The 115,343-nt window shown below is 41.2% G+C and carries 87 protein-coding genes and 2 pseudogenes (2 of these 89 only partly in view); 50 read left to right on the forward strand and 39 right to left on the reverse strand.

All coding sequences use genetic code 11. The features are described from left to right. Positions 1 to 182 carry the 3' end of an FAD-dependent oxidoreductase gene (locus ViNHUV68_RS19240; protein WP_391090756.1) on the forward strand. 1,522 nt of this gene lie to the left of the window's left edge, so only the last 182 of its 1,704 coding nucleotides appear in the window; the start codon falls outside the window, past its left edge; the stop codon is at positions 180 to 182. A 171-nt stretch (positions 183 to 353) separates the two neighbouring features. Then, positions 354 to 1,682 (forward strand): HipA domain-containing protein, encoded by a 1,329-nt coding sequence (locus ViNHUV68_RS19245; protein WP_391090758.1) that lies wholly within the window; start codon positions 354 to 356, stop codon positions 1,680 to 1,682. Between the two features lie 120 nt (positions 1,683 to 1,802). On the opposite strand, the gene ViNHUV68_RS19250 is transcribed toward ViNHUV68_RS19245, so the two are convergent. The 4 genes from ViNHUV68_RS19250 to ViNHUV68_RS19265 form a co-directional block, all read right to left on the reverse strand. Beyond that, the gene (locus tag ViNHUV68_RS19250) at positions 1,803 to 2,483 is read right to left on the reverse strand and encodes a hypothetical protein (protein WP_203473822.1); all 681 of its coding nucleotides are present in this window, start codon (positions 2,481 to 2,483) and stop codon (positions 1,803 to 1,805) included. Beyond that, positions 2,419 to 6,318, reverse strand: a complete 3,900-nt coding sequence (locus tag ViNHUV68_RS19255) for a hypothetical protein (protein ID WP_391090760.1) — start codon at positions 6,316 to 6,318, stop codon at positions 2,419 to 2,421. Before ViNHUV68_RS19255 ends, ViNHUV68_RS19250 begins: the two co-directional genes overlap by 65 nt. Beyond that, a protein-coding gene (locus ViNHUV68_RS19260; protein WP_391087173.1) for an IS3 family transposase occupies positions 6,315 to 7,492 on the reverse strand; the annotation gives its coding sequence in 2 pieces (ribosomal slippage) (positions 6,315 to 7,234 and positions 7,234 to 7,492; 1,179 coding nt in all). The genes ViNHUV68_RS19255 and ViNHUV68_RS19260 overlap by 4 nt, the downstream gene beginning before the upstream one ends. Positions 7,493 to 7,534: 42 nt before the next feature. Continuing rightward, positions 7,535 to 9,982 (reverse strand): hypothetical protein, encoded by a 2,448-nt coding sequence (locus ViNHUV68_RS19265; protein ID WP_391090762.1) that lies wholly within the window; start codon positions 9,980 to 9,982, stop codon positions 7,535 to 7,537. A 219-nt stretch (positions 9,983 to 10,201) separates the two neighbouring features. Between ViNHUV68_RS19265 and ViNHUV68_RS19270 the strand changes: the two genes are divergently transcribed. Beyond that, on the forward strand, positions 10,202 to 10,864 hold the full coding sequence (locus tag ViNHUV68_RS19270) for a HEPN domain-containing protein (protein WP_031814998.1): 663 nt from the start codon (positions 10,202 to 10,204) through the stop codon (positions 10,862 to 10,864). A 30-nt stretch (positions 10,865 to 10,894) separates the two neighbouring features. Here the strand turns inward: ViNHUV68_RS19270 and ViNHUV68_RS19275 are convergent, their stop codons facing one another. The 3 genes from ViNHUV68_RS19275 to ViNHUV68_RS19285 form a co-directional block, all read right to left on the reverse strand. Further along, positions 10,895 to 11,245, reverse strand: a complete 351-nt coding sequence (locus ViNHUV68_RS19275) for a hypothetical protein (RefSeq protein WP_347365935.1) — start codon at positions 11,243 to 11,245, stop codon at positions 10,895 to 10,897. Between the two features lie 65 nt (positions 11,246 to 11,310). Further along, complete coding sequence (locus ViNHUV68_RS19280) at positions 11,311 to 11,538, reverse strand: hypothetical protein (protein WP_391090764.1); 228 nt, start codon at positions 11,536 to 11,538, stop codon at positions 11,311 to 11,313. 65 nt (positions 11,539 to 11,603) lie between these two features. Further along, positions 11,604 to 11,984: a hypothetical protein gene (locus tag ViNHUV68_RS19285; RefSeq protein ID WP_257391189.1), complete on the reverse strand. Its 381-nt coding sequence runs from the start codon at positions 11,982 to 11,984 to the stop codon at positions 11,604 to 11,606. Between the two features lie 1,088 nt (positions 11,985 to 13,072). Here ViNHUV68_RS19285 and ViNHUV68_RS19290 point away from each other — a divergent pair. From ViNHUV68_RS19290 to brxL, 14 genes and pseudogenes are all read left to right on the forward strand, one after another. Next, a pseudogene (locus ViNHUV68_RS19290) lies at positions 13,073 to 13,948 on the forward strand (IS5 family transposase). A gap of 600 nt (positions 13,949 to 14,548) precedes the next feature. Further along, on the forward strand, positions 14,549 to 16,927 hold the full coding sequence (locus ViNHUV68_RS19295) for a hypothetical protein (protein ID WP_391090766.1): 2,379 nt from the start codon (positions 14,549 to 14,551) through the stop codon (positions 16,925 to 16,927). Positions 16,928 to 16,930: 3 nt separating this feature from the next. Then, the gene (locus ViNHUV68_RS19300) at positions 16,931 to 17,434 is read left to right on the forward strand and encodes a hypothetical protein (protein WP_391090768.1); all 504 of its coding nucleotides are present in this window, start codon (positions 16,931 to 16,933) and stop codon (positions 17,432 to 17,434) included. Between the two features lie 155 nt (positions 17,435 to 17,589). Continuing rightward, positions 17,590 to 18,018, forward strand: coding sequence for a hypothetical protein (locus tag ViNHUV68_RS19305; protein ID WP_282136939.1), 429 nt, complete (start codon positions 17,590 to 17,592; stop codon positions 18,016 to 18,018). A 188-nt stretch (positions 18,019 to 18,206) separates the two neighbouring features. Then, on the forward strand, positions 18,207 to 19,112 hold the full coding sequence (locus tag ViNHUV68_RS19310; protein WP_065091085.1) for a YafY family protein: 906 nt from the start codon (positions 18,207 to 18,209) through the stop codon (positions 19,110 to 19,112). After that, complete coding sequence (locus tag ViNHUV68_RS19315; RefSeq protein ID WP_136997939.1) at positions 19,105 to 19,701, forward strand: DUF1819 family protein; 597 nt, start codon at positions 19,105 to 19,107, stop codon at positions 19,699 to 19,701. The genes ViNHUV68_RS19310 and ViNHUV68_RS19315 overlap by 8 nt, the downstream gene beginning before the upstream one ends. Then, positions 19,701 to 20,288 carry a DUF1788 domain-containing protein gene (locus tag ViNHUV68_RS19320; RefSeq protein ID WP_140298950.1) on the forward strand — a complete coding sequence of 196 codons (588 nt, stop codon included), beginning with the start codon at positions 19,701 to 19,703 and terminating at the stop codon, positions 20,286 to 20,288. The genes ViNHUV68_RS19315 and ViNHUV68_RS19320 overlap by 1 nt, the downstream gene beginning before the upstream one ends. Positions 20,289 to 20,352: 64 nt before the next feature. Continuing rightward, positions 20,353 to 24,030 (forward strand): BREX system P-loop protein BrxC, encoded by a 3,678-nt coding sequence (gene brxC / locus ViNHUV68_RS19325; protein WP_391090771.1) that lies wholly within the window; start codon positions 20,353 to 20,355, stop codon positions 24,028 to 24,030. A 69-nt stretch (positions 24,031 to 24,099) separates the two neighbouring features. After that, positions 24,100 to 27,729: a BREX-1 system adenine-specific DNA-methyltransferase PglX gene (gene pglX / locus ViNHUV68_RS19330; RefSeq protein WP_391090773.1), complete on the forward strand. Its 3,630-nt coding sequence runs from the start codon at positions 24,100 to 24,102 to the stop codon at positions 27,727 to 27,729. Positions 27,730 to 27,806: 77 nt separating this feature from the next. After that, on the forward strand, positions 27,807 to 29,906 hold the full coding sequence (locus ViNHUV68_RS19335) for a DUF262 domain-containing protein (protein ID WP_391090775.1): 2,100 nt from the start codon (positions 27,807 to 27,809) through the stop codon (positions 29,904 to 29,906). Positions 29,907 to 29,937: 31 nt separating this feature from the next. Beyond that, positions 29,938 to 31,398, forward strand: a complete 1,461-nt coding sequence (locus ViNHUV68_RS19340; protein ID WP_391090777.1) for a hypothetical protein — start codon at positions 29,938 to 29,940, stop codon at positions 31,396 to 31,398. Next, positions 31,385 to 33,169 carry a hypothetical protein gene (locus ViNHUV68_RS19345; protein WP_391090779.1) on the forward strand — a complete coding sequence of 595 codons (1,785 nt, stop codon included), beginning with the start codon at positions 31,385 to 31,387 and terminating at the stop codon, positions 33,167 to 33,169. Before ViNHUV68_RS19340 ends, ViNHUV68_RS19345 begins: the two co-directional genes overlap by 14 nt. Before the next feature lie 126 nt (positions 33,170 to 33,295). Beyond that, positions 33,296 to 35,995: a BREX-1 system phosphatase PglZ type A gene (gene pglZ, locus ViNHUV68_RS19350; protein ID WP_391090781.1), complete on the forward strand. Its 2,700-nt coding sequence runs from the start codon at positions 33,296 to 33,298 to the stop codon at positions 35,993 to 35,995. Between the two features lie 74 nt (positions 35,996 to 36,069). After that, positions 36,070 to 38,109 (forward strand): protease Lon-related BREX system protein BrxL, encoded by a 2,040-nt coding sequence (brxL, locus tag ViNHUV68_RS19355; protein ID WP_391091873.1) that lies wholly within the window; start codon positions 36,070 to 36,072, stop codon positions 38,107 to 38,109. A 190-nt stretch (positions 38,110 to 38,299) separates the two neighbouring features. Here the strand turns inward: brxL and ViNHUV68_RS19360 are convergent, their stop codons facing one another. Beyond that, on the reverse strand, positions 38,300 to 39,406 hold the full coding sequence (locus ViNHUV68_RS19360) for a hypothetical protein (protein WP_178326685.1): 1,107 nt from the start codon (positions 39,404 to 39,406) through the stop codon (positions 38,300 to 38,302). 224 nt (positions 39,407 to 39,630) lie between these two features. On the opposite strand from ViNHUV68_RS19360, the gene ViNHUV68_RS19365 reads away from it, so the two are divergent. After that, the gene (locus ViNHUV68_RS19365; protein WP_158108827.1) at positions 39,631 to 39,852 is read left to right on the forward strand and encodes a DUF4113 domain-containing protein; all 222 of its coding nucleotides are present in this window, start codon (positions 39,631 to 39,633) and stop codon (positions 39,850 to 39,852) included. Positions 39,853 to 39,855: 3 nt separating this feature from the next. Here the strand turns inward: ViNHUV68_RS19365 and ViNHUV68_RS19370 are convergent, their stop codons facing one another. Next, positions 39,856 to 40,257, reverse strand: a complete 402-nt coding sequence (locus ViNHUV68_RS19370; RefSeq protein ID WP_005376161.1) for a hypothetical protein — start codon at positions 40,255 to 40,257, stop codon at positions 39,856 to 39,858. Beyond that, complete coding sequence (locus tag ViNHUV68_RS19375) at positions 40,254 to 40,676, reverse strand: ATP-binding protein (RefSeq protein WP_005376160.1); 423 nt, start codon at positions 40,674 to 40,676, stop codon at positions 40,254 to 40,256. Before ViNHUV68_RS19375 ends, ViNHUV68_RS19370 begins: the two co-directional genes overlap by 4 nt. Positions 40,677 to 41,190: 514 nt before the next feature. Here ViNHUV68_RS19375 and ViNHUV68_RS19380 point away from each other — a divergent pair. Further along, positions 41,191 to 41,907, forward strand: a complete 717-nt coding sequence (locus ViNHUV68_RS19380; protein ID WP_029866016.1) for an NYN domain-containing protein — start codon at positions 41,191 to 41,193, stop codon at positions 41,905 to 41,907. Between the two features lie 95 nt (positions 41,908 to 42,002). Here the strand turns inward: ViNHUV68_RS19380 and ViNHUV68_RS19385 are convergent, their stop codons facing one another. From ViNHUV68_RS19385 to ViNHUV68_RS19410, 6 genes are read right to left on the reverse strand one after another with little or no spacing between them, the layout of a single operon-like run. Further along, positions 42,003 to 42,284: a YkgJ family cysteine cluster protein gene (locus ViNHUV68_RS19385; protein ID WP_080253446.1), complete on the reverse strand. Its 282-nt coding sequence runs from the start codon at positions 42,282 to 42,284 to the stop codon at positions 42,003 to 42,005. Further along, complete coding sequence (locus tag ViNHUV68_RS19390; protein ID WP_208892830.1) at positions 42,284 to 43,717, reverse strand: hypothetical protein; 1,434 nt, start codon at positions 43,715 to 43,717, stop codon at positions 42,284 to 42,286. Before ViNHUV68_RS19390 ends, ViNHUV68_RS19385 begins: the two co-directional genes overlap by 1 nt. A gap of 60 nt (positions 43,718 to 43,777) precedes the next feature. Then, positions 43,778 to 44,770 carry a hypothetical protein gene (locus tag ViNHUV68_RS19395; RefSeq protein ID WP_025536137.1) on the reverse strand — a complete coding sequence of 331 codons (993 nt, stop codon included), beginning with the start codon at positions 44,768 to 44,770 and terminating at the stop codon, positions 43,778 to 43,780. 2 nt (positions 44,771 to 44,772) lie between these two features. Next, positions 44,773 to 45,165, reverse strand: a complete 393-nt coding sequence (locus ViNHUV68_RS19400; RefSeq protein ID WP_208892828.1) for a TerB family tellurite resistance protein — start codon at positions 45,163 to 45,165, stop codon at positions 44,773 to 44,775. A gap of 50 nt (positions 45,166 to 45,215) precedes the next feature. Next, positions 45,216 to 45,545, reverse strand: a complete 330-nt coding sequence (locus tag ViNHUV68_RS19405; RefSeq protein ID WP_025526526.1) for a hypothetical protein — start codon at positions 45,543 to 45,545, stop codon at positions 45,216 to 45,218. 10 nt (positions 45,546 to 45,555) lie between these two features. Next, complete coding sequence (locus ViNHUV68_RS19410; protein WP_208892826.1) at positions 45,556 to 46,530, reverse strand: YafY family protein; 975 nt, start codon at positions 46,528 to 46,530, stop codon at positions 45,556 to 45,558. 334 nt (positions 46,531 to 46,864) lie between these two features. On the opposite strand from ViNHUV68_RS19410, the gene ViNHUV68_RS19415 reads away from it, so the two are divergent. Beyond that, a complete protein-coding gene (locus ViNHUV68_RS19415) occupies positions 46,865 to 47,497 on the forward strand; it encodes a diguanylate cyclase domain-containing protein (RefSeq protein WP_391090783.1) in 633 nt (210 codons plus the stop codon). 271 nt (positions 47,498 to 47,768) lie between these two features. On the opposite strand, the gene ViNHUV68_RS19420 is transcribed toward ViNHUV68_RS19415, so the two are convergent. From ViNHUV68_RS19420 to ViNHUV68_RS19445, 6 genes are all read right to left on the reverse strand, one after another. Then, entirely contained in the window at positions 47,769 to 48,149 is a 381-nt protein-coding gene (locus tag ViNHUV68_RS19420; RefSeq protein WP_391090785.1) for a transcriptional regulator, read from the reverse strand. 125 nt (positions 48,150 to 48,274) lie between these two features. Then, positions 48,275 to 48,469 (reverse strand): hypothetical protein, encoded by a 195-nt coding sequence (locus ViNHUV68_RS19425; protein ID WP_391090787.1) that lies wholly within the window; start codon positions 48,467 to 48,469, stop codon positions 48,275 to 48,277. Between the two features lie 159 nt (positions 48,470 to 48,628). Next, a complete protein-coding gene (locus tag ViNHUV68_RS19430) occupies positions 48,629 to 49,396 on the reverse strand; it encodes a hypothetical protein (RefSeq protein ID WP_005444615.1) in 768 nt (255 codons plus the stop codon). A gap of 361 nt (positions 49,397 to 49,757) precedes the next feature. Beyond that, entirely contained in the window at positions 49,758 to 51,149 is a 1,392-nt protein-coding gene (locus ViNHUV68_RS19435; protein WP_391090789.1) for a relaxase/mobilization nuclease domain-containing protein, read from the reverse strand. Beyond that, positions 51,139 to 51,681 (reverse strand): chromosome partitioning protein ParA, encoded by a 543-nt coding sequence (locus tag ViNHUV68_RS19440; protein ID WP_137027198.1) that lies wholly within the window; start codon positions 51,679 to 51,681, stop codon positions 51,139 to 51,141. The genes ViNHUV68_RS19435 and ViNHUV68_RS19440 overlap by 11 nt, the downstream gene beginning before the upstream one ends. Before the next feature lie 850 nt (positions 51,682 to 52,531). Further along, on the reverse strand, positions 52,532 to 54,169 hold the full coding sequence (locus tag ViNHUV68_RS19445) for a recombinase family protein (RefSeq protein ID WP_391090791.1): 1,638 nt from the start codon (positions 54,167 to 54,169) through the stop codon (positions 52,532 to 52,534). A 48-nt stretch (positions 54,170 to 54,217) separates the two neighbouring features. On the opposite strand from ViNHUV68_RS19445, the pseudogene ViNHUV68_RS19450 reads away from it, so the two are divergent. Next, a pseudogene (locus tag ViNHUV68_RS19450) lies at positions 54,218 to 55,807 on the forward strand (FAD-dependent oxidoreductase); the annotation flags it as partial. Positions 55,808 to 55,953: 146 nt separating this feature from the next. On the opposite strand, the gene ViNHUV68_RS19455 reads toward ViNHUV68_RS19450, so the two are convergent. The 5 genes from ViNHUV68_RS19455 to pdxY form a co-directional block, all read right to left on the reverse strand. Continuing rightward, positions 55,954 to 57,120: a BamA/TamA family outer membrane protein gene (locus ViNHUV68_RS19455; protein WP_051686569.1), complete on the reverse strand. Its 1,167-nt coding sequence runs from the start codon at positions 57,118 to 57,120 to the stop codon at positions 55,954 to 55,956. Between the two features lie 178 nt (positions 57,121 to 57,298). After that, positions 57,299 to 58,207, reverse strand: a complete 909-nt coding sequence (locus tag ViNHUV68_RS19460; protein ID WP_391090793.1) for a LysR family transcriptional regulator — start codon at positions 58,205 to 58,207, stop codon at positions 57,299 to 57,301. A gap of 175 nt (positions 58,208 to 58,382) precedes the next feature. Next, positions 58,383 to 58,811 carry a hypothetical protein gene (locus ViNHUV68_RS19465; protein WP_391090795.1) on the reverse strand — a complete coding sequence of 143 codons (429 nt, stop codon included), beginning with the start codon at positions 58,809 to 58,811 and terminating at the stop codon, positions 58,383 to 58,385. 11 nt (positions 58,812 to 58,822) lie between these two features. Next, positions 58,823 to 60,007, reverse strand: coding sequence for a patatin-like phospholipase family protein (locus ViNHUV68_RS19470; protein ID WP_391090797.1), 1,185 nt, complete (start codon positions 60,005 to 60,007; stop codon positions 58,823 to 58,825). A 360-nt stretch (positions 60,008 to 60,367) separates the two neighbouring features. Beyond that, on the reverse strand, positions 60,368 to 61,225 hold the full coding sequence (pdxY, locus tag ViNHUV68_RS19475) for a pyridoxal kinase PdxY (protein WP_391090799.1): 858 nt from the start codon (positions 61,223 to 61,225) through the stop codon (positions 60,368 to 60,370). A gap of 338 nt (positions 61,226 to 61,563) precedes the next feature. Between pdxY and ViNHUV68_RS19480 the strand changes: the two genes are divergently transcribed. Continuing rightward, on the forward strand, positions 61,564 to 62,580 hold the full coding sequence (locus ViNHUV68_RS19480; RefSeq protein WP_391090801.1) for a porin: 1,017 nt from the start codon (positions 61,564 to 61,566) through the stop codon (positions 62,578 to 62,580). 112 nt (positions 62,581 to 62,692) lie between these two features. On the opposite strand, the gene ViNHUV68_RS19485 is transcribed toward ViNHUV68_RS19480, so the two are convergent. The 3 genes from ViNHUV68_RS19485 to ViNHUV68_RS19495 form a co-directional block, all read right to left on the reverse strand. Continuing rightward, complete coding sequence (locus tag ViNHUV68_RS19485; RefSeq protein ID WP_038176674.1) at positions 62,693 to 63,331, reverse strand: MarC family protein; 639 nt, start codon at positions 63,329 to 63,331, stop codon at positions 62,693 to 62,695. Between the two features lie 467 nt (positions 63,332 to 63,798). Beyond that, complete coding sequence (gene adiA / locus ViNHUV68_RS19490; protein WP_391090803.1) at positions 63,799 to 66,099, reverse strand: arginine decarboxylase; 2,301 nt, start codon at positions 66,097 to 66,099, stop codon at positions 63,799 to 63,801. A 91-nt stretch (positions 66,100 to 66,190) separates the two neighbouring features. Next, a complete protein-coding gene (locus ViNHUV68_RS19495; RefSeq protein WP_391091874.1) occupies positions 66,191 to 68,479 on the reverse strand; it encodes an Orn/Lys/Arg decarboxylase N-terminal domain-containing protein in 2,289 nt (762 codons plus the stop codon). 642 nt (positions 68,480 to 69,121) lie between these two features. On the opposite strand from ViNHUV68_RS19495, the gene potE reads away from it, so the two are divergent. The 13 genes from potE to ViNHUV68_RS19560 all read left to right on the forward strand — a co-directional run bounded on the left by potE (position 69,122) and on the right by ViNHUV68_RS19560 (position 84,554). Beyond that, entirely contained in the window at positions 69,122 to 70,465 is a 1,344-nt protein-coding gene (potE, locus tag ViNHUV68_RS19500) for a putrescine-ornithine antiporter (RefSeq protein WP_391090805.1), read from the forward strand. Between the two features lie 55 nt (positions 70,466 to 70,520). Continuing rightward, positions 70,521 to 71,399, forward strand: coding sequence for a transporter substrate-binding domain-containing protein (locus ViNHUV68_RS19505; protein WP_051686558.1), 879 nt, complete (start codon positions 70,521 to 70,523; stop codon positions 71,397 to 71,399). A gap of 224 nt (positions 71,400 to 71,623) precedes the next feature. Further along, positions 71,624 to 72,964: an amino acid permease gene (locus ViNHUV68_RS19510; RefSeq protein WP_391090807.1), complete on the forward strand. Its 1,341-nt coding sequence runs from the start codon at positions 71,624 to 71,626 to the stop codon at positions 72,962 to 72,964. Beyond that, positions 72,942 to 73,895, forward strand: coding sequence for a cation transporter (locus tag ViNHUV68_RS19515; RefSeq protein ID WP_391090809.1), 954 nt, complete (start codon positions 72,942 to 72,944; stop codon positions 73,893 to 73,895). Before ViNHUV68_RS19510 ends, ViNHUV68_RS19515 begins: the two co-directional genes overlap by 23 nt. A 48-nt stretch (positions 73,896 to 73,943) precedes the next feature. Continuing rightward, positions 73,944 to 74,828: an EamA family transporter gene (locus ViNHUV68_RS19520; RefSeq protein WP_391090811.1), complete on the forward strand. Its 885-nt coding sequence runs from the start codon at positions 73,944 to 73,946 to the stop codon at positions 74,826 to 74,828. A gap of 218 nt (positions 74,829 to 75,046) precedes the next feature. Then, the gene (locus ViNHUV68_RS19525) at positions 75,047 to 75,259 is read left to right on the forward strand and encodes a DUF1656 domain-containing protein (RefSeq protein WP_038176680.1); all 213 of its coding nucleotides are present in this window, start codon (positions 75,047 to 75,049) and stop codon (positions 75,257 to 75,259) included. A gap of 10 nt (positions 75,260 to 75,269) precedes the next feature. Next, entirely contained in the window at positions 75,270 to 76,130 is an 861-nt protein-coding gene (locus ViNHUV68_RS19530; protein ID WP_391090814.1) for an efflux RND transporter periplasmic adaptor subunit, read from the forward strand. Between the two features lie 17 nt (positions 76,131 to 76,147). Further along, positions 76,148 to 77,506 (forward strand): FUSC family protein, encoded by a 1,359-nt coding sequence (locus tag ViNHUV68_RS19535; RefSeq protein ID WP_391090816.1) that lies wholly within the window; start codon positions 76,148 to 76,150, stop codon positions 77,504 to 77,506. A 38-nt stretch (positions 77,507 to 77,544) separates the two neighbouring features. Next, entirely contained in the window at positions 77,545 to 77,703 is a 159-nt protein-coding gene (locus ViNHUV68_RS19540) for a hypothetical protein (protein WP_391090818.1), read from the forward strand. Positions 77,704 to 77,717: 14 nt separating this feature from the next. Next, positions 77,718 to 78,878: an FUSC family protein gene (locus tag ViNHUV68_RS19545; protein WP_391090819.1), complete on the forward strand. Its 1,161-nt coding sequence runs from the start codon at positions 77,718 to 77,720 to the stop codon at positions 78,876 to 78,878. A 262-nt stretch (positions 78,879 to 79,140) separates the two neighbouring features. Further along, positions 79,141 to 80,814 carry a hypothetical protein gene (locus ViNHUV68_RS19550; RefSeq protein ID WP_391090821.1) on the forward strand — a complete coding sequence of 558 codons (1,674 nt, stop codon included), beginning with the start codon at positions 79,141 to 79,143 and terminating at the stop codon, positions 80,812 to 80,814. 206 nt (positions 80,815 to 81,020) lie between these two features. After that, positions 81,021 to 83,036: a carboxylesterase family protein gene (locus ViNHUV68_RS19555; RefSeq protein WP_391090823.1), complete on the forward strand. Its 2,016-nt coding sequence runs from the start codon at positions 81,021 to 81,023 to the stop codon at positions 83,034 to 83,036. A 63-nt stretch (positions 83,037 to 83,099) separates the two neighbouring features. Further along, positions 83,100 to 84,554: a phospholipase D-like domain-containing protein gene (locus ViNHUV68_RS19560; protein WP_391090825.1), complete on the forward strand. Its 1,455-nt coding sequence runs from the start codon at positions 83,100 to 83,102 to the stop codon at positions 84,552 to 84,554. A gap of 74 nt (positions 84,555 to 84,628) precedes the next feature. Here the strand turns inward: ViNHUV68_RS19560 and ViNHUV68_RS19565 are convergent, their stop codons facing one another. Next, entirely contained in the window at positions 84,629 to 86,335 is a 1,707-nt protein-coding gene (locus tag ViNHUV68_RS19565) for a BamA/TamA family outer membrane protein (RefSeq protein WP_391090827.1), read from the reverse strand. A 572-nt stretch (positions 86,336 to 86,907) separates the two neighbouring features. Between ViNHUV68_RS19565 and ViNHUV68_RS19570 the strand changes: the two genes are divergently transcribed. The 7 genes from ViNHUV68_RS19570 (at position 86,908) to ViNHUV68_RS19600 (ending at position 94,127) form a co-directional block, all read left to right on the forward strand. After that, positions 86,908 to 88,122, forward strand: coding sequence for a CoA transferase (locus tag ViNHUV68_RS19570; protein ID WP_391090829.1), 1,215 nt, complete (start codon positions 86,908 to 86,910; stop codon positions 88,120 to 88,122). Between the two features lie 95 nt (positions 88,123 to 88,217). Continuing rightward, positions 88,218 to 88,676 (forward strand): MaoC/PaaZ C-terminal domain-containing protein, encoded by a 459-nt coding sequence (locus ViNHUV68_RS19575; protein ID WP_391090831.1) that lies wholly within the window; start codon positions 88,218 to 88,220, stop codon positions 88,674 to 88,676. Positions 88,677 to 88,824: 148 nt separating this feature from the next. After that, a complete protein-coding gene (locus ViNHUV68_RS19580) occupies positions 88,825 to 89,298 on the forward strand; it encodes a MaoC/PaaZ C-terminal domain-containing protein (protein ID WP_391090833.1) in 474 nt (157 codons plus the stop codon). A 47-nt stretch (positions 89,299 to 89,345) separates the two neighbouring features. Continuing rightward, positions 89,346 to 90,935 (forward strand): AMP-binding protein, encoded by a 1,590-nt coding sequence (locus ViNHUV68_RS19585; RefSeq protein WP_391090835.1) that lies wholly within the window; start codon positions 89,346 to 89,348, stop codon positions 90,933 to 90,935. A 165-nt stretch (positions 90,936 to 91,100) separates the two neighbouring features. After that, entirely contained in the window at positions 91,101 to 91,874 is a 774-nt protein-coding gene (locus tag ViNHUV68_RS19590; protein ID WP_391090837.1) for an enoyl-CoA hydratase-related protein, read from the forward strand. A 26-nt stretch (positions 91,875 to 91,900) separates the two neighbouring features. Continuing rightward, a complete protein-coding gene (locus ViNHUV68_RS19595) occupies positions 91,901 to 92,659 on the forward strand; it encodes an enoyl-CoA hydratase-related protein (protein ID WP_391090838.1) in 759 nt (252 codons plus the stop codon). Between the two features lie 169 nt (positions 92,660 to 92,828). Beyond that, positions 92,829 to 94,127, forward strand: a complete 1,299-nt coding sequence (locus ViNHUV68_RS19600; RefSeq protein WP_391090840.1) for a serine hydrolase — start codon at positions 92,829 to 92,831, stop codon at positions 94,125 to 94,127. Between the two features lie 217 nt (positions 94,128 to 94,344). On the opposite strand, the gene ViNHUV68_RS19605 is transcribed toward ViNHUV68_RS19600, so the two are convergent. Continuing rightward, positions 94,345 to 95,610, reverse strand: a complete 1,266-nt coding sequence (locus tag ViNHUV68_RS19605; protein ID WP_391090842.1) for a carbohydrate porin — start codon at positions 95,608 to 95,610, stop codon at positions 94,345 to 94,347. 142 nt (positions 95,611 to 95,752) lie between these two features. Then, positions 95,753 to 96,496 carry a hypothetical protein gene (locus tag ViNHUV68_RS19610; protein ID WP_391090843.1) on the reverse strand — a complete coding sequence of 248 codons (744 nt, stop codon included), beginning with the start codon at positions 96,494 to 96,496 and terminating at the stop codon, positions 95,753 to 95,755. A gap of 212 nt (positions 96,497 to 96,708) precedes the next feature. Here ViNHUV68_RS19610 and ViNHUV68_RS19615 point away from each other — a divergent pair, with 212 nt between their 5' ends. After that, on the forward strand, positions 96,709 to 97,626 hold the full coding sequence (locus ViNHUV68_RS19615; RefSeq protein ID WP_038176699.1) for a LysR family transcriptional regulator: 918 nt from the start codon (positions 96,709 to 96,711) through the stop codon (positions 97,624 to 97,626). Positions 97,627 to 97,698: 72 nt separating this feature from the next. On the opposite strand, the gene ViNHUV68_RS19620 is transcribed toward ViNHUV68_RS19615, so the two are convergent. Both ViNHUV68_RS19620 and ViNHUV68_RS19625 read right to left on the reverse strand, forming a co-directional pair. Further along, entirely contained in the window at positions 97,699 to 98,067 is a 369-nt protein-coding gene (locus ViNHUV68_RS19620) for a hypothetical protein (protein ID WP_391090845.1), read from the reverse strand. Between the two features lie 12 nt (positions 98,068 to 98,079). Then, on the reverse strand, positions 98,080 to 99,744 hold the full coding sequence (locus ViNHUV68_RS19625; RefSeq protein ID WP_038176703.1) for an amidohydrolase family protein: 1,665 nt from the start codon (positions 99,742 to 99,744) through the stop codon (positions 98,080 to 98,082). A gap of 447 nt (positions 99,745 to 100,191) precedes the next feature. Here ViNHUV68_RS19625 and ViNHUV68_RS19630 point away from each other — a divergent pair, with 447 nt between their 5' ends. The 3 genes from ViNHUV68_RS19630 (at position 100,192) to ViNHUV68_RS19640 (ending at position 104,337) form a co-directional block, all read left to right on the forward strand. Continuing rightward, positions 100,192 to 100,719: a hypothetical protein gene (locus ViNHUV68_RS19630; RefSeq protein WP_391090847.1), complete on the forward strand. Its 528-nt coding sequence runs from the start codon at positions 100,192 to 100,194 to the stop codon at positions 100,717 to 100,719. A gap of 500 nt (positions 100,720 to 101,219) precedes the next feature. Further along, the gene (locus ViNHUV68_RS19635) at positions 101,220 to 101,468 is read left to right on the forward strand and encodes a hypothetical protein (protein ID WP_391090849.1); all 249 of its coding nucleotides are present in this window, start codon (positions 101,220 to 101,222) and stop codon (positions 101,466 to 101,468) included. Between the two features lie 112 nt (positions 101,469 to 101,580). Further along, positions 101,581 to 104,337, forward strand: coding sequence for an immune inhibitor A domain-containing protein (locus ViNHUV68_RS19640; protein WP_391090852.1), 2,757 nt, complete (start codon positions 101,581 to 101,583; stop codon positions 104,335 to 104,337). Positions 104,338 to 104,407: 70 nt separating this feature from the next. On the opposite strand, the gene ViNHUV68_RS19645 is transcribed toward ViNHUV68_RS19640, so the two are convergent. Continuing rightward, positions 104,408 to 105,847 carry an aerolysin family beta-barrel pore-forming toxin gene (locus ViNHUV68_RS19645; protein ID WP_391090854.1) on the reverse strand — a complete coding sequence of 480 codons (1,440 nt, stop codon included), beginning with the start codon at positions 105,845 to 105,847 and terminating at the stop codon, positions 104,408 to 104,410. A gap of 410 nt (positions 105,848 to 106,257) precedes the next feature. On the opposite strand from ViNHUV68_RS19645, the gene ViNHUV68_RS19650 reads away from it, so the two are divergent. Next, on the forward strand, positions 106,258 to 107,508 hold the full coding sequence (locus ViNHUV68_RS19650; RefSeq protein ID WP_391090856.1) for an SGNH/GDSL hydrolase family protein: 1,251 nt from the start codon (positions 106,258 to 106,260) through the stop codon (positions 107,506 to 107,508). 56 nt (positions 107,509 to 107,564) lie between these two features. On the opposite strand, the gene ViNHUV68_RS19655 is transcribed toward ViNHUV68_RS19650, so the two are convergent. The 3 genes from ViNHUV68_RS19655 to ViNHUV68_RS19665 all read right to left on the reverse strand — a co-directional run bounded on the left by ViNHUV68_RS19655 (position 107,565) and on the right by ViNHUV68_RS19665 (position 111,751). Beyond that, positions 107,565 to 107,984, reverse strand: a complete 420-nt coding sequence (locus ViNHUV68_RS19655; protein WP_038176712.1) for a VOC family protein — start codon at positions 107,982 to 107,984, stop codon at positions 107,565 to 107,567. Between the two features lie 172 nt (positions 107,985 to 108,156). Then, a complete protein-coding gene (locus ViNHUV68_RS19660; RefSeq protein ID WP_391090858.1) occupies positions 108,157 to 110,517 on the reverse strand; it encodes an AAA family ATPase in 2,361 nt (786 codons plus the stop codon). Between the two features lie 334 nt (positions 110,518 to 110,851). Beyond that, complete coding sequence (locus tag ViNHUV68_RS19665) at positions 110,852 to 111,751, reverse strand: LysR substrate-binding domain-containing protein (protein ID WP_391090860.1); 900 nt, start codon at positions 111,749 to 111,751, stop codon at positions 110,852 to 110,854. Positions 111,752 to 111,906: 155 nt separating this feature from the next. Here ViNHUV68_RS19665 and ViNHUV68_RS19670 point away from each other — a divergent pair, with 155 nt between their 5' ends. From ViNHUV68_RS19670 to ViNHUV68_RS19680, 3 genes are all read left to right on the forward strand, one after another. Next, a complete protein-coding gene (locus ViNHUV68_RS19670) occupies positions 111,907 to 113,595 on the forward strand; it encodes a lactate permease LctP family transporter (protein ID WP_391090862.1) in 1,689 nt (562 codons plus the stop codon). Between the two features lie 156 nt (positions 113,596 to 113,751). Next, positions 113,752 to 114,888: an FMN-dependent L-lactate dehydrogenase LldD gene (lldD, locus tag ViNHUV68_RS19675; protein ID WP_391090864.1), complete on the forward strand. Its 1,137-nt coding sequence runs from the start codon at positions 113,752 to 113,754 to the stop codon at positions 114,886 to 114,888. Between the two features lie 102 nt (positions 114,889 to 114,990). Continuing rightward, on the forward strand, positions 114,991 to 115,343 hold the beginning of the coding sequence (locus ViNHUV68_RS19680) for an FAD-linked oxidase C-terminal domain-containing protein (RefSeq protein WP_391090866.1). It continues 2,485 nt past the right edge of the window; the window shows 353 of its 2,838 coding nt (coding positions 1–353); it begins with the start codon at positions 114,991 to 114,993; its stop codon lies beyond the right edge, outside the window.

Raw genomic sequence — 115,343 nt, forward strand, 5'->3', positions numbered from 1 at the left:
TCAACATTCCTGTTGACCAATTACGTCATCGTATGAACGAACTACCAAAAGACAAAGAGATTGTGATTTACTGTCAAGTTGGGTTACGTGGTAACGTTGCTTATCGTCAGTTAGTTAACAATGGTTACAAAGCTCGTAATCTTATAGGCGGTTATCGAACTTATCTTCATTCAAAAATCTAATTACTATTAACACAATTGACAGCCAGCACTTTGATTGCTGGCTGTCGTATAACCTACCGTATCCCTTAATAGTCAGTCCACTGTGCTATAAAATCAGCGCTAGCTATTTTGTTAACTAATTATAAGATTTAGATACTCCTATCCGCCTTCAATTTTCTTCAGAAGAAACAGATGACTAGTTTACTAATACACATCAACAACACCAAAGTTGGCCATCTAACCAAGATTAACAATAGTCAAATGCAGTTTTGTTACGATAAGAAATGGTTAGATCAGCCGCATGCCTACCCGATTTCGCTGTCTCTTCCACTTCAACATCAACCACACAAAGGTGACCCTGTAGCAAACTATTTTGATAATCTGTTACCCGACCTAACTTCAACACGTAAGAACATACAGCGTCGCTATAGCACCGCCTCAACAAATACCTTCGACTTATTGCATGCAATCGGTCGAGACTGCGTAGGCTCATTATCATTAGTACCTGAGACTGAAATTGTGGATAGTTTAGCTCCAACCATGTTGGAACCACTTTCAATTGATTGCTTACACAACATTTTATCTGCACATAAGCACAACATCCCACTTGGCATGCTCAATAAGCTAAGTAATTTTCGTGTCACAGTATCTGGCGCTCAAGAAAAAACAACACTGTTGAAGATTAAGAATAATTGGTATTTACCCAACTACAATTATCCCAGTACTCATATTCTCAAATTCCCAATCGGTTTTATTCAGCAACCATTCTCAACTCTAGACATGACTGAGAGCGTTGAAAATGAATATTTCTGTGTCAAACTTGCAGAAACAGTGGGCTTTCACGTACCAAAGGTTGAGATACTAGAAGTCGAGGAAATGAAAGCGCTAGCTGTGGAACGCTTTGATAGATACTGGTCGAAAGATGAAGGCGCACTTATTCGGTTGGCTCAAGAGGACATGTGCCAGGCAATGTCTTTACCCACCCGCTTGAAATATCAAATTGACGGAGGAATCGGTATTGCAGAAATAATGCAGCTATTGAACGGATCAACAAACGCCCCAAAAGACCGTGATGACTTCATTCGCTTTCAAGTATTTCAATGGTTGATAGGTGCAACCGACGGGCATGCAAAGAACTTTTCAATTTTTATTGAAGCCAATGGCGCTTATAAACTAACCCCCTTCTACGACATTATGTCTGCCTATCCTACCACTCAAGGTAGAGGTATTAACACTCGAAAACTAAAGCTGGCTATGTCGTTAAAATCCACTTCAAAAGGTAATAAGTGGCATCTAGAAAAGATTTATCCCCGTCACTTTATTGCAACAGCAGAAACCGTTGGTTTCTGCACAATTCGAATGCAAGAGATACTTGAAGAGTTTGTAGACGCCTTTCCGAATGCTATTGACCAAGTAGTGAACCAGCTACCCAACGGCTTTCCTGTTCATATCGTAGATTCAATAACCACTAACGCACTGAGGATGTTGAACAAGATTAGGTTGGCAAACCGAAAGATGTGACAAATATGCACAGAAATGAGTCAGTGATTTTGTGAAAGTAGCATTTTGCGAATTATTTACAGTGACCTTTACATTTAAGACTATAGGCAGTTTCAGCTAGCCACTTCAAAAGAACAAAGTTCACTTCTCTTCTTGAAGTTTTTTAATTTGCTCTTCCAGGTCATTAACTAATGCAGAACTAATTGAATTAAATGCTTTTAACTGTTCAATTCTTTTTGTATACCTTTCTACCTTCTCCTTCGCTTCCTTTTCTGCTGGACGTTCAGCGTCCTCATCACCCAATAGTTTTATTAAAACTCTTGCTTCGCTTACGTGTGTTCTCTTTTTAAGTAAAGCTAGCCAGTCCGCAACGTCATCATCCATAGCCGATGCAGCTGCTTGTTCAAAAGCGAATGAAACTAAAGATTTTGCTGTTTTATCAAGGTTATAGCCTAAGTCAACCCAAGATCGTACATCCTCAGAAAAATTAGGTTCTTCTTTTTCGGGGACTCTATAATATCTCGGATATGAATTTTCTGGATCTAGTGATTCTAACGCCTTGAAAACAGGTTCAAATTGCTCAAACGGTCTTGAGCCATGGGGGAAATGCGAACGATGCTGCCATAACGTCAGAATTGTTTCAAAGCACCTATGCTTTGATTCTTGCATACTACTCTCATCTGAGTATTCAATCTCATGAATTTGTTCTGCAAGATAGTTGACCATCCACTCTGTGATTTCGTCTTTTTCACCTGCTTTAAGACTCTTCAGTAGCTTTTTCCCTAAACGAATAACTTCTTCTTGTGTCTCTAATTCTTCCATCTCCAGACAAAAGGAATGTTTTGCTGTATCTAGGGATGTATCCATAATTATCATCACTCTTATTGTTATAACGACCAACCAGCGAACGTTTCATGTTTACTTGAATAGCTATTTCGATATCTAGTTCCCGACATACAGCAAGCAAGAACTCCATCGATGCTTTGCTTCTTATACCAGCTCGGTAATCAGTATCGTGATCTAGAGGTTTTTCATCACTCCATAGCTCATTAATAATTGAAGCTCGATTAGATCCCGCCATAAACCATTTTTTTCCGTACTTACAGCGACGTAAATCAAATCTTTCTACTACTTTGTCTTCTGGAGTGAACATCCGAGGATCAATGTCACCAGCGTATGGGTCATTCTTATCAAGTCCATAAACATACTCCTCTCTTGTGAGCCACGCTTTACCTTTAAATTGATGATTCAGTGAGTCTACTCTCATGTCATTATCACAGAAGTTTGACAAGTAGGTTTCATGCATATGATTGTCAAAACTTGTAATAGTTCTTAAAAAACAATCACCTAATTGTTTCGGGATGAATGCGCTAGAGATCGAAATTCTCTCATTATAACCATCCGAATATTCATTCCAATCCGCACCGATATTAATCCAAATCCCACTTTCAGACTCGGTATACAACATATCCAGAAAATCAGACGAGGTTATTTCCCATAGCCAGTTTTCACCTTTATCTTCTGAAACCCAACCTCTACGTTCAAGTGGAAATGGGTCTCTCAAATTCGCAAGTAAATAGTCTCGAGTACCACAAAGTAGGTGCCTTTCTAACCAATCTGACCAACTATCCTCTGCAAAGTCAGAGTGTTGAACTACTGGCATCGTTACCAATAGCTTTGAAGCCACAGTTAACATTGCGTGATAAGAAATATAAAATTGGTAATTATCTATTTCTGGGTATTCACCATGACTGTGCCATGTTTTTCTGTTTCTACGATTACTCCATAGATCCTTACGAGGGTCATCGATGTACTTTTCTTCAAACGACATGTTCCACTCACCCAAGACTACATCAACTGCTAGGTCTGCAACTTCTTTTGAAGATATTCCAAATACTCTTCCAAGTGGCTCAAACCAATAATGGTCGAAGTCATGATCAAACCATAGCTCACGAGATGTATCTAGAGTGCCGCACGCATGCCAAGGTGAACTGATTTGATACCCATATTTTTCTACTTTTGTTGGGGCTAACAGGCTTTTCCCTACTCGACTTAAAACGTTTAACGTCTGCTCATCATAACAACCAGGAAATGCCTCTTCGATTTTTCTCGCAATTTCTTTTGAATAGAGCTGTATTAATATATTAGAGTTACTCTGCATTGCTAACACAGCAAAACTTTTTTTTCGACTTTGTAAAAACATAACCCCATCAGAAGAGCATACAGACAATGCCATTAATAGATAAAGCTTGGCATGCATTTCGTAGAATGGAAATGCGGGAGGTACAAACTCTTTTACATCATCAGAAATCATCAAATCAATCAGTATCTCTATCAGCTCCTTACACCCAAGTTTGTAAAGTCGAATCACAGCATGGACAGTACGCCAGCGTTCAGTGTTTTCAGGCGAACCTAAATTAGCAAAGAGATATGCTGCTAGAGATTCAGTTACTGTTTTCGAAGAAGCAAAGTACTCACTCCAACACCCATCGGCAAAATCGTCATCAATATGCAATTCAAACCTTTTGAGACCATAATCCAAAAGACTTTCAGCCTCATTCGTACTAATAAGCGAAGTACAATAGTTAGCAAATCCGAACAATGCTGTTGCAGACTCTAAATCAACCGAGTTTGAAAAACCGTCCAATACACCGTCTTGAATGGCCTGTAGGGTTGAAGTTGAGCAATCAAGATCACCTAGTATGTAGTTTCTTTCATAAATATTTGTGAACCTATATGGGTATCTTTTCGCAAGACACTTCATCATATGGCACCAAGCTTGCTCGACACTCGGTCTTGCTTTCCATTCAGTAGGAAAGAACTTTAAACAATTTCTGATATCGTAAAAGTCAAGAAATTCGGCACTCTTAAGAACGTCTAAAAACTCCACGACATTTCGAGATGACAACTTGCTATAACATCCATTCCAAAATCGGTCAGATTCCCAATATTTGTTTGTTGTTGCACTTTTTTCAAATGCACTTCTAAGTCCTTGAACCTTTAGAATGTCAAAGTTTCCATAGATAGAGTTCCAATCGTATTCTTCAGTATCTTCTTTCCTTTGCGACATTAAAGAACCAGACTCAGAACGTTTCTCTAAGATCTTTAGATGAGTAAGATTACAAAGTTCAGCATTGTTTAACTTGTTCCTGGAAGCGGTTTTTTCTACAATTTTCCAGTCTGTCCCCCTAACATCTCTTGCCCGAAGATCTTGAACTAAATAATCAAACATAATCTGTTTTTTTTGTGGATTTACTTCTTGATCAATACAATTCGATACAAATTCTATGTAATCGTAATCCCATGAAAAAGCGGATAAACTCCAAACGATGTCTGGTGTCAATTGGTTTGAGTTCAAGGCACTATTTGCCAACGCTACTAACTGTCTTTCACTCCAGCCTATTTGTCTATCTTTCCATCTGCTAGCTACTGAAAATGCATATTGAGGTGACAGCATAAAGCAAGTATTAAGTGCATCATTCCTATCCCAGTACTTTTCCTTAGCTACCGTTTCACCTATCAATTCGGCACAACGCATAAATCGGTGCGCCATTTCAGGTTTGTTGTTTTTGTTTGCACAACTTCTTTTAGCAATACTGACAATCGATTCCCAACGAACGACGGCCTCGTCACCAAAGTTAGAGGCAATTTCAATCGCTTTATTAAAATACAGTGAAGCTTCTTTTAAACTTAAGGACATAACTGCGCGAGAGAGGGCTATATATTGCTCTGAGTATGATTCTGGAGACTCGTCAGTATTAAATTGCTGCAATTCTTCATAGCAAGACACCTCAAATGCGTCACTAAGCGCCCCTAACTCTTCTTGACGACAGCAAACTCGAAGCAATGAGAGTTTATCGTTGGTTCTTATACTTACCTTTTCATCGTTAAAGTCATTTAAGAAATTCTCAACTTCCTTCTTCTTGTTTCCTTTATAGAAAATAATATTCCTGAACCTTTGAAGTGAGCACTCGTAACGAATGGAATGATAACGATCATAGTACCCATACGAATCATTACGGCTACCTGAAGCGATTAGGATATGCTCTTCTTCTAAGTTAATACTCTGACCAGCCCATATTTTAGATGCGACCAAGTACCAAGGAAGTAGCTTTTCGAGTGACTCTTTAGCTTTTGCTAAGTCATTTCTTTCACGTTTGGGGTCTTCTTTTGAAACCCACTCACTCGGTATGATTTCTTCTACTGTGGTCGAGAATGTTTTTTTTAAGGCCAGCTTAATACTGACAGACCGCATAAATACTGTACGACTACCTAAATGTTGATAGTCATCAGCTACGGAATAGAGGCGAGGCGTACCTATATAATAATTTAATGCACGAAGAATATTTTTGGCTGGAAGCTGTTCGATAGTACAAGCTTCAAAAAAAGACAAAAATGCATCTGAGCTATAACCTGAATGGTAGAGGTCATCTGGTTTCTCAAGCCTCATAGTCGGTTTTACAATTTGATTCAAACACTGAGTTAAGCACTCTCTAGGGGGGGATTTACCGACCCTGACCAGCTCGCTTGTTACAGCTAATATGAAGCTTGGATTTTTTTTCCCGTAGATAGCCATTTTTGAAATAGAGTCAAAATCCCCTAAATCAATAAGTCTACGGATGAAGGTTTCTGTTACTTTAAATATTGTAGTGGTCAACTAAAATTGGCCACGGTTTTAGAGTTTTCCCAATATAATCGTTCTGATTCATTGGGAGTTAGACCACCGTTATACTGATGTGGTCTGAGTTGGCAGTAGTATCCGATAATGTAACGGGTAATCTCTTGTTGAGCCTCAGCGAAGCTACGATAACCCACAGTTGGCACCCATTCAGTCTTCAGACTTCTAAAGAAACGCTCCATCGGCGCATTATCCCAACAATTTCCTCGGCGAGATAAACTCTGTTTTATTTGAAAACGCCACAGCAATTGACGGTATTTACGGCTAGTATAATGACTGCCTTGATCGCTATGGAACATAACACCTTTAGGCTTACCACGTGACTCATAAGCTATCGAAAGAGCTTTGCCTGTTAGTTTAGAATCAGGTGATAGAGACATCGACCAGCCAATCACTTTTCGGGCAAAAAGATCGATAACAACGGCTAAATACATCCACCGATTACCTGTCCAAATATACGTCACATCACCAGCCCAGACCTCATTTGGGGCGGTAACCGCAAACTGACGACCTAAGTGATTTGGAACGTCAATATGTTCTTGTGAAGCTTTTCGGTAACGATGTTTTGGCACTTGGCAACTCACTAAACCAAGCGTTCTCATAAGTTTTGTTGCTCGGTATCGGCTCAGCTTTACACCCTGATTTGTGACTATATCTGCAATGGTTCTAGCTCCCGCAGAGCCATTGCTTGCAGCGTGAGCCTCACTGACCAAGCTGCGCAACTTTACTGTTTCAGCGTTAATTACCGTTGGGCGTTTAAGCCAATAGTGATAACTACTTCGATGAACATTGAAGACTTCGCATAATGTTTTTACGCTGTAGCTCTGCTTGAGTTTCTTGATTATCAAGAATTGTTCAGTGAGTCCGACATCAACAGAGCCGTGGCTTTTTTTAATATTTCATTATGCTCTTCAAGGCGAGCCAACTTCTTTTTTAATTCCCGAATTTCTATTTGCTCAGGGGTCATCGGTGAAGCTTTCGGTGTTTTTCCTTGGCGCTCTTCTCTAAGCTGGCGAACCCACTTATCCATCGTGGACTTGCCCACATTCATGGCTTGGGCTGCTTCAGTCACTGAGTAATTTTGGTCTAGGACTAACTGAGCTGCTTCTAACTTAAATTCAGCGCTAAATAGTCGTCTTGTACGTTTTGTCATAGTGTCACCTGTTAACTTATGAGGTGATGATATCACCTCTAACTAAGTGACCAAATTCACTATGCCACTACATATGCAACATTGAGGAGACCAAGAGAGTAAGTAGTCTACCGCTTTACATTCTCCAAATAGATTATATGTTGATGTAACAAGCTCTACGATTTCCAGTTCATTTAGCTTTTCATCAAAGCGATCTTCTGACTCCTCCGACTCATCTCGTCTATCAAAATATCTATGTAGCCAGTGCCTTGCCGATCTCAAATAGCTACGAGCTTCTCCTGAACAGTCTCCAATCGATGATAGTAATGAAGAAGAATAGACCGTTTCTGAGCCTTCCCATGCGCCACCTAAAACTCTTCTATGTGCAAGCTCCTGAACTCTTTCAGATGATAAAAATCTCGTGGTCAAATCACAGTTTTTAGATAAAATTTCTATTTGTCGTTCATCGCCCGCAATCTCTTCACCAGCCCTTAACGCTAACTTACTAGCTTCATAATACTTTCTTTCTTTTAAAGCGGCTTTAAATGCATATTGAAGACGGAATAATCTAATTTTTCGTGCATCAAAGGGACGATCAGTTGGTAAGCTGTCATCAGAAAGTGCTAGTTCAACCAATTCATCAAACAACTCCGCTTTTAACATCATCAAAGGCAATGCTTCTGAAACGTAAGAGTAGCTATTTGCTAATGGTTTAATCCGCTCTATAAAGCTCCTTATCTGTGTTGTAGTCGCAATAAAAGTATCTTGAAACCACTTTTCAGTCGGCTCATCTCTAAACTGAACGGAGCTATCAGTCATCCAAAGTGGTCTACCCAGCTCTGTTATAAAACTCCTTACTAAATCTTCCGAAACTTCGGCGACCAGAGCTAAGACATTTAAGGGGATAAATGGCGGCAAAGTCGCAAGTCCAGTGCAGATAGCATCTATTTGCTCCCTATCGTTTTTTGGAAAGGTGTCTTTCAGAGAAGCAATTGCTTTTTCTAGTTGTTTCTCAATAAGATCATCTACGGTCATTGGATTTGAACTAAAAGAAGAAAGTAATTCACTAATGGAAGGAGCATTTAAACTGAGGGCATTAGCTTGAACACGAGGATTACCGCTCGTTAACCGATTAAACTCCTTTGCATCATGTATAGACACATCTTTGTATCGACTAGAAAGGATCAAGAATGTCTCTCTATCAGTAAAACATTGAAGCTCTATCATATTGACGGTAGGAGGTGGGTCGAACAAGTGTGTACGTTCTGGCCTAGACGCAAAAACAATTCTGCAATTATCTGGAACATGTTCTCTGATCAATAGCGAAGCAAAGCAACTATCACCTGAGCTTTTAGCTGCCATTTCAGCGTTATCGACAGCATCAAAAATCAATACTAGCAAAGCATTCTCACAACGCTCTCTTAGAGCTGTGCACGCTTCATTTAACCTAGTAAGAAATGCTCTCATCCAGTAATCATCAGGCTCGTGTCTAGAGGGTATAAGTGCTGTACACAACCCCTCTTTGGCAAGCTGGTTTGAAACTTGAACAAAACTATCATGGGGACGGTGACGCTTTTGACTTGTCCTTCTATAACCCCCATTACCAAAACAGTCATATACGATCGCACATGAATGTTCATTAAAGTGTCTGGCAATATTTTGGCAAAGTATGGACTTGCCGACTCCACCATTAGCCGAAATTAGTGTGTGAGAGCGGGTGCTACTAATTGATTTAATGATTTCTTCTTCTTGCTCTCTCTGGATATATTCAGAAATAGATTCCAACTGTGGCGGCGCTGGGAAAAAATCATGAATATCCGTAATATCAAAGACCTCTAACACGTCATTTATAGTTATTACGTTACTCTTTCCTGGTTCTATCTTCTCTGTGATCTTACTAACAAGGAGTTTAGCTGTCTTATCAAACTCTTTAGAAACTGTAATCAGGGAGAGTTCTTTGTGAATATCATACTTTTGAGCGTCATAGTTCCCTTCCCCATCGCAAAGACGTATTACAGAGCAAAATTGAGTAAGTAATTTACCTTTTAATCCTGTATATTTTTCTATAGTTTCAGTAAATCTAATATCGGCTTTTTGATTATTTGCAATCTTTTTTATATTAGTTTTAAATGATTTAGCAATTGGGCGATTGGTTATGACAGTGAAAACGTAGTGTTCTAAACCTGATTTTTTTGAGCTGAACGCTCTAAACCTTTCAGAAAAGCCCACAATAGTGTCTTTTAAGCCACTTAATGTGAAAGGACAATCTAATTGAGTTGTTGAGTGTTTTAGTTGAAAGTACTCTACGATTGCCCCTTTTCCAGACATTGAATACTCGGCAACATCAACCACGCATTCACCAGGCTTGTCTGGTTCTAATGAGCCTTCTATCGTTATCTTGTGCAACTTTGTATTGAAATCTAAAAGTTTCAAACACCGTTTTGCAGCCCAACGATAGTGGAAAATGTCCCCAGCACGCGAAAAGTTTATCAAGCTATTGTTAAACGTCATTTTATATGCACAACTACCATTAACTATTGTGTGATTATGACACTAGTAGCATCAGTCAGCAAACGCCCCTATGTATCGAATAAGGTGCCATTGGCTTTAGAGAAACCTTCGACTAATTAGGCGAATTAAAATGCATATTAGAGCATTTCAAGCATATGTGATATGGTGCTTATGTGTTTTACATCTCATATTCATGAGCTAGGTTATAAGTAAAATAAAATGAACAAGACAAAGAACTATAATGAACTCAAGCAGCGCCAGCGTAATGAACGATCTGATTACTCTCCCAACTTAGGCATTAGAGTACATAGAGCACTAAGCTGGCTAAACAAAGCTGAGCAATGCACCGACGACGATTCGAAATTTACTTTTTTGTGGATTGCATTCAACTCTGCTTACGCTCAAGAGTTTGAACAAAAACTTGTTTATGGTGAAAAAGGTCTATATCAAGAGTTTTTGGACAAACTGGTTTCTGTAGATGCTACAAATAAGCTCCACAACATAGTCTGGTCAGAATACGCTGGTACTATTAGATTGATTCTAGAAAACGAATTTATTCTTCAATCTTACTGGGACTTCCAAAGTGAGAGAATTTCAGAGCAAGACTGGAAAAATCACCGTTCAAAGGCTAAAACGGCTGCTAGCAAAGCCTTAGGCCAATGCAATACTGCCGTCGTCTTATCGATACTGTTTTCTAGACTCTATACTCTCAGAAACCAAATCATTCATGGAGGAGCAACATTCAACAGCTCTGCAAATAGAAAACAACTACGAGATTGCACCTCAATACTTGAAATGCTCATCCCAAACATCATCGAGTTAATGATGGACAACAAATCTGTACTATGGGGGGCTCCTGTCTACCCATTAATACAGAGTTAATGATATAATTTTTAACCCTGTATTAAAAATTTACAATTCTAAATCTTTTAGTGCTTGCAATACTCGTTCTTCAATGTCTTCAGGACAGTCACCATATCTAGCCTGAAGCTGTTTAAATGAATTAAAATCATAGCAAACACAAAGTAGTTCAACTGTCTGTCCATTACCAGCTAATATAGGAACCGTAATCACGAAGCCATTCGAACTGAAATTCTGCCAATCAATGACCTCTCCAAGCTTGGCTGTTAAACGCATTGCAGTATCTATTTGCGTCCCTCTACGTTTTAACTCGATGAGTTCTGTCAGTGTCATTTGACTAGATTTCGCGACCTTGTAGAATCTTGATAGTTTTGATTTATAACGTTGGCTGCTCTTTCTCATGAATTTCTCTCAAATGTAGATATACAGTCATGCTGATAAGCGTGACAAATACGAAAGTAAAGTGACTAAATCAGTTTATAGTTAACAGCCTTATGAAAATGGACAGTAGGCGTTTGCGTGGTTTCTAGTGTCAAGCCACAATACGGACAATGAATAATGTTAAAAGCAGTTTGCCAGAGCAACTCCCCTACTTCATTAAGTTCATGACTCAGTTCTAGATCCATTTCTGTTGCCATTTCAGAGACAAACAAAAACCATTGTTCGTCAGTTGTGTAGTGATCTGTACAGTACACTTGAACTTCCTTCGGCATTTGTTCGCATTGATGCTGTTTCGTCATAATATCTATCCCGACGCGCGTTAAAAGAAGTAAAACATTTCGCTCTGTTTTACTTGTTCTTTTCGTTTTGATTTGTAACGATTGCAACCATAAAGGCCAGGGACACGAGATTCTTTCTGTGTTTGGTTGCTTTGCGCTGATTGACGCCTATCCGTTTTAATATGGTATTGACTCAATACCATACAGTTAACTGATTTTTTATTAGAGAATGGTACGTTGGGTTTAATACTATGATGCTGTTCTTCAACAGTTAAACTGTTCGCTTTAAGTAATGCTTCGCAATCTGAGATTGAATAATCATCATAGGGATTTAAATCAACAGTGGAATTTAAACCATCATTTAAATTCTTGTTAATAACATTTAGTTTTGGGTTTTTATACACGTATTTATGACGATTCACTTTGATTACCTTTAAATTCAGACCATGTTTAACACCACTTTAATAAAGCATATTTTAAAAGAACTGTAAATATAAAATAAAAAATAAATCAAATAAAACTTTTTTATTTATTAAAAGCTTCTGCCGCCATAGAATACATACGATCACGTCTCATTAAGCTTATAGTTAGAAATCGTTTTTTGAAATAAATACCACAAGATAAAGCATTAAACGAGTTGGCGGCAAAGGTTAGAATTCTACAATCATGAAAACGACACTAGCTTATATAAGACATAATTTAAAAGAATGAAATCGTCGAGAATAGAGACTTCTAAATCTTAATTAATAATATCGCTTGCTAACCAGATCTATATTATAAAAGATTTAGTTAGCCGAACGAACCTTGTTGTGTTTTTCAATAAATAAATATGATATGTCCAACAAAACAATTCAGTAGACCATACAATTATTAATCGTTCTTCTGACTCGTAGAGTCAGTAAATAGCATGCTAGCGCATGCAGATAACGAATAGTTTATCGTGCATTTAAGGGAACATAGGATTTAATTTTTTATATAGTATATAGATATTTACCATGTTCCCTATTTTAGGTTTTTAACCGTCTGATTAATAGTCAAAATTATAAAGTGTGGTTATCGAAAATTGCAGGCTATTAATTTCCGTTTTATTGGACAAAAGTTTAACCAAATGTATGTGATGGTGGGCATTTTATCGATTTTTAAATGGTTAATCCACATCTGGCTGCTTATCTCTGCTTGACAGAGTAAACATTATCGGGAGCAAGCTCAGATGCCCTTGGTCTAGTTTACGCCTATGGCATCGCCGCTCTATACTTCATGTATCATCACAACCGCTGAATAAGTACGCAGTTTACCTAACCCATATGCCCTACAGTCCAACCGTTAACATCATCAGGCTCTCAATATACTAACTAGTATTATTACTCTAACGCAATACTTGCAGCGATAACAGACTGTTTACACCCAGTGCAAAATCCTATAGCCATCGAGGGGCTTTGTGCGTAAATCGATGGAACTAAATCAAGAAGTTACGTTCTGATCCACTACACCCATTAATCGTCGTCGCCTCATGCCTAAACCTCGTTACAAAACAACTAACTGGAAGCAGTACAACAAAACCTTAATAAGCCGCGGTTCTCTGACCTTTTGGATTGATGAGGAAGAGATTACCGAGTGGAAGCAAAACAAACAAGGCAAGCGAGGTAGACCTCGCCGATTTAGCGACTTAGCCATTTCTACTGCACTGATGGTGAAACGAGTTTTCTCTATGCCATTGAGAGCGCTGCAAGGTTTTATAGACTCAGTATTTAAGCTAGCTAACATTCCGCTAGTGTGTCCGCACTACACTTGTATAAGCCGTCAGCTAAGCAAGTTGAGGTTTCATTTATAACTAAAACTAGAGGCGCGATACAGCATCTGGCCATTTATGCAACTGGCCTCAAAGTTTATGGCGAAGGTGAATGGAAGGTCAAGAAGCATGGTACTGACGGAAAGCGTAGAGTCTGGAGAAAGCTACATCTCGCAGTCGATACCAACACCCACGACATAGTCGCAGCAGAGCTGAGCTTATCTAACGTAACCGATGCCGATGTGCTTCCCATTTGCTTAAGCAGACATGTCGCAAAATCATTGAGATATCAGGCGATGGCGCTTATGACACAAGGAATTGCCACGATGCCATGCAGCCTTCTGGGAACAAGGGCATCCTCGTAACTTAGCGGTAGGTTGCCAGAAACTCTACGACTCCAACAAGAAGTGAAAAATGCGGTATGGCTATCATAAGCGCTCTCTATCAGAGATAGCGATGTACCGAGTAAAACAGCTACTAGGTGGGAAATTAGGCCTAAGAAATTACAATGCACAGATTGGCGAGGCTTACGCCATGATCAAGGCACTGAACAAACTTACAGGGCTTGGTATGCTTGAAACTCAGTGTATTGTTTAAGAATTGACTAATATGGGGCTATCATGCATTTTCACTGAATTAGGCAAAGCCCCATCGAGGTACATGTAATACTAGTCAATATCTCAATCTAGTAAGTGACCTCGATGTTTCGCATATCAATTGCATATAAGACACTGAATACTAATTAATCGTCCTTCTGACTCGTAGAGTCAGTAAATAGCATGCTAACGCATGCAGATAGCAAATGGTTGTACATTTAAAGGGAACATAGGATTTTATTTTATATATAAGATATATAAATTTATCATGTTCCCTATTTAAAGCATCTAACTAATTGATTAATCATCTTCATTTTAAAATATAACCAATAATAAAACCCAACTAATGCCAATTGATTATTCACATTAAAATTCAAACTAACACAATAATAATTACTTAAGTAGTTATTTATGTATAATATTAACACTCAGCATAAATTGACAAAAAACATTAACTTTCTCTAAAGTTAACAGCACATTCGATTGAATTACTTGGGAAATTTCTTTGACTTGAAAATTACTTTTTATTATAAGTGATTTTTTGTTCATATTTTTATATCCAAAGGATACAATAATAAAAAATAAAAATAACGAATTAATCATGCTAAGTATAAAACCAATAATAAACATCAAAAATCCATATTCTAATAAGTGCGTCCTTTTTGTTGGCACTCCTGAAGATATATCATTTTATAACGACTTCAGAAACGATGTAGCCCTGACATCCGCTTCAATCGCTGCAAAAACTTACAATGGCAAAGCACATACTCTTTCCTACATTAACGTCAGCAAAGATGTTAATGATGAAGAGTTAGTTGATGCGGCAAAAGTAGCGTGTCAACGCGACATTACAATCCGATATAACGGTCAAATGCTTTCAAACAACCCAATAACTTACGGTTTTAGCATTTATTCAGGTATTTATCAAATCAAGCCTATCGAAGAGATAAAACTGCTCGCGATTAAAGAACTAATCAGTGCCGTTCCACTGAGGTTATCACGTGATGATGCTATAGCAGTTGCTAGCGAACAACTTAACATCGACAACTTGGAAGCTAAAGAACTAGTTAATATGTATAAGGATCCAATCTTAAGTACAGTGGATGATTTAGTCGGCTTAAAAAGTGCTTCAAATGTGTCAGCAATTCGAGAAATTGATTTCACCGCCAGTCGTGTAAATCTTCTTAGAGCATCAATGTCTTTGGGTAAGACTACTACTGCTATTGAAATTGCCAAAAAAGTACTTTCTTCAAACCCTGATGCTAAAGTTGTTTATATCTCCCACATAGAAGCTTTAGGTCAATGTTTTAAAAACAAGCTTCAATCTCATTTTTGTACAAAACTATCTACCTGTGATCATAAAGAAATGAACATTGGTAAGCTAGAGTCAGCGTCAGTACTGACAACAACGATTAATAGTCTACCAGGGCTACTATTCGAAGTTTTACAAGCAGATTTGATTATCTGGGATGAGTGCGAAAAAGGCATCACAGCAACTAAAGGTAGTCACTTTCAAAATTTGGACAGTCAGTTGAACAGCTATGAGTCTCTAAAGTCGGTTGTTGAAAATGCTAAGTGGTTAATTATGATGGATGCTGACATTTCTGAAGATATCAGCGGTAATTTCGTCAGGAGTATCGGTAAAGATGACATTGCTATATATAACGTTGATGACTACTCAGCCTATAAAAAAAGAACCGTATCCATAAAAGACCGTTCTACCGTTTTAAACTCCCCTTTCAATGAACGCCTATATGCTTTCGATTGTTTGAAAACAATGTGGCGTTCCATCAAACGTATGGGTTACAAAAGTAATAACAATGGGTGTTATAAAAAAGCACTTCAAGCGGGGATCTTAGTAGTTTGTTCAGATACTAAACGTCAGCCTGAAGTCATAGATTTCATTTCAGACCCGAATGTCGAAGCGCAAAAGTATCATAAAATTTTCTATTCGCCTTATATCGGCTGCGGTGTGAGTATTGAAAAGCACTATTCTGACACTATTACCATTATAAGTAACAGCGTACTTGTTCCAAATTCTCTGGTTCAGTTAGCATTACGTTTTAGAGCAGTCAAAGAAATTCACTTTGCGGTATCTAGAGATCGCAATAGTTACCTTTTACCAGCTAAACCAGTGGTCAGCGATAAGTTCACGTTTAATGATATGGTAGGACTACACGAAGCGCAGTCAACGGTTCTGAAAGCGAATATGCCTGTTGCATTAATAGCGACTCTCGAAGCACTGGGGTTTGACTCAATTTCCATCGAAACAAGTTCATCAAACAAGAACCAACATAAACAACTGTTAGCTGCCAGAAACCGAGTTGACTCTAACGAGGAAGCCCATGCAATCGCAGAAGCTCAAGATATTTCTGCACAAGAAGCAACCTTGATTATAGAATCAGGTAACGCTACAAACGAAGAAAAAGCGTCTTCGGATAAGTTTCTTTTGGCAAAGGAGTTTGGCATTCCTTCAGTTGATGTTAATGTTGAGTTGGTTAAGTTTGATCGACTATTTAAACTTAGAGATGAACTTCTTTCACTACAAAATAAAGAACTACGTGAGAGGTTAACCCCAGATGGAAAAAGAATATTATCTGTGGCTAATACCGTTATTGGAACTCTCGGCCTAAGCTATAACGAAAAAGTCGTCATTTCGAATGAAAACTATATAGCAGCCTACTCTCAAATGAAGATTAAGCATAACCAAATTGTGTTGTCAAAATATAATGGTATTTCATTCCGAACAAGTGCAACAGTGAATAATATTACACAGATAAAAAGAAGCGTTAATCACTTTCTTAAAATTCTAGGATTTAGTTGTAAAAATGAAGGCAAGTCAACTTGTAGGAAAAGCACTGTAGAACTTCATCCTTTCTCAAAAAGTTACTTAAATAAACATCTAAATACAGCAATACGTTTGAATTCCTATCGAAGTTCGTGTCATAGTTCGTTCATTTTGAATCATCGTGGTTTCTAATCTATGAAAATGATCTTCGAAATGCAGTATCGGCGTACAGAAAAGTTTATCTATAAACGTGATGAGATCTGCTCAATCTTTAGAAGTGATGATATTGAGCAGATCATTGCAAAACACGACTACATCGTCAGTATTAATTTTGAGCGATTTGTTTACTTGCGTTCGACATTGCCGCCTGATTTCTTTGACAAACTAGCTTTGTCACTGCGAGAAGGCGAACTGTGTTATATATCTTTCGAAGATGCCCTCTCAAGGTGGAGTGTTATCTCTCAGATCCCGATGATTTTAATTCTGGGTACAACAGGGGAATCAGGTTTTTATAAGACTAGGTTTGGCAGTATTGAGTTTGTCCATGTTCCTCATAGTCGAGAGGTAATACTTTCAAATACGACCGAACCTTATTACGCTATTCGATTAGCTAAGAAATTTTTTGCTTTCGAAGATTTAAAGCGGATTGATAGGAACATGCATCTTATCGATTACGAAGAACTCTATTGTGATGATTAAATAATTAAAATGATAAACCTTCACTTTTTATAGAATTTAATTGACTTTAATCATCATCAGTTATAACTTAAAAACAGATGCGTTAAACACCCCGCGTGTCACTTAATAAATCTACAATAAACGAAGTTTTGGGGTAAGTTTATTAAGGATTTATTATGCAAAATTTGAAGAACTATCAAGAACAGTCAAATAATCAACTTTCTTTGATTAACCACCCTCTACTCACTAGTCATGACATTCGTTTAAACGGCAGAAAATTACATATCACTTCCCCACTAGACCTATGCCTTACTTTTGCACAATCTATGGATCTAGTACTCCTTTCGTATGTAAAATTGAATGATGGTTCTGCTATTATGGCAACCTTTTCAAGCACGTTTCTATGTCAGGTTGAAAGTGAGGAAGACATTTTAAACGTAGTGTTTGCTCTCAATAAATCTCACTTTAGAAATATAACTGATAATGGGCAACTTCAACTTTATCTTTTTGATGATGTCGATAACAACTCCGAAATGGATGATTTCTGTTGCTCTTTCTCAATTAACGACTGGCTAAAACAAGTTAAGACCCATCAAATCTCATAAAACCATACTCTTTACTCTATGTTAATCCTTTCCCCAGATTGACTGTTGCCAGCGTGTAAACGCTGGCTTTTATCGTCTGTGCCTACCTCACATTTATGCTTAATAAAACACCTACCAACACTATCTGGATTGATGTCAGACCCAAAATGGTTCATACTTCAGACATTAAATAATTCACGATAATTGCTATGGAACAACTTAGCTACGCTCAAAAACAACGTTTGTCTTATATAGATTTCCGTTTGATGTTTGTGGGCCATTTTTCGCGAGCTGAAGTCGTCGCACATTTTAAGATGGGGCTTTCCAATGCCACTCGGGACATTAACCTGTATAAAGAACTGGCTGGCGAGAACCTTGTGTACGACAATGCCGAGAAGCGTTATTTCCAAACGTCATGTTTTAAGCCACTTTTTGACTATGATGCGCAAAAAGCGCTCAGTCAGCTTACGCACAACTTCAGTGATAGCATTGACATAATGGAAGATGTTCGTTTCCCTGTTGAAACACCGAGTCAGCTTGCTGTACCCGATATCCACATTGTTTCTAAGCTAACCCAATCAGCACTCAACAAAAAAGCGGTATCGATTGAATACATTTCTCTAGATAGTGGCCCAAGCAAAAGAACGATAATACCACATACATTAGTGAACAATGGTCTTCGATGGCATGTACGTGCCTACGATATGAAGAGCCATGAGTTTCGTGATTTTGTTGTTACTCGTATAACTAAAGCCAAACTGCTGGATCTAGCGGTATCAGAGTCTCAATCCAAGATGTCCGATAACCAATGGTTACGTATCGTTCCATTAGAGCTAGTACCCCATCCCAAAAATATTAAGCACCCCAAAGCCATTGAGTTGGATTACAACATGAATGATGGTGTTTTATACCTCGATGTTAGAGCCGCTATTGCTGGCTATTTATTACGAAGACTCAATGTCGATTGTTCTGATAGTGCCAGATTACTGTCTCCAGAACACCAACTATGGCTGCGTAACAGTCCAACACTTTATGGTATCGAAAACCTACACTTAGCCGCAGGCTATGAGGGGAATCGAACTCAACTTCATTCTTTAGGAAACATTGATGTCTGAACACAAACGCTACTTAGGCGATCTTATTGGTGGAAGTCTAATGCTCCGTGAAAGCCAAATCATTGCCGACCTGCTATTAACAGAACCAACCCTAGAGGATTGGAACAAAGCGATTGTAGAAGAGAACATCTTGCAAAAGCCTTCAGCTGCGTCAGCTAAACGCAATGCCGCGACAATCAAAAAGCGTCTGGAATCGTTAAACAACGAGTACCTTCAAAAATTAGCTTATAGCGGTACAGAAGAAGCAACACAGTTAATGTTCGCTGCAACATTAATCAACGCCCCTATCCTAGCGGATTTTATGCGAATTGTGGTAACAGACGCAAAGCGTATGTATAGAGAAGCATTGAATGTAGATGACTGGCAGCATTTTTGGCAGGAGCGCGGACGCCTATACCCAGGTTTACTTGAGATGTCAGAGTCATCTACGTATAAAATATCCCAAGTCGCGTTCAAAGTTTTAGCAGATGCAGGCTATATAGACTCCACCAAACACAAAAAACTCATGAATATCTTTGTCTCACCTGATGTACGCATTCTCCTATCAGAGATGGATAGAGATGATATCGTCAGAGCAATGGAGCCATAATGCAAACAGTACAGCAACTCCAGCAACGTTTGGAAAAAGTGCAAGACAGACTGGAAAGTGATGAGTTCCTCACCAACAAAGAACTGGGCGGTGAGATAGGCTTCTACATTTTCGACTACCCTGCTGAGCACGAGATTATTGTTCGAGAGCATATCGACTTTTTGACTAAAAAACTGGCATCACGCAGTGAAATCAAAGGAAAACGCTTCGCGTGTATCAATTTGTATGAAATGGTCGTCGAGTTACTGAAGTCTCGTAAGCTACTCGATCGAGCTTACAAGATGCAATTTGAGAAAGGTGATGATGCCTTATTCAAAGCACTAAAAGGCCCTCTTGAACAAAATCGGTTTGCTGAATTTATTGTAAAACAGGCTAATGTACTTGAATGTGACTTCATCATCTTACACGGGCTAGGCAGTGTCTGGCCTATCATTCGTGGGCATGGTCTTCTCAATGCATTGCATGCCAAAGTGGGGAACGTGCCTACCGTAATGTTTTATCCTGGTGAATACGATGGAGCAACATTAAAACCATTCGGCCGTATCGAATCAAATAACTATTACCGTGCGTTCAAACTCGTCCCATAGCTCAGTAAAAAGTATATGACGATGAACTTGCAAACTTACAATAAGCATGTTGGTTAGAAAAAGAATGAATATTAAACAACTTTTTACGAAAGATATCGCTCGCCCTATCAATGGCGTTGTTAAAGCAGATCAAACCGAAAATGAAACCGTCTTTGTCGAACTTGATGAATACGTCATCACGAATGAACTAAAAGAGCATATAGAGAACTTTTTTAAATTTTATATGCCCTCTGTGTACGACCCAGAACAAGCTGCGATCACTGGCAAATCAGGGATTTGGGTTTCTGGCTTTTTCGGTAGCGGTAAATCGCACTTCATCAAGATCCTGTCATACCTTTTGAAAAATGTGTCAGCTACTGATGGAATAACGACTCGCACAGCGTTTGATTTTTTCTCTGAAAAATTGAAGGACGATGCATTCCTAGTTGGTGACATTGAAAAAGCGATCCAGAAAGACAACAAAGTTATCTTATTCAATATTGATAGCCGAGCCGACACTGATGACAAAGAAGATGCGATTCTTAAGGTCTTCCTAAAAGTATTCAATGAAGAAATGGGCTACTCAGGCGATCATGCGCATATTGCCCACTTGGAGCGAGAACTGGATTCTCGTGGGCAGTTTGAAGGCTTTCAAACTGCCTTTGAGTCAATCACAGGTGAAAGCTGGCTAGAACAACGGGATTCCTATGATTTCTACCGTGATGACATGGCAGAAGCACTGGCACAGGTTACGGGTCAATCATTAGATTCCACTAAGCTGTGGGTCGAGAAAATTGAAGAAAACTTCCCTCTGGATATTGCCAATTTCTGTAAGTGGGTAAAAGAATACCTTGATGGGAATCGCGATCGCCGCTTGCTCTTCTTCGTCGATGAAATCGGTCAGTTTATTGGTAAAAACACCCAGATGATGCTCAAACTACAAACTATCACCGAGAATCTCGGAACAATTTGTGGTGGTCGCGCTTGGGTGATAGTGACTTCTCAAGCCGATATCGACTCCATTGTTGGCGGTATGCAAGGCTCAAAAAGCCAGGATTTTTCCAAAATCCAAGGTCGATTTGAACGTATTTCCCTTTCTAGTTCCAACACAAATGAAGTCATCGAAAAGCGTCTACTCAGTAAAACAGAGGAAGCTAAAAGTCACCTGTCTGAACTTTATGATGCCAAAGGCGATATCATTCGTAGCCAGTTGAGTTTTGAACAAAGCAATGCGGCTGAAATGGCGAACTATCAAAGTAGCGATGATTTCATCAATACCTATCCATTCGTGCCGTACCAATACAACTTGGTACAAAAGATCTTCACAGGCATCAGCCGTGCTGGTGCTTCAGGGCAACACATGAGTCGTGGTGAACGTTCGTTGATTGACGCCTTCCAAATCGCCTCAAAAGAGTTTGCCGATAAAAACGTGGGTCGCTTGATCCCTATTCACAGTTTTTATCACTCCATTAAGAAGTTTCTTGATGATGCTGTCGTGCGTGACATTAATCATGCCGCAGACAAAACTTCCATTGATGAATTTGCAGTTCAAGTTCTGCAAACCTTATTTATGATCCGTTACGTCGATGAAGTGAAATCCAATATTGATAACTTGGTAACCCTTTGCATCAGCGAAATTGATCAGGATAAACGCGCGTTGCGACTGGCTATTGAGGCTCGTCTCGAGGTACTGGAACGTAACAACTTAATTGCTCGACAAAACGATGAATACATTTTCCTGACTAATGAGGAAAAAGAGATCGAAGAAGCGATTAAGAAGACCGATATCGAACCTTCAGATGAGACAACCGAACTGAGTAACATCATCTTTAACGAGATATTGCGTCGCAACAACAACTTCCGTTACCCAGAGAACAAGCAAGATTTTCCAGTGGCTCGTTTTTGTAACGGTGTTCCTTTTGATCGCAATTTAGACAGTGATATTTTGCTGAAAGTCGTTTCACCTATCGACAACAGTTACGACGAATACAACGACGCTACCTGTGCAAACTTTTCATCAGATTGCATTCTTGTCAAACTGAATGATAACCCTCGCCTATTCGATGATCTTCGTACTTATATTAAGACGGAAAAATTCATTCGCAAAAGCAGTAGCGCCTCAGGCTCAAGTCAAGAACAGATCCGCCGCGATAAAGCCAACGAGAACATGAATCGTCGCAAGCGATTAGTCGGAGATCTCGAAGAACTAATCAAAGAGTCTGATTTTTACACGCTTGGCTCTGGCTTTGATGCAAAAGGTAGCTCACTTGCTGTCATGCTAGAGGGAGCCTACCGCTACATCATTGAAAATACTTTCGGTAAGCTCAAACTGATCAAACCATTCCCTGGAAACATCCTAAGTGAAATCCAGCAAACTTTAGCCGCTGGCGATACGGCACAGATTGGCCTCGACTTAGCAGGTGAAGAAGCCAATCCACTCGCAGTTCTTGAAATAGAACAGCACGTTTCATTAAGTGACGACCATGGTTACGCGGTCACAGCGGCCGATATCATCAAGAAGTTCTCAAAGCGCCCTTATGGTTGGAACACCGATGAGATCATCCTAATATTGGCACGTCTTGGTCTTGCCAATAAACTTGTGTTTCAGGCTAACCAACAGGAAGTCCCGTTAAAAGGCTTATATGAACATCTAAGTAAGTCTCAAAAAAGAGCGAACCTGCGTATTCGCCGTATCAAGCAACAATCTGAAGCTAATCTGAAAAAAGCAGCGAAGCTGTATAAAGACCTTAGCTTTGGCACCGCTCCTAGCGCCGAAAAAGAGTTATTTAACTCAGCAGTTGAAAAGTTAAATCAATGGCTGACTAAACTGAGACGATTCAAATCGATGTCATCGACTGGCCATTACCCTGGTGGTAACGAGATCGATGATGGCGTTATGTTGTTATCAGGCTTAACGGAAATCAAAACCAGCTTCCAGTTCGTTGATGAATTCATCGCTAAAACCAACGACCTGCTCGATTTTGAAGAAGAGTATGAGTTACTGGAAAACTTCTACGAAACTCAGTTTACAAGTTGGCAAGGGCTAGAGCGTGCTTTAAATATCACCTTCTCCGCGAACCGTGCGTTCCTTGAAAAGAATGCGGAGGCAATGACTGCACTTGATAAACTTACTGCTATTTATCACAACGCATCACCGTATCGAGATATTCGTAATATTCAACCTCTAGTTGAGACGCTGACCTCAATCAATAACCAACTGATTGAAAAACAGCAAAGTTACACTATCAAAAAGCTCGAACAGCGTATTGATGAAGTTAAAGAACTGATTGAAAACGCTGGAGCAAGTGCAGAGATCAGCAATAGAGTATTATTGCCATTCCAGAATGCAATTAAACGCGTACAACGTGAAAACAGCGTTTCGCAGATTAAGCACGAGCTTATTGAAGCGGATGATTGGTTTAACGATGCGGAAAAGGTAGTGAACGACTACATTCTTCAGCAGCAAGCGCTAGCGGAAAAAACGAAAGAAGCACAATCTTCAAATTCAGAAGCCACCGCCTCACCATCATCAACGAGTCAATCTTCTGCGAACTATGGTTCATCGACGACAGAAGCAATGCCTGTCCGCGAAAAGGCGCCCAAGGCAAAGCCTACTCAAGCAATTGATGCGATGGAAGTCTACAGAGAAGTCTCTGAGTCGACTTATATGGAAACCGTCGAAGATGTTGAAAATTACCTGAAGGCGCTGCGCGATAAACTGGTCACTCTCGTTGAGAGTAACCATAAAGTACGCATTAAATAGCAGTGAAAAACAACAACCATTGAATTTCTGCCTGAGCGCAAGCTCAGGCTAAACCATCGAGTTATATAAATGAATACCAACAAACTCAAAGCTTATGCCCCGAAAGCCCGTTTGGCTTTTATGGATGCAGTGAAAAAACGCGCTGCCGTACTCGGCATCTACGAAAATAAAATCAGTGAAGCCACGACACAAGGAACGGATACCCTTATCGAAGGACGTATCTTTACACGCAAGCAAGGTCAACAACGTCTGCAGTTAGTGAGACGCATCGAAGCGCTTGGTGGTGGTAAAGATGGCTACAACCAATTTATTAACGAAATGGCGTTTACCTGGTTTAACCGTTTTACGGCCATTCGTTTCATGGAAGTGAATGGCTATCTTGACCATGGCTTCCGTATGCTGAGTAAAGAAGTAGATGCGGAGTTTGGCCAAGGCTTTGAAATCTTAGCTCATGCCGCTGATGTGGCAGAGGATTTGGGATTAAATAAATCCGACATCGTAGAAATGCTATTAGCTGGCGACAAAGAAGAAGAGCTGTATCGTGAATTATTGCTCGCTCAATGCCACCAGCTCAGCAAAATCATGCCATTTATGTTCGAGAAACTCGATGATGCCACTGAGTTGCTACTACCAGATAACCTGACTAAAACCGACTCAATTCTAAAAGAGCTGGTTAATGACGTACCTGAAGATAATTGGCGTGAAATTGAAGTCATTGGCTGGCTGTACCAGTTCTACATTTCCGATCACAAAGATGCGGTTATAGGTAAAGTTGTAAAAAAAGAAGATATTCCAGCTGCAACACAGCTTTTTACTCCAAATTGGATTGTAAAATATTTGGTTCAAAACTCACTTGGTCGCCAGTGGCTAGCCACCTACCCTGACTCTGAGCTGAAAGACAAAATGGAATACTACATCACACCAGCCGAGCAAAGTGATGAAGTAATTGAACAACTAAAAGCGATCACGCCGACTAGTATCGATCCAGAGCAAATTAAAGTCCTCGACCCAGCTTGTGGTAGTGGTCACATCTTGGTTGAAGTTTATGAAGTGCTGCGTGAGATTTACCTAGAGCGTGGTTACCGATTACGTGAAATTCCAGAGCTAATCCTAACTAAGAATCTTTATGGTTTAGATATCGATGATCGTGCTGCGCAAATGGCCGCTTTCGCTGTACTAATGAAGGCTCGCGAAGATGATCGCCGAATCTTCAGTCGCGTTGAAGATAACCACATTCAACTTAATATTCACGCAATCCAGTCAACAGAACACTTAGATATCAATCAGCTCTGGCATGATTTAGATCTGGATGGAAACAAGCAAACTGGCTCAATGGAAGACTTGTTTGCAGAGCAATCAAATTTCATAGAAACGTCTACCGAGAACCAGCAATATTTGGATTTACTATTCTATCTAAAAGACCAATTCATTGACGGTAAAAATTTAGGCTCCCTCATCAATATTGACAGTCGATACTTAGTAGGATTGGAAGCCTTTAAAGCTTTACTGGAGCATAAATCTAATGATTCAAACCCTGCCGTTCGTGATGCTTGTGCGGTCATTACTCCTATTATTGTACAAGCACAGCTGATAGGAAATAAATATGACGCTTGCATAGCGAACCCGCCTTACATGGGTTCTAAAGGTATGAATGCCGCTTTGAAAAATTTTGCTAAGCACTTCTATCCAAATTCCAAGTCAGATCTATTTGCAATGTTCATTGAACGTGGTTTCAATTGGCTAGTTCCTAATGGCTTTAATTCTATGGTCACGATGCAATCTTGGATGTTTCTATCTAGCTACGAAAAAATGCGTGAAGAACTACTCAATAGTTCAACTTTAGATTCAATGGTTCATATGGATAATGGCGTGATGAAAATTGCTTTTGGCACATGTGCAACCATATTTAGAAACTATCATCTAGCAAGATACAGCGGTTCGTTTTCTTATTGTACAAGCAAAGATATCAATAAAAATGGTGTACCTTCCGAATTCCCATCAAAGAATAAAAGACTAAAAAGCTGTACGGTCGATAATTTGAAAAACATCCCGACCAGTCCTATTGCATATTGGGCATCAAACTCTGTTCATCGCGCTTTCAAGGAAAATAAAAAGTTAGCCCAGTTAGCAAGCATTGGGAAAGGACTTGATACAGGAGATAATGATAGATTTCTTCGCCTCTGGCACGAAGTAGATCGACAATCAAAGAAATGGGTTCCTTGTCAAAAAGGAGGCCCCTATAGAAAATGGTATGGAAACAATGATTTTGTCATAAACTGGGGCAACGATGGACATGAGCTTAAATCTTTCAAAGGTTCTAACCTAAGGAATGCACAAAATTATTTTAAAAGTGGTATTTCATGGACTAGGATATCTAGTGGTAATACCGCTTTTCGTAGTTTCCCCGAAGGACAAATTTTTGAATCAACAGGTCCATGTGTATTTCCAACCAATACTTCTGATACAAGGTTCATCTCTGGTCTACTCAATAGCAAAGTAACAGCTCACTTTTTAGAATATATTGCACCAACAATGGACTTTCAGAGTGGTCATGTATCCCTCTTACCCATAATAGATAGTACGTTCCGAAGTAGTATTTCAGAACTAGTCAAGGAAATTGAAGGCATACATAAAGACGACTGGGACTCTCGAGAAACTTCTTATGATTTCAAGTGTAATCATTTTCCAACTAATCACTTAAAAATTAAAGAAACTTTTATTGAGAGTTCTAACTATTGGACTTCCCAAGTTAACAAATGCCTCAGTTTAGAAACAAAACTAAATGAAATCTTGATAAAAGAATATGATCTAGATAAAGAAATAAGCTCAGATATACAGCTTGAACGTATAACACTATTTAACAATCCCATGTACAACTTTTCTGACAGCCATAAAGCTAGTTTGCTCAATCGAGTTTCGTTCAGCCAGCGACTTATTAGCAATTACATAGGAATAGTAATGGGGCGCTACTCCCTAGATCGCGAAGGTTTGATCTATGCACACGCTGGCAACCACGGCTTCAAAGAACTCGTTGCTGAAGGCGCGTACAACACCTTCCCTGCTGATGACGATGGAATCATTCCATTGGCGGCCGAAGACTGGTTATTCGATGATGATGCAACTAGCCGCTTCCGTGATTTCGTAAAAACGGTCTGGGGTGAAGAACATCTACAAGAAAACCTCGACTTTGTAGCAGAAAGCTTGTGCTTAGATGCGATCAAGCCAAAGAAAAACGAAAGCTCGATGGAGACGATTCGTCGTTACTTCTCTACGCAATTCTACAAAGACCATTTGAAAACGTATAAAAAGCGCCCTATTTACTGGCTATTTAGCTCAGGTAAAGAAAAGGCATTTGAATGCTTGGTTTACTTGCATCGTTATAACGAAAGTACCCTTGCCCGTATGCGTACTGAGTATGTCACTCCACTGATGGGTAAGCTGGAAACTCAGCACTCGGTCTTAACGGAAAGCTGCACAAACGCGAGTAGTACAGAGCAGCGACGTATTGATAAAGAGTTGAAATCAATCGAAAAGAAACAGTCCGAACTCCGTGCCTTCGATGAAGAGTTGAAGCACTTAGCAGAAATGAAGATTTCTATAGACCTAGATGACGGCGTAAAAGTTAACTACGGCAAATTCGGCAACCTACTCGCTGACGTCAAAGCGATTCATGGTAAAAAACCAGAAGAAATAAAATAGTAAATTAAGCACAGCTTTCGAGCTGTGCTTTTTTAATGTCAGAAAATAAACAGTATCTAAAAGTGTGGTTGGCTAGTATGAAAGCAACAGAAAATAGATTATTCAAATTTTTACAAAAATCGGCTCAATTCATCATTCCTATCTATCAGCGCCAATACAGTTGGACTGAAGGACAATGTGCTCAACTCTGGAAGGATATTATTCGAGCTGGTACCACGAACTTAGAAGCTCATTTTATTGGTTCTGTGGTTTATGTTGAACGTGGCCTTTATAGTCACAGTGACGTCCCACAACTACTTGTTATCGATGGGCAGCAACGGCTTACATCAACCACACTTCTGATCTCCGCCTTAGTTAACGAACTTAAAACTCGCCAGGCCTCACAAGATGAGGCCATTATCGATGGCACCAATCATAGAAAGCTACAAAAATACTATCTATGCAATGACGTTGAAGAAGGTGACTTATTCTATAAACTTCTATTAACTAAAGCCGATGATCCACAACTTAGAAATGTTGTTAATGGAGAAAAAATTGAAGATGCCGAGTCTTCCTCGCGCGTCGTAAAAAATTATCTATTTTTTACTGAAAAACTGAATCGATGTACTAATGAACAACTAGGAGAAGTATACCAAGGACTTCAAAAGCTACTCATTGTAGATATCGCACTCGACCGAGAACGTGATAACCCTCAGTTAATCTTCGAAAGCTTAAACTCCACAGGGCTTGACTTAAGCCAAGCCGATCTCATTAGAAACTATGTTTTGATGGGACTGGATCGTAAACAACAAGAGCTATTGTACGAGAAATACTGGTATCCAATGGAGCAAGACTTTGGTAACGGTGAATACAGCTGGTTATTTAATCAATTTATGCGGGACTACTTGACATTAAAAACCAATAAACCACCTCGTTTAGGCGATGTTTATGAAGCGTTTAAAAAATATGTAGGCAGTAGCGATATTGATATTGAAGAAGTGGTTTCCGACGTTCGTAAGCATGCCAAATTCTATATTTCCTTTGCACTTGAGAAAGAAAAAGAACCAACATTGCAGGAAGCCTTTCAAGATTTGAATGCCTATAAAGTAGACGTCTCCTATCCTTTGATACTCGAGCTATATCATGATTACGATAGTGAGATTTTATCATTACATGAATTTATTGAATGTGTCAGATTAGTTGAGAGCTACGTCTTTAGACGTTATGTATGTGATATTCCTACCAACTCACTTAACAAGACATTTGCTGGCTTTGCTCGCACATTACGTAAAGAGCGCTATCTGGAAAGTTTCAAAGCAGAGTTGATGAAACTTACGTCATATCGTCGATTCCCTTCAGACTCTGAATTTAGTCGATCTTTACAATACAAAGATATGTATAACGTGAGAAGCCGAGCTTATTGGTTAAGACGCTTAGAAAACTTTGGTAAAAAAGAACGCATAAGTGTTGAAAATTATACCATTGAGCATGTTCTCCCTCAGAACAAAAATTTGTCTCAAAAGTGGCAGGAGGCCCTAGGTTCTGAATGGAAGGTCATTCAAGAAGAAGTCGTGCATACCATCGGCAACCTTACTCTCACTGGATACAACTCTGAGTTAAGTGATAAGTTTTACACGGATAAGCGCGATATGGAGGGCGGCTTTGCAAACAGTCCTCTGACGTTAAACCAAAGCTTAAGAGATCACGCTACTTGGAACAAAGATAAGATATTGAGCCGTTCAGCCCTACTAGCAAACAACATGCAAAAAGTATGGCGCTATCCCGACCTTGACGAAACAACATTTCAATCTTATCAATCTATCGAAACAGAGCGAACAGGCTACACCTTGGAAGACCATCCATACATAGCTATCGGTGCATCTAAAGATCTTTATCAGGCATTTAGAAAAGAAGTGTTAGCGTTGGATGAAAACGTAAAAGAAGAGTTCTTGAAACTTTATGTCGCATTCAAGCTCGACACAAATTTCGTTGATGTGGTCCCTCAAGCATCAGGCCTACGTATTTCGCTTAATTGTAAGTTCACAGACATCCATGATCCAAAAGGACTTTGTCGTGATGTCACTAATCTAGGACGGTGGGGAAATGGAGATGTTGAACTTCGAGTTAACTCGATAACAGACATCCCGTACGCCATCCAATTAATCCGACAAGTCGTCGATATGCAGATCGAAGGCTAGACACTTAATAATTTGTGCCAAGGTTATTAAATTGAATAAAGAAGAAATATTAATCTCTATCGAAGCCGCTGACTCAATTGTTGATGTTAACGCCATTCTTACGAAATGCATGGCAGATAAATCGATTCAAAGCGTTATTAAAGATAGCAATCTTATTAGAGTTATTGAGGTCATTATCGATTTGGGTACTGAGGATGATGACCCCCTCTCTATCGACAGACTTCGTGCCGCCGCCAGTTTAGGGAGATTGGCGGCCGTATCGAGATCAAGACAAAGCGAGGTATTCGCCCAACTATCAGAAGTTCTTATTGACGAACCATGTGATATTGAAAACTTAAACGATGGCGATGAAAAGCATTATGCAGCTCAAGCATTAAACCATATAAATGCAGACTGGGTTTCTGAATACGCTTTCAGACAAAGCACTCTCACAGATACATCTGAAAATGCTCGACGAGCATTAATACAACTAGCACTTCAACGTTGTGGAAGCCTATCTTCTGCCTGGCAATCTTCTAGCGATTCGTTAATGTACTTAGCAACCGTCGAAAACGTCGATGCACGAATGAAGCGAGCAAGACGTATTAGCCGAGCTTGGTCAGAAGTGGTGAAAGACTGGTATAAGGATATTGGTTCAGAGGGTGGCTTGGCGCTAGCGAATTGGCTACGAGCAATATTAAATCATTCATCTCCTTCAGTAGAGCACGATGTCCTGATTGATATTGTCGATGATGCTTTTGCAATGTTAATAAGAATGATTGAAATCCGATTTTCACACGCTCTACTGTCTAGTAGCTATCAAGTGTTAGAAGTTGCTCGCAACAGTTTAAGTAGTAGTGCTTGGAGCGAACTGAATCGCGACTCAATAATGTTGCCAAGAATCAAAACCAACCTTAAAGAAGCAGCTCTGGTTTTAGCACGTCAAAACCGTACAGATAATGCCATTTTGAAACTACTCTCAAAAGCCTACTATTCTAAAGCACAAGTAATCCCTGCCCTTAAAGCTCATTTCGATGATTCCAAAGAGTTAGATCCAGACGTTAAAGAATGGTGGTTACAAGGTGGTAAGCAAACCAGTAGTGAACGTGAAGTGACACACAATATCGGCAATTCTGAAGACCAACAAATCGGCTCTCTGCTCATACAGGTGGAAACCAGTCAAACGGTCATGGAAAAGCTCCAAAGAGCAGTTGTTCCATTCCTTGAAATATCAGATCCACCACTCGCTTCTACTGTTAAAAAAGCGTCTAGTGGTTTTATTGATATGTCGAGGATAGCAAGACAACTAGCACGGATGCGTAAGCTCACTCACACAAATATGTTGGGTCAAATTGTTGAATATAACCCAAGACAACATGAGATGCTTGGTGGCCACAAGTATGGTGTACGTAAAGTACGCGTAGTACGCGATGGTATACAAAAAGAGTTTGGTGGAAAAATCAAGACTCTCGTGAAGCCATGGGTAGAGGTGATATCAGATGAAAATAAGTAAATCTACACAAACCACTATTCTACTGACAAACTTGTTAGATAGGTTTAAGCCTGTTGCAAACGGCGGCTATACCCTTTCTGGTGAACTGACTGAAAGAGAGATGGACGCTCTTAAATTTGCGTTGAATCAATTGTCTGCTGGTGAAGCGTCTCCAGAGGCTTCGATAACGGATGGCACAGCAAGCAAAACTGAACATCTACCTAGCCTACCTGAATCTAACTCAGAAGAAACCTCTGACTTCAGTCATAGAAAAAACGAACAAACTGGGCTAGAGAAGCAAGTTGCTCCATCAGTATTACCGTCTACAGATAAAAAAGATAATCAACATATTGATTATACTGCTTTAAACACTAGTATTTTTGATTTACCCCTTGGACACTCAAATTCGAGAGTTTGTTTAGACTTCGGTACGGCCATGTCCAAGGCAACCTTAGTTCACGAAGATGAACACGATGACGAAATCGAAGATATTGAAGTTATAACGCTTGGTATTCCTGGTGATCAGGAAGAAATAAGTGAAAATATGCTCATCTCTTCAGTGTTTATTGATGATGAAGGGTCCGTTTGGTTTGGCAAAGCGGCCGTCGAGATGTCTCGTATTCAAACTGGTATTGAGAAAAGACAACGTATCGATAACATAAAAAGATACCTCTCTGAAGAGGGCTTAAGTGAACGAGTTCCAAAATTATTCAACCCTACAAACACTGAATTATCTTTTGAAGACATGGTATTAGCTTACCTTGCTTATTTCACATGGACAATGAACGAAGCGATTTCTCCAATGGGGTACAATCGAAATATTTCAAGAAGATATGCGATGCCGTGTCTTGACCGATTTAAGCACACGTACGTTTCCGATAGATTGAAACTTCTTCTTGGTCAAGCGCAAGTTTTGGCTGACACCTTCGCAACTCAGTTCAACGATGGTATCCATTTAGATAACTTTGTAAATGCGATAAAGCAAGTGCGTGAATTACCAAATGAATATTTATTTGTTAAAGAAAACGTGACGGAGCCACTTGGAGTAGCAGGTTCCCTAATAAGTTGGCGCGACAACGTAAACTCGTTGGTAATGGTTGTTGATGTGGGGGCAGGTACAAGTGATTTTAGCTTATACCGCATAAAATATGACCAGAAGAAGCAGCAGAGTATCGCCCTTGAAGTGAAAGGAGCAAGCCGTGGTATCACCGAGGCTGGTAATTACCTAGATAAATTGCTCCAGGGGATGATCTTAAAACAAGCGAATATTAACTACGAGAACCCGTTATACGCAAACACTGTTGGTGCGTTGAGCTTGAGTTTGCGTGAATACAAAGAATCTCTCTTCAAAGATGGGTTTGTGAATGCAACATTATTTAATGGTGAAGTTATTGAAGTTTCACTTGACGAGTTTTTATCGTTACCTCAGGTCGCTGCATTCTCTACTTCGCTTAAAGAGTGTATGCAAAATATCTTAAATGAGATAGATCCTAGCTTCGTCAAAGGTGCTCCTATGGGTATTTTAGCTATCGCACTAACAGGAGGTGGAGCTGAATTACCTATGGTTAAAGAGCTTGCAATAGGCCAAATTCAAGCTCATGGTACAACTTTAAAATTAGTCCAAACAGACCCTTTTCCTAAATGGTTGGAGCTTGATTACCCCGAACTAGAACAAGAATATTCTCGAATAGCGGTATCACTTGGTGGTGCTCGTAAGCGCATTCTCTTTGCTTCAGGTCCTGCGACGGTCACGTGTGACCCTGTTGGGGAGTACAGTTTAGAAATGTACTAAAGGCTCATTACAATGGGGGCAGAATTTTAGAATGCGACCTCAATACGTGTTGATACTAAAAACGGTTGTGGAATGATATAATTCTGCCATTTTTGTATAAGCAACATAGCCCTATCGGAATCCACAATGAACATAGACCAAATATCTCAGGGCCTTTTAAACAAATTTGAACATAGCCGTTTGGTATTTTGGCAAGATACCGACAAAGAGTTCATTGATCAGCTTGATGAGCTTTCTATTGACGGCATTGAGATCATCCATTTAGATGATAAGTCCCACTTCGAAGTAAAGACACGTGTCGAGCTACTTGAACCAGCCACCCGATTTGTTCTGTACAGTAACACTGAAACCAACAAACCTGAACGTGATTGGTTATATGACATTCGCCTATACTCCGAGGATTTCTATGCTGACTCAAGCTCAATGATCCTGAATGAGATCGGCATGAGAATGGAGTTTCGTCAGATTATTTCCCATTACCGCGCCTTTTTTACAGCTAAGGTTCGCCGTGAACGCCTCAAGAAGTTGCTGCCTCATAGTGCAAATAAGGAAGAGCTGGAACTAGCACTACTAGCAGCGACACTTAAAGTTGAGTCTCCAACCTTCCCTACTATCTTGAACCATCTGTTATTAAAGCTTGCAGATGGCATCGATGTTAATACTATTTTCAGTGATCTAGAAAAGTACAACTTGGTTGATACTTTCTGGCGCTTTGCTTTCGATGTGATGGGGTATCAAGTTGAAAAATTTGATGATACAGAGCAAATTCAACCTCATCTAAACGATTTGGTGACCAAACTTCTATTCACAGAGTGCTACCAGTCTTTACTTAATAGTGGAATCAACGGCAATCACGAGGTCTTTGCAAGGTTCAAGCAGCACCTGTTACCAATCAACTTAGATGAATCAGGTAAACGCGACTATGCCGAGCGAAGAACATTTAACTCATCTAAACGAGCGACAGCGATCAGTTTTATTAAGGGTATGCGAGAAAATCGAAATTTATCAAACGCATATAACACCCTTGCAAAACAAGTAGAGCAAGAATTCGAGATAAAGCACATCTTGTCGATGGTTAAGTCCCCTACGCACCTTCATCGTGTCGATACTTTTGAATATGCAGAGCAACATTTTATTATCTTACTCGCTCAACAATTGAGCGACCTCGATCAAATTGAAGTCGATTCGTTGATCTCTCATCGCTTAACGACACATTGGACTCATCATCAACCAAATTACGCAGCTATCTTAAAAGCAATTCGAGCTGCCAAACAGTTTTATGCGTTAAAGCAGCAGTATATTGATGGCTTTAACTTTTCGTCTGCCAAAGAAATGTACCGAGCGTATGAAACTGACTTGTATAAGTTCGATTCTGCATACCGACGTTTCTGTGAGCATGCTTTAAAAGTCGCTCATAATGGCTCTGATATATTGAAAAAAACAGGGTTGGTTTCTGATATCGAAACACTCTATGTGGACTGGTACTTACACGACCTAGCGATCGCTTGGGGTAAACTCGTCGATGAAGAGTCTCTGTTAGAGAACTGGAAGATTGCAGGCGTACCAAACCAACATGAGTTTTATAGACGACAAGTCGAAGGCATTTTTAATACAACACAAGTCAAAAAAGTATTTGTCATTATCTCTGATGCACTTCGTTATGAGGTTGCCCATGCGATAAGTGACCAAATTAATAATGAAAAGCGCTTTCATTCCGAAATTAAGTCTCAACTTGGTGTCGTACCTTCCTATACTCAGCTTGGTATGGCTTCTTTGCTACCACACAATGAAATCTCTACACACATCAACTCAACGGTCGAATACAAAGTCGATGGTATCAGTGCTCGTGGTACAGACAATCGAAATAAGATTTTGGCTAAGCGCAATGGGATCGCATTTAAAGCCTCAGAAGTGCTGAACTGGACTAATGAGGAAGGCAGAGAAAAAGTTCACGATGCTAGAGTGATCTATATCTACCACAATGAAATTGACAAGGTTGGAGATAAAGGTGAATCAGAGCATCAAACGTTTGAAGCCTGTGCGACAGCTATCAGTGAAATCAAGCAGTTAATTGAACGTATCATCAATCGCTTAAATGGTAGTCGTGTGTTAGTTACCGCTGATCATGGTTTTATTTTTAAATCCAGCGATGTTGTCGATTCAGATAGAACGGCTTTAACCGTCAAACCAAAAGGCGCTGTTGAAGCTAAAAAGCGCTACATCATTGGCGAAAACCTCCCAAAGGACAGCTTCTATTGGCACGGTAAGATGACCAACACAGCGAGTTTAACTGAAAACTCGGAATGCAGTGACGGTGAATTTATTGTTCCCCGTGGATCAAATAGATTTAATTTCGTTGGTGGGGCAAAGTTTATTCACGGTGGTATTATGCCACAAGAAATTTGTGTTCCAGTCATCCAAGTCAAAGAACTAACTACAAATAAATTGCAGTCACGATACGCCAAAGAGCGAGTACCTGTTGTTCCGCTTTCAAACCCTATCCGTCTTGTCTCTATGGCAGATAAAATAGAGCTTTTCCAGGCTGCTGCTGTTGGCGAAAAATATACGGCTCGTGAGCTAGAGATTTGGATTGCTGATCCTAATGGCCAACCCGTATCCCACAAGCAGAAAGTGATGTTTGATGCGACCTCTGAAAAGCAAGATGATAGAAAGCGAAATGTCGTGATCATGCTCAACGGTACGGGATTTGATCGCACCGTATCTTATAAGTTAATGATGAAAGACATCAGCGATCCGACTAAGACACAAGAGCTACAACCTCACTCTGTCACGATCGATATCGCGATAGAAGATGACTTCTTTTAAGGCGTTAGGAACCCTGTATGACAGAAAATTATAATCAACAAGAGCCTATTGACGTCCCTAATCAGGCAGATGAAATCCAACATGTCAGAGATGTCGATCTGGATGAGTTGATGACGACTCAATTCAAAGGAAGAATTGTACGTAAAGACCTGACCAAACAACTCAAGGAAGGAGCCAATGTTCCTGTCTATGTCCTCGAGTACCTGTTAGGGATGTATTGCTCGACTGATGATGATGAGTTGATAGAAGCTGGCTTAGGTCGAGTAAAACAAATTCTGACTGATAACTATGTTCGCCCAGACGAAGCTGAAAAGGTCAAATCACTGATCCGAGAAAAAGGCACACATAAAGTTATTGATAAAGTCACTGTAAAGCTTAATCAGAAAAAAGACGTATACGAGGCGAGCCTATCGAATTTAGGTATCAAGGACGCGGTGATCTCTGCCAATGTTGTTAAAGAGAATGAAAAGCTGCTGACAGGCGGTATTTGGTGCATCATTACTCTAAGCTACTTCTATGAGGAAGGCCAAAAAACGTCACCATTTTCTGTTGTTGGCTTAAAAGCAATTCAGATGCCTTCAATGAACATGCAAGAAGTGTTTGACGCTCGACGTAACTTCACTATGGATCAATGGCTAGATATGCTATTACGCTCAATTGGTATGGAACCTGCCAATCTGGAGCAGCGTGCTAAGTGGCATATCTTAGCCAGAATGATACCGTTCGTTGAAAATAACTATAACGTCTGCGAGCTAGGCCCTCGTGGTACAGGTAAGTCTCACGTTTATAAAGAATGTTCCCCGAACTCTTTATTGGTATCAGGCGGTCAAACCACCGTCGCTAACCTTTTCTATAACATGTCAAGCCGCCAAGTCGGTTTGGTTGGCATGTGGGATATTGTCGCTTTTGATGAAGTCGCTGGTATCCGATTTAAAGACAAAGATGGCGTGCAGATAATGAAAGACTACATGGCTTCAGGTTCATTTAGCCGTGGTCGTGATTCTATTGAAGCGAAGGCTTCAATGGTCTTTGTTGGTAATATTGATCAAAGTGTCGAAACACTGGTTAAAACGAGTCATCTACTTGCCCCATTCCCTCCAGAGATGATTGACTCAGCATTTTTTGACCGTTTCCACGCTTATATTCCTGGCTGGGAAATTCCTAAAATGCGCCCAGAGTTTTTCACAAACCGTTTTGGTTTGATCACTGATTACCTTGCTGAATACATGCGCGAAATGCGCAAACATGCATTTGCTGATGCTATCGACAAATTCTTCAAGCTAGGAAACAATCTCAATCAGCGAGATGTTATCGCCGTTCGCCGTACTACATCTGGACTACTAAAACTTTTAGTGCCACACGGCGAGTACTCTAAAGAAGATGTACGGATTTGCTTGACCTATGCACTCGAGGTTCGCCGCCGAGTCAAAGAGCAGCTCAAAAAAATTGGGGGAATGGAGTTCTTCGATGTTAACTTCTCTTACATTGATAATGAAACGCTCGAAGAGTTCTTTGTCAACGTTCCAGAACAAGGCGGGTCTAAAATCATCCCTCCAGGTAGACCCAATGCGGGAGTCGTTCATTTCGTTAGCCCTGGCACTGCGGGTAAACTTGGTGTCTTCCGTATTGAAACTCAAAAAACAGCAGGTAACGGTAAACTAACGACATCAGGGCTTGGTTCGGATACAGAAGCAAAAGAGCAAGTCAAAGTCGGTTTCGAGTATTTCAAAGGAAACCTATCACGAATAGCAGCAAACAATCAGTATTCGGAACATGAGTTCCATTTGCATTTTGTTGACCTCCAGATGTCTGGTCACTCGCATAGTTCTAGCCTAGCCGCTTTGATTGCTAACTGCTCTGCTCTACTTGGAAAACCGATGCAAGAATCAATGGTGGTTTTGGGGTCAATGACCCTAGGAGGCGTATTGCATCCAGTTCAGGACTTGGCAGGTTCAATGCAAGTTGCTCTCGAAGCTGGCGCAAGCAAGATTCTCATTCCTATGGCATCTGCTACAGATATTCCGACGGTGCCTGCTGAAACATTTACCAAGTTTCAAGTTAGCTTTTACGGTGACCCTGTAGATGCTGTTTACAAGGCTCTCGGGGTTAGTTGATATTTGTTTATGAGGTATTAAAGCGGCTTTATGCCGCTTTAATACAATTATGCTACTCAGTATTTATCATTTAGTCTTATATAAACTTCGCTTGCACTGACTCACTGTCAACCTCGGAATTCACCTGTTCATTAATGTAAATATTTAATGGCAAACCTGAAAGAATGCAACAAATCTCACAACAACTCTCCTACACCAATACCCTTGCACCTGGTACGTAACCGCCCGCTTTAGCTATCCTACGTTTTAATTCGAGGTGGTTATCAATAGGTAGTCCACACCACTTTCTGACATCTTCAATGATAGAGAATAACTTCAGTGAATTGATGTTCTCGACTACGACTAACAAGTCATTCTCATCCACATCCGTTAGCCAATTGAGTTCATTCATATGTACGGCCCCATCACCGTATTTTTCAGCATCTGGATAAGAACAAATCTGGTACTCATGAGAAAGATGAATCAGCAGGTGATAGTTCATGTCTTCACTTAGGTACAGTTCACATCGTACCGATTGCCATAAATCATGTTTGATGCATTTATTGTTTGGATAGCGACTGCCATCGCCAAAACGCTCGATAATCGGTTGATTAACAGGTTTGGGGTTGTTCGAGTTTTCGATTAGTAATACTTTCTCTCCTGTCATGACGACCTCTTCAACATCAACGACAGGATTTAGGTTAAAAGACTCCTCGGTAGCTAGTAAAAATGTCGGACATTGCTTAACAAGCATCCACAGTTGGTATATCAAGTGGAAGACATCTTTATCCTCAACTAACACAGAGCTGTTGAACACAGGCATCTTAAGACAGGAATCCTCATTCTGATTTTTTAACCAGTGATGATATCTTTGGAAGGTATCTTCTAAGTCATCATCACGAATCATTTCATCTATATCTGACAAGCGAATAGTTTCAATATAGTTACCATTCTCATCTTCTATTGGAATACACTTACTTAATAAATTGGCCTGATTTTCATGATCTTGGAAAAAGCGAATGAGTTCCCGCAAGTAGCGATTTTCCATTAACTCATCAAACGACGCGACAAAGGTGTCTACGCTGTTAAAGCATAAAGCATGCTCAAAACGTCCAGACTCACGACGCGGCGCTCCGCAAAAGTCGATAATTGATTGCCTTTCAGATGGCGACAAAAGTCTTTTGGCCGTTTTCATCTCACTTATGCGAGACTCTTCTATACAGAGTACATTTGACATATCTTTCTGCGTTTTACCCTGACTCTTAAAGTAGCTGATAGCGTGGTTTATCCACAATATGGTATCTCGTTTCTTGCTCATAAGTTCTCCTTAAGTATTGATTTATAGACTATAGAATACCCAATGAGATGTAATTACTTATTTATCGTAATTTATCGTAATAAATTACGAATCAATAAATACAGAGCATTTTGCACTGGGAGGTAATACCTAAAACCGAGTTACAATGCTGGACTGAAACTACTAAGTATCCTCTAACTATCAGATCTGTTATTTCGAATGATGTAGGATTTTGTAAAATTGGTATGGAACTGGTTGACTTAGTGGGTGACCAACATGAGCAGTCCGAATTCTTTAATCTGGGTCACGAATGGCCCAAAATTAATAGATGTTTAAACCAAAGATTTGGGAGTGACACCGTATTTATAGCGGCACAAGGGATATCTCAGAAGTGGTCAATGCGGCGTCAGATGTTGATGCCGCAATATACGACCCGCAGGGTCGATTTACCGAAGATCAGGTGTTAGCTATCAAACACTCAACAAATCGATGTCAGGATACACTAATCTATTGAGTTTCTTTTCAGCTTTACAATAAATCTGATCAGTAAATTTTTGCGTATTGAGGATCTTTGCGTCTGCGGCTATCGCTTCACCGCGATACACGTTGATCAATTTCCACACGGTTTTACCGCGTTCAACTTCAACAAAAGTTGCATATGGTATGCTTTGATATGAACTCGCAACTTTTGTATAAACTGTAACCAATACTTGAATACCTACCTGATCCTTTTTAAATAGATAAGTATCTAAAGTCTCTTGCACTTCGTTAAGTATTTTATAGACGCCTTCACTGGTTAATTCTCTAGCACTTGTACGCTTTTGCACTGACTCGAGTGCTTTGTCTAACCCATTAATTTTTATTGAACTCATTGTGACATCTCCATTGCAGGTGAAGACATCAATGCAGGATTTAACTTCTCAAACTGTTTACTCATTCGAGCAATGACAGCATCAGGTACACCATGAATATTTTGGTATTTCCCATTTATCTCAATGACTTCGAATGATACATTCATCTCATCCGCAAGTGATTTGTAAAATGACATTTCCCAGTTTTTTACGAATGTGTTTGCAACCACGACGTCAAATCCTGCACGAAGTAAGCGCTTCGTTTCGAGTTGACACCAGGCATGAGCATTTTTGATTAGAGCGGGGTCGAATTGGTAGGTATCGTTGCTATCGATAAAAAATTGGTCAGCTTCGACTAAGACAGCATTGAGAGTTTTTGCGTATGTAGACTTTCCAGAGCCTGGTAATCCACGCACAAGAGTAAGTGTTTGCTTGGCCATTTTGGCGTTTCCTTTTATTAAAAAATAATCCCCTCCTCTCACCGATAAGGTGATGAATTCTTTGATATTGTTTAATTTATTTAACTCAATCTTATACAAATTGAGATAGAGAGTGTTCGAGCTTATTAAAACGTATAAAAAGCTATTCGTCAACAATTTATTTCAATAAAAACAAAGGGTTATCATTTACTTTTGCCGCTTTTTATATCTAATAAAAACAAAGAGTCGGTTTTACCCCTTATCAGGGGTAGATGACAAGCTACCCTCTATAAGGGGTAAAAATGGTCGGAATTTACTATGAATCAAACATCGATTGATGCACTGCGAAAGCAGTGCTGATTGCGAGCAGCTAACTTCGTAGATGTATATGCAGACTAAGGCAAACTTTATGTTGTTCCTGTGTTTTCTTTACTTAAAGCTGTTGCTAGTAACACTTCTAAGTACACCTGTTTGAATTCGATTGACGTATGCTTATATAGTGCAACTAACTAAATACTAGATGGCTACACAGGTTATGGGACACAGAAAAATCGCAGTACTTATTGATTCCGAAAATACTCCCCACTCAAAGTTGAGCCTGATCATTGAAGAATTATCTAGCTTTGGACAAATAATCGTTAAAAGGGCATACGGCGACTTCTCTTCTGAACATTTGAAAAATTGGAAACAGCCGTTAAATGAACTAGCAATTCAAGCAAAGCAACAGTTTGCGTATACGTCTGGAAAAAATTCGACAGATTCGTTAATGATTATTGATGCAATGGATCTATTATATACCCACAGATTTGATTCTTTTGCTTTAATTTCCAGTGACAGTGACTTCACTAGCCTTGCCACAAGGTTAAGAGAATCAGAAATACACGTCATTGGTGTTGGAAAAGCGATGACACCGACTGCGTTTAAAAATGCTTGTGATGACTTTGTAGCGATAGAGAACCTAAACCCTGATGTTGAGATTAAAGAAGTACAATCTAGCTCAGCTCAAGACGCAGAACGTGAACTCTGGCGATTAATGCACCAAGCATGGCAAAATTATAGAGATGAGACTGGTTGGGCTAAACTAGGGGAAGTCGGCAAATATTTAAAGAGATTGAAGCCAGATTTTGACCCTAGGAACTACGAATTAAAGAAACTGTCTGACTTTTTTGATAGGTATCCGACCCGCTATAGAGTCCGTAATAATAAGCGGTCTGGTATGGAATTTCAGCTGATCACAAAGGCAAGCAAATAGAAATAGCTTTCCATTTTGCCTTTTGGGCGATTTAGTAACTTTATGGCGTTAGAAATTGCCAAATGCGGCTACGGCCGCAAAGAACAAGTAACCAGTCACTCTTGTGGGTCAGAACTGATTCTCTCAGGAAGCGCTGCACATATCTCTAAATTTAGTTCGACAAAGTGGTCCCAAGCATACTGTTTTGAAAACCGAGACAGATACTGTAATTCAACCCGACAAATATCTGGCCTATCTTCATAGATAGAACAGAGCTTTGTATCTAAATCGAGATGCGTACAGCACCCATCTCCCCTATCAAGAAATTTCGTTTCATCAGAGAGATGGACGTTAGAACAGCATTTACCACATTGATAGCAAGGGAATGAGTAGTTCATCAGAATTTAAATGAATCCTCTGAGCACATCATTTGATCAAACTCTTCAAAAGATTTATATGGTAAAACAGAGCCAAATTGATCACTTATCGTATTCAATGCTTCTAAACATTGATTTGGTTCCCAATTATTCATTCCCAGATCAAAGGAATCAAATGCAGACATGAATAATTGCTTTCTTAATTCAAAATGCTGATCAAGTTGCTGCTGAAGTGCTATACGATTTTGTCGAATTTGAGGAACAGCTGCAAGGCAAAGGGCTTGTATCTGACGTCTTCTCTCTTTTGCAATTTTCACTAATTGACTATCACCGAGAGCTACTAGACCTGATTGATGGATCAAATTGCCAATCATATATCCGACGCCAGCCCCGACAATGGAACCAACGACTGGGATAGGAATCATCACTTGGCCAAGGGCACCATAATAGAATGACGCTGAACTGGTTATTGCGGTATGTGTAATTTCATCGCTAAGTTGCTCTAACTCTATGTCTCCTTTTAGGTAACTAATCATCGACTTACTAGAACTAATAACCCCTGATGCAATTGCGACTGGGGCATTGCTTCTTGCTAACGCTTTTGACACACCAGCACCTAAAAAATGCGTGGCCGAGTGTGTTATACCTTTACTTAATGCTGTTACTGTATAACCAGTCGCATAACCTTTTGCTGTCGATATTGCAATATTTACTGTTGCTTCTCCTAGCTCACGCTCACCGTTATAAACTTGATAAAACTCTGTCACGCTACTGGTCGCCCCACTCAATGCTGCGCCTATGTTACCAGCCCTTTTCCCTGACTCATGCATATCAACAAAGGCAGCTTCCAGTTTAGATTGATTAGCGATGACTTCTGCAACATTGGCATCGGTGGCCTTTAGCGCCTCATCATAAGTTGTGCCAGCAGATCTTACATTTCCATACTCAAGTGATTCCGTCAGGTTTCTATAAGTTTGCTCGTAGTCTTCGGCCTTAAGGGTTCCTGCTTCAATCCTCTTCTCAAGCAATTCTTTAATTTTTTCAACTTGGTCTTGAGGTGCCAATCTTTGCATTTCTTGGTATTTTTCATTGGACAATGCGAATGCACTGCGTGCAGCACTGTTACAGGATTTTGCTTGTACTTCCCTCAAGGTCTCCTTGCCGTTGGAAATGATGATGTCAACAGGATCTGTTGGAAAGCCCATACTTGCTGTAGTCTTGGCGAAAAGTTCACTATCTTTTTTTAGTGCATCCAAGTTAAATTTTATGACTTCAAGCTGTTCGAACATATGGCCTTGAGCCTTATCAGCAGCGACATTCTTCCATTTTTGAGCAAGTTCAACTAGATGCTCACTATCTTCAAAAATATTGAATGTTCTCTCTGTAAACCTCTTTGTAGCAGTGTCTGCTGTGTATCCACCCAGAATGGACACAAAATCATCTTGTTTTTTCATGATTGGGAAGCCTTGGATTTAACAACTAGGAAGGCTTTACTGCCTTCCTATTTCGTTGCATTACGCAATAATTTTTTTGGTTTCTTCCAACACCTTGCGAGACTCTGGTGTTAGCGTACCCTCATTGTCTATGATAGGAGCTTCCAGCAAGTTCTTTAAAACTTTTGCAGTAGACGCTGCGATCATTACACCCTTACGATCTTCTTCGGAGTACGTACTATAGTTTGTATTTGATTCTACCAACTCGTTTAATGATTGGAGTAATGGCTGGAATCTAAGTTCTAAGCTACGTAAAACTTTGGTAATTTCTTCAAACCTCAAGCGTATGCCACTTGCCGCAACCCTCGCCTCTTTCATCTGCTCTGATGCCAACTCAGCCTTATCAAGATTGCCATATGCATCTTCTTTAGCAGCCTCCGCTTTTGAAGCCATCATCATTCCGCCAACAGCGAGTACAGGCCCTGCGACAACACCACCTAAAACCATCATGCCACCTGCCATACCGTATCCCCCCGCAGCGAGTGAGCCGCCCCCTAACCACGCTAGGGTAGCGTTAGTCGCTGCTGCACCACTTAATGTGCCTATGGCAGTACCTGTTGAAGCCGTTCCTAAAACACCGACGCCACCGTAAGCAGCTAAGCCAGCAAGTCCACCACTACCAAGAGCCGTGATTCCACCTGAAAGAACACCTTTTATCTCTAAGACGCTAGTTTTCATTCGAGCAAGCTCTCCAGCACTCATCGCTGGTAAATTTGTCGCATCATCTAGGCTATTGTCCTCAAAGGAAACATTTTTTATTTTTGAAAAAACATCAACAAACGGAATGATCGACTCATTGTAAATTTTGTATTTTGCTTTACCTAAGTTTTCCATCGCTTTTTGAGTTAACTCGCGCTCCTCTTCTAGCTCGGATTTTGCCTCGTCAAACATAATCTGCGCACGTCTATTGATCCTTTTTGCTGTGTCAAAGTCATCTTTTGCATCGATACCTTTTTTCACACCATATCCACCCGCTACAATAGCCGCACCTGCTAATATAAATGGTAAAGGCATCGTTATATCTCCATGAATAAGTTGGCTTCTTTAACCAGAATCATTTGACGTTTAACCCAGCTTTCCATGTCAGTGAGCAGACTAGGCGAAATATTGAGAACTTCTGCTAAGTGCCCAATAACAGCCTTCTCACTGTCTTGATAAGTTTCATCTGCATAAGCAACACCAATGAGTTCCAGCATAAACGCCACTTTTTGATGCTGAAGCTCAAATAAACTTCCTAGTTCGTCTAATTCGGGTTTACTATCGAAATTCACGTTGACATCACACTGAGAGCGAATCGTTTCCAACATAAGCTCTTCTTTTTCGTCGATATGTCCATCGACAGAGATAATTTTCTTTGCAAAAGCAATCAATGTTGCCTGTTGTTCATTGTTTAAATGCTGAATAAACATATTTGTCCTTTCTTAAAATGCGATTTAGCAGGGGAATTGAGAACTTTTAACTAACGCTGTAGGTTATCTATTGCTCTCATAAGAGTTCTTGCTTGAGAACTGTCATCTAAACTAACCTTTTCACGTAAACGAATTAGTTGTCTTTTTGCATCTACATCTTGGCTAAACAAGCTATGGTCTTGAAGAGCTGCAATAGCTAATGCTCGCTTCAAGGAGTTTTGCGACTCTTGCTTGTTGTTTTGATGGTAATAATCTAATACACGGTCGCGCGGAGCTTTAGAAATCTTTCCCCAATGTTCCAATGTGCTTTTAGTTGCAGCATCGCCAGCAGCTTTTACGGCCGCTTTGCCTGCACTTACCAATGAATCAAAAAAGCCCATCTTTCTCTCCTTAAGTTAATGTTTCATATTCGTGGTCAGTAATACCTACATCCCATATCAAGTTACCAAACCCATTAAGCCACCTATCCAATTGCTTTGACTTTATGACAGTCGCTGTCACAACAAAATAGTCTGGATGTTCTTCGAGCGTTTGGTCACTCGATAATGGCGTTTCTTTTAGATAAAAACCTGTTTGTTTAGCGATGCAAAATCGAATCGAACACTTGTCACCTTCACCAAAGCCAAAGCGCCCATCCGTATAATATTGACTGAGCTTAAACTCTTTTGGTCTCTCAAACTCAAATGTTGAGACTGTGGCTTTCTTAATGCGGTGGATAGCAATCGTTCGTTCGTTGTCATACCCATCAAAACGGCAAACTAGATATAAACGCTGACCTTGCTGCGCTAATCCGAGCGGCATCACCATTGATGATTTTTGTGTTTGGCTTGCGTTTACGTAGTTAATGGTGAGATAACGATTGTGATACAGAGCATCACTTACTTTCCTGAAAACCAAACTGTCTATTTTCGGCGGTAACAGTGGCAATGTCTCACTAACCACCGCTACCTTTTTAAGCCATTCACGATCTTTGGTACTTCCAGAGGTCGGATTCAATTGGTATTTCGCTTCTTGAAAAAAACCATCCAATGAAGAAGTAAGGTTTGCAGGTAATAAGTACTTAAGATGCTCTTGAGCTAAACTGAGTAGCAAGGCATCAACGGACGATAATTTTGGTAAAGATAAACTCTCGGAACCCTTGTTCCAGCGATAACCATAAGGCTTTGTTCGATCATCTCGCAAAATATCAAAATGATCACAAAGCATTTCAAGGCTTCTTTGTACAGACCTAAGATCTCGAAGAATCCCAACTTCTTCTAACTGGCAGTGTAGTTCACGTGCCGTCACCTGATGTGATCTGGGTATGCGCTTTAGCAATTCAAACGCGATAACTAGAGATTCGTTAGTGCTCGATCGTTTAGCCATACTTGTTTTTGCCCAACTGCTCAAAATTAATTGCTTATTTAAAACACAACAAAGGTTTTAGAAATACATTATTGCCGTGTCATTCTTTTTAATGAATTACTTATACATCAATATGCAACTTATGGGTAAGCGCTAAGTAACACACATATCTAATAAGTTCACTATAACGTGCGATTAGTCAAATTGTGTCGCACCAAATCGTTTACAAAACAACCACCTTGAGTAACAGAGCAAATTCAACGCACAGCAAATCTCTTGTTCTATGTGACACATAATGTCGTACTTGGGTTTAAGATCACCTCTATTAAGGACACTTTTAACATCGGAGTGCACAATGTCTGTTAACACGTATGATAAAAATCTCTCTGCTGAAACCGCTGATATCAGCCCAATTACTAAGGTGACATGGCAGGATCTCATCAACCAGATACGTTTCTTAGAAGATGAGAATAAGAGCCTCAGAGAAAAGGTGTACTCCTTAGAAACTCAGGTTCGAATAGACAGCCTAACTAAAGTTGAAACTCGTGAATATGGGATGTCATACCTAGAAATGTCTTTAAAAAATGAACAATTGAACTCACTAGGGCTGGTCTTCATAGATGTCGATCATCTTAAAATAATCAACGATACAGAAGGACATGTGGTTGGGGATGATGTTTTGTCTTATGTGGGTAGTGCACTAAAAAGATTCAAGAAACCTTACGAATCTATCTCACGATATGGCGGCGACGAGTTCCTTGCAATATTGCCAAATGTATCACGTCAAGAATTAGATGATTGGTGTACACGAGTTCACGAAACCCTAGAACGACAACAGAGGACATATACACGCCCATCGCCTCCCATTACAGTCTCTACTGGATGTCATGTATACAACATGAAAGGGCCAGAGAAACTTACATCGAAACAACTACTCAACCTAGTGGACCTAGATATGTATCAAAAGAAAAATCTTCGTTTTCGTTAACGAACCACACAAAAACCAGGAACTCTTTAGGTAAACGTTGAATGTGGACCAGGAAGCAAACATTGGCAATGCACTGCGAGAGCTGTGCTGATTGGAAGTGGCTTTAGACCCTATGACTGCCCCTAGTTAAAAGTCGAGATACGCAACGCTCAATGTGAACAACGGAGAGTTCAGCGCAATCAAGTGGCAGGAATTTTTCTTAGAACTAACTTGCTATACCGATATCAATTGTTCGTTATAAGCAAAAAGCATTGACTACTTGTTTTAAAAATTAAAGGATTTGTAGAAGTTGTGCTTCCAGCTCCTTGCCCATTAGGATCTCAAAAGAGGTATACATTGCAGTAAGATGCACTTCGTTTCCACATATCTCAATACGAGAAAAACCTTTAGATGTAAGTTTCTCAATAGAAACCTCAAGCTCTTCGACACTGCGACCTGTTATCTCAGATAACTTCCCTACACTATTTGGCCTCTCATAAGCCATCATATTCAAGAGCTTAATATTATCGTTAGTTAAAACCTGTGACAGCTCTGTTAAAGATGCAAACCAGAATTGAGGCATATATTCCACATGGTTTAATTTACCAGCTGCAACATCCAATATATACTTGCGAACGAGTTCTTCCGAGGCGATTCCGATTCTAGCTTTCATAATTTATCCATGTTAACAAAAATAAAATAACTTCCTTTAACTGAGAGGAAAAACAGTGATAATTATGATAAATTACAGTAGATTTATCAAACCTCAATATCAAATTTCTTTAAACCACGCTCTCATCATTCGCTACTTTGATGAAGCGCAATAATCTTAAGAACATCAGCAGTAATATTAATTACTTTAATGCCTGATGGTATATCCATCTTATCTTGATATTGTACCCAAACCTCTCCTTCTTTAGATATGCGGATCATTGCAAATGTTTCGTTAAGAAAGGACTTATTGACGCCAAGTTGTTCATGAATATCATCCATTATAATCATCCCTATTAAATATTGATATAAGAGTATGATTTAATACTAATCCATCATTTTGTGAAAAACAATCCTATTCATCCACTAGATTCCAAAATGTACATTCGCATAAAATGTAAAAAGCCAGATCTTTGATCTGGCAGATATCAATGAGGTTTATTAAAGACTGGAACACAAAGACTCTAATACCTTTCTTTCAGTGCTTAACTTTTTAACTCTATTACCAGTCTCAAAACTGTCTATTTTACTCATGTGTTTAACAAAACGATCAGCATTTGCTTTACTTGAAATTTTGAAGTTAGATAAATGATTGTAAGTCTTAATTTTATCAGTTAATTTTTTATCATAGAAAAGCATATTCTGAAAAAGAATATCAGGCATAACGTATGCGTCTAATACTTGTTTAATTCTGTACATTGACTGATACAGATCTTGTGCTTCTACAGCAGTCAAAATACCATCTAAAGCAAGCTTTTCAACAATATCTGCTACGTCATGTACTGGCTTTGATATCTTTGCCGCCTCTTTCTTAATTCCCGCTCTGTCAATCTCGAAGTAACCACGGCATTCATTCACTTTTGCTTTTTGATATATTCCGTAATAGTATTTATGCTTAGCTAAAAATTTCTCATATGCACCTCGAGTAATCTCGAACTCCCCCGACTTCACACATTCAGAAGCATTGTTAGTTACAAATTCTTCAAATGTATACTTGGGGTACTCATCAATACGTTTTTGAGCAACATTAATCACCATTGTCATTGGAGATTTATTTCTAGAATCTTCATTATTTATCTTTATATTTAATCGAAGATAAAGAGTCATACCTTTTCTATGTCGGTACGGCGTATAATACATACCATCATTATTTTTGTTATATCTTTCTTTATCTACTGCTACATTAATTGCATCTGCGTTATTGGACATAATTAAAACCTTATCATTTATTTTTATCTTTAATTATAAATTACCAGTTAATTAATAATAAGTAAACTAAATAATAATTAACAAAGAAATCATCATAAACAACTGAACGTTAAATACAATTAACTAGATTCAACAATAAAAATATTATTTCGGAGATGAAAATTTAAAAATAATTTACCAGCTATTACTTACAAATAACCGATTTGATTTTTAAAATTAATGACTAGATCATTATCTATAGATACTAATACGTCTATATTGAATGACCACGATAATTAATATCAAACGAACATCTACTTATAAAAATCCTCGAAAGGTAGATTTTCAATGACTCACGTATCAAATAATTAATTATGAATATTTACTGAATCAGGTCCATCGCATTATCTTTGTCCTTAACTTTGTATTCAAACAATTCTTCAGTACTAAATATTTCAGCATCTTTTTGTGACTCAAAATCTTTAAGTTCCTTTAAAGAGATAACTTTTATATTGAAATCGTTAATGAATGTTTGCATAGCTAACTTGTGTTGAATCTCATTATGGTTCTCTCTAATAGAAAAGAACAACTCAATGAACAACTGTCGAAGAACATCAGAGAATGTGTTGCTAAGCTGTACTAAATTGATCTGCATAGCGATAGCACAAGACATTTTATTGCTGCTTTGTATAAATCTTCTAGAGCGCAAATGGAATCGATCATTTTGTAAAATGGCTCGCAGTTTATTAAAGTAAATTTTGTTAGCTGTAAACAAAACAAGTAGCCAACCGTTATCATCAGACTGACGCTTTACGTAAGTTGTATGCGCTTCTCGTTTCTGCCTTTGCGATAGCAAAGCTAACTTATTCATTTCTTCTTGAAAACGCTCAAAATTGAGCGAATCAGCCGATAGAATTTCATTTTGAATTAACTTTCCCAATGTAAACTTACGATTACTGCCAAGCTGAGATGCACTAAAACGATTGTCACTCAAATTAAAGACGAGACCAGATACCAGCCCGTCCTTTTCTCGTACTTCGACTGTGAGTTCTGGATGTTGTTTTTCTACGGCTGAGACAAATTGCGCTAGCGTTGAGCGTTGGTTAAGACGGTTAATCGCTCTCGTGACTAATCTAGCAACTTGCGCCTTTTTAGTTTTAACTCTTGCATCATTGATGGTTGCGCGATCGTCATAGCCTTTATCTTTACTCGAAACTAACTGTCGCAGGCCAAACTCGATTTCAAGTTCTCGCATTACTTCTTGCGCACGATAATAGCTATAGCTATCAGAGACTTTCTTTCTGGTTATCATATCTATTGTGCTAGTCACGATATGTACATGTTCTTCGTCGGTATCATTATGCTTGAAAGATATATAGCGACAATTGTCGTATCCGAGGTAACCCATAAGCTTACTAACTGTCTTTTGCCATTGAGTGTTACTCAAATTTTCGTTCGTATCTAAAGAAACTATCATGTGCTTGAACTGTTGCTTTACAGCGGGATTTAGAGCTATTGATTGCTGCATTTCCACAATGGCCTCTGACAAGTCTAATATCTCCCCTGGTGCAGTTCTGGCTTCATGAGGAATGTGGATGATGTTGTTGGCGTATATGAACTCTGTTATTGCAGCACACTCTTTGCTAGCACCAGCGGAATAGTTAATTAGGTTTTTAGCAACACGCTCATCGTTACCTTTTATATAATCGACAAGTATATGTACAGTCTTCTTATTGTGCTTTTTTTGTTTTTGTTCAGGTTCTTCATATATCATAATTTGTTCTCTTTTTTTCTTGTATCAACTTTTCTAATTTTTCGATTGAAATATGCTCCTTTGCTATTTCATACGCAGTATCTTCAGTAAAGCAATTTATTAACAAGAGCCTGGTTTCTTGAAATTCTCGTTTTAATACTTCAAATGCTTGGAAAACGAGTTCTACCTCTTGTCTATCAAGCTGCTTTCCATTTTCTAGGTGTGAAGCGATAGAGCTAATATCTTTAAAAATACCCGATGTTTTATGGAAAAAGTTTTTTGAAGCTTCAAGTACAACTGGTTTAACCACCATCGTCCTATTTAATATAGCTCTCATATAAGCAGATAAAGTGCCATACCCTGATTTCTTCTTATTATCTATTTGTGTTTTATATTCCATTTCTGTAAAGTTTATTTTCACTGATTTAGACAACTTGTCTTCATCAGACTTTCTTTGTTTAATTTTATCTTTCTTTGCAGACTGTAGTGCTTTTTCTATTTTCAAAAGTTCATTTTTATCTACAGAATGGAATATGTCTATGTAATCACTCATGGCTTATGTTCCTTATTTTAATTGTTATATGTCAACTTTTTTGAGCGAAGCGATAATGGCTTAATATAGCGCTAACTTCGAAGAGTGTTAGTGCAACCGAACGAATTGTGAGGAAATCGTCTGATGAGGATATTTGGGACAAATAGAACTCTCAGACATAGCTTGCTTCAAAATTAGATAATTATATTATCAATTTAAACGATAAGATTTTCAACATTTATTTTCACACAAATAAAAGTATAGTTAACATTTAAAATAAATTTATAAATAATATATTCAATAAACAATAAATAACACCATAAAATTCAACATTATAAAAACAACATCTTAATTAAAAATTTTTATTTCCTTATCATGTAAGTAGATTTAATAGCTAATTACTTAAATATTAAGTAATCTTAGTGTGATTTATTTTTGTAGTGTAAGTAGCCTGACATCAAGACTAATTAAAAATAAAATAGACTTTACTTACTAAAAATGAATATCTAATTAAGAAAGAATAGGTATAGTTCTATTCTTCATTGTAATATAATTAATAGTATTATTTACGTTAACTATAAATTTTATAAAAAAATTATGCATATATATCTAAGATTTGTATACTTGAAGTTATCTTTAGAGCGAAACCGAACCTCCTATGTAGAACTCTAACTTAACTCAACAGCTTCCGTTCAAGGCGTTGAGGAGTGATCATCTATCCCAAACGTTAAGTGAGATTTCTTCTCTAGCGGTCATAAATCTATATAAAAATTAGAGCAGTAGAAATACTGCTCATTTATTATGAGTAAAACAATGATACGACTGGTTCAATCGTATAACAGTCTTGTATCTTGTACATATTCGAATGCTCCTACGATCCTGATACAGTGGGTAGATTAAATCTAAGTAACCCCTTACCTTCTGATTTACCAGCTTTTTCTTCTATTCCAACTAAACCACTTTTTGAATAAGATTCAATGATATGATCTATGTCACGGCTACTATCATCATATCCACACTTTATCGAAAAGTTGTTTAAAGAACCTATAATTATTTCCATTCTCTCCTTTGTGAAGTAAACTGTTATACGATTATCTTTCAAAAACTGATTGAATAAAACTCTATCCTTTTCTTCCGAAAAATCAATATCAAGGTTAGAAAGTTTTCCTGTGATACGTGATTTACTAGCTTTAATTTCATTTTCAATTTTTTCTCTTTCCATTCTTTTAATATTATATTGATTCTCCCATTCTTCATCATCAGAATATTGTGTCATATATTCACGTATCTTTGACATATTCTTATCGATCGCATTAATTTTCTCCTCTAAATGAGAAATGTCTACACTTTGATCAATGTCAAATTTTAAAGACTTAAGCACATTATAAATTTTATTTTGAGCCAAATAATAATTTATATTTTCAGAGTCACATTTAGTGCTTTTTCTTTTTCTGTTACACTTTAAATACATACCTTTAGTTGGATTCTTAACTTTCCTACTAGAGAATGCCATTATATAGCCACATTTAGCTAAACTACCACAACCGTTCTCATTTTCCTTCCGTATTAAGCAACCACATTTACCAACACCAACAAAGACATTACGAAAAATTTCACCAACTCCACCTGTATTTTCCCGAGTTCTTTTTTGAACTGCATAGAATGTTCTATCATCAATAATTCTAGGATAGTAATCCTTACCATTTAACTTTCCAATTACATTCGTATTTCTGATGTATGCATTAATAGATGATTCATTAAGAGGACTATTTTTTGTTGTTTTTATTAGATTTCCATTTTCATCAAAACTGTATCTGTAGATATCCAAGTCACCGAGACTCTTAATAATTTTTTGAGGCCCGTAATTGAAGTTAAGTTTTAAATCAAATATTTTCCTAATAATTTCCGCGTTCTCTTCAATTATTGTATAAGATTTTAAATCTAAGTTTCTAGCTAACCAGAAAGGTGGTTTCGCTATAGATTTCCTTCCTGAATCTTCAAGCAATTTTCTACTGGCTTTTATTCTTGCACTTTTTTGACTAGATTCTTGGTATGCTAAGTACATTCCAATTTCAAGTAGTATTCTTCCTGTTACACTAGATACAGATTCCATATTTTCTTCAAAAACAAGATTCCATTTCGTGATAGCAATTTTTACACCAGCATCGAGAACCCGTTGAAATTGACTTCTGACAAAGTCAACATTAGCTCGACTAAATCTATCTATTAGCTCAATAACAATAAGGTCGCCTTTCTCGATCTTTCCATTTTCAATATCATTAATCAAAGCACCCAGTTCACCTCTTTTAAAGTTCGCGGCTGTGTAAGCGCTCTTACCACGATCTTCATAAATTAATCCCTTTGAGTATGCCGATTTCCCTTCACTTAAAAGGCGCTTGTTGTAATCAGAAATCCAATGCTCACAAGCCTGTTCTTGTCTTTGTATACCCTGTCCTTCCTCAGCCTGAATTTGCTTACTAACACGTTGATATAGATGATACTTATTCACTTTTTCTTACACATTCCTGACAATTATAAAATGTAGTATAACATGTAGTTGTCTTTCGCGAATTGCGGATTGCCCTATCACATAGGTGGCGACATTCAAGATCGCAGTAAATTATTGCTGCAAACACCAGAGAGCTTTTTGGCACGCTTTAACGTCGATGTGCGTGTCATGAACGAAGTGGTTAGCATTGATCGTCACAACAAATCGGTAACCATTAAAAACCTCCTTGATGGCAGTGAATACACTGAAAGCTATGATTTTTTGCTTCTTAGTCCAGGTGCAGGTCCTATCGTGCCACCAATCCCTGGCTTAGATAATCCGCTGACACACTCGCTGCGTAACATTCCTGATATGGATCGCATCATCCAAACGATTCAAATCAATAAACCTGAGCATGCGACGGTTGTCGGCGGTGGTTTTATCGGTTTGGAGATGATGGAAGCTTTTCACCAGCTTGGGATTAAAACCACGCTATTAGAAATGGCTGATCAAGTAATGACACCTGTCGACCGCGAAATGGCAGGCTTTGCACACGCCGAGATTAAAGCAAAAGGCATTGATTTACGTCTATCTACTGCACTGAAGTTGGTTGAATTCAAACCAACAACATCAATTGCAAGTATGGATTCAGGGCAAGAAGATCAACAACATATCAACGGTGAGTTAGAGTTGACACTAAGCAGTGGTGATACATTAACCACTGATATCCTTATTATGGCCATTGGTGTCCGTCCTGAAACTAAACTCGCTAAAGAGGCTGGGTTACAAATCGGCGAACTCGGCGGTATTTGGACTAACGACTCGATGCAAACCAGCGACGCTTCAATTTATGCCGTCGGAGATGCAATTGAAGAAAAAGACTTTGTAACCAATAAGCAAACCCTTGTCCCGCTGGCTGGTCCTGCCAACCGTCAGGGTCGAATGGCCGCAGATAATATGTTTGGTCGCAACGAAAGCTATCAAGGAACGCAAGGCACCGCCATTTGTAAAATCTTCGATATCGCTGTTGCCTCGACAGGTAAGAACGAGAAACAACTCAAGCGTGATGGTGTTGAATTCGAAAAAGTCTACGTCCACACAGCCAGTCATGCAAGCTACTACCCTGGCGCAGAGATCGTATCATTGAAAATGCTGTTCGACCCAAAAACAGGTAAGATTTTAGGGGCACAAGCAGTCGGTAAAGATGGTATCGATAAACGCATCGACGTGATGGCAGTGGCTCAACGAGCGGGCATGACAGTCGAGCAGCTTCAGCACTTAGAGCTCACTTACTCGCCGCCATATGGTAGTGCGAAGGATGTGATCAACCAAGCGGCGTTTGTTGCGAATAACATCATCAAAGGTGACGCTACGCCAATTCATTTTGATGAAATGGATTCACTCACTGACGAGCAAGTACTGCTCGATGTACGTAACCCAGGCGAGCTTGAAAGCGTTGGTTTCATTAAGGATGCGATTAACATTCCGGTCGACCAGTTACGTCAGCGAATGGACGAACTGCCAAAAGACAAAGAGATTATTATCTACTGCCAGGTAGGTTTACGCGGTAACGTTGCTTACCGTCAATTGGTAAACAACGGCTTTAAGGCTCGTAATTTGATTGGCGGTTATCGTACTTACAAGTTTGCGAAGATGTAGTGAGTATTCGGTAATTTGCAATAGCCAGCATAATTTGTGCTGGCTATTTTAATTGATATGACTTGTGATTGATTAACCCCAGAAAGCAATATTGCCACAACGAGGGATTTTTACTGAAGACCGCCCTTACCCACTCAATGATTCGTCTAAAAACCACTTCCGACATTGAAGTAGATAGCATCTTCATCACTACTTCTCGCGTAATCCATACCTATATGTAGACCATATCGTCGGGCAATTTGATAACGAAAGCCCACGCCGCCAGCTTGTACAGAATCACTGGTTGCATCATCATGATCATTGATCGCTTCGCCGATACCGTAAAAGGCAGAAACCTTCCAACGATGATCAATGCTGTAGGTAATTTGGCTTTGCACGGTGCTAATTTCATCACCTTGATAGCGAAAAGAAGAGACGCCACGTAACTTAACATAAGGTTTTGATGTTGGGGTCACTTGCGTATCTTTTTCTTTAAAATATTGGTAGTTACCCGCCAAACCTAAAGTCCACTTGGGCGCTAATGGAACAAAGCCTTGTCCATCAAAATTGAAATGATCGTAATTATAATCACTGCCCAACGCTTCGTCATAAATCATATAGTCAGCGCTTAATTGGAAGCCTTTGGTTGGGTAGAACATGTTATCTCGCGTATCGTAATCAACCAGTAAGCCTAACCCTGACGAAACCGCTTCATCACCAAGCGCATACTGCATTATTTTTGACACGATCTCGTTATCTGACTCGACGCTAGAAACTGCGGCAACCTGTTTAACGCCCAACATCAGTGGCGTATTCGCAACACGGAACTGCACCTGTTGCATTAAAGCGGCGACTTTAGTTTTGGTACCAAATGATAGTGTGGTATCAAAAGAGGGTAAAAATGGAGGCAGACCATCAAAAGAGAGATTTTTGTAAATATCGATATTGGCTACGCCAAGGCCACCACCACCGGTATAACGAATAGAATCACCGTTCCAAGAACGACGGTGTCCACCAAAAGCAAACCAAGTACCATTTTCAGTACCGATCGCCCCAACTAGGCTCATTGCAGCAGGAACAAGCTGTGCACCGCCATCAATCGCGGACAATGCCGCTTGCTTGCGTTGTTGCTTTTCTTCTTCCGTTTCATGAAGGAACAGCCCTACGATACCACCGCCATAACCGACCGCTGGTTCAGTGATAATAACTGGAACGGGTAAAAATCCGACTGCTTTTTCGGCCATGTACTCACCAAGGTCAAAACGCTGGTCTACAGGATCCGTAAATGAAACATCACTAGCATAGGACGCAAAAGAACTTAACACTGTAAGCATGGCGATCGATTTGATTTTCACAGTTATCTCTCTAAAAAAGAGCCGGATGATTAATCCGGCGAAATATTGCATCCCTGCGTAGGACATAAAAATGTAAAACACTTTTGCTTGAGGCAATCGCCTGCAACAGGGACATAATAGTTTCTATCTATGAAATTCTATAATCGCTTATGAAGGATCAAAACCTCCGTTTTCGCATTTGCTCAACGTAATGATAAAGTACTTTAAGAACCGATTTTTTTATATCCATTAACTGTTTCGAATGCAATGACCACAATGACACGCCAAATTTAAACCCTTCGATTAACTCTGACACTTTGAGGATTTCAATTTTATCGGTAGCATACTCAGATTCGGTTAGCATTTTTGGTAATAGCGACCAGCCCAAGTCCTCACCGACCAACTTAATCACCAGTGCAAGTTGATCGACTTCCTCATGCTCAGAGCTGAGCAACACCTTTTGCTTCATACCTTCTTCGACGAAAGAGCGCAGGATAAACTGACGTGAATTGGCCATTGCAGCGCGTGTTTTATCTGTTGGTATCTCTGAATATTTGCCATTACGTTTCACAAAGGGCACAAATTCGATATGGCCGAGAAAAGTCGAGTCAAAACTATGCATGGCTTTACTATCATGGCTATTGACGATGCCAAAATGAATATTCCCCTCTTCCATGCCCTTTATAATTTCGGCTTTACCACGAACTAAAAAATTGACACGCATAAGGGGAAAGTCTTGTGCAAGTTGGGTTCTTAAGTCGGAGAGTACCTTATGTGGAACAAAGCTAGGATATGCAATGGTAACACTCTCTAGACCGCCATAAGAGAGGCTCAAGGCAACTTTATCTAAAGTACGGGCTTGCTCGATGGTCTGCTTGGCGTAATGGTACAACAGCTCTCCATCTTCTGTCGGTACAACAGAGCGTCCAATACGTTCAAACAAGGTTACGGCGAGTTGGTCTTCGAGGTTAGTCACTACTTGACCAATGGTCGTTCTGTGCTTATTCAGCTTGACTGCTGCTTTACTAAAAGAAAGTTCATCATAGACGGCAACGAAAGCGAGGAGTTGTTCTAAGCTAAAATTCATAATATTCAATACCGAGCAAATTATGGGGCCTACAAGTAGTTTAGCGTAAATTCTTCACCGCTAATAATCAATACGTTAGCGCGGAATCGTTACCAATACTAGTAGCAGGTGACCGATAAAAACAAACCCGCTGTCAATAAGCGGGTTTGTTTACTAAATTTACTTGCGATCAATGTTACTTGTATTCAATGACTCTCGCAACGTAGCGGAATGAACCTGAATCACCAAAGTAATCCTTATAAAGGTCTACTGAAAAGAAGGCTGGTTTATCTTGATCAATACGATTTGCAATTTCATCACTGAGTTTATCTAAGTTATTGTTCAGTGAGTATATATGGAATTTGTCGATTTTCTCTAACCCCAATTCCTTAGCTTTATGTCGACTGATATAAGTTTCTGCGTATACATCGATAACATAACCACTGTAAGTCACTTCTTCATAACTCGCATCGAAATCGACTTGGATAAAACCTTGTTCAGCGATGGGTGTTTGCAGCGTAGCCATCTCAGCGTCTAGCTGTGAACGATCTTGTTTAAGCGTACCTGCCACCACTGTGGTAGAAAGAATCGATAATAAAGAGAGCGTAATTATTGTTTTTTTCATGATTTGACCTTTTAAAATGGGACTTCTTGCGTCCAAGGCGTTGAACCTTGAGCTTTGTTGTAACCGTAGTGATATAGCGAATTCATATAGTTTTGATCGAACATCTGTTTGGTCGTTTTTGTAGCTGATGCATCATCAGCGATGTAAGTAAACTGGAGATCGAAATCTTGTATTTCGCTGTAATACATCATGCGATACAAATCACCTCGACTTTGTAAGGTAGTCATTGACTTAAGAGTACGGCTAAGTAAGTTGACGCCTTTATCTTCAACAGTCTCATACGGCATTTTGAACACGCCATTTCTAACTACATGAACCTGAGGCTTTTTCTTGAGGCCTAATGCTTGGTTAATTTTCTTAAAGTCGATATCTGCAGCTTGAAGGAACATTTGAGCCGATAGACCTCCGTCCACATGCAATTCTTCTAAGTTTTGGCCTTTGTAATTGACACCAATAAACTGCGGTGGAAATACACCAGGAATGGACGAACTCGCCGCGAGTATTTGGTGGATTAATTCAACCTTGTGTTCAGAATCGCTTGCGGCTATCTGACCTAAGTTCCAGATCACTAATTCGTCAGAGTCAAATTGCGTCGTTCCAATCAAGATACGTCGCCCCTTCTTATGCTCGATGGCAATCTTCTCGATTAGCTCCTCGTCATACACTTTTGCGATATATGACATAAAGCTGTCACCTTTGGAAAAAGCATCTTTAAAAATGGCATTTAAAAAGTTTTTCTTGCCGAGCAACATTTTGTCATCCAATCCCAAAATAGTATTTTTCAATTTAGGAATTTCTTCACCACCGACAAAGACAAATGGTGCCATCAGTGCCCCGGCACTAATACCGGTTACGATTGAGTAGTCATCCAATTTATCTTGCTCATACAAACCATTTATGAAACCCACACCAAAGGCACCATTGGCACCGCCTCCTGAAAGAACCATCACATTTAATTGATCGCCAGTAACACGGATTGGTGTAGTTTGTGTCTCTTCTGAATAAAGGTATTGAGTACCATCGCCCAGCCAAGTTCTCATTGGTTCTGCGGTCGGGTTATGCGCTTCAATTGGCAGTGATACTTGGCGGTAGTTGTCTTCCGTCACCCGCGTTTCAATTTGGTGAGCAGTTGAAGTACAACCCGCAAGTACTGCAACAATAGAAAAAGTCGTCAAAATCGTCTGAATTTTTTTCATTGTGTCTTCTTAGTTCGTCACCAAAATGAGGTGAGTTGGTTACTGTATGCGCTTATTTTAAGCTGTAGTTGGCACAGACATAACTCACATATGTAGGGTTTCACCCTTCAATCATTATCCAAACCAATAACTTTCACTCGCTATGATTATTCAGGTAAAGGTAATGTCTTGATGGCGCTGTGCAGCGCTTATATAAGGCGGTCGTCATGTTGATGAGTTACTAAAGCTGCGCCAAAAAGGTGAACAACAAGCAAAGGCGGTACTAAAAAATCGTCAACACAACAATATCAAGATCGTTGGTTTTCTACTGGTTATATCATTTCCGCTGATATTGAATTGTATTGAGTAATGATGGGGCCGCTAGGCGACTTTCTTAGGCTCAAAGTCATGTGTAGGTTCTACAAATTCCCCCTGACCAAGTACGGTTTGCAGTTCCCACTCATCGCAATCTTGAGTAATTTCTAATACACCGTAAACCGCATTATTGGTATGACGGAAAGCAGGTACTGGAGACATGCCTTTCACCAAACAAGCGGTAAATACCGAAGTGATTAAATCACCAACGCCAACGGGTGCTTTGTCAAATTCAAGTTCAGGACGTTGAACAAGATAACAGGCTTTTGGCGTAGCAAGTAGAGCACTGAAAACACCTTCAGCCAATGAGTGTAGATGCTTGACTAGAATCAGTTTTGGCCCCATTTCAATTGCCTGCTTGCAGGCGGTTATAACATCATAAATAGAGGTTATTTTTACACCTGTCAGCGCGCCAAGTTCGAATTGATTGGGGACAATAACATCCGCTATTGGTAACAGTTTCGTTTTGATTTCATCCGTCACGCCTTGTGGCACGATACACCCTTTGTCTGGGTCGCCCATGACAGGATCACATACATAAATCGCAGAATGATTTTTTTCTTTAACTCTAAGTACTGCATCAGCCACAGCATGACATTGCTGCGCGCTACCTAAGTAACCGGAAATAACCGCGTCACAATTACCTAGCTGGCCAATATTATCCAAACCATTTATTAAGGTATAAATATCATCAGCCGAAAAACGTTGCCCGTTCCACCCTTGCTGATACTGAGTATGATTTGAATATTGCACCGTATGTATTGGCCAAGCCTCTAGGCCCATTCTTTGAATAGGAAATACAGCTGAACTATTCCCTGCATGCCCATAAACGACATGACTTTGAATCGAAAGTATACCTTTCATAATTTTGCTCAAATAATAATATTAACCTCAGCAATCATATCGGACTTTTTTTTTGTTAAGTACTCGCTAATGTAGGATAGCGTCATCATTAGCCGTTTAACTGGTATTTTTCTACTGTTCATCGCTGTGCAATTAAACCAAATTAAAATGTAAAGTGACGTCCACCCCATAAAAGAGTGACTATGATCACATGACATGACAAATTAACAGCAACTATATATAGCGATTTAAAAAATATGCCATTAAGTGACTATAATGGTGTCGGTGCAGATGATTTGAACACAACTAATATGTGCATGTAATCGTTTGCGGGAATTAGCAGTGGAAAGGAACAAATCATGAAAAAATCACACATCGCCATGGCTGTAGTCGTTGCTTTGACTTCTGGTGCAGCTTCAGCGGCGACCATATATAAATCAGATGACTCGGTTTTGAACTTTGGAGGTCGTGCTGAAGTTCGTGGAAATTTCTCCGATGCCAACAAAACCAATTCAAATAGCAGTACATACGATGATAAATCTCGTGTAAGGATTAGCGTCGATGGTACCCAAGCATTAAACGATGACGTCGCATTTTTTGGTAAATACGAATTAGAACTCACAGAGGCAGAAAACAACAGCTCAGATGACGTTGGTGTCAATACCCGATTCTTATACGCGGGTGTCGAAACGAACCACGGTAACGTCTACTATGGTCACCAGAATAACGCCGTTACATATCTAACAGACTGGACCGATATGGCAGAGACATTCAGTGGTTATATCAATGAATATACCATTGCCAGTGCTGACCGCGCTAAAAATGTACTTCGCTATGAATTGACCAGCGACAACGGAATCACTTTCCAAATTGATGGCAATTTTAACTCAGAAAGCGAAGCTGAAAAGAGCGACGGGTTTGGCGCAGTCATCGCTGGTGAACTACCAGCAGGCGTCGAGATCGGTGTCGGCTATGCTGTGAGTGACGAAACTTATGGCAATGGTAATGACACGGACAAATCTGATTCAATTATCGCTGCGATTAAATACACCAATGATCAAGGTATTTGGCTCGCTGCTATGTATCAATTTGGTAGTATTTCAGCAGAAGGTGTTAAAGATTCTGACTATAACTCAGCCGATGCGTACCTAGGTTATTCATTCGGAGACAACACAGTAAACCTTACCTACAGCTATTATGATGCTGATAAAATTGATAGCTATGACATTAATTTTGTCGGTGTTGAATACGCACGCTACATTAAAAACGTCGCATTCTTTGGCAGTTATAAATTTAACCTGCTTGATGAAGGCGAAGGCGGCCAAGGTGACAACGATGAAAACGAGCTAATGCTGGGCATGCGTTACTCATTCTAGTTATAGAGATAACCGAAGCGAAATAAAAAAAGAGTCGTGCACAAACGTGCACGACTCTTTTTTTATGGGGTGATGGCTTACTTAATCAAATCTTATGACGAGCATTCTCGTTCTACATTAGTGATTTGACCGCATCAGCAATACCTTCAATTAACATTTGACAGCCAATCATTGCCAATATTAATCCCATCATTTTAGTGATCATATCTAAACCACTTGGACCAAGGTGCTTCACTAAACGATCGCCAAAGATAAACACAAAATAGGTAATCGCACACATGGCCGCAAAGGCACACAACGTAATGACGACTTCGATAAAACTACCTGCCATTGAGTAGTTCATCGCTGTGGAAATGGTTCCTGGCCCCGCAAGAATTGGCACTGCTAGAGGAGAAACAGCCACACCCAATGCGGCGCTTTTTTGCTCAATTGAAGTCGCTTTTTCTTTTGTTTTTGAATGGGTCGTATCACCTTGTAGCATTTTCAAACCAATTTGAAACACGATAATGCCCCCGGTAATTCTTAGGGCATAGACGGTAATTCCGAACATATCAAAGACAAGTTTACCCGCAATAGAAAAAAAGAATATCACGACAAACGCGAGCACCGTTGCTTTCAATGCGGTGGCTTTAATCGTGGAGTTACTTTCACCTGAAGTTAAACTTAAAAATATTGGCATATTCGCCAGTGGGTTCATTATGGCGAAAAAGCCCATAAATACGGTAATACCGTGAATCAAAATCTCTTGCACTTGACTGTCTCTTTATAATTAGCGAGTAAATTTATTGCGGCTATCCGTAACGTTAAAATCATCACTCGTTGTTAAGGTATAGGTACCATATATTGCAACGAGTATTTCTTTAACTGCTTTATGATGGATCCCGTCCATCATGTTCTGCCCCGCATTTAAGACGATCGTAGATAGCAAAGTGACAGCGGTGTTCTGACATAATAGAAAGTGAAACAAAGCATAGTCGATAGAGGAAGGCGACTTGGAGGCTGTTACTTGAACAAAAATACCCGAATAGCGGAGTAATCTGTAGTGATTCCTCCACATCGGGCATTATTTTTGAAAATTACTTTTGCAATTTGAAAGGTGAGCAAACCACCGAGATAAATCGATGGTTTGCTTTTTCGACAAGACTAAATGAAGCCTTTAGTGCCTTATCATTCGTTCATTACGCGCAATGAAAAACGCTCACTGAAAAATGAATAAAATTAATCTTCTTTCAGACACAACACACAATATGTACCATCTTCAATTTCAGCACCTTCAACCTCATGTTCGAAACCAGGGAATCGACTGTCCCACTCACCCAGTTTAACTAGGTAGTTAATTTGTGGGCTGTCTTGCTCATCAAATTTCTCACCAGACATCATCATAGGAATGCCTGGTGGGTAAGGCATTACTGCGTTCGCCGCGATACGGCCATGCAGTTTATCTGCTGGGACAAGTTCCACTTGGTCTTTAACTAGACGTTGGAAAGTCTCACGTGGCGTTAATACTGGCTCTGGTAGTGACGAGTAAGCACGGTTTAGTGATGTACCTGGATCTTCATTCTTAATGAAATCAAACATTTGATCACCTAAGTCTTTAAGACCTAAACCTGCGTAACGCTCTGGGTTTTCTTTGACCAATTTAGGAATAGCTTGCTCTAGCGGCGTATTTTCGTCGTACATACGCTTAAAGTTAAGCATCGTATTCACCAACGTTGCCCACTTACCACGCGTAACACCAATACTGAACAGGAACATTATCTGGAAGTCGGTAGTACGTGTTGGAACGATGCCGAATTGGCCTGCATAAGCCGTAAACAGTTCCGCTGGAACCCCTGACTCTTGAAGGTTACCATCTTCATCCATACCCGGAGTAAGTAGACTCACTTTAACCGGATCAAGCATCACCCAGTTTTCTTCTAAATCAGTAAAACCATGCCACTTGTCTTTAGGGTCTAGACGCCAGCACCCCTGCTCTGTTGACAGTAGATCTAGAGGCGCTTCTTCAAAATTAAACGTTTCGCCAGTGGCAGGATTAGTGACCACTTCTGCATTCCAAGGTTTAAAGAACCAGTCACCTTCTGCTGCGTGTTTTTTATGCACACGGCCGATCGCTTGACGGAAACCAATTGCTTCTTCAATCGCTTCATTAGTCAGTAGTTTACCGCCGTTTCCGTCCATCATTGCCGAGGCAATGTCGTTTGACGCCACAATTGAATACAGTGGAGAGGTCGTCGCATGCATCATGTATGACTGGTTGAAACGGTCGTGTGGGATTGAATCACGGCCTTCACGCATATGAATGTAAGACGCTTGTGATAGTGCCGCTAGCAACTTATGCGTTGAGTGTGTCGCAAAGACGGTTGGTGCGTTTTCATCACCTTTTGCATCGTCACGCATCGCGAAGTGCTTGTCGTAAATAGGGTTAAAACGTGCATAACCATACCAAGCTTCATCCATATGTACACGTGGCGCGCTTTGACCCAGAAGATGCTCTGCTTTTTCTGCGTTGTAACATAGGCCGTCATAAGTACAGCTGGTTAATACAGAATACACCGCCTCTTTGTTGTCTAAGTCTTTAGTCAATGGGCTCGTATCGACTTTATTTTTAATACTTTCAGCAGACATGTCACTCGCCGGTACCGGGCCGATAATGCCGTACTGGTTACGTGTCGGGACTAAGTACACTGGGCGAGCACCAGTCAGCATCAGACCTTGTTCAACCGACTTATGACAGTTACGGTCACAGATCGCGACTTCATCTTCAACCATACACGCTTGCATAATGGTACGGTTTGATTCAGAGGTACCACCAACCACGTTATAAGAGCGATCAGCACCAAACACTTTCGCCGCGTATTTTTCACTTTCGGCGATAGGACCAGAGTGATCGAGCAATGAACCTAGCTCACCACGTTCGATACCCATATCGGTACGGAACAGGTTTTCGCCATAAAAGTCAAAGAACGCACGACCAACGGGTAGCTTAGTAAAAGCGATACCACCTTGGTGACCAGGTGCAGACCAAGAGTGCTCTTTACGCTGCGAATACTTCGCCAATGCCGCTGCAAACGGAGGAAGCAGTTGATCACGGTAACGCGTTACCGCTGCAATCATACGTCCTGCGATAAAATCTGCAGTGTCTTGCAGCATCCAAACGAATTCAGTGGTTTTTTTCATCACCTCTTCGTCGATCGATTTTACTTTATCGCTGTGCGTCGCCATAAGGAATACGGGAATATTAGCATGACGATTAGACAGTTCATCTAGAATGAGCTTAGCGGCAGCATGGTCATCAACACCATTTTGCAGCTCCCAGTCCAAAAATACACCGTGGATAGAAGCATCTGAAGACGCTGTTGCGATCCCATCATCAAGAGACCTAGCATATACAACTGTCACATCGCGCATTTCCAGCTCTTCAATCAGCGCTGAAACGTTACGAAACATGCTAGTGTTTGATTCACTATCATCAATCACTAAAACTTTACTTTTAACGGGTTTATAACCAGTAGAAATCATGAGTATTCCTCTATGCGCTATTTTTGTGGAGCGCGATTAAAATTTGGGGGGAAAATAGGTGAAGCGACATCTGCATCACCTTTTAAATGTATTACTTCAAACAATATAGGCTGTAGTAGGTTTCACCCTGCTCGCTAGTTTCAATTTCGACACCGTGAGTATCGTGTTCAAAACCTGGGAAACGTGCATCAAAACCTTGAAGAGCCAGTAAGTAGTCAATGACAGCCGTGTTGCCCTCTTCTACTTTTTCACCAGGCATCATTAATGGGATACCAGGTGGGTAAGGCACCACTTGCACGGCAACGATCCGACCGACCATATCTTTAACAGCCACTCGTTCAACATTGCCTTTCACTAGCTGACCGTAAGTTTCACGTGGGCTCTTCACTACGTCAGGCAGTTGGGTAAATGCGTTATCCATATGCTCTAGCATGCCAGTCGTCGCAATCGCTTGGTGCATTTGCTCAGCAAGATCTTTAATCCCCATGTCTGCATAACGCTCTGGATGTTGTTCAACCAAGTTAGGCAGCACAATGCTCAACGGGGCATTAGCATCATAGTGACGTTTAAATTCCACCAAACCAGAGATCAATGATCCCCATTTGCCTTTAGTCGCACCAATAGAGAATAGAACCAAGAATGAGTAAGGTTCGGTCTTCTCAACCACAATGCCACGGCTAGATAGGAATGAAGAAACTAATGTCGCGGGGATACCACTTTGTTCTAGTTCACCATCGATATTCATACCTGGAGTCAGTACCGTTGCTTTGATTGGGTCAAGCATGCAGTAATCATCACCTAGGTCACCAAAACCGTGCCATTTTTCATTCGGTTTTAAACACCAGCAACTTGGATCAGTTTTTAATTTATGGTCATCAACTTGAGCAAATGGCACGCCGTCAATCGTGTCAGGCTGCCACATGTCAAACCACCAATCGTTTTGATCACGTTGTTCAATTTGTTGCTTAATGTTGACGATAGACTTACGGAACGCAACCGCTTCGCTAATACACTCATCAGTAAGATACTCACCCGAGTCATCCATCATCTTCGCTGATACATCAGTCGAAGCAATGATGCTGTATTGTGGAGACGTTGATGTGTGCATCATAAACGCTTCGTTAAACAGTGCAGGTTCAATTGGCACTTTACCTGAACGCAGGTGAATCATTGATGCTTGAGAAAGTGCAGCAAGCAACTTGTGAGTCGAGTGAGTAACTGAAATCGTTGCGTCATCTGGATGACGTTCGCCACGGTGCATACCATAACGACCTTCATACAAATCATTGAAACGCGCATACGCATACCAAGCTTCATCGTAGTGAATGCGCGGCACTGATTCGCTTAATAGTCGCGTTGTAGTTTCAACGTTGTAGCACAAACCGTCATAAGTCGAGTTGGTTAATGCTGCAAGTACAGGCAGTGTCTCTTTGTCTGTAACGATTGGGCTTTGATCCATTTTCTGTTGGATCGCCTCTGGCGTCATTTGACTTGAAGGTACAGGGCCAATCACACCACGAACATTACGCTTAGGCACCATGTAGATAGGCATTGCGCCCGACATATTCAGCGCATAGTTGAGAGATTTGTGACAGTTACGGTCAACTAACACCGTATCGCCATCCGTCACTGCTGAATGGAGGATAATTTCATTACTTGATGAACTACCGCCGACAGAGAAATAAGTGTAATCGGCACCAAAAACACGCGCTGCATTTTTTTCTGCTTCTGCAACAGGGCCGTTATGATCATTCAGAGAGCCTAACTCTCCAACAGAGATCGATAGATCTGAGCGCAACATTTGCTCGCCGTAAAAGTCGACGAAGGCTTTACCTACCGGCGTTTTCATAAACGCAGTGCCACCAGTGTGACCAGGGGTATGCCATGAATACTCATGCGAGTCATCGAAGTTAACCATGGCGCCAAAAAATGGAGGCAAAATGGTATCTAAGTAACGCTTAGCTGCTGCTTTTATACGTCCAGCAATAAACTTAGGGCTGTCTTCGGGGACATAAATCACCCCATCCATCGCCTCAACGAACTCTAGCGTCAGTGATGAAGAGTAACTTTTAGACATACCTAATAAGATTGGAATACCCGCACATCGTGAGCGAATATTTTGAATTGTTTCAAGCGCTAGAGCCGGATCCATTTGACATAGTTGCCAACTAATAATCACAGTACTATACGCCGGACTTGAAGAAGCACACGTTGCAAATTGATCTAATGTTCTGCAATGCTCAATATTAATATTATCTTGCTTTAAATAGACAGAAATTGATTCAACACTTTTAACGTTTGCATTTTCATTACTTAAATCAGCCACTAATAATACTGGAAACTGACTAGCCAAGCGTTCTGGTAAACTATGGGTACTCATATTCACACTTGCTCCTAATTAGAAATTTATTTATCGAGGGGTAACCTGTTGAGCCGAATTATGTTGAACAAACCGTTGATACATAAATCTCATTTGAAGGATCAAATCATCACTTAACAGTAGTCGTATAAAAATACAGCATAAAATCCAAAACCAAAGTCCATTAGGAATACAGTGACATGCGTCTATAAAACTGAATATACAAAGGAAACTGCGTGACTCAAACCACAAACTATCAACTAAGCTCATAGTATATTTAGATAAAGTCAAATATCTCCAACACTCGCCCAGCTCAGTAAATAATCAAAAACACGCCATTTGATGGATCACATCATCTAAACGAGATTATCAACTAGCAACTTAGTCCCCTAATATTGCGCCATCAAGTTTAGTCCACTTGTACTGAGTTATGGTCATAAGTAATGAAGATTGAGTGAACCTTTTATTTCCAAAAAATAAACATGTTCTTAAATGCACTCAATTTAATTTATCTCACTGAGCTTAACAACGGACAGTCAAATACTTTCGTAAAGAGTTTATTTAACTCTCTATTAGATATATGTGTTTTTTATTTCTTTTCCCATTGAGTTAATGACTAAGTGGGGATGCAATTTTTATTAATTTAAACTCTAGGAGCTTAAAATGGCTGATTCTAGTAATAAAAAGATGACGCTTACCGGACTAACTACGTTAGTTGCGGTAAACATGATGGGTTCGGGCATTATCATGCTTCCATCTTCTATGGCACAAATTGGTGCGGTATCATTACTTTCATGGATCATTACGGCTGTGGGTTCGATGGCTATCGCCTACTCATTCGCTCAGCTTGGTGTATTTTGTAACCGTTCAGGTGGTATGTCAGCATATTCTGAAGAAGCTCATGGTAAGTCTAGCTTCTTCATGGCGTCATTCTTGTATTATCTCTCATTGGCTATCGGTAACGTTGCGATTGCTATTTCTGCAGTCGGTTACTTAACTCCGTTTATTCCTTGGCTAGGCACTGGTGCAACTCCTTTGTTTGTTGGTGTTGTCGGTCTGATTTGGCTAACTATCGTGGCGAACTTCGGCGGTGCGCGTTTAACGGGTAAAATCGGCGCTATCACGGTCTGGGGTGTGATCATTCCTGTTGCAGGTTTGGGTATTATTGGTTGGTTCTGGTTCTCAGCAGAGACCTTTGCACAAGCATGGAACCCACATAACCTTGAGTTCTCTGACGCTATTGCACAAAGTATCCCACTAACATTATGGGCATTCTTGGGTATGGAATCAGCCGCTCAAAACTCAGATGCTGTTGAAAATCCGAAGAAAAATGTCCCACTTGCATGTCTGTTCGGTACGCTCGGCGCTGCAGTTATTTACATTCTGTCAACAGCAGTAATCTTTGGTATCGTTCCAGATGCTGAGCTAGCAAATTCTAGCGCTCCATTTGCATTTGTTTATGCTCAAATGTTTAACCCATTTGTTGGTAACATCATCATGGCACTGGCTGTTATTGCTTGTGTTGGTTCGCTTCTGGGTTGGCAGTTCACACTGGCTGAAACTGCAAAATTCACTGCCGATTTCCGCATGTTCCCTAAAGTGTTTGCAAAACTAAACAAAGCAGGTGCACCTGTAATGGGTATGCTGATTGCAGGTGTCATCCAAACGGCCTTCGCCGTAACCACAATGTCTCCTGATGCTGCCGCGCAGTTCAGTAAACTGGTTGACCTAGCAGCAGTAACCAACATTGTTCCTTATATCACTGCGATTTCTGCACTCGTTATTGTGATGAAGAAAGCAAACGTCACTGGCAAAGCATATAAACTGAATATCGTTTGCATGCTGGTTGCCATTATCTACAGCGCATACGCACTCTATGCATCAGGTATGGAAGCGGTATTTGGTGGCATGGTAGTCATGATGCTTTCTTATCTTCTTTACGGTTTCATCGCTTACCGTTTTGAAAAAGACGAAACGGCTCAAGCGTCCGTCGAATCAAATAGTTAATCAGTGAAATCGAACGATACCACTTATGTTGATTAAAGAATTAGGAAAAATAGTTATGTTGAATAAGAAATCATTGGTACAGAGTGCATTGGCACTTTCCGTACTACTTCCTGCGACAATGAATGTGGCTTTTGCCAATGAAAATAGCCTAACATTTGGTTACCTTGCTGATGAAGCACCATTCTCATCATTGAGCCAAGTCACAGGTCAACCTTCAGGTTACGCCATTGATCTTTGTAAGGCAGTTGCCAACTCAATGGACGTAAAGAGCAGTAACATTAAGTTCGTCCCTGTTACTTTAGATTCAGGGCTACAAAAGCTTTCAAACAATGAAATCGACGCCTTATGTAGCGCAGTGACACCAACGGCAGAACGTCGTCAGCAAGCGAGCTTCTCGCTGCCAATCTTCCAAGGTGGCGTTAGCGCGGTTTTGAATCAAGATGCCCAACAAGACTTAAAACGTGTACTTGAAGGAAAACCTGCACACCAAGGTCCTAAATGGCGTGCAACGGTAAACCGAGGCCTTGCTAATCACACTTACGTTGTTCACAAACAAACCGTGACAGAAGCTTGGGTGAAAGAGCAAGTGAAACGCCTAGGTGTGATTGCTAATGTTGTAGCTGTAGATACTCACCAACAAGGTCTCGCCATGGTTAGCTCTGGCAAGGCAGACGCCTATTTTGCTGAAGTTGATTCTCTCAGCAGTGAAATGACCAAAGGTAACTATGACAATCTAGAACTGTCAGGTCGCGTTTACCAAACGGCACTACAGTCACTAGCATTGCCACGCAATAACGACGATTTCAGATTCGCTGTCGATAAAGCATTGAGTGATGCATATAACAGCAATGGTTTCGCTGAATTGTATCAAGGTTACTTTGGTCATCAGCATTCTGAAGGTCTGGAAGCGATCAAATATTTTTCTTTGAAATAAACCATCGCTAAATAACAAACCTACTGTCGGACCACCCAACAGTAGGTTTGTTAGCTAGCCTAAATTGCAAAGCATTGATTGAGCGATTTGATATGTAATTTGCAATTCAGGTTGGACAAAACCGTTAAGAGCATATGGCAGCAACAAAGCTATTGGCGAGTATTGCAATAACAACCATGCCTTGTCGAACCACGCATTCAAATAATTTTCGAGTAACGTTTAAGATGACATCAACAACACCGACTAAAACCAAATCATTAGGGCTATGGACCTGTACCGCACTGATCATCGGCAACATGATTGGCTCAGGCTTTTTCATCGCACCTGCCGCACTTGCTCCTTATGGAACCGTAGCCATTATTGGCTGGGGTCTGATGGCACTTGCCGCGGTTTGTCTTGGAATGGTATTTGCGCGCCTGGCACGTATTGCCCCAACTACTGGTGGTCCTTATGCCTATACTCGACTAGGTTTTGGCCGCTTTACTGGATTTTTAGTCGCTTGGGGTTACTGGATTTCTATTTGGGCCTCTTTACCAGCGATGGCCGCAGGCTTAGTCGGTTATCTCAACAGTTTATTTCCCGTGTTACAAGAAATGCCCGCGGCCAATGTTTTGATCGGATTAGGTTCCATTTGGTTGATTGCAGGCATTAACATTAAAGGGGTCAAAGAAGCGGGTCTATTTCAAGCGGTTACTGTTTATACCAAGTTAATTCCTTTCATTGGTATTAGTGTGTTTGGTTTGTTTTGGGTCGATTGGAGCCACTTTGCGGTTCTTAACCCAAGCGATCAACCCTTCTTCAGCGCACTGGCCGCCACTGCACCGCTGACTATGTTTGCCTTTTTAGGCATTGAGTCCGCAACGGTCCCTGCTGGTGATGTAGAAGATGCCGACAAAACCATTCCACGCGCCACCATTTTAGGCACGTTAGTCTCATCAATGGTGTACATCTTAGGTACCACGGTCGTGCTGGGCGTACTGCCAAGAGAAGTCTTGATTAACTCTAGCGCACCGTTTGCAGATGCCGCGGATGCGATGTGGGGCTCTACCGCGGCAACCATTATCTCTGTTGCCGCCATTATCTCATCCCTTGGAGCGATAAATGGCTGGACACTGCTGATGGGGCAAGTGCCAATGGCTGCGGCTCGCGATGGCGCTATGCCAACTGTATTTGCAAAAGTAAACAAGGCAGGTTCGCCTAAATATGGCATTTTAATTTCTGCTACCTTGGCGAGTCTGTTACTGATTTTTGACGTATCAGGCGGCAAAGAGATGGCGACTTTTTATAACTTGATCGTCGATTTGTCCACCGATGCGGCAATGATCCCTTACGTATTCTGCTGCGCTGTAGAGGGAATTCTATACGTCAAAAAAGATAAGCTATCTAAGGTTCTCAATATAAAAAGCTATATTCCTGTGGGGACGGTTGCCTTTGTCTTTTCAGTTGGGACTATTTATGGCAGCGGGCCAACGGCAGGAATGTGGAGCTTACTATTGTTGATGTTGGCTGTGCCGGTTTGGTTACTGATTGAGAAAGAAAAATATGCCGCAAAAAATGCTGACTAACACGCAAAAAAAAGAGCGTCAGTTAATCCAGTTTTCGATAGCGATGGGGACAGTTTATACCATCGCTGGGATAACTTGGGGGATCCTCATTCAATCTGGGATCATCCTTTTTGATGCCATCTACTCAGGGGTGTCGATTTTACTGTCAATGCTGACTATGTATGCCCTGTTAGTGATTAATAAAGACAACAGCTTTGATGCTAACCAGTGTCATAACAGCAGCTTCCATATGGGACGAACCGCGGTAGAGCCCTTAGTGAACATGGTTAAATCTATAGTCATTATTTCTATCTGTTTGTATGCTTTCGTCAGTGCTGTGTTGGTATTGCATCAAGGTGGAGCTGAGAATAATAACGCTTCTTCTGGTATTTATTACGGTATCACCACAGCATTAATCTGTGTAGGCAGCTGGGGCTACCTTAAGTCTTTAGGCCAACAGCATAATGACCTTATTCAAGCCGAATGTGAGCAGTGGATGGTCGATGCCGTCTTTAGCTTGTTGGTGGTGGTCTCTTTTACCATCAGCTATCTATTCAACCAAACAGAATCGTTACAGCATCTCGCCGGTTATGTTGATCCGATGACAGTGATTGTAGCAACGCTGTATTTCATCAAAGTCCCGATCAACAGATTAATAAAAAGTACCAAGGAGCTTCTGGTTATGGCTCCAGACGAGACGATTCAGCAGCAAATAAAACAAGTATTGCAACCATTTTTAGCACAGTATGATTTCGATAACCAAATCACACGAGCAACGAAAACGGGGCGTCAGCTCTATGTAGATGTCACTTTTATCATCGATAAACCCGAGCGTAGCTTTAGAATTGAGCAACTCGATAAAATACGCACAGAAATTGAGTCGCAACTCAAGTTAATCAACGATGACTTATGGTTGACCGTTTCCTTTACCAATGATCGTTACTGGGCCTAGTTACAGTCTGTCATTCTCCTCCTTAAGCAAATAAGAAGCTCTGAAATTATGCAAAACAAAACGTTAGGCATTCTCTATGCCATGTGTGGTGTCTTTATATTGAGCTTTGATAGCGTCTTGGTAAGAATGATTGACACCTCACCATGGACTCTGATTTTTTGGCGCGGTATTTTGTTATCGACAACCATTACCATCCTCACACTTTGTCCTCGTAAAACGGCTCAACAACAAGCTGCGCCTTTCTCCAGCGTCGATGTCATTGGCGGCGTTGCCTTTGCCACATCCACGTTATTTTTTGTACTGTCTGTCAGCAATACCGATGCCGCCAGCACACTCGCTATTTTCAATACCGCTCCTTTTTTTGCCGCGGTTATTGCCTTTATCACTATGAAGGAAAAACTCGCTATCCATACGCTGATAGCAATGGGTGTTTCCATCTCAGGTATCGCAATCATTTTTGATCATGGTTTGGCTGTAGGTCAGGCGCTAGGTGACTATTATGCGCTCGTGGCAGCGATCGGATCAGCGTGTTACCTTGTGTCATTAAGAAAAAGTCGCGGCGTGAATAGTCATACCATTCTTATTATTGGTGGGCTAACCATGGCGGTCATTGCTCTAATCAATGGCGCAACGCCCTCCGAACTAAATCAGATACAATTTAGTTATATGGCGATATTAGGCATTATCGTCGTCCCTTTATCTGGTCTATGTATCGCAAAATCTTCACAGTATTTACCGGCAGCTCAAACCGCACTGATCCTATTATTAGAGTTACTGTTAGGTCCTCTTTGGGTGTTTTTGGCACTCGACGAACAACCCGCAACAGCAAATCTAATCGGCGGCAGCATTGTGCTCATTGCTCTGACTGTTCATAGTATTTGGGAGCGCCTCTGTGAAAGTAAAGCCCCCCTTGCCACTTCCGTTGTTAAGTAAATAAGCGCTTTTTTAACTTAGTGATACCGAGTAAAACAACGTTAACTTTTCATATCAAACCTAAGTGCTAATGATTTTTTGTTCAATTTTCGCTGCTTTTATGTCCACAAACTTAAGCTCAAGCTAGATTTGACGGATTTAGCCCTTCAAAAGTGATTACCTCTCTCGTTTCACTCGAGTTAGATTAGCCATCATTAAAAATAATCGAGAGACAGATCATGATTGATATGCCACACGAACTTGTTTGGGGTGAAGTCTATCTGCCACCGTTACTCGTTACCGTCGCCATTGCCTACGCACTTGCTATGTTGGTGAGTTCGGTAGCCGTCAAGACTGGCTTTCATAGACACGTAGCACTTCCTGCAGTGGTCGAAGTGTGCCTGGTGGTTATTTTCACCGGTATTATTGGCCAATTTATTGCCATATTCTAAGGAAAAAAGAGTGATTAAACGTTACTTCATCACATTACTATTTGTGTTAGGCGCTGGTTTTGTCGTCAATCACTACTATCAAGTTTTTACCGAAAACCCTTGGACTCGTGATGGCCAAGTGTCGGCTTATATTATTTCCGTCACACCTCGCGTAACAGGCCAGGTGACCAATGTTTATGTCGATGACAATACTCGCCTGAAAAAAGGCGACTTAATGTTTCAAATTGACGCCAGTGTTTATCAGGCCGCGCTAAATAAAGCCATTGCAGCAGAGAAGCAAGCCCGTGCCGCCGTCAATAAAGCGATCAATGAAGAAACTCGTGCTACCCGTCTAGAAAAACGCACGCCAGGTGCGGTATCAGTATTGTCGCTTAACAATTTAGATAATGCCGTTGAATCTGCACAGGCTAATCTTGAGCTCGCAAAAGCGAACGTCGAATCTGCGCAGCTGAACCTGCAATACACAAAAGTGTATGCACCTACCGATGGATTCATTACAAACTTTGATCTTCGTGTCGGCTCACAAGTCGTGGCGAACAATCCTGTTGTTGCTCTAATTGATGAAAATAGCTTTTGGATCGAAGGTTACTTTAAAGAAACCGAATTAAAAGGCGTTGATGCTGGCGATCAGGCTTATGTGACATTGCTAACTCACGATGATACTACCCTAGAGGGCACAGTAAAAAGCATTGGTTACGGTATCTCTAAAACTGACGGTAGTACTGGCATTGATTTACTACCAACCGTTAACCCGAACTTTCAGTGGATCCGCCTAGCACAACGTATTCCGGTAAAAGTTCAACTGAATCAGATTCCCGAAGATCTGCAACTGCGCGTCGGTATGACTGCCTCAATTAAAATTATTAAATAATCATAGGTAATACGCCAATGTTTAGTGCAACAACCAAAGATGCGATTAAAGTTTCCCTATCTATTGTGATTACCATCTGTTTATCACTTTGGATTGGTTGGGAAAAACCGTATTGGGCCGCAATTGCGACTGCGGTGGTTGCATTGACCGAAAATGTTGGCTCTTCCATCCATAAAGGCCGAAATCGCTTAATAGGTACTGCCATGGGGATAGCTTATGCGTTTTTTCTGATCGCTATGTTCCCTCAAGACCCGTTCTTATTTTTTACCTTTATGACGCTGTTTTTGGGCGTGTGTGTGTTTATGTCCACCGACCCAGAGTATGGCTATATTTTTCTTATGGCGTTTACCGTCTGTATGATTATTGCCGCGATGGGCGGTTTAGACAGCGCAACTACCTTCAATTTTGCCATTTTAAGAACTCAACAAACCATTCTTGGCCTGATTGTTTACTCTTTGGTCTCCAAATTGCTTTGGCCAATCAAAGTTGGCCATCAGTTTTACCCGATGGTGGAAAATATACGCAACCAACTGCTTACCGCACTAGAGACAAAAGACAACGACACTCGCCAAAAAATGAGTGCAACATTGGCACCTCTGATCGCAAAACTGCAATCGCAACTGCGCATGCCACTTGGTGACAGTTATTCATTGTCACAACACAAACATGCCTGGAAAGTCAGATTGCAAGAATTTGAGATGCTTAATGGTTGGATAAGCATTGAAAGCGATGCCACGATCTTTAGCGAAGAGATGCAACAACATAAGACACGATTAGCGGCGTTTGACGTTGATTCTCCTCAACATTCACTATTGGTAAATGCCGAGCACAGAGCCCTTGCCTTCCAACATCGCAATTGGAAACCACAATACCGTTCATTTGCGCAGCATGTTCATGACGACTACCCAAAGGTTCTGCAAGGCGTTGTCATTTTCTGTACTGCGATTTTCTTATGGGTGTACATCCCTATTCCGGGTGGTGTGATATTTCCAATGCTCGGCGGTACGATCGCGGTAAACTTGCCTGTAATGCCAACCACCGCTCTGCGAGATGTGATCTTATCGATCATCGGTTTCGGGACCGTTGTACTGGCAGAGTATGTGTTTATCATGCCGACCTTTACTCAAGTTTGGCAATTGGCCATATTCTACTTTGTGAATATCTTTGTTATTTGGAAGCTATTTGCAAAACCCAACCTGATGATATTTAGAATATTAGGTACTAACTTAGTGTTGGTACTCACCGCTGGCGCACTTCATTTAACGCCCGTTTACAGCATAGAAACGCCGTTGTTAATGATTCTCAACTTATTGATTGTTTCGTTTTCAGGTAAGTTATTTTTCGACCTGTTTCACGCAACCACACGGGCGAGATAGGCAATGCCGTCGATGATCTTGCACTTAAGAAGCCATCAATGAACCGTGTTCAGTATCGAAAAGAGGCGCTAAAAGCTGCCCTTTCCGTGGTGCTTTGTATTTATTTTGCCCTGCTATTTGGTTGGGAAAAAGCGTACTGGTCAGTGATTGTTATCGTGGTACTGTCGGTAACGAGACATTTTCGCACTCCATTTTAAAGGGGCGCTTAAGATTGCTCGGTACCCTTATTGGCGCCTGTTCAGCAGTGGTTATTATCTCTGCTTTCCACCAGCAAAGAGTGCTGTTTTTAGCTAGCTTATGTTTATATTTAGCCGTCTGTGTTTACCTCTCGACACACCGCAAGACTGGTTATATGTGGTCAACGGCATTTATCGTTTGCGCGCTAACCGCGTCCGTCGGACATTTTGACGACGTCGCGACGTTTAATGTTATGACGCTCCGACTACAAGAAACGATGCTAGGTTTTATTGTTTATAGCTTCGTCAATCAATTTATTTGGCACGTAAATACACAAGACCATTTTTTCAATTTGCTTAATGAAGTGAAGCCCCATTTACTGGACAATCCCCCTCAATCGGATATGAATGATGCTAATATATTGATTAAGCTTGATAAATTAAGCGAGATTTTACAGCTCCCGCTGCATGGTAGTTACCGATTAAAACATCAAAAGTCTTATTGGCTCACGACCGTTTATGCACTAAAAACACTTTATCTGCTGCAAAGTACATACAACCGAACTCAGCTCAACTTGATCGCTCAAGGGCAAACTATCGTCCGCGAATCACTAAAACAGCAACAAATAACGCATGACTTAAAAACTTGGCTTGAACATGCCAATCAGATCGCCACTCCTGAGGCCACACTTGGCGCTTTTGAAGTTAATCACCAAGTACGGATGAAATATGCACTTCAAGCGGTCTCTATATTAGCAACATGTTTATTAATTTGGATTTTTCTGCCTGTACCGAGTGGGTTTTTATTGCCCATGATGGCTTCTATCTATTCAATCGTCCTAGTTCGCCAGCCAGTGAAAGGCGCAATGCAAACTGGGTTAGCATTAATGGTGTGGGGAAGCCTATTCATCTTAGAGTACGCGGTTATTCTGCCAACACTGGATAACGTATTTGAGCTATTGGCGTTTTATTTTATCCATATAGTCGTTATTTGGGCTATTTATTCGAAACCTCAACACACCATTCTAAAAATATTAGCCAGTAATAACTTAGTCATTTTTACGATGGGAGCACTCCAGTTGGTGCCAAATTTTGACATGACTACGTCGTTTTCCATGATCACAGTTCTATTTATTGTTTTAGCGGTAACCCAAATCATTGGTTCGTTGTTCAATCCGTCTCGAACCACAGGCTAACTCTTTATTATCTCAACACATTTCGTTTATCACTAACCTCATCTAAGTTTTGATGGATATTGTCCTCCATAACCGATTATTGGTTTTGCCCTTCCCTACCTAAAATACATCCATCAGCTAAGCCAATGTGAAATTCAAACTCACATTTAAACGCTAAATAGAAACTTATTCATTAATAAAAATGTGGGACAGGGTGTCCAGCGATAAATCAACAGCCGGATTTTCATAGTATTGAAAATCTTATACTGGAAATGACTTAGACATGATTTTTACTAAAACACCTAGCCGCTCAAAAAAAATGGCAACACTCTCACTTATTGCTAGTTCAGTATTGCTAGCAACATCTCCTGTTGTTTCTGCCGAAGAGCAGCCTCAAACTCTAACCACGTATTCTGAAATCAGTACTCATGGTAAAAAAGTATTTGAGCAATATGGTATTGATCATGATCTACCTAAACTTGCTCTGAGTTCGCTTATGCAAGGCGATCACCTAGTAGAGCACGCTTACCGAAAAGTAACTATCGATGAAGACGTTCAAGAGTCATCCGTGTATCTGATTAAAAATACCGATACCAAAGGCAATATCGATCTGCATATAAAGTACGACCCGAATCATCTGGATAAACACGAAAATGTGATCGATCAGATTGAAACCTTCACCCGTAATGAATATCGCCTAAGAAATTATGCTGAGGCGTATGACTCATCAAGTGTTGAAGCCAAAGATGACGGAAAAGGCAATGTTGAGATCAGCTTTAACTATTCTAAGTATGGTTTGCCCCAAGACATTGCTTACTTCCGCTTTCTGACAGTCAAAATCTTTTTGGTCGACGGCGAGCCTAAAAACATGCTGATCACCAACAAAAAGCCGTTCAATTTTGACGGCAATGATATTGAATCCTATAAGCAAGAGATCACCTTTAGCACCTTGGAATCAGGTAAGGTCATTATCGACACCAAACATACACAGCTGCTTGGCAAACATAAAAAGAAACCGCTTGAAATCATTACCAAAGTAGAGCCTGTTGCCTTTTACGATGAAGGTGTTGACGTACAAATTATAAACGAAGAGAAACTTAAAGAAGTCTCTGATCCGCGTATGCGTGAAGAAAGTGTCAAACTTAACCGCGTCTTCCCACTAATGGGTGACATGGTCCGACGCCAGGGTATTGATTTACCACTACCATTTGGCGTGTCTGTCGCATACCGCAACCAAGACATGAACATTCCATTTAACGACTTTACCATTCAGGGCGTGCGCTTAAATGACCTGTTTGACCCCGAAGATACGGTTGGTGTTGTCACTGCAGAAAGTATGAGTATTCGTGGTGATGTTAACATTCTGCCATTTTGGAATGTTTTCGGCTACGTCGGCAAGATCGATGTAAACGCGAATGTTGACGCAGGATATACCGGCGCAGCGGGAGAGTTCCTTCAAGACAAGTTAAACAATAAATTCCCTGGCTTAGGCGATGAATTCTGTAGTGGTGGCTTGTCGGCAGTGTGTAATCGTGGCCGCTTAAATGTGCCAATTCATTTGGAATACGACTTACGCGGTGTAGGTACTACGTTATCGATTGGTTACAAAGAGTTCTTTGCATCGGTCACAGGTACATACTCGCAAACACGTATCAAAGGCGGTCAAGATTGGGGCGACGGCATCGTAACCGTACAGCCTATGTTGGGCTATCAGTTGGTTGATTACCGTGCACAAATCTTCGTCGGTGCAGAATACCAGGGCCTTGATGCTCGTATGGATGGTCATGTTATCGCTGGTGATGTTGAGTTTGATTACGATATCGGTGTAGATCTCAACCAATGGGCTTACTTAATCGGTTTTAACAAGCAAATTGGCAAAAACTACAATATCACTGGCATGTATAACACTGGTGAAACTCGAAGTGCCTTCACAATTAACTTCGGATATCGATTCTAATCCGTTTTGCTAGACAGACTCTCCTACAAGAATCGGCTACGGGCTGCTCTTGTAGGATAACGTCCTCTTTACGTGATTACATCAATTTAAAATATATCTCTAACATACATCCCATAAACAAAATCAATCTATCAAGCAACTCTTCAGGATGAACGTAGCGCATGGAACCGCGTGTTTGATGAAGACAAACAATTGTGGACATGACAATGAAAATAACCAAACGCTCAATACTTGCTCTTACTATCGCCGCTCTGCTTTCAGCTTGTGGCAGCGATGACGATTCTCAACCAGGTGCGCCTGCGAAGCCACAACCATTAAAGCCTCTTCCGTCTGAAACAATCAATGTTGCAGTCGGCAACGCAGACGTGACCGCAACGAAAGAATCTCTAGTTATCACAACCGTTGAAGGTGAAGAAAAGCTTGGCTCTGTTGAATCTTTTAAAGGTATTACCTTCGCTCAAGCGGCGCGTTTTGAACACAGTGACACAGCTAATCTTGAGGGCAGCATTAATGCCACTGAGTTCGGTAATGTATGCCCACAAATTAAAGCAACAGTTCTAGAACAAAGCGAAGACTGCTTGAACCTTAACATTTGGCGTCCAGAAGGCACGGTTGAAGGTGACGACTTGCCAGTCTATGTGTTTATTCACGGTGGTGATTTTGAATACGGTTCTGGCTCTAACCCAATGATTCACGGTGACACCGTTGTCGCACAGGGTGTGGATGAAGGTAATCCATTTATTGCAGTGACGTTTAACTACCGTTTGGGTCTACTGGGTTCAAACTGGATTAAAGGCGCCGATGTAAACGGTAACTACGGTTTAGGTGACCAAGAAACCCTATTAAAATGGGTACAAGAAAATATCCAAGATTTCGGTGGTAACGCTGGCAATGTAACACTTATGGGCCAAGGCTCTGGTGCAATGTCTATTGCATTATTGCAACAAAAAGTCGCCAACAGCAATCTCGATGAAACTTATTTCCAACGAGCGGTTATGCAAAGTGTGCCTTACGGTTTTGAGTACAAAAGCTACAATGTAGCGAAAGATCAAGTGAGCGACATTGAGAACCTGCGCAGCGCTTCTGTTTCTCAAATTATGGAAGCACAAAGCACATCACTAGACCCATTACAAAGACTACAAAACTGGTTACTGTCTTCACTTAATATTCCATTAATAAGCCCTAAATCAGATAACACGCCGATGGCAACGCTGATGCCTTACGCGCCTTATTTAGAGTGTTCAGAGCTTAAAGATGGCTTTTTGGAAGATAAAAGTGCTTGTAAAAATGACATGGGTAAAGCGCAACCGAGTCAATCAGAATTCGTGGTACCGACCGTGATTGGCGTCAATGCACAAGATGCCGATACAATGAGCATACTACCCAACCTGACCTCGTTAGTTCCTCTGATCATTGACCTAATGGGGAATGATACTGGCGACGCAGAGTACACAGCGCAGCGTATGAGCGAATGGTTGGCGATTGACGGCAATAAGCAACTTGTCGAACAGCGTATGCAGTCTCTCGCAAACAGTGATGAATTCAGCGCTCAACTTGAGCTACAGGACTTGATCGATGCATTGCCGAGCTCAGCGTATGAAGCCATTACGCCACTGTTTTTTGGTCTAAAAAATCAAACTGGCAGTGATCTGATTCAATTGACAGACTTCTACCCAAATGATGAGCACAGTGTCATTGGTGCAATTAAGAATATGAGTCAATACCGTACTATGATGAACGATACATTGTTCGCTGGCCCAGCGCGTATCAAAGCAGCACAGAACGACAATGCGACTTTCTATTACTTCGCTCATAAACCGAGCTTCAACGTGTGGACGTATAACACAGGTCCTAACGGAGCAACGGATATTGGTGATTTGCTGAAATCTATCAGCTGTATCACAGGGGCTTGTAATGCTTCAGAGCTACCATTTGTGTTCAATAAAGCCGTGAAACTCGATGGAACAAGCGTTAAGCCGAACTCAAAAGATAAGCAGCTAATGAACGAGATGTCACGCTTGTGGTTTAGTGATAAGTTATTCAATGATTACCAGTATGATGCAGCTAAAGACGCGGTTCTCCTTATCGATCGCGACGGCATTAATAACTCTGCTCCAGGTTGGGACAAAGAAGAGAATGCTGGCGCAGACCCTAGTCTACGTCAAGGACGCCTGAGTGGCTTAGAAGAACTTGGTATCTTGATGAACTACCTACAAAATTAATTACTAAAGGCCAGTTCGCTGGCCTTTTTTATAACTACCCTTTTTTAATCCTACGAGAGTCTTATGTTTACTAAAACACTTCGTACCTTATGCGCCCTAGTGTGTGTCGCACTTGTCGCAGGATGCGCACAACCTTACCCTAAAGTCGAACCAGACTTTGAGTCAAACTGGCAACCTCAACGCTACCAGGCCGAAGTTGCACTGCTTGCCAGTGCCCCCGAGGCATTCGCCAAACGCATTCAACTGGTTCGCCAGGCTCAGTCAAGTATTGATATGACCTACTTCGATTGGGAGCAAGATACCTTAGGTGTTTTGCTGCTCAGCGAAATAAAATTCGCCGCCAACCGTGGGGTAAAAGTTCGCCTAACGCTGGATGATCTGATGGTGTTTGATGCTAAATGGCTCGCCGAGCTCGACAGCCACGACAATATTGAAATCCGTATTTTTAACCCGTTTGACTCACGTAAATCAGGTTGGTTAGGCCGAGCAATTGACTTTTCATCCCATCAAAATCGCTTAGACAATCGCCTGCATGAGAAATACTTTAACGTTGATCACACTCACATGATTTTGGGTGGACGTAATATTGGTAGTGACTATTTTGGTTATAACAAACACGCCAACTTCTTCGATCTCGATGTACTGTTTAAAGGTGAAGTGATCGTAGCCTTTGATGCCAACTATCAAAACCTGTGGAACAGTACACACGTAACGCCAATTCGAGAGCTGATCGAGGTCGAGGAGAACCATCAATACGTCGATTTCTACACCACGATGGCCAAAGTGAACAAAGACAATAAACAAGTAATTAAAAATGTATATACCCACGTCGCTAATCTCAAACAGCCTGACTTCATTCAAACAGAAGTGACGCCCGTTTTTGATTCACTGCAAAAACTAGAAAATAACAAACCTTATTTTCGTACTCGTGCCGAACGCTCTATCAACAAGGAGTTACGTAGCGCCAACAAAGTGGTTATCTCGACTCCGTATATCGTCCCTACGCAAGGAAAATTCACCGTTATTGAAAAGCTTAGAGAGCAAGGAACGGACGTCACTTTATTGACCAACTCTTCGGCTTCAAATGATTCCGGTTTTATTCCTGCTTATTATGAGCAGCATAGAATCACGCTGTTAGAAAAAGGGGTGAACCTTTATGAGTACAAGGATACCGCGCTCAATGAAGATCATTTTTATCATGGTGATACCTATTACCACAACAAAGCACTGATTATCGATGATAAGTTGAGCTTTATCGGATCATCTAACTTTGATCCACGTTCAGACTTCTTAAATTTAGAGTTTGGCCTGTTTATCCATAGTGAAGCGTTCGCCGCTCAACTAGAAGAATACTTATTCGGCGACAAAGCTCTATTTTGGGATGTAACGCTCGACGACCAAGGCAACCCAATATGGTCATCGGGTAATGAATCCACAGCCGATAACCCAAACTATGGAGCCTGGCACGAAATTACCGACAGAATATTCAGAAAAATGGATGGCGAGTTTGAGCTTTAGCGAGTTGTAAAAGAGTAATAAAAAAGGGGCTTAACCATTGGTTAAGCCCCTTTTTTACAACCTTACCCGAGATATTAAAACTGAGTACCAATAGAGAAGTGAATACGAAACTCATCGCCCTCTGGAGCATCTAATCCATAAGCAAAATCAACTTTCATTGGTACATATTTGGAATTCCAAATTAAGCTCAAGCCTGTTCCACGTTTCAAATCAATCTCGTCGTTAAACGCATCACCAATATCATAGAACGCGCCCAACCAAACTTGTTGGTATACCTGATATTGATACTCAAACCCAGCGGTAAACATATAACGGGCCCCGGTTAACGCACCATTTTCATCTCGTGGTGAGATTGATTCATAATCATAGCCACGTAAATTCTCGTCACCACCAGCGAAAAAACGAAGCGATGAGGGAATATCTTCAAGTGAATTAACAATATTAATGCCGACATTTGAACGAAAATGAAATTTTTGCTTCTCGCTAATATCCCAAGATAGCACGCTGTTTCCTTCAACATGAAGCAAGCGAGAATCTGAAAGTAAGTATGGATCTGAGTATTCTAAAGAATAAATATGCCGATGACTCAATTCCAGTTGATCATTTTTGCGCTCAAGTTGAGAAAAAGTGATACCTGGCATCAGCAATTGTGACTGACTATCTTCTGACGCCTGTTGGTATTGCTCTCGTAAATATCTTACATGCATGGTACTTTGCCAGTCACTTTCTAACTGCCAGTGCTTTTCGAACGTAAGTTCGTTGGTAAAACTCGCTGTATCTCTATAATCGACACGCGTAGATTCAAACTGAATACCGTAGTAATCCGTTAGAACGTTCTTGGTCGGTATTTTGTAACCCATCAAAAGCGATTGTTCAGGTTGAGAGATCGATGCCTCCGCCTTCAAACTATGGCCACGACTGTTATACCAAGGCTTATTCCATTTAAGTGATGCTCTAGGACCTAAGTCTGTCCCATAACCTCCACCGACCTGGACAATGTTTCGCGAATTAGGGACTGTCGACACTTCGATAGGCACTTGGTTGTCTTCGGTTTTCTGGTCAAAATTGCCTTTTACCGCGACACTGCGAAACCAGTTGGTCTGTGAAAGGTTAGATTGGTATTCGCCCAGTTTGATGGAATTAAATCCGTCACCTTTATCAAATGGACTTAAAGATTTAATGCGATCGGTTTCGATTTCCGAGCTCATCACAGAAATTTCGCCAAAGTGATAACGCACACCGCTATCAAAATGCAGCCTTACATTCGCTTGGTTCATGCTTGGGATCACTTCTATCACCGACTGCAAAAACTGACCTTCTAAATAGCCTTTTTGTTGTGCAAGTGATAATAAGTTTTGCTTCAATGAATCGTAGTCTGAGTGAGAAAGGGGCTGTCCTTGTTGAAGCTGACCGGCATCAATCAAATCAATAAAATCTTGATCTTGATCTGCTTCTCCCGTGATTAAGATGCTGGAGCTCGCGATGAGCGTTACTGGGCCAACATCCACATCAATGGTCACCTGTTCGTCTGCATTTTTAGAGACATTAAATTTTGGGTGATAATAGCCGAATGGGTTTAGCGCATCATTAACTAACTTTCTGATCTGCCCTTTAGAAATGTTTTTCGCAGGGGTTTCAGACAATGGCGAGAGATAATATTCGAGGTTTTTCTCTAATGGTTTAGTCAACCCTTGAATCGTAAACTCCGCCGCAAAAACATTGCAAACAGGGATCGAAGCAAAGATTGATATACCCACTATTTTTTTTACCAAAGAAGCCATATATCTGTTTAAGTTAATCTTACACCTCAATAGTCTATTGCGGTGATGGGAATCAAGTTAATCGTATATGCAGGACGCTACCCTACCTATGTGGCACATCACTCTACAAATTTACCCTCAATAATGGTTAAAACCATTTAAAAGCAATACCGATAAGAACCGCACACTCTCATTAACTCGAAAACCATTCAGCCAACCAATGGATTGTTGACTGGAGGACTTAATCCTTCAAATGAGATTGGTTGCGTACAAAAATATCGCATAAATTAATCACATCGAAGAGAGATGGCCAAACAAATAAGTACCTCCTCCATCATTAAGAGGACGTAACCATACATTGACTTCTCTTTAATCAATCGACAGAAGATAGAAATCAAAACGCGAACTGACATTGTGTTAGTACAACATTAACAAAGCGTCTTGCTTTCTAAACATATTCACTCAGGCACTTGAGTTCATTATGTAACCCATATCAAGTTGTACTGATAATTTAATTAACCAACACATTGCAATCATCAGGTTTATTAATGCGTAGGTTTTAGAAAATTTAACTCACATCAGGAGAGTCCACAATGGCTGGAATTTTAGAAGGTATCCGAGTAATTGAAGTTGCATCAATGGCAGCTGCACCAACTGCAACCGTAATGCTTGCCGATCATGGTGCAGAAGTGATCAAGATTGAACCTCTAGCAGGTGACCCTTGGCGCTATGGTCATATGGTTGCGGGTATGCCAAAAAGCAAAATTGCGTACACCACCTATACACAGAACCGCACTAAAAAGTCTGTGGCACTTGATTTGAAAAAACCAGAAGCTCAAGAAGCGTTACATAAGTTAGTGGCGACGGCAGACGTATTTTTAACCAACTCGCCACTCAACGTGCAAAAACACCTTAAGCACACTTACGAAGATATCAAAGCGGTAAACCCGAAAATCGTTTACGCGTGGATTAATGGTTTCGGCCTGGAAGGTCCAGACAAAGACGCCCCTGGTTTTGACATGACCGCTTGGTATGCACGTACGGGCATTATGGAAGAACTGCGTCCAAAAGATGGCGGCCCAGTTCCACTACCCGTTGGCACAGGCGACTTGAACACAGCAACAGCATTGTTCAGTGCGGTAATGACGGGGCTTTATCACAAAGAACGCACTGGTGAAGGTTCTAAAGTCTCTACGTCTTTGATGAATAATGGCTTGTGGGCTAACTCAAGCATGATGCAGGCGGCCCTAGTTGGCGCACCAGCAATGAAGAAATACCATCGCGAAGAGTGGCCAAACCCAGTGACTGGCGGTGTGTACAAAACTCAAGATAACCGTTATGTCATCATTGTGGAACTGAATCCAAATAACGTTGATAACTTACGTGAAGCGTTCGGCGCTGACGACTTGAAAGGTGATGAACGTTTCGCAACGCCTGAATTGCGCGCGGTAAACCATCAAGAATTGTTTAATGAAATGCAAGCCATTGTTGGTCAGCATGACCTCGCCACAGTAAAAACACGCTTAAAAGAGTTTGGCGTTAACTTCAGCGTGGTTCAAACCACCGAAGAGTGTACTCGCGACGAGCACATGATTGCCAATGGTTGTTTCCCTGAGGTGGAAGGCACTGACGGTATCCGTACCATTGATAGCCCAATTCAGGTTGAAGGTAACGGTATTAACAAGATCAAACCTCAAAACCCACCTAAAGTTGGTGAGCATACAATGTCTGAGCTGACAGATCTTGGCTATAGCGATGAAGAAGTACAAGCGCTAGTCGCTGCTAAAGCAATTGGTCTCTCACGTTAATCTTCATTAAACGAAAAGTTGTCATACCAACCTGGTTGTATCTACAAACCTATAGCCAGGTTGAGTTTCTAAAATTAATTAAGTAGGTAAATATTATGTCAGAACATAAGTTTTTTGAAGATTTTGAAATTGGCGAAAGTTTTGTAACAAACGCACGCACCATCACCGAAACCGATATCGTCATGCACGCAATGCACACTGGTGACTGGCAGCCGCATCATACCAATGAAGAATTCGCTAAAACACAACCGTTTAGAACGCGTCTTGCGCACGGCAACCTGACTTTTTGTATCAGTACTGGCCTGATTTTCCAATCATCGTCGGAAAACCCAAACATTATGGCTTATGGCTTTAATAAGGTGCGTTATCCAGCACCGGTATTCCCAGGTGACACCATCAAAGTTGAAGTCACTGTGACCGAGAAAAAAGATCACCCTAAACAGAAAACACATGGGTTGATGACACAAACTGAAGTCACAACCAACCAACGTGGTGAAACAGTTGCTTATGTTGAGCATGAGTTGTTTGTAACTAAGCGCACTCCAACAGAATAAATCCATACAGCTGAGCCTGCTTTGTCGATTAATTTTCAAGCTAGGCAAACTGACTAAAACCAAGATGACATCGTTCAGTTGATGTTCGATATCACACCAAATTTTATTAATTTCTGCACCGAGTAGAATTTAAAAAGAGAATTACGCTATGACTGAAGTTGCAAAATATAAAGAAGTTGCCAAGTTTTTTGAAGATTTTGAAATCGGAGAAACCCGTACTACGGCAGGTCGAACTATTACAGAAACTGATTTTGTTATGCACGCGATGCATTCGGGTGACTGGATGCCGCACCATACCGATAAAGAATGGTGTAAGACACAACCGTTCAAAAAACCCATCATTCATGGTAACGCAACATTCAGTATCAGTACTGGTTTGTGTATTCAAGGTGAGCCGTTAAATCCACACGGTATGTCTTACGGTTACGATAAAATTCGTTATCCAAACCCAGTGTTTGAAGGTGACACCATTCAAGTCACGATGACAGTGATTGATAAAAAAGATCACCCGAAAAATCCAACTCACGGTTTGATTACTGAAGAAAAAGTCACCACCAATCAAAATGGTCAAGTTGTATGCGTCGCTCATCACGTTATCTACGTAGAAAAACGTAACGCTTAACCTCAGGCACTGCCCTGCTTATTTACATTTAAAGGAGAAGACTTCCGATGAAACTAAACGAAAATAAAGCCTCTAAGTTGGAGCAGTTTCGTTGCATGGATGTTATTTGGCTGCTCAATCAATGGGTTGAGCGTCAACCAAACAAGCCGTTTATCGTTTGGTCTCCTTTTGATGATAGTTCAAGCCAATCTTGGACCTATGCGGAGTTAGCTACAGCGGCTAAACAAGTTGCAGCTGGGCTCTACAAACGCGGGGTAGGCAAAGGGGACTTTGTTTTAATGCACTTTGACAATTCCCCTGACTTTTTTATCGCTTGGTTTGCATGTGCCTATCTTGGCGCGACTCCAGTAACGACCAATACTCGTTCAGTGACAGATAACGTTAAGTATTTTGCCGAAACAATGAACCCAGTTTGTGCGATTACGACTGCAGACTACGCGGCTGTAGTGCGTGAAGCATGCGGCGATTCAACGCCAGTGATTATTTCCGGAGCAATAGCAGCCGATGTTGCCGTTAAACTAAACACAGAGTCTTTTGCACATCTCGCGATCAATGAACCCATTCCAGTACTAACTAGCGATCCTGAGCGTAATTTCGCGGTTCAGTTTACCTCTGGCACCACTTCGCGCCCTAAGCCGACGATGTGGAATAATGCCAATGCCTTGTGGGCGGGTAAATCGATGTCGACCAACCTGCGCTTGAACAACAACGACACAACGTTACTTTTTCTGCCTCTATTTCATGCCAATGCACAAATCTCTTTGTTGAGCACTTTGTGGGTTGGCGGTACGGTTGTCGTTCAACCTAAGTTTTCAGTGTCGCGCTTTTGGGGAGCTTGTGTTGCCCATGATATTACTTGGGTATCAATGATTCCTTTCGCTTTTAAAGCGCTGAAAGATAAACCCGTACCTTCAAACCATAAGGTGCGTGTGATGATGGGGCTTGAACTCATGCCCGAGCTTGAAAAAGAGTTTAACGTTCAAATTATGGCGATGTGGGGAATGACAGAAACTCTCTCTTCTTGCATTGTTTCCGACCCGTTTCACCCAGGTCCAGCGGGGAGTATTGGTCGCCCTTCTCCCTTCTACGATATCGAAATTCGTAAAGAAGACGATGGTCGAGTAGCTCAACCAGGCGAACAAGGCCTATTGTTCGTACGCGGCGAACGCGGTGTTACTCTGTTTAAAGAATATTACCAACAACCTGAACATACCAAAGAAGCGTTCGATGACAGTGGCGCACTCGATACGGGTGACATTATTCGTATTGACGAGCAAGGTTGGCTGCATTATGTCGCGCGTTATAAAGACATGTTGCGTGTCGGCGGAGAAAACGTGGCAGCATTAGAAATCGAAACAGCCATCGATCAAACGGGCTTAGTGATGGAGTGCGCCGTGGTTGGCCAACAGCACTATATGTTGGGTGAAGTCCCCGTCGCTTTTGTCTCGTTAAGTGATAAAGGTATCAAGCTCAAACATGAGCAAGTGAGAGAAAGAATTATTGCTCATTGTCGTGAAAAGTTGGCTGACTTCAAAGTACCTAGAAGTGTGATGATTGTGGCGAGCTTTCCACGTTCAACACTCGACCGAATCTCCAAAAAAGTACTTCGAGAACGATTACCTCCTATCGAATCGTAGCAACCAACGAGAGATTCAACACTTTGGCAGCGCAAATTATGATTTACGGTTTTGACGGCTTAGGTTTAATACCTAGTCAAGCTGTGGAACTACATAGCTAAAAGCGCTTTAGTTCTAATCCCCCGTTATAACAACCCTATTATTTAACTTGTAGAGATAAACTTAATGAAAGAATTTAAATACGTACTCACTGAGAAAAAAGGCAATGTAGGCATTGTTACTTTTAACCGTCCGGAAGCAATGAATGCACTCAACGAGCAAGTTGTAGAAGATGTTACTGACGCATTAAAAGCGTTTGATGCGGATGATTCTGTCGGTTGTATGATTCTAGCCGGAGGTGAAAAAGCCTTTTGTGCCGGCGCTGATCTTAAGTGGATTGCGGATGTCGATTTTGAAGAAGCCTACCAAAAAGACTACGCCGCCTATATGGACCAAATAGCGGAACTGCGTAAGCCAGTGATTGCCGCAGTTAAAGGCTTTGCGTTCGGTGGCGGTACAGAAATTTCATTAATGTGTGACATCATTCTTGCTGATAAAACTGCATTATTTGGTTTAACTGAGGTGACACTCGGTGTGATCCCTGGTGGGGGTGGTACTCAGCGTATGGCTCACCGCATCGGTAAGTATAAAGCGATGCGTTACATTTTAACTGGCGACTGGATCAAAGCCGAAGAAGCCGAGCGCATTGGTTTGATAACTGAAGTAGTAGAGGACGACGTCCTTCAACATGCAGTCGAGCTTGCGACCAAAATAGCGAATAATCCACGTCTAGCAGTATTGGCAGGTAAAGAATCCGTCAATCAACAAGCAGAAATGCCAATTGCTGAAGGCCGTAAAGTTGAACGCCGTCTGTTCCATGCACTATTTGGTACAGAAGACAAAAAAGAAGGCATGACTGCATTTGCTGAAAAGCGTAAACCTAATTACAAAAAATATTAACCATTGCAGATATATACTGAGGAAAAATGATGAGTAAAGTAATCGTAGAAAAAAACAACGGTATTGTGCACGTAAAAATCAACCGTCCTGAAGTAATGAACGCCTGTGATGGTGAAACTTACAACGCTATTGCGGATGCATGGGATGAATTAGAAAACGATCCAACGCTACGTGTTGGGATCATCAGTGGCGAAGGTCGTTCATTCTGTGTTGGTACAGATATTAAATGGGTAAACTCTCCAGCAGCTGATGGGTTTGTTGACCGCCTATACCCACGCCTAATGTCGATGACAAAACCAGTAATTGCCGCCATTCACGGCCACTGTAATGGAGGTGGACTAGAGCAAGCGCTAGGTGCCGACATTCGCGTCTGTGCTGACAACGCACACTTCGGCTTTGGTGAAATTCGTCTCGGTTGGATTCCAGGTGGTCACGGCACTCAACGTTTACCTCGCGTGATTCCGCTAGGCAACGCACTAGAATTACTTTACACAGGTAACCGTATCGATGCGCCAGAAGCATTACGTCTTGGCCTAGTCAATCACATGGTCCCTGCTGAAGAGCTAATGGCTAAGTGTGAGCAAATCGCGCAAGACATTGTCAGCTCAGCGCCACTTGCCGTGCAAAAAATGAAATCTACCGTCATGAATGGCTTAGATCTGCCATTACCTGAAGCGGTAAAACTAGAGAAAGCTGCGTTTGAATGGTTAATGGCAACCGAAGATGCCAATGAAGGTGCAACGGCATTTGCCGAAAAACGTGCACCAAACTGGAAAGCGAAATAAGCCGCCCTTTTTCTTGGTTAGTAACGAAATGCCAGACAGTGACACTGTCTGGCATTTTTATTGTCGGTAAGCTATCTGTTGATGGACGTCACCCTTCAAACGCGATTGGTTTAGACGTGAAAATTAACTTAATTTACTGTTATTGAAGATAAATATTTAGGAAATCACAATGTCAAAGAATCAATCGAATACCACAGAAAGCTCACAAACTAACGTGATGGCTACCAAAACACCCCTTATAGAATTTAAAAATGGTTTTCCCGCAGAACTAGAAGCCAAAACTCGTCAGGCTAACTATGGTGAACTGTTCCTCGGTGGGGATATTTCTGCCTACTTCAACGTTCGTGCATGTGAATTTATGCCTACCGCCGTTTTACCAGCGCGTCAGCCTGTCATGCCACTGGCCACCAACTTGATGCCAGAAGTGGGACAAGTAAAAGCGGAAATGACATCTGAAAGTCTGCTTAAAGGCCCGTTAACACTTGACCAGTTCCTAGAGCAGTCTGACAGCGCGCAAGGTTACCTTGTCGTCCATAAAGGCGAGATCGTTTATGAACAGTATCCTCGTATGCGCCAAGAAGACGTTCACCTATGGATGTCCTCTGCCAAACCAATGGCTGGTCTATTGATTGATATGCTGATCAGTGAGGGTAAAATTGATGAAAATGCGCCGATTACTGACTACATAACCGACTTCAAGGGTACTGATTGGGATGGTATTACCACACGTGATGTGCTGGACATGGCAACTGGCATGGATCTTGAAGATACTACTGAATCGCGTTTTGACCCAGAAAATGTTGCTCGACGTGTTTACGAAGCCGAATTTGCTTTCCCGAATGAAAAGCATGGTTTAGAAACCTTGACCGACGTACTAAAAAGTACCAAGAAAAAAGAACAACCTGGCTTGTCATTCCAATACGCATCTGGCCTAACTCAAATGTTAGTCATTCTGGCTGAAGCAGTTGAAGGCGAACGTTGGCCTCAACAATTTGACCGCAGAGTGTGGTCAAAAGTCGGCGCAGAAGGCAGCCTACAATTACACTTAACACCTGAAGGCATTGCCGCTGCGCACGGTTTAGTGTCTAGTAACCTCCGAGATTTTGCTCGCTTCGGTATGCTCTACACACCAAGTTGGAACAAAATCGCTTCTGAGCAAGTGGTGACTAATGAAATCCTGCAACGTATTCACAGTGAAGTGCGCACCCATGACTTTATGATGAAAGGCTTTGATGGTGCTGTATTTGCCGACTATCTTGGTTCAAATGATTTCATTTCCAACAGTCGTCAATGGGATATGGTATGGCCTGATGGTGACATCTGGAAAGGTGGTTTAATGACGCAAGGCTTGTACGTCTCACATGAGCGCGATTTGGTTATCGTCTACTTCAACGTCAACAATGATGACCACTCAGGGCATCGTTTTGCACGTACAATTGCAACGTCTGGTCTATTTGACCGTGACTAAGTGATCGTTTTACTTACTAAAAAAGCGGGTTATGTTTTCTAAACATAACCCGCTTTTTTATAACGTGACGTACAGCGGTACTTAAAATATCTAGCTTAATGAGAAACTGGAGCTTGAGATTTATAACAGCCGTACACTCGACTAACCTGATAGACAGATTATCGGTGTACTCGTACATCAAATGGCGGCGAATTAATCGCCGCCAAATCATCAAACATTAAAAAGCAAAACGCGCTTTAAGTCCAAACACCACATCCGTTTTGTCTTTAATAAAGATATTCGCTAAATCCTGCGATTCAATCGCGTTAACATTAATCGCGGTATGGTTTAGAACTTGCACACTTGGCGACAGTTGCAACCAAGGTGTTACCTGCGCACGGTAGTAGATCTCGGCAGTGTATTGATCATCAAAATCAATATTTCCAAACGTACTGGCCATCGGACTTGCCCAGTTAAGCGCTAAGCCAAACATGTCTTGGTTGCGCTGAGTTGGCATGTAACCGAAACCAGCACTGACCGATGCATCATAAATGGCACCAGCGTCTTTTGCCCAACCAGCGCGTAAAAACGGCAACCATTGTTGTGCGATGAGACCAGAAAAGTTGACATTAATACCATGACCTTCTTTGTCGCTGCCAACCGCATCTCTCTGCCAGAATGTTACATGGGCATTTTCAATAAACAACATATCACGCGAAGGTGTATAACCGATTTCAAAACTCTTCCAAGTTGCACCCGAATCAAAAAGATCTTCTGCACCTTGAATCAAGTCTGAGGCATTACCTTTTGCGTCCATAATACTTGCTGAGCTGTAGACACTATCGGTAATAAATCCGCCTAACATTACCCCAAGGCCACCATCAGGAAGACCGCCTATAGTGCCACTCCCTGAGCTAAACACACTATTGTTGAAATCGTTCCAAGGACTGGCTAACGGGTAAAAGTCAGTATAATCGGTCATATCAAGGAAACCGGCATAAGCAACCATGCGGTCATTAAGCATAGATTGGCGCCAGAACAGATGAGTCGTACGAAAACCTTGGTCGCCATAAAGTGGATGAACAAAACCGATATAACCAAGATCTTTGAGGCCGAAATCTTTCGGAGAAGAATCGGTATACTTGTGGCGATGCTCAACTTTAAAGACAATGCCACCAGTAGACCCCGAGTCTGTATGCACCATGTTCCACTGACCGTAGACACGTAATGCGCCTGACGCAGCACTTGATTCACCTAACGCATCGCTTGCAGTTAAACCAAGCATGTTATAGTCCATGCCCAGTTGCAGACCGTGCTCTTCTTGCCAGCGCTTTTTGGTCTCATTCCATAGTTCAAAGTGAGAGGATGGCGCAGAGGTTGGCTCTGGCATCACCGCAACATCTTCAAACTGTGTTTTGGTTTCTTCACTCGCAGCAAACACGGGACAAGCCATCAAGGGTGTTAATGCGATCGCTAGCGTTGAAAATTTCAGTGATTTTTCCATTCCATTCCTCGCTGTAATTTAAGCTTCTAACGGCTATTTTTCCTGCCATTGATCAAAAAATTGAATAGCACCCAAGGGAACTATTCAATTCGAATTTTTACTGATTACCTACAATACTAACGTATTGCTATCTTAGTGTCGTTTAGAAATAAGCTTTAAAGTTGAACCAAGCGACGGTATCGTCTGTGTCAATTGTCTTAGACGCCGTTTCTAATGTGTTCACGTTATTTTCTAAACGAAGCTCACCCCAATGCGTTTTTTTATCATTGAGCGGAGTACCTAAACGAATCGTCGTTTTTAATGCACTCGTTTCGACATCACCATCTACGTAAGTGTACTCAGGCGCGACCATAAAATATGTGCCATCATTGCCTGTTTTGACAGTAAAGTAACCTGCAGCCATCACACCGTTGGCAGAGTTATCCGCAACATTAAATTGCTGTGTCACTTCGTCGCTGTACTGACCTGTTAACGCACCAACGCGTATGTACATCGCGAAGCGCTCGACAGGAGTAATCGCGACCACCGCACCGACTGCAGCTGTAGACATTAAGTCATTATCAACCATGTCTAATGATGCTGCTACTTTAGGTGCAACCGGATTACCGAGATCAAACACATGGAAGTATTGCAAACGAGAGTCTTTGTACTTGCCGTGGTCATTCATCGTCCCTTCAAGGGCAACCATACCTTGTTGTGACTCATTCACATTAAAAGAATAAGTAATCTGACCTTTTACATCACCGCCATTGTTTAAACTGGCGGTAAAAGAAGTTACTGCACTCGCCACGTCTGATGGGTCTTCGGTATTTTCAGCGAAAGCATTCGTCCCAGTCAGTGCAAGAGACGCAATAAATGATAATAGGATTTTATTGTTTTTAAACATAATTTATAGAGGTACGTTATCAAAGGATAAGTTGATATTAACAGTAAACCAATGTGCGACTAAATTACATTTGTATGACTGAACCAGACAAAGTAACGTATACTCTTGGTTATTACTTGACACTTCGAACTCTCCAGCTTTGATAACATTAACGGCTACTTTGGAGTATTGTTGAGACATTGAAAACACAATGATTATTGAGAAAAACCATCATGAACTTTAGCCTCGAACAATTGACCACTTTTGTTGCGGTCTATGAGAAAAACTCCTTTAGCAAAGGTGCAGAGGTACTAAATCGACACCGAAGCACTGTGGGGCAAGTCATCGTTAACCTAGAAGAAATATTAATGATCCCTCTCTTCCACCGAGTTGGTCGCTCGGTAACCCCCACCGAAGAGGCGGATCTACTCTATCGTTACGCCAAGCAAGCGGTCGAACAAGTCAAAGCGTTTGACAAGTTGGCCACTAATTTAGCAGACGGAGAGTTAGAATCGATCAATATTGGCTATTGCAGTTTTCTTCCTCAATTGGCGATTGCCGATCTTCGAATACAATTAGCTAAAGACTTTCCAGATTTGAGAGTCAACCTATTCGTTAGAAACACCAGCGAAATAAAAGCGCAACTAGAATCTGGTCAACTTCACTTTGGACTTGTTAATGTTCATCATGCGAAAGCCATGAACAGTATTCACACGACCTATCTAGAAACGCTGTCTATGGTACCTTTTGGTAACAAAGGAGGAGAGTTAGCCAAAACACCACCTAGTGAGATGTTTGCCAAGTTAAAAAATTCTAAGCAGTTGATTTTACAATCTCTGATTGATGAAGGCATGGCAGACAAAGTAACGCTTTCCGCTAATTTTGAACTGGTAGACCAACTTTCAGTAATGATTAAATTGGTCCAATTAGGTCATGGTTGGGCCCTACTCCCTCGCTCGGTTATTTATTCTGAATATGTAAAACAGAACTTGGTTCAATTACAAGTTGATGAATTTAAAAAAAGCTTAGAAATTCCAATTTCTTTGTGGAGCTTACATTCGGTTCAAATCAGCAAGATACGCCAATCTATCATCACCGCTCTTGAAGAATATATTAGTCATATTCTTGATGAGTACAACTTGCTAAGTTAGGAGTGATGTGATGGAAGTGATGAAAAAACGGCCATCTGATCTTCAGATGGCCGAGTCTAATTAAATTAAAGATCAATGGGTTAATGATGCGCCCAATCGACGTTGTAACTGCACCAATTTTGTCCGCTCCCAGAGGCTATTACCACTCATGGTAATTTCGATCCCCTGGTGTTCATCACAAAATGACCACGATGGCTTATCACCAAAATCCGCCGCTATTTCTGAACGCTGCTCTGTGGTGAGCTTTGATACATCAAAGCCAACCTTGTAAGCAAATTGCGTTAAAGAGCTAGTTGCCACATCGGTACTCATATCTGGCCGATGATTCGCCTCTAGAGTTGGTAAAGGACTAACGTCGTTTGCTAACTCATCTAATGTTACTGCATTTGCTCCAGCTACAAGCAACAAATAAATTGAGAAATGTATCGCTGTGCGCATCATAAAGCCTCACCATTAATTTTTATAAGTCGGGTTGCCGTCTGCACCTGGTTGCGAAATTGAAATCGTTGGTACAGTGATATTCTTCAACCATTGCGCTTTATCAATACCGTTGAAACGACTATTTTCTTCAGGGTTATAACGTATCGGTTGACCTGCCCACACTTTTTTGAACTCGCCATTATCGACAACTTTTTTACCATTAACAATGACATAAGAAATGCCAGTGGTTGGCAGGCCTTGCTCACCCGATTTATAAGTCGCATTATCAGTAACATTTTCTGGGTCGAAAATTGTAATATCGGCCACCATGCCTTCTTGTAGGCGTCCACGTTGTTGCATCGCCTCTAGACCAGCATCTCCCAAATGTTTTGCAGGCCAATAAGACATTTGCGCCAGTGTAAACATCAGTGGAACACCATGCTCGCGAGCCATCGCAAACACTTTACCGCGAGTACCAGCCGTACGAGGATGACCTTTATACTCTGATGGGCTTGCATCCCATGAATCCACACCCAATCCTGAGTAAATTGAATCCGCAGCAACCGTCATATGAGGAATTTGTAGGAAGTACTTCAACCAATCCTTACGTGGTGGGCTAAAGATAACCACAAGATGGCCAGGATCTTTGGCGGCCAATGCAAGATACTCTTCTTTGTTTAAGAATTTGTCTTGCTCTGGGTCGTACATAATATCTTCATATTTGTACTTAAACATGCCTTCAATACTTTCAGGAACTAAGAATGATGAACCGATAGCAGTAGAAGCCGCATCATATGGGTAGTATTCCGACCACATGTTCATGCCCTGCTCACGCGCCTTCTTGAGCTTCTCTTCTACTTCCCACCAGCCAAACTCGTTGTTGTGGAGCATCAAGAGAGGTGCATCAAGAGCAACCGCATTAGCAAAGACTTCATCAAAGCCTAGCTGACCTTCAGGGTTCACCGGGTTACCGTGGTAACGTGTATGAGAGGCAGTGAAACGCCCCCAGTTAGCCGCCACTTTTTGAGACTCGTACATTTCAAATGAGGTTAGACCATTGCGCATATAAGCAGTCGTCGACGCTAAGTTGATCGCTCCATCTTTAAAGCCTTGATCTAAAATAGCCAAAATTTGGTTCATCTGCTCTTGATTAGCCTTTGAGTCAGACCAACCACTCACGCCATCCTTCGCCGCTTCAGTACGCAGCTTACTCAAGATATCAGGTGCATCGTAAGCTCGATCGATTTTGACTTCAGGATCAAGTACTTCTAGACGAGCAGCTTCGTGACTTATGCCAGTACCATAGTTCAATGGCCACGCATCTTTTTTTGCGTCATACCATTTCGCCACTTGTGTGGCACCGATTTCTAAGTCCATACCTGTCGTCACTCCATCGAGTGCCGCAAGCTTAATCGAAAGACCATCAAGAGAGTGGAAATGGGTATCAATAAAGCCAGGAGCCACCACTTGATCTTTAGCATCAATGACGTGTTCACCATCAAGTTTGTCGGCTGTGATTGTGATAATTTTACCGTCTTTGACACCCACATTCAGGACCGCATCTAACATGGTTTCTGGGTCCATGACACGACCATTTTCAATAACCAAATCGTAGTCTGCGGCGTATAGTGCGCCCGCTTGTACCGATAGGGCTAATCCTATCAAAGCGCTAATATGACGTTTTTTAAATATTTTCATGCTTGCTCTCTTAGATTGACATTACACGACTTTGTAGTGATCTAGATGCGACCAAAAATTCTTCTCAAGACGATCACTATCATCATTATTCTAAACTTTGGTAGATAGTACCTTTAAACGCAACTTAAAACATTTTCATTTCGTCTGATCTGATCCGACAAAGTTAGATGATTAATGTGAAAGTATTGAAATGATTTATTTGATAATTTTCATTTTCCGTCTACGAGTCTAACGTCAAGAACTTCCACTACAAAGTAATGTTACGTGGTAACTCTTGCATCATAAAACATCGGCCAATAACAAGTTTAGAGTTTGGTCAGCGAGTAATCTGTAATATTGCTCACGAACTGTTCAGTCAGTTCGATTTATTTTGCTTTATTAGCGCATTGTTATATACAATCTCACCACTTAAACTCATGGCAAATATCGATTAGTTGAACAAACTCTATGCTCACCACCTTCACGCTTTTACTTATCGCTGCACTGGTTACTGCTCTGCTAGGCTTCTATTATCAAAAGCTCGCTCTGGCAAAGAAAACCACACACCAAGCTAAGCAAGCTTTGCTCTCTCGCTCTGCTCAAATAAAGCGCAATTTTAAAAGTAATATCGAGCGATTCGCAGCCGAAGGTACACTGTCAAAATCAAGCGAAACCGCGATTTACCGTTTAGCTAACTATTACTTCGTCTTCCAACCCGTCACATCAGAAACCGTCGAGCAGTACGCTCAGCTAGTTATAGATATCACCAACGTCATTGATGGCATACATACCACCAGCGAAGAGCAAACATTGACAGCCTCTCACGAGCAAATTGACCGCTTTGCTGCTTCGCTTCCTGCCCATGCCAGTGGCTACACCGCAAGCTTCTACAAAAATGAAATGCCGCTGCTAATGTTCCACCTTAGTGAAGCACCGCAATCAATCAGTAATGGGTTAACAATCGAAAAAGCGCAAGACAACGCTTTAGCGAGTTAAACAGGCCCGACTCATAACGCCAGTTATACAACTGCACCCTACTCACCTTTCCTTACAGCCCGGTTCAACATGATGGCTTCGATAAGCTGTGTTAGCCATTTGGATAAGTATTTCCATTTTGGTCAAATGAACATTATTTGTAATTGACAATGACTTACCTCTAACTTTTTTAAATTAATTAACACGAAATCTATCAATAATAAGTATTTATTATACTATTTGCTAAATAAATAAAACCTAATCTATAAGGTATTATTTAAAGGCTTAAATTTGTACGGTAAAATTTTAAAAAACAATATTGACAACTATCTATTCATTAAAAGCGCATGAGTAACTTATTAATTCATAAATAAGTTATTTTGTTAATGTTAACTAATTTTATTGGAACCTCTACTCTCATCCATTAAAAGGTAATTTAACGGTTACACAAAAGTAAATTTCCATATATTTTGTTACAAATCGACGGATACTCTCCACTAATAAAAAATGTAAATATTATAATGAAGACAGTCAGTACTCTATTAATCCTTCTTAGCGCCTCTTCGGTTGCAAATCAGAATATCGATGATGAGCGTCTACTCGCATCGCTTGTTAAGCAAGGCATTATTTGTGAAGACCAAACTGAATTAGAAAAGCAGGTGTCTTTACAGATATACCTGTCTAAAAAGTTTTCCAATCCATCGGATAAAAAACTCAACACTTCTACATCCAAGTCTACTGACTGTATTTCTGCAAAGAATAACGAATAGTCACCAATTAAGTTGTGTGCTTTACCAATTGACGCAATTTATTGAGGCCTAACAACGACGTTATATCCCGCTGACGCGGGTAGTTGGCAATAAATAAAAATAAGGATATACAATGAAAAACATGAGTAAATCACTGCTCACATCCGCAGTGCTCACTCTGCTGAGCACAAGTGCTTATGCGCAAACGCCAATCGACTTAGGTGTGATTAATGAAGATAAAGTCATTGAAATGTTAATCGCGCAGGGAAAGCTTGACAATAATGCCTCTATCGAAGAGCGACAAGATGCGCTCGATAATTACCTAGCGGCTAAACTTAACCGTGGATTTAAAGGCGATGCTCAATTTGGTAAAAAAGCATTAGAACAACGCGCCAAAATCCTTAAGACAATTGCTTCTGACAAAGGCCAGCATAAAGCTCACGTATTCTCATTCGATAGCAATGACAAACGTACAGACAAGGTTTTAGCCGTTCTGGTCGACTTCCCAGATCTCCCTTGGGATGATAATCGACTAACCAAAGAGCACACAGAAATGCTCTACGAGCGCTACGAGCCAAATCATTACCAAGAGCTACTCTTCTCTGCTTCGGGTTATGCAGGTCCAAACGACGAAAACCTGATTTCGATGCGTCAATATTACGAGAAAGAATCAGGTGACAGTTACAGTGTTGCTGGTCAAGCGGCAGGTTGGTACCGCGCCGCAAATAACGCCGCCTATTATGGTGGTAACTCGCCGACCACCGACAACGATATCAACGCGCAAGAACTGGTGCGTGAAGCGTTAAACCAACTCGCGCAAGATCCGTCAATTAACTTAGCCGATTATGATATTGAAGATCGCTACGACTATGATGGTGACGGTAACTTCCGTGAGCCAGATGGTGTTATCGATCATCTCATGGTCTTTCATGCTTCTGTCGGTGAAGAAGCTGGTGGTGGCGTACTAGGCGCCGATGCAATTTGGTCACACCGCTACAATTTAGGTCAGTATCATGTCCTTGACGGTACAACAAGCACAGTGCCGGGCCGCTTTAATGGACAATATGCCGCCTATGATTACACCATTCAGCCCATCGATGCAGCGGCTGGTGTTTGCGCCCACGAATACGGTCACGACCTTGGGCTGCCTGATGAGTACGATACCCAATACACTGGCAATGGTGAGCCTGTTTCTTACTGGTCAATCATGTCCTCAGGCAGTTGGGCTGGCAAAATTGGCGGAACACAACCTACCGCATTCAGTTCATGGGCAAAGCAGTTCTTACAAACCTCAATCGGTGGACGTTGGATCGTTAACAATGTTGTAAACCTTGACGAACTGGGTGATAAACCTCTTGAGCTGACGCTGCACCAAACGATCGATAACGACCAACAGAACATGGTTCGCATCGATTTACCAGTCAAACGCACTGAAGGCTTAGCTCCGTATGCGGGTAAGTTTAACTTTCACAGCGGTAAAGGCGACGATCTCGATAACCGCATGGAGCGTACCATTAACATTCCACAAGGTTCAGAGATAAAGCTGACCTTCAAAGCGTGGTATCAAATCGAAAAAGATTATGACTTCGCTCGGGTACTGATTAATGGCCAAGCTATTGCAGGTAACATCACCACCCTAGACGACCCAAACAACACAGGTTTAGTGCCCGCTATCGCCGGTGACTCTGAAGGTTGGGTAGACGCTGAATTTGATTTATCGCCATGGGCTGGTCAGGAGATTGTTCTTGGCTTTGACTATAAAACTGACGGCGGTTTAGCGATGGAAGGCCTCCATCTTGATGACATTGCCCTGATCATTGATGGCACAGCGAAACCCGTTGATGATGCTGAATCAGCGTCAAGCTTCACTCTAAGCGGCTATCGTGTTAATGATGGATTTAATCAAGCACCCCATTACTACCTGCTGCAATGGCGCAGTCATAATGACGTTGATGAAGGACTCAATAACATTAAACGCTTTGGCCAAATGATGTCATTTGAGCCAGGTTTGATTGTTTGGTATGTCGATGAATCAATGACCGACAATTGGGTAGGAAATCACCCTGGTGAAGGTTGGTTAGGTGTGGTGGATGCAGACCAAAATACGATGATCTGGGCAAATTCCGCTACCGCAGCACAAACGCGATATCAGGTTCGTGATGCTGCTTTCTCATTGCAAGATCAAGCCAGTATGCGTTTGGTTAATGCCGATGGCGATGTTCTAGAGGATGTCAGCTTAATTGGTAATAGCCTCTTCTCTGATGCGCAAGATTACACTAACCCAGGAGCGCAAGATTCTGGTCGCTTACTTACTGAGTTTGGTTTGTCAGTTGAAGTGACTGAACAAGCAGCAAATAATGAATATGGTGTTATCAAGCTATCGAAAACTGAGCGACCAAATGCTAACCCGGTAGCCAGTTTTGATCTGGAGATCAACGGTCTCAATGTTATCGCAACTAACCAAAGCTACGATACAGATGGCAGTATTGACGCTTACTTATGGGAGTTTGGTAATGGTGAGACGAGCACTGACGCAGCTCCAAGCTGGCAATATGCTGACTCAGGTTCATTTACGGTAACACTGACCGTGACCGATGATCGTGGCGCAACTCAAACCACTTCACAACAAGTCTCGGTTGTGGCACCAAATGAAACACCAGTCGCTAAAGCGCATTACATTCACCTTGGTCGCTGGGTCACGATGTGGTCAACCAGTTATGACCCTGATGGGCGTATCGTTGATACTGAATGGGTTCTACCGAACGGCAAAATTAAACGCGGTCGTATCTTTACTAAGGTCTTCCCAAGCTACGGTACTCATCAAGTAAAATTAACCGTCATGGACGATGACGGTGTAAAAACCACTCGCATCATTACGGTTGAACTATAACCTTTTCTTTTCTCTGTACCCATACTTCCATGTGAAGCTTTGCGCGGCGTTAACGCCGCGCTTTTTTTGTCTAGAGCTTAGGCATGGCAACCACTTCAACCGTGAAGTTTTTGATACCGTGTGCATCCAACTCTTCATCAGTCAAAGAATAGTCACTAGATCGTTTGACTCGTCCTCCCAAAGGAATCGTTTTTCCAAAACGAACGTCTGAACCAAATGAGGCATTAGCAAAAAACTCCCCGGTAATTTTGGTTTGAATCGGTCGTAGTACTTCACCAAGCAAACCCCTGACGTTTTCCGCCCCATACTCACGTAGTAACCAAGGCCAGTCCCATTCATTTGATGTTGCTGGAATATTTCGGTGTTCATATTGATATTTGAGACTCTTATCGTTCCCGCCATTACGGCCAATAACCCATCGCGCCGTGTAATTTGGTCGATTGTCCGGATGACTGCTCAATGCATTACCCGACCAACGTAAAAATCCACTCATGGCAACTTCGTAGCTCAACTCAGCATTAAAAGAGTATGGGTAACTTATTGATGAACGGAACACTTCCATAAACACTTCTTGCTTAGTGTTGGGGGCGACATTGACTACAATGGTGTTCGAGATGCCTTTGGTTTCAGAGTCACCATTGGTTGACGCCCATGATTGTGATCCACCAATTTCAATAGATAACTCCGTTTCACCCACAAGCGGCCATTTAAATTTATTCTTGGTCGATACTTTTTGACTTAAACCATAGGTATCTGTTTTCGACCAATTGGTTGCCTTCTCATATTTGAACGTGACTCGGTATTGCTGTTCAAGATCAGATTCATTCGTCACCACTTCCGAACGACGACCAATCAGTTCTTTATCGGACTGAGTAATATCACCTGCATTGAAGGTTTCTGGATCAATGTGATACTCAAAACCAGTGATATCCATTTTTAGGCGCTCTTTACAACGATAACCGTCACAAGACCCCGAGTTATTTGCGTCAATATCATAATGACCCAGACCATCGGTCGAAGTGAACATATCATCACCTACGTATTGACTATTAGTACCGCCAGTCCAGCCAAATCCTAAGTAATGAGCGAGCAATGCTAGCGGCTTGTAGAATTCTTTTTTATTGATTAGTTGCCACTCAGTATAAGCTTCATCGTTCTCTGGCAACGTCAAGGAAGCATAGTTTGGAATACTGCGATCGGGCGGCGTGATATAGGTACACCAAGTGGTTGCCGCTAAATTGTCTTGTTTTATCGTACCTTGATAACCTGGCCCCATTAATACGTAACCATCTGTAAGATTGGTAATCTGCCAATTCCCCATTTGGCCAAGTAAATCAAATTTAATCAATGCCACGTCATTTCGTGTGATCGGTCTAAAGCCTGTTTCACAATGTTGACCTTGTAATTTGACATCCAATATATCTACCGCCGCGCTAGTGTTAAAAGATGAGATAACCAGTAATATTGAGCTAGAAATAAGCGTTTTATTAAATATTTTATATTTATCCATTTTATCATCTCCTGATTAATTATCATACAAACCACGTTCGAGGTTAATCACCGTGCTTAACTTTTGTACTTCTATTAAGCTCAAGAGATAAAGAACAAATATTATAATATTGACAAAAAGTCACATTGACATAATAAATAATTTTCATATCTTGTTAAAAAACGATTAACTTTATATTTCTGTAATCATCGTAAAAATACATTGGCGTTTATTGAATTATTGTGATTTTTTGTTATTACCAATCTAGTAAATAACGATTAGTATGTTAATTCATTAATTAACAATAAAGATTGTTAATATTTGATCCCGGTTCATCTAATTCGCATTAGTCATATTTATTTTTTGACTCATAACTAAGGTTTATGCAATAGATATAGAGCATAAACTCTACCCTGTGGAAATATATAGTTATGAAAAATACACTTCTCATCTTAGCCAGTATCGGGTTGATAAATAGCGCGAGTATTTCGGCGAATGAACCACCTAGTACACCTGAGAAGATAACAGCATTTGATACAACCTTAGAACAAAACCATCAAACCTATACCTTTGTTCGCTGCTGGTATCGCCCAGCACAAACTCATGACGATTCTGCCACTAGTTGGAAATGGGCATTGGATGAGCATGGTGACTATTTGACTATCGAAGGTTACTGGTGGTCTTCGGTATCATTTAAAAATATGTTCTATACCAATACCTCACAACAAGAGATCATGCAGCGTTGCCAAGCGACACTCGATGTCGATCACGATACGGCAGATATTCTCTATTACGCCGGAGACAACCGCTTTTCATACAACCACTCTATTTGGACCAACGATGCCCACTATTCCAATAAAATCAATCGCTTGGTCAGCTTTGGCGACAGTTTGTCTGATACCGGTAATTTGTTTAATGGATCTCAGTGGGTATTTCCAAACTCAAATTCATGGTTCTTGGGCCACTTTTCTAACGGATTAGTATGGACTGAATATCTGGCGAAAAGTCAGCAACTGCCCGTTTATAACTGGGCGGTGGGTGGTGCAGCAGGTACCAACCAATACGTTGCATTAACCGGAATTTATGACCAAGTCACTTCATACCTAACCTATATGGAGAGGGCCAAAAACTACGATCCTGCCAATGTCTTATTTACGCTTGCTTTTGGACTTAATGACTTTATGAACTACAACCGTGAAGTTCGTGATGTGAAAGCCGATCTGAGTAGCGCACTGATTAGACTGACCGATGCTGGCGCCCATCACTTGATCTTATTGACACTTCCCGATGCGACTAAAGCGCCACAATATAAGTACTCAACGCAGCAAGAAGCAGACAAAGTTCAAGCAAAAATTGTTGAGTTTAACCAGTTTATTGAAGAACAAGCTCAATTGTATACAGACAAAGGGATCAACGTCCTGCTGTACGATGCGTATACACTATTTGATGAAATTACTAGTAACCCGCAACAGCATGGTTTCGAAAACGCCACCGATGCGTGTTTAAATATCAACCGTAGTTCAGCTAAGGATTATTTATTGAGTCATAGCTTTACTAATGACTGTGCGTATCATGGATCAGATAAGTACGTGTTTTGGGGAGTTACCCACCCGACCACCGCAGTACATAAGTACATTGCAGACAACATCATCGCCAATGATTTGAGTCAGTTTCCTTTTTAAGCACTCTAGTTAACTTACAAGGCGAGCACATGACTGGCTCGCCTTGGTTATAAGGTTTAACTTGATAAATTTCGCTCTTTTGGGTTATCACTTAAATATTCAACGAACTCAACCTCAAAACCTGCAGGGTCAAGGTAGTAGACGTTCTTGCGATAAGCTTCGATAGAGCCTCCTTTGGCGATTTGATAACCCGCTTGGGCTAATCTCGCCTTCATTGCGTCAAGGTTATTCGTCACGAAAGCAAAATGGGCAAGACCGACTTGATGTCCTGACAGCTCACGGTTTTCACCTTCGCCATGATCACTCAAGGCTATATATTGGTATTCGTCACCAAAATGGAGCCAGTTTCTCGACTTGCCATACCATTCACCTTGACCTTCATCACGCACAAACCAATGTGGAAAAGCCGCTTGATAAAAAGCCAAAGTTGTTGGGATATCCCTTACCACCAAATTAATGTGTTCAAGTTGAAGCATACTGTCTCCTTAACATTTACTCGTCTCAACACCACTGATGTTAAAACCTCAAGTTAGGTTTAGGTAAAGCAATAAATTCAACTTATTTAAATTTTTTGTACCAGTGTCTGTAAGGGGCCAAAAAACAACAAAGCGAACCAAATGGTTCGCTTTAATTTGTATCGCTAGCGGACTACTTTCGCAATGCGTTAAGCTTAGCCTGAGCAATGCCGAACACGGTATCAATCGGGTAGCTTCCCTCATCACTGGCTACGCCTGCTGCTTTACCAGTGAACAATTCTATCGCCTCGGTAACATGGTCAATCGCCCAGATATGGAATTCACCTTTGTCGACAGCTTTCACCACGTCAGCACGCAACATTAAGTTATGCATGTTAGAGCGCGGAATAATAACCCCTTGTTCAGAACTGCGACCTTTGATGCCACAGACATCAAAGAACCCTTCGATCTTCTCGTTAACCCCACCAATAGGTTGCGCTTCACCGAACTGGTTCATCGAACCGGTTATCGCAATATCTTGACGATTGGGTTGCTTTGAAAATGCCGACACTACTGCACAAAATTCGGCCACACTGGCACTATCGCCATCGACGCCACCATACGATTGCTCGAAAGTAATGGTCGTACTTAAAGGAACTTTGGCCGTTTTGCCAAACACCGAAGACAAGTACGCACTTAAGATCATCACCCCTTTAGAGTGAATACTACCACCCAAATCGACACTGCGTTCAATATCAATCACCTCTCCGTCACCATAGCAGGTGGTGGCGGTAATTCGATTTGGTGCACCAAACATATATTCACTGGTACTCAGTACCGACAGCGCGTTGACCTGACCGATGGCTTCTCCGTGGGTGTGAATCAAAGTCGTACCGTTAACAAAACTCTCCATTACGCTGTCTTTTAAACGGCTAATTCTGAGCTCTTGATTACCTAGCGCCTCTTCAACGTGGCTGGAACGAATCATGTTCGAGTTAGCTTGCTTGGCCACATAGTTTGACTCACGTAGGAGGTTGGCAATATTGGCTGAGTGCAGTGAAATTTTCTTCTGATCTCCTGCCAAGCGAGAGCTATGTTCGATGATGCGCGCAATCGCCTTTCTATCACAGTGCAACATGCCATTGTCATTAACGACACTCGAAATGAAACGTGCATATTGAAGCTCTGAGTCAGCATCACGCTTCATCTCGTCTTCAAAATCAGCCGTGACTCTAAACAGTTCACTGAACTCCGGATCGTAATGTTGCAACAACTGATAAGTACGGTAGTCACCAAACAGAATAATTTTCACATCGAGTGGAATAGGCTCGGGATCTAAAGAGACGGTCCCTGTTAGCGTCACCTCTTTTTCAAGCGAAGTTAAACTAAGTTGGCGCGCCCTTAACGCTCGCTTAAGCCCATCCCATACATAGGGTTGTTCAAGTACTTTTTGAGCGTCCATCAGTAGCACACCGCCATTGGCTTTGTGTAGACTGCCCGGACGAATCAATGAAAAGTCGGTGAATACCGTGCCTTTAAAGGTTGCTGTCTCAATGTAACCAAACAAAGTGTGATAATTGGGGTTTTCTTCCACTACGATCGGCAGTACTTGATCTTTACGGCTTACCAACACGTTAATCTTGTATCGACGAGGTAATTTTTTATCCAATGATGCCGTCGCCACTTCTCCCTGCTCGGCACTTTGATCAAGAAAAATATCCGCATTTTCAACAATATCTTGTTGTAATTCAGTCAGGTATGATTTTATTGCAGGGTAACGAGCATAATCTTTTTTCAGCTGTTTGATAAAGTGTGTGATGACATCAAGCGTCACTTCATCGTTAAGCTTTTTAATTTTCTCACTGTAGGTTTCTTCCCATTCAGTGAGTTGGCGGACCATGTTTCTTAGTTGAATTTCAAGTTCATCAATGGTGGTGCCAAATTCCTCTTGTTTCTTTTTGCTTAATGCATCGAAAGATTCTTCACTGTGCATCTCTTCACCATCCATAGCAACAAACTGATAGTCGCCTTGGGTGGTAATGGTCAAACTGATCCCTTTTGCTTTCGCCTCCTTGCTGATTTGTTCTAGCTCCGCTTCTTGTTTTGCTGCCAGCTGGTTTTTGAGTTTATCGGCTCGGCTATAGTAAAGTTCGTTATCAAACGCGAGTGGCATCGCGTTGTTAAGCTTAGCCATGAGCTTTTCAATATCTTGACGAAACTTACTCCCAACCCCGCATGGAAGCTTGAGCACTCTTGGGGTACGAATATCATCAAAGTTCGCCACATAACACCAATCATAAAGGGCGTTGGCATCGTGTTGATGGCGATTCAAATACCGTAAAATCATTGTCCGCTTGCCCAGTCCATTTTGGCCGATGGCGTAAATGTTGTACCCTTTCTCTTTGATAGACATGGCGAATTCAACCGCCTTCTGAGCTCGCTCTTGCCCAACGATTTCATCGATAGGTGCCAACTCTTTTGTCGACTTGCTTTGTAACTTTTCAAGTTCAGCAGACCGATATAACTGGCTTGTTTCAAGTCTTTGAATAGTCATCACTCTATCCTTGTTGTTATTATTCTCCAACCATTAGTTTAGGCTAGTTTTTATTATATTTTAGTGACTTACAGCTAATTCATGTTCAAGTGGTCACTTTTTACCCAGTCAAACTCTCTTCTAATCACTCGTCGAAAGGTTGGTTTATACCACCTAAGTTTATTTGACTCAGGGGATCTTTCTATCGATAACCTTGTTCTACTCTGTTTAAGGTTTTAACATCAAAAATGGCCTGTAAAAATAACAAAGCGTATTTTCCTTGTTGATTAATTTCCACTTAAACATTTGAAAAATATCAGTATTATACTTCAACGGACGACAAATGAACGGTAGGTTAAAAGTAATGAGAAATCGCTAAATATCGCGTGCGAATATGCTCAATGAGTGATTTGACTTTGTTCGGCGGTTGTCGAGTAAAAGGATAGACCGCATATATCCCAAGTCGCTTACCCACTTGTTCTGGAAACAAATCAACCAATTGCCCATTACGTAGATCATGATAGACCAAGCACCTTGGAACATAGGCGATACCATGCCCGCCTAGTGCCGCCTTCCTTAACGCAGTCGCGTTATCTGTCGAGAACGACCCCGATACCCTGACAATATAGTTGTCTTCTTTAGCTTTAAACTCCCATTCGCATGCGCCTGTGGTTTGATAAGCGTATTGCAAACAATTATGTTGAGTTAAATCTTGCGGTTCGTAGGGTTTTCCATTTCGGGCGATATAAGAGGGAGAGGCGCACACCACCCATTGTGAATCGAGGATATGGCGAGCAATTAAGCTCGAGTCTTCAAGGTATCCGGTACGAATGACCAAATCGTAGCCCCCTTCAACTAAATCGACAAAACGATTGTCGAGTGACATATCGACTGATAAGCCAGGGTGAAGATTGCAAAATTCTGCCACGGCGTCTGCCAAGATTAGGTCCCCCGAAATCGAAGGAACAGACATTTTGATATGACCGCTGACGTTTTCGCCAAAGCCTGACACGGCATCCATCGCCTCTTGAGCGGCTAACTTCACATTTTTTGCACCATGTGCTAACGCTTTACCTGCTTCTGTTAACGTTAATTTACGTGTGGTTCGATATAGTAACTGAACACCAATTTCTTGTTCTAAACGGGCGATCCTCTTGCTAACTACTGAATTTGTAAGATTATTTATTTCAGCAACCTTGCTAAAATTGCCAAGCTCTACCACTTGGGAGAAAAGAATTAAGTCATCTGCACGCATTGATTATGTCATTTTTGGAATTAATTATTTTCATTATTTCCCTATATCAATAAAAAATAAAGGGGTAAATTCACCTCCAATTAACAAACCCATCACAAATATAAAATCCAAGAGACTCTCCAGAGTCCTAACTGAAGAATGTAAAGGACATACCAATGAGTGAAACCCTGCTAGCCCTCGTGGCCTTCTCACCGATAGTGGTGGCTGCCATACTTCTCGTCGGACTGAATTGGCCGGCAAAACGGGCGATGCCGATCGCCTTCGGCCTGACTGTTGTCATCGCGTTGTTCGCGTGGGACATGTCGACAACTCGTGTACTTGCCTCGGTATTTCAAGGACTCGGTATTACCATTTCCGTTCTATGGATCGTATTTGGTGCCATTTTCTTGCTCAACACGCTCAAGCATACTGGCGCAATTTCGACCATTCGTAATGGATTCACCAATATTTCCCCTGATAGACGAGTTCAAGCCATCATTATTGCTTGGTGTTTTGGCTCTTTTATTGAAGGCGCTTCTGGCTTTGGTACTCCCGCCGCCATCGCCGCACCGCTATTGGTCGCTATCGGCTTCCCTGCAATGGCCGCCGTGCTAATGGGTATGATGATTCAATCAACGCCGGTATCATTTGGCGCCGTGGGCACGCCGATTATTGTCGGTGTAAACAAAGGTCTTGATACGCACAATATTAGTCAAGCCCTGTTAGCCAATGGTTCAACATGGGATGCCTACCTACAACAAATTACCTCAAGCGTTGCACTGATCCACGCCTGTGTCGGTACGATGATTCCTGTTCTCATGGCGATGATGCTTACTCGTTTCTTTGGCAAAAATAAGAGTTGGACTGAAGGCATCGATATTCTGCCGTTTGCGATTTTTGCAGGCCTAGCCTTTACTATCCCCTACGCACTGACGGGAGTCTTCCTTGGTGCAGAATTTCCATCACTAATCGGTGGTTTGGTTGGCCTGTCTGTTGTTGTCTCAGCAGCCAAACGTGGCTTCCTTGTGCCAAAAACGACTTGGGATTTTGAAGATGAAAAGAAATGGCCAGCAGAATGGCTTGGTTCACTCAAAATTGAACTTGATGACGTAAAAGGCAAGCCAATGGCGATGACACTGGCATGGCTTCCTTACGTTTTACTTGCTGTCGTCCTGGTTGCAAGCCGAGTTAGCGCCGATTTCAAAGCGATGTTGACAAGTGTAAGCCTCTCTTTTAGCAACATTTTAGGTGAAACGGGTATTAGTACCGCCATCCAACCTTTGTATTTACCTGGTGGTATCTTAGTGTTCGTAGCACTGGTTGCCGTTGTACTGCAGTCGCGCAGTGCCACTCCATTAATCAAAGCGTTTGGTGAATCGAGTAAGACCCTAATTGGCGCAGGGTTTGTCTTAGTGTTCACTATTCCAATGGTGCGGATTTTTATTAATTCAGGTATTAATGGTGCCGATTTGGCCAGTATGCCTGTCACTACAGCAAACTTCGCCGCCGGATTAGTTGGTGATGCCTTCCCTGCACTCAGTGCCACTGTCGGGGCGTTAGGCGCCTTCATCGCGGGTTCAAACACCGTGTCTAATATGATGTTTAGTCAGTTCCAGTTCGAGGTTGCGCAAACGTTGACTATCTCAAGTGCCGTCGTGGTTGCCCTCCAAGCGGTTGGTGCAGCAGCGGGCAATATGATAGCCATTCATAACGTGGTTGCAGCGTCAGCGACGGTGGGTCTACTTGGCCGTGAAGGCGCTACATTACGTAAAACCATCATCCCAACTATTTATTATTTGTTTGTCACTGGTCTTATCGGTCTGTTCGCTATCTACGGCCTACATATTACCGACGCACTTATGTAATGACTTATGGCGTTAATACTCTTCTCCCCCTGACAAGAGCCTGCGAATGTGAAAACGCTAGCAAAATCGTGAGTATTAGCGCCACCCCTTTTAGATGTCGACCATACTAAGCCTTCAACAGAAAGGTGCCGTATAACCCATTAATAGGATTGAATTATGATCATCTCTGCTTCTACTGATTACCGTGCTGCAGCCAAAGCAAAACTGCCTCCTTTTCTCTTTCACTATATTGATGGCGGCTCTTATGGCGAGCACACGCTAAGAAGGAATACCGAAGATCTTGCCGAAATTGCGCTAAAACAACGTGTACTGAAGGACATGCAAGACCTTAGTCTTGAGACAGAGATTTTTGGTGAAAAGTTTGCGATGCCGATCGCGCTTGCCCCAGTTGGCTTGACAGGTATGTATGCAAGGCGAGGTGAAGTTCAAGCAGCCAAAGCCGCTGAAAATAAAGGCATCCCATTTACCATGTCTACGGTATCAGTATGCCCGATTGAAGAAGTCGCACCTACTATCGAGCGTCCGATGTGGTTCCAACTGTACGTACTTAAAGATCGCGGCTTTATGAAAAACGTTCTTGAGCGCGCTAAAGCTGCTGGCGTGACAACTCTTGTGTTTACCGTCGATATGCCAGTGCCTGGCGCTCGTTATCGCGATATGCATTCAGGAATGAGCGGGCCAAACGCGGCAATGCGACGCGTCTTCCAAGCCATGCGTCACCCTAGCTGGGCAGTCGATGTTGGCTTACTTGGTAAGCCACACGACTTGGGTAATATTTCCACTTACCGCGGTGAGCCGACCAAACTTGAAGACTATATTGGCTGGCTAGGCAATAATTTCGATCCTTCGATCTCTTGGCAAGATCTTGAGTGGATTCGTGAGTTCTGGGACGGTCCTATGGTAATTAAAGGCATATTGGATAAGCAAGACGCGAAAGATGCTGTCACCTTTGGCGCTGATGGCATTGTGGTCTCCAACCATGGTGGTCGTCAGTTAGACGGTGTGCTTTCAACCGCTAAGGCATTACCTAATATTGCGGATGCGGTAAAGGGCGATCTGAAGATATTTGTCGACTCAGGGATCCGAACAGGACTAGATGTGGTACGGATGCTAGCACTTGGCGCTGATTGTACCTTACTGGGACGATCGTTTATTTATGCGCTTGCCGCTCAAGGTCAAGCTGGCGTCGAAAACTTACTCGACCTGTATGAAAAAGAGATGCGCGTTGCCATGACGCTAACTGGTGCGAAAAGTATTCACGATCTAAATCGCCAGTCACTGGTCAACATTTAATAAATCAACAAGGTGTCACAGAAAATCTAACTACGCTGTGACACTTTTTTACTACTGACAGCAAAAAAATATAACGTCAGTAGCAAGCACAAGGAAGCCAACATGTCGCAGCACATTAACGATAATACCTATCAACAACTTGAGTCACTGTTCGCCGTCGAGATTGAAGCTAAACGCATCATCACCGAACAAGCAAAACGTTTAGCTTATGGTACTGACGCCAGTTTCTATCGTTTGGTTCCAAAGATTGTGCTGCGGTTAAACAGTCTCGATGAGGTGACTTACGCTATCCAATGTTGCCGCGAGATGAACGTTCACTTTACCTTTCGCGCCGCAGGTACTAGTTTGTCTGGTCAGGCGGTGTCCGACTCTGTGCTCATCACATTAACCGATGACTGGCGCGGTCATAAAATTCTTGATAACGGTAATAAAATCGTTTTGCAACCGGGCGTGAT

The organism is Vibrio sp. NH-UV-68 (genome assembly GCF_042940635.1).
Taxonomy (GTDB): domain Bacteria; phylum Pseudomonadota; class Gammaproteobacteria; order Enterobacterales; family Vibrionaceae; genus Vibrio; species Vibrio pacinii.

Coding starts and splice junctions, on each gene's coding strand:
- ViNHUV68_RS19245 (WP_391090758.1), top strand. CDS start 354: ATGACTAGTTTACTAATACACATCAACAACACCAAAGTTGGCCATCTA.
- ViNHUV68_RS19250 (WP_203473822.1), bottom strand. CDS start 2,483: ATGGAAGAATTAGAGACACAAGAAGAAGTTATTCGTTTAGGGAAAAAG.
- ViNHUV68_RS19265 (WP_391090762.1), bottom strand. CDS start 9,982: ATGACGTTTAACAATAGCTTGATAAACTTTTCGCGTGCTGGGGACATT.
- ViNHUV68_RS19270 (WP_031814998.1), top strand. CDS start 10,202: ATGAACAAGACAAAGAACTATAATGAACTCAAGCAGCGCCAGCGTAAT.
- ViNHUV68_RS19275 (WP_347365935.1), bottom strand. CDS start 11,245: ATGAGAAAGAGCAGCCAACGTTATAAATCAAAACTATCAAGATTCTAC.
- ViNHUV68_RS19295 (WP_391090766.1), top strand. CDS start 14,549: ATGCTAAGTATAAAACCAATAATAAACATCAAAAATCCATATTCTAAT.
- ViNHUV68_RS19300 (WP_391090768.1), top strand. CDS start 16,931: ATGAAAATGATCTTCGAAATGCAGTATCGGCGTACAGAAAAGTTTATC.
- ViNHUV68_RS19305 (WP_282136939.1), top strand. CDS start 17,590: ATGCAAAATTTGAAGAACTATCAAGAACAGTCAAATAATCAACTTTCT.
- ViNHUV68_RS19310 (WP_065091085.1), top strand. CDS start 18,207: ATGGAACAACTTAGCTACGCTCAAAAACAACGTTTGTCTTATATAGAT.
- ViNHUV68_RS19315 (WP_136997939.1), top strand. CDS start 19,105: ATGTCTGAACACAAACGCTACTTAGGCGATCTTATTGGTGGAAGTCTA.
- ViNHUV68_RS19320 (WP_140298950.1), top strand. CDS start 19,701: ATGCAAACAGTACAGCAACTCCAGCAACGTTTGGAAAAAGTGCAAGAC.
- brxC (WP_391090771.1), top strand. CDS start 20,353: ATGAATATTAAACAACTTTTTACGAAAGATATCGCTCGCCCTATCAAT.
- pglX (WP_391090773.1), top strand. CDS start 24,100: ATGAATACCAACAAACTCAAAGCTTATGCCCCGAAAGCCCGTTTGGCT.
- ViNHUV68_RS19335 (WP_391090775.1), top strand. CDS start 27,807: ATGAAAGCAACAGAAAATAGATTATTCAAATTTTTACAAAAATCGGCT.
- ViNHUV68_RS19345 (WP_391090779.1), top strand. CDS start 31,385: ATGAAAATAAGTAAATCTACACAAACCACTATTCTACTGACAAACTTG.
- pglZ (WP_391090781.1), top strand. CDS start 33,296: ATGAACATAGACCAAATATCTCAGGGCCTTTTAAACAAATTTGAACAT.
- ViNHUV68_RS19360 (WP_178326685.1), bottom strand. CDS start 39,406: ATGAGCAAGAAACGAGATACCATATTGTGGATAAACCACGCTATCAGC.
- ViNHUV68_RS19365 (WP_158108827.1), top strand. CDS start 39,631: ATGGAACTGGTTGACTTAGTGGGTGACCAACATGAGCAGTCCGAATTC.
- ViNHUV68_RS19370 (WP_005376161.1), bottom strand. CDS start 40,257: ATGAGTTCAATAAAAATTAATGGGTTAGACAAAGCACTCGAGTCAGTG.
- ViNHUV68_RS19375 (WP_005376160.1), bottom strand. CDS start 40,676: ATGGCCAAGCAAACACTTACTCTTGTGCGTGGATTACCAGGCTCTGGA.
- ViNHUV68_RS19380 (WP_029866016.1), top strand. CDS start 41,191: ATGGGACACAGAAAAATCGCAGTACTTATTGATTCCGAAAATACTCCC.
- ViNHUV68_RS19385 (WP_080253446.1), bottom strand. CDS start 42,284: ATGAACTACTCATTCCCTTGCTATCAATGTGGTAAATGCTGTTCTAAC.
- ViNHUV68_RS19390 (WP_208892830.1), bottom strand. CDS start 43,717: ATGAAAAAACAAGATGATTTTGTGTCCATTCTGGGTGGATACACAGCA.
- ViNHUV68_RS19395 (WP_025536137.1), bottom strand. CDS start 44,770: ATGCCTTTACCATTTATATTAGCAGGTGCGGCTATTGTAGCGGGTGGA.
- ViNHUV68_RS19400 (WP_208892828.1), bottom strand. CDS start 45,165: ATGTTTATTCAGCATTTAAACAATGAACAACAGGCAACATTGATTGCT.
- ViNHUV68_RS19405 (WP_025526526.1), bottom strand. CDS start 45,545: ATGGGCTTTTTTGATTCATTGGTAAGTGCAGGCAAAGCGGCCGTAAAA.
- ViNHUV68_RS19410 (WP_208892826.1), bottom strand. CDS start 46,530: ATGGCTAAACGATCGAGCACTAACGAATCTCTAGTTATCGCGTTTGAA.
- ViNHUV68_RS19415 (WP_391090783.1), top strand. CDS start 46,865: ATGTCTGTTAACACGTATGATAAAAATCTCTCTGCTGAAACCGCTGAT.
- ViNHUV68_RS19420 (WP_391090785.1), bottom strand. CDS start 48,149: ATGAAAGCTAGAATCGGAATCGCCTCGGAAGAACTCGTTCGCAAGTAT.
- ViNHUV68_RS19425 (WP_391090787.1), bottom strand. CDS start 48,469: ATGGATGATATTCATGAACAACTTGGCGTCAATAAGTCCTTTCTTAAC.
- ViNHUV68_RS19430 (WP_005444615.1), bottom strand. CDS start 49,396: ATGTCCAATAACGCAGATGCAATTAATGTAGCAGTAGATAAAGAAAGA.
- ViNHUV68_RS19435 (WP_391090789.1), bottom strand. CDS start 51,149: ATGATATATGAAGAACCTGAACAAAAACAAAAAAAGCACAATAAGAAG.
- ViNHUV68_RS19440 (WP_137027198.1), bottom strand. CDS start 51,681: ATGAGTGATTACATAGACATATTCCATTCTGTAGATAAAAATGAACTT.
- ViNHUV68_RS19455 (WP_051686569.1), bottom strand. CDS start 57,120: ATGCTTACAGTGTTAAGTTCTTTTGCGTCCTATGCTAGTGATGTTTCA.
- ViNHUV68_RS19460 (WP_391090793.1), bottom strand. CDS start 58,207: ATGAATTTTAGCTTAGAACAACTCCTCGCTTTCGTTGCCGTCTATGAT.
- ViNHUV68_RS19465 (WP_391090795.1), bottom strand. CDS start 58,811: ATGAAAAAAACAATAATTACGCTCTCTTTATTATCGATTCTTTCTACC.
- ViNHUV68_RS19470 (WP_391090797.1), bottom strand. CDS start 60,007: ATGAAAAAAATTCAGACGATTTTGACGACTTTTTCTATTGTTGCAGTA.
- pdxY (WP_391090799.1), bottom strand. CDS start 61,225: ATGAAAGGTATACTTTCGATTCAAAGTCATGTCGTTTATGGGCATGCA.
- ViNHUV68_RS19480 (WP_391090801.1), top strand. CDS start 61,564: ATGAAAAAATCACACATCGCCATGGCTGTAGTCGTTGCTTTGACTTCT.
- adiA (WP_391090803.1), bottom strand. CDS start 66,099: ATGATTTCTACTGGTTATAAACCCGTTAAAAGTAAAGTTTTAGTGATT.
- ViNHUV68_RS19495 (WP_391091874.1), bottom strand. CDS start 68,479: ATGAGTACCCATAGTTTACCAGAACGCTTGGCTAGTCAGTTTCCAGTA.
- potE (WP_391090805.1), top strand. CDS start 69,122: ATGGCTGATTCTAGTAATAAAAAGATGACGCTTACCGGACTAACTACG.
- ViNHUV68_RS19505 (WP_051686558.1), top strand. CDS start 70,521: ATGTTGAATAAGAAATCATTGGTACAGAGTGCATTGGCACTTTCCGTA.
- ViNHUV68_RS19510 (WP_391090807.1), top strand. CDS start 71,624: ATGACATCAACAACACCGACTAAAACCAAATCATTAGGGCTATGGACC.
- ViNHUV68_RS19515 (WP_391090809.1), top strand. CDS start 72,942: ATGCCGCAAAAAATGCTGACTAACACGCAAAAAAAAGAGCGTCAGTTA.
- ViNHUV68_RS19520 (WP_391090811.1), top strand. CDS start 73,944: ATGCAAAACAAAACGTTAGGCATTCTCTATGCCATGTGTGGTGTCTTT.
- ViNHUV68_RS19525 (WP_038176680.1), top strand. CDS start 75,047: ATGATTGATATGCCACACGAACTTGTTTGGGGTGAAGTCTATCTGCCA.
- ViNHUV68_RS19535 (WP_391090816.1), top strand. CDS start 76,148: ATGTTTAGTGCAACAACCAAAGATGCGATTAAAGTTTCCCTATCTATT.
- ViNHUV68_RS19540 (WP_391090818.1), top strand. CDS start 77,545: ATGAACCGTGTTCAGTATCGAAAAGAGGCGCTAAAAGCTGCCCTTTCC.
- ViNHUV68_RS19550 (WP_391090821.1), top strand. CDS start 79,141: ATGATTTTTACTAAAACACCTAGCCGCTCAAAAAAAATGGCAACACTC.
- ViNHUV68_RS19555 (WP_391090823.1), top strand. CDS start 81,021: ATGAAAATAACCAAACGCTCAATACTTGCTCTTACTATCGCCGCTCTG.
- ViNHUV68_RS19560 (WP_391090825.1), top strand. CDS start 83,100: ATGTTTACTAAAACACTTCGTACCTTATGCGCCCTAGTGTGTGTCGCA.
- ViNHUV68_RS19565 (WP_391090827.1), bottom strand. CDS start 86,335: ATGGCTTCTTTGGTAAAAAAAATAGTGGGTATATCAATCTTTGCTTCG.
- ViNHUV68_RS19570 (WP_391090829.1), top strand. CDS start 86,908: ATGGCTGGAATTTTAGAAGGTATCCGAGTAATTGAAGTTGCATCAATG.
- ViNHUV68_RS19575 (WP_391090831.1), top strand. CDS start 88,218: ATGTCAGAACATAAGTTTTTTGAAGATTTTGAAATTGGCGAAAGTTTT.
- ViNHUV68_RS19580 (WP_391090833.1), top strand. CDS start 88,825: ATGACTGAAGTTGCAAAATATAAAGAAGTTGCCAAGTTTTTTGAAGAT.
- ViNHUV68_RS19585 (WP_391090835.1), top strand. CDS start 89,346: ATGAAACTAAACGAAAATAAAGCCTCTAAGTTGGAGCAGTTTCGTTGC.
- ViNHUV68_RS19590 (WP_391090837.1), top strand. CDS start 91,101: ATGAAAGAATTTAAATACGTACTCACTGAGAAAAAAGGCAATGTAGGC.
- ViNHUV68_RS19595 (WP_391090838.1), top strand. CDS start 91,901: ATGATGAGTAAAGTAATCGTAGAAAAAAACAACGGTATTGTGCACGTA.
- ViNHUV68_RS19600 (WP_391090840.1), top strand. CDS start 92,829: ATGTCAAAGAATCAATCGAATACCACAGAAAGCTCACAAACTAACGTG.
- ViNHUV68_RS19605 (WP_391090842.1), bottom strand. CDS start 95,610: ATGGAAAAATCACTGAAATTTTCAACGCTAGCGATCGCATTAACACCC.
- ViNHUV68_RS19610 (WP_391090843.1), bottom strand. CDS start 96,496: ATGTTTAAAAACAATAAAATCCTATTATCATTTATTGCGTCTCTTGCA.
- ViNHUV68_RS19615 (WP_038176699.1), top strand. CDS start 96,709: ATGAACTTTAGCCTCGAACAATTGACCACTTTTGTTGCGGTCTATGAG.
- ViNHUV68_RS19620 (WP_391090845.1), bottom strand. CDS start 98,067: ATGATGCGCACAGCGATACATTTCTCAATTTATTTGTTGCTTGTAGCT.
- ViNHUV68_RS19625 (WP_038176703.1), bottom strand. CDS start 99,744: ATGAAAATATTTAAAAAACGTCATATTAGCGCTTTGATAGGATTAGCC.
- ViNHUV68_RS19630 (WP_391090847.1), top strand. CDS start 100,192: ATGCTCACCACCTTCACGCTTTTACTTATCGCTGCACTGGTTACTGCT.
- ViNHUV68_RS19635 (WP_391090849.1), top strand. CDS start 101,220: ATGAAGACAGTCAGTACTCTATTAATCCTTCTTAGCGCCTCTTCGGTT.
- ViNHUV68_RS19640 (WP_391090852.1), top strand. CDS start 101,581: ATGAAAAACATGAGTAAATCACTGCTCACATCCGCAGTGCTCACTCTG.
- ViNHUV68_RS19645 (WP_391090854.1), bottom strand. CDS start 105,847: ATGGATAAATATAAAATATTTAATAAAACGCTTATTTCTAGCTCAATA.
- ViNHUV68_RS19650 (WP_391090856.1), top strand. CDS start 106,258: ATGAAAAATACACTTCTCATCTTAGCCAGTATCGGGTTGATAAATAGC.
- ViNHUV68_RS19655 (WP_038176712.1), bottom strand. CDS start 107,984: ATGCTTCAACTTGAACACATTAATTTGGTGGTAAGGGATATCCCAACA.
- ViNHUV68_RS19660 (WP_391090858.1), bottom strand. CDS start 110,517: ATGACTATTCAAAGACTTGAAACAAGCCAGTTATATCGGTCTGCTGAA.
- ViNHUV68_RS19665 (WP_391090860.1), bottom strand. CDS start 111,751: ATGCGTGCAGATGACTTAATTCTTTTCTCCCAAGTGGTAGAGCTTGGC.
- ViNHUV68_RS19670 (WP_391090862.1), top strand. CDS start 111,907: ATGAGTGAAACCCTGCTAGCCCTCGTGGCCTTCTCACCGATAGTGGTG.
- lldD (WP_391090864.1), top strand. CDS start 113,752: ATGATCATCTCTGCTTCTACTGATTACCGTGCTGCAGCCAAAGCAAAA.